Consider the following 113,586-nt stretch of genomic DNA (forward strand, 5'->3'; position numbering starts at 1 on the left):
TGCTCAATATAGCCACGTCGATCACTCCGTTCCCCCGCCCGTTGCCGAGCAGGTCAGTGTTCTACGTGGGTCAAGATTCGATGCAAATTACTGCCGAGGGTGGGTCAGGATTCCGTGCAAATCAACACACTTTTGCTAAAAACAAAATTTTTTCGTGCGTCAAGCCGCCGAAAACCACCAGCAAAAAAGACCACCGGCGCCACATGATTGTGTCGCGCACACTTGGAGCAATAGCTAGGATCCACAGTTCGAGAGGGTGTTGAAGGTCGCTAGCGCAAAGGGCATTTTCTTGAACTTGGTATCCATTGCTAAGTGGGCAGTTGATCGATTAGTTTGGTAGTCCTCCGCTCCTGTAATAATTTGTTGCAAAAAACTGCGGCGATAAGGCCGTTACCTCTCAGGTCGTACCCGTAAGACGGTAGGCACCGCTAATGCCTTATTTGGCGCGCCTCTCCCCGCTTTTTTCGATCCCAGCCGGGTTCAAAACCCCTCAAACAACCGATCAGAAAAAACCAACCCCGCATCCGCAGTCAGCGCCTCGAAGCACGTATCCTCGACAAACGGCAAGCCGGCCGAACGGCGCCCATTCACAAGAAGCCGGATCATGCTCGAAAACGCAATCATGTTCTCGGCGCTTTCGCGGCTTATCGGCTTCTCTCCCGGCGTAAACGACTGAAACACCTCGCCATTCGCTTTAAAGTAGATGGGGATACCCGGCAATTCCCCGGATATCAAAGAGGTTGCGTACCTTCGCCCGGAAAAATAAGCCTCGGGGTCGGCCAGAATCGAATGACAGAACGGAAGAAAACTATCCAATAGCTGTGTCTCCACAACGTTGAACAGGTGATCCGTAGCAACGGTAATATTGGTTAAGCTTCTCTCCAGTCGCTGACTCGCCCTCTGATGGAATCCGTCCAGCACGCTGTTGAGATCGTGGAAGCCCCACTCCGCCAAAAAAGACGCGGCATGTTGATGTGCCTCGGCGACGTCGATGGTCCCGCTTCCATTGCGCAAGACGTGTTCGATTAACGCAAAATACAATGCGCCCGCCGAAACTTCGACTTCCTTTCCCTCTACTGTTCTAGCGTTTCCCTGCAGCGCAACCCAAAGAAGATAGTTCATCACGGAGCCGGCTCCATGGCGGCCGGCGAATTTTCCCGTCAGCAGCAAATCCTCGGCGACACCATTGATCAGCCACGTGTAGGTTCTCGCGTTCGGGCCGCCATGTATCAGTTTCCAGAGAATTTCATATGCTTCGCCCCCAAACAGGTCGTACACGACTTCGAGCTGAACGAGGACGGCACTCGCCTCGAGCAAATGCTTCACGCCGACCCACGAATACACTCCGCTACCGACTACGCCGGCCTTATCCAGCAAAGAATCCAGTTCCGTATACTTCGACACGAATTCCAGCACGTCCTGATCTATTCCGTTCATGGACGGCGCATGCATGGACAAGGGCAGCGGAATAGGTTGCGATGCATTCCTGCTTTGCCAGTCTTTTAGCTTTCGTTGCAGTTTCGGCACATTCTTGTAATGCACGAAGTACTGCCGCAAGATGCGCTGGCCTACGATCGTCGACATCAGATCGTGCGAGTGTCTAGCCTCATGAAAAAAGCATGACAGATAAGCGAGAAAGATCCCCACCGTTCTGTCGCTGGGGTCGATCTTTTTGAAGTGCTCGAAATAGTCGCGAGCCGCTTCATTGAATCGGGATTCCGATCGCAGCGTCTCGTCTGGGCCGTGCAAACCCAACAGCCGCTGGACAGCTTGGGAAACGGCCGCCGGGGTTGACTCGAGTCCAAGTCGATCGAAGTCGATGTAGATGGCCAGGCTGTCGGTCAGAGCCTTGGCGAAGCCATCACTGCCATACAGGGCGTTCAACGATCGGCCTTTTCCGCGAGGATCTTGCGAAGCTGTTCGGTGGACTCGGGATCGTCCGTATTCAGCTCGAAAATCGTGCCGTCGGAAAATCGGATTGGAACGACCTTCGACTCCTTTGAGCGCCCCATATATCGCTTGCAAACAAGCTCGATGATCAATTTTGCGGCGATGCCTTGCGCGGCGGCACCCACCACCTTCAGGAGTATCCAGCCGATGGCCGCGCCCGATATCGGATCGAAGGAGAGTTCGTCTTTGGCGGACTCGCTGTCTGGCTCGGGCAGCCGGTAGCTTACCTGGCAGTTTTCGGAAAGCTCTCGTGCAACTTCGGCAACGTCCTGTCCCATGTCGACGGGAAGCTGTATGCCAAACTTCACGGTTTGCTGAGTCATGTTATGCGCTCCTGTTTCTTGATTTGAATTCGGACATGATGCGAAAAGCGGTTGAGCTGCTGCCCAGGCTATGCAGGCGCGCGACAGTCATCAGCACGGCGTCCAGCGGCTGAGCGGACAATTGCGACGCGGGCGGGAGTGGTTTGCCTAATCTCTCGCAGCAGAATAACAATCCCGGTACGTCCTGGACTTTTCCATAGATACGCGCGGCCTGGCCATACACGGTTTCGTGTTGCTGCTTTGGAACGATCTCGTCAATGTAGGGAAGATATCGGTCGACGTGAAACGCCGCGCCGACGTAGTCCTCGATCAGTCCGTAGTAGCTCGCCATACCCACGTGCGCGCCGAGCCGTTCCTTTCGTTGTTCATAAGCGGCGAGATTCAGAATGACCTCGAAAAAACCTCGCGCGGCATCGATGGCGGCATCGGTGGCTTCTGCGCCGAGTTTTAGCCACATGTTGCCGGCAGTGAGCAGATTGGCCAAATAGTATTTCGCGTCGTCTCGAACCCACTTTGCAGCAAGAACACCGAGCCACGCGACGCGTGCCGCAAGCATTGCCTGACCATTGACCTCCAGGTGCTCTGCATAGACGCCCAATTGCTGCGCGAGCCATGGCGTCGTCGCTTTTTCAAGCCACCTGAACTTCTTCTCGCTGATCGTCTCGGCAGACTCCGCGTACTGAATCAGCGATTGGAACCGCTCGATATCCTCAGACGTACGAGCGAGTTTCGCTGTCCCCGGTTCTTCAGGAACATAAAACTTCAGGAATGCCGGCGTCGGGGTCGTCTCGGTCACGGTGAACGTCCAGATAGGTACGGGTAAAACATAGCTGAGCGGAATGCGGCAGGCAAGCCGGATTCGACGTCTTCAGCATGGATGGTTGGCGGGCGCTCTATCAGCTCTGAGCGCAACCGCGTGTTATCGGACGATGCCGGGTGCGAGGGTTCGAGCGGAGCGTACGTGGTTCGCGTTTCAACAAGCTTGTTGAAAGCCGCCCGCCCCATTAGAATCCTTCGGTCACTGGGGAGTAGCCTTCCTTCATCCTTTGAAGGAGAGCGCGTCAACATACTTGGCCTGCGGGTCATGGCGCGTTCGACCGGGTCGGTTTGGCGAGACCATTGACGCACTGCCTCGTTCCGGTCGGACGGGCGGCGGTGCGTCATGGGTTCGTCATCTACGTCCGACCGCGGAGTTTGCCCTGTGAATCACCGTCGCCCATCGTCAGTCTCCCCGCGTGTTTTTGCCTTCGCTTATTGCCCGGTTGATCCGGTGAGCGGCCGCACTTTTCGCGCACAGCCGGGGAGCCACGCATGACCGGTCTGTTCCTCGAACTCGCCTGCATGCTGGTCGTCATTCTGGTGGCGGCCGAACTCTTCACCAATGCGCTGGAACATCTCGGCGAACGTCTGAAAATCTCCGAAGGCGTGACGGGTTCGCTATTCGCGGCGGTCGGCACCGCGTTGCCTGAAACGCTCGTGCCGCTGCTCGCGATTGCGGGAAGCCAGGCCGGCAGCTCGGTCAATCAGGAGATCGGCGTCGGCGCGATTCTCGGCGCACCGCTGATGCTCTCCACGCTGTCGACGTTTCTGATGACGCTCGCGATCCTGCGCATGCGCGGCGTCAAGGGCTGGATCACGCCCGAGCGCACCGGCTTCACGCGCGACCTCAACTATTTCCTCTGCGCGTTCCTGCTCGCGGCCGTGGCGATGTACGTGCCGCACGAGCAGATCATCGTGCGCGCGCTCTTCAGCGTCGCGCTGGTCGGCGTGTACGTCACCTATGTGGTGATGACGTTCCGCGCATCGGGCGGGCTCGTCGAGGCGGGACACGGCACCGAAGCGCCCGGCAGGATGATGCTCGCGCGCATCGGCGTGCCGACCAATCTCGCGACGATCGCGCTGCAACTCGCGCTCGCGGTCGCGTTGCTGGTGTGGGGCGCGGAGGGCTTCATCCACGGTGTGCGGGGCGTGTCGGCGGCGCTCGGCGTATCGCCGCTGCTGCTGTCGCTGCTGATCATTCCGATCGCCACCGAATTGCCCGAGAAGGTCAACAGCATCCTGTGGGTGCGGCGTGGCAAGGACACGCTCGCGTTCGGCAACATCACCGGGGCGATGGTGTTCCAGGGGACGCTGCTGCCCGCGATCGGCATTCTGCTGACGCCGTGGACGCCGCGTATCGAAGTGGTGACGGGCGTCGTGATTACGCTGGCCGCGGCCGCGTGGCTGCGTATCAACATACGCGAGCGGGGCTTGCGGGTGGGCGCGCTGCTCGTGTGCGGGGTGCTGTATGCCGTGTATCTGACGGTAACGTTGACGCGCTAGGCGCGGCAAAGCGGGCTTACCGCTGTGTTATCGGCAGGATTCCGACGGACTTGAGGCCTGTGCCGGCGAATCGCCTGCCGCCCCGGTTTACCGGCGCTTCAGCCGGGGCGGAGCGACGAATATGCGGGTTATTCCATAAAGTTTTTCCTGAGTGGGCCGATACCCCAAACAAGGCGGGCGGCAAACGAACAGCAGTTGCCTCGTTCGCTGATGCCTTGGTCTATACGGCATGTAACGGGCTGACGGCCCCAACAGGAGAATTTTCATGCTCGGAATTAACAGCAACATCAACTCGCTGGTCGCGCAGCAGAACCTGACCAACTCGGGTAGCGCACTCTCGCAAGCAATTACGCGTCTGTCGTCGGGCAAGCGCATCAACAGCGCAGCGGACGACGCAGCCGGCCTCGCCATCTCGAACATCATGCAGACCCAGATCAACGGTCTGACGCAAGGTGTGTCGAACTCGAACGACGGCGTTTCGATGGTGCAAACCGCATCGAGCGGCCTGTCGTCGCTGACGAGCAGCCTGCAGCGCATCCGCGACCTCGCAACGGAAGCCTCCAACGGCGGCATGACCGATACCGACCGCGCAGCGCTGCAACAGGAAGTCGCGCAGCAGATTCAGGAAGTGAACCGTATCGCTTCGCAAACGACGTACAACGGCATGAACGTGCTGAACGGTTCGCTCGGCAGCGTGTCGTTCCAGGTCGGCGCGAATGTCGGTCAGACGATCAGCCTGAACCTCTCGCAAAACGTGTCGGCGGCATCGCTCGGCGGTGGTGCGGTGCAGGCGGGCGATACGGTCGCGTCGCTGGCTGTTTCTCTCGACTCGAACGGTGGTGCCTGGGCGGCCGGCACGTCGACGGGCACGGAAATCACGCAGTTGAACGTGCTGTCGGACGGCAAGGGCGGCTTCACGTACACGGACCAGAACGGCAACGCGCTTTCGTTCGATCCGACCGCCGCAACCACCCAGGCTTTCACCGTCAGCGCCACCACCGGCGCGCTGTCGATCACTGCCGGCGGCTCGCTCGATGCGGCCACCCAGATGGTTGCAATCAATGGCGCCAACGCCAAGCCTCAGACCGCTGGCGCGACGCTCGGCACGATCACCGGTCTCGACATCAGCGCGACGACCGGCGCGGACGCGACGACCCCGTCGTCCACGGATATCACGTCGATCACGGTGAAGTCGGACGGTAACCAGGGTCTGACGTTCTGGGATCAGAACGGCAACCAGATCACGAGCGGCACCACGGCAGGCGCGGCGATTCTCGGTACCAACGGTCTCGGCTATACGGCCCCCACGGGCGGTGCAGCCGGAACTTTGGGCACGACGCTCGGCGCCAACGTCACGCAGACGGCGAACCCGTGGACGGCCAGCTCGACCGCCACGACGCAAACCGTCGACCAGATCGACGTCAGCACCGTCGCGGGCGCCAACAAGGCGATCGAATCGATCGACGACGCACTGAACACGGTCAACAACATGCAGGCTACGCTCGGCGCCGCGCAAAACCGCTTCACGGCAATCAGCACGACGCAGCAAGCCCAGTCGACCGATCTGTCGTCGGCCCAGTCGCAAATCCAGGACGCCGACTTCGCGCAGGAAACGGCTGCGCTGAGCAAGGCGCAAGTGCTGCAGCAAGCGGGCATCTCGGTGCTGGCGCAAGCGAACTCGCAGCCGCAGCAGATTCTGAAGCTCCTGCAGTAACACGCTTTACGCAGCATGCGTTCCGCGCCCCGCCGCCGTATCCGGTGCGCGGCACGCAAACCGGTCGGGAGGCTTGCCTCCCGATTGCCATTTCTCAGATCTGAATCGATTCACACGGCATCGCCGAAACACGGAGCCTGTCCATGTCCACCGTATCCTCGACCGCAAGTTCGATCTCCAGCACTGCCGCCGCCACCGCCGCCGCCACGACCGCGGCAGCCAATGCCGCGGTGCAGGAAGCTGCGCAGTCGGTTATCAGCGGCTCGACCGGCAATTCGTCGATGGACGTGAGCTCGCTCGTGACCGCGCTCGTCAACGCCAAGATCGCCGGCCAGGCCGCGACGCTGAGCGCGCAGACAACCCAGGACAACACGGAAATCTCCGCGTACGGCACGCTCTCCGCCGCGCTTTCCGCGCTGCAGGCCGGCCTCACCTCGCTCTCGAACGGCTCGACCGTCAACGACTTCACGGCAGCGGCCAGTGGCAACGGCATCACGGCCTCGGCGGGAGCCGGTGCGGTGGCCGGTTCGTATTCGCTCGACGTGGCTCAGGTGGCGACGGCGCAGGTGCTGACATCGACGGGCTATGACGGGACCAAGGCGCTCGCTTCGGGCCCGAGCACGATGACGCTGTCGGTCGGCGGCGCGAGCACGACGATCTCGCTCGACAGCACCAACAGCACGGTTTCCGGCATCGCCGCGGCCATCAACGGCGCGAGCAACAATCCCGGCGTCACGGCGACTGTCGTGAACGGCGCGGACGGCGCGCACCTCGTGCTGCACGCGGCATCCGCCGGCTCCGCGAATGCCATCAGCGTCCAGGTCACCGATTCGAATTCGAGCGATCCGCTGAACAATCTCGCCGTGTCGAGCAACAAGGGCACGTCGCTGGCCGGCAACGCGAGCGCGACCGGCGCGCAGCTCAAGGCCAATCAGTCGACCCTCAACGACGGTTCGTCGACCGGCGTCACCAGCACCGCTTCCTGGACCCAGACGACGGCCGCCCAGGACGCCTATTTCACGATCGACGGCACGGGCGTCACCAGTTCGACGAACAGCGTGACGTCCGCACTTTCAGGCATCACGCTGAACCTGTCGGCCGCTTCGGTCGATACGACCGGCTCTTCGCCGCAGACGGTGACAGTCGCCCAGGACACCACCTCGCAGGCCAATGCGATCAACCAGTTCGTCACGCTGTACAACACGCTCGTCACGACGATGGGCACGCTGACCTCGTACACCGCGGGTTCGACGTCGCAAGGCGTGCTGCTCGGCGACACGACGCTGAACATGGTGCAGAATCAGCTCGCCTCGATCGTCGCGACGGGCGTGAAAAGCAACGGCACGACGACGAACCTCGCTTCGATCGGCATTACGCTGGGCGCGGACGGCTCGCTCTCGGTCGACAGCACCAAGCTGAACAATGCGCTGCAGAGCAATCAGGCGACCGTGGCGACGCTGTTCAATTCCACCAACGGCGTCGCGCAACAGCTGAACACCAACATCACCGGCTATCTATCGACCACCGGGATCATCACGTCGCGCACCAACGCGCTCAATGCCGACCTGACGAGCCTCGGGACGCAACAGACGTCGCTGTCGACCTATCAGACGCAACTCACCAGTATGTACACCGCGCAGTTCACGGCGCTCAACTCGCTGTTGGCGACGACGAACAACAACTCGCAATATTTGACGCAGCTCTTCGGCGGCACGAACAGCGCCGGCGCGCTGGCCACCAACAAGAACTGAGCGGAACAGGGAGATACGACATGGAACTCGCGGCGCCGATCGATCGCATCTGGCAACTTACCAAGTCCATCGAGCAGGCGGTGGCCGTCGCCGAATGGGAGCGGGCGGCGCAGCTTGCGAGCGAGCGCTCGCCGCTTATCATGTCACTCTCCGCGCAGCAGGCGGGCGCCGCGCTCGATGTGCTCAAGGCGGTTCAGGCAATCGACGAGCGGATCGCCGCGGAGGCGCGCCTGGCGCAGAACGAGCTCAGTGCTGAATATCGGGCGGCGATGCAGGCGGCCGGTCATGCGGGGCAGTATCAGCGCGTCGCGCAATTCTGACGCCGGTCTGATGCCGGTGCGTCGCGCCGGGTTTTGAGCTGTCTGCGCTCGCCGCGTTCTCGCGGACGCGCGTATCGAGTGCCTTGAGCGACCGGCTTGTCCGCCGGTTTGGCGCCAGGCGCGTGACGTTCGATTCTCCGCGCGCTCGATCGCGTCGCCGAGCGGCATGGCAGCACGCCGGCCGCGATCGCACTTGTCTGGTCGATCGTCCGCCAGAGCGTTGCTGCCCCAATTGCGAGCGCGACCTCGGTCGAACAGCTAAAAAGTCTCGCAAATGCCGTCGAGCTCGCGCTGAGTGCCGGCGATATCCGCGAACTGGACGCGGCGAGCACCCGATGGGACGGGCAAAGCGGGCTGCGAGGCCGACGCGGAGCGGCGGTCGGGCTTGTTGCGCCAGCGCTAGGGAAAAGCCTGGCGCAATCGCTAAACCCCTGGTAGGATGGAGAGTTTCCTGATATGATCGGGAGTGAATTGAGATCTTTGCCTGTTTCGTCAGTGTTTTTTCAGTGATGAAAGGTTGGCGAAACGGCAACAGACGCGGCTTTTGCAATACGTCTGTCCGCGTTCCGCGGTGAACTCCCCACCTCTCTTTTCCGGCCTCCGTGGCCGCTTGCCTCTCGCTTCATTATTCGTGGTTTGGCCGGGGTTGTGTTTCTGCCTCGCGTTTGCCTGTTACTGGCCATGAATCGAAGCGACCGGAGGGCCGGCGCGTGAGTGGTTGCCTGAGGTAACCGCCATGCAATTAAACCCGTATCTAGTGATTGAGTTAGGAATTACATGACGACGATTCTTCTGAAGGAAAACGAGCCGTTCGAAGTGGCAATTCGCCGCTTTCGTCGCGCAATCGAAAAGAATGGCCTGATCGCTGAACTGCGTGAGCGCCAGGCATACGAAAAGCCGACCACGGCACGTAAGCGCAAGAAGGCTGCTGCGGTCAAGCGCCTGCACAAGCGTCTGCGCAGCCAGATGCTGCCGAAAAAGCTGCACTAAGCACGCTTTTCCACAGGCCGAACGGCGGTGTGAGCTTCGAAAGAAGCCACATCGCCGTTTTGCTTTTGGGGGCTTGTTTGCGAGAGCCGGGCATGGCCGGTTGCGGATTGGGATGACTGCCGGCGTTTATTGATGCCTGGATTTTGCGTCAGGAGCGCTTTTTTCAGCACGCAGGATCGATCAACGCTGTTTCAATCCGCCTTGCGCTTGCGCACCTTTTTGCCGAGCGCCGCGCATCGTGCGCGACACATACAGGTCGTCTCGTGGTCGTTCACCATGCCGACCGCCTGCATGAACGCATAGCAGATCGTCGAGCCGACGAACTTGCAGCCATAGCGTTTCAACGCCTTGCTCAATGCGTCCGACACGTCTGTCGACGCGGGCGCATGCTTGTACGACTCCCATTCGTTCTGGATCGGCGTGTCGTCGACGAAAGACCATACGAAGTTCGCGAGCGAGCCGTGCTCGGCCTGAATCTGCTGCACGGCGCGCGCGTTCTGAATGGCCGCCTCGATCTTGCCACGATGACGCACGATGCTTTCGTCGGCGACGAGTGTGTCGACGTGTTTCGGCGTGAAGCGCGCGACCTTATCGATGTCGAAGCCGGCGAAGGCGCGGCGATAACCAGCCCGCTTATTGAGTATTGTCGACCACGACAAACCGGCCTGCGCGCCTTCGAGCACGAGCATCTCGAACAGGTGCGGGTCGTCACGCGAGGGCACGCCCCATTCGGCATCGTGGTACTGTGCGAGCGCTTCGCTCGATACCCAGTTGCATCGCTGTGTCACTGTCGCGCTCCCGTGCGGTCATGTCGTTCGCCAGCATAGCCGAAGCGGGACACTCCGCAAGCTAGCCGTTCGGCCAATTGCGAGATTGGAGCCGACCTGCCACGCTACGCGTTATTCACCCACGATACTCATTCGATTCGATGAATCACGACTTCTTTCTGATTGGCGTCGACGGCGGCGGTACCGGCACGCGCGTCGTGCTCGGAGACGCGCAGGGCCGCGAACTGGCACAAGCAACAGGTGGTCCGTCGGGCCTCGGGCTCGGCATCGCGGGCGCGTGGCAGTCCATTCAGAGCGCTTGCGGCGAAGCGTTCGCACGTGCGGGCATGGCGTTGGACTGGTCGCGCTGTGTACTCGGTTGCGGCCTCGCGGGCGTCAACAATCGCGACTGGCTCGCCGAGTTCCATGCGCAGGCGCCGAAGCTCGCTGGCCTTGCCGTCGAGAGCGACGCCTATACGACCCTGCTCGGCGCGCACGACGGCGCGCCTGGCGTGATCGTGGCGCTCGGCACAGGCAGCGTTGCGGCATCGCTTGCGAGCGACGGCGAGTTTCGCATGGCGAGCGGCTATGGCTTCCCGTCGGGCGATGAGGCGAGCGGCGCGTGGCTCGGCGTGCGGCTCATCGTCCATGCGCAGCAGGCGCTCGACGGCCGCGTGCCGCTCGACGATCTTGCGCAGGCGCTGCTCGTTCACACAGGCGTGCGGGATCGCGACAGCCTCGTCGTGTGGCTCTGCGCGGCCAATCAGACGGCGTATGCGCGGCTCGCGCCCATCGCGATCGCCCATCGCACGCATCCGTTCGCGGCCCGGCTGCTCAACGAGGCCGGTGCCGAGGTGGGCAAGATGATTGCCGCGCTGGACGCTTCGGCGAGCCTGCCGGTCGCGCTGTGCGGTGGGCTCGGCGCGCCGCTGCGCGAATATGTGCCGCAAGCGTATCAGGCGCGTTTGCGGGAGCCGCTTGCCGATTCGGCGCACGGCGGGTTGCAACTGGCCCGGCGCGAAGCGGCGCGGCTCGTTGGCTGATTGGCTGATTGGCTGATGTTCGGCAACCGAAGGCTGAGGACGCTTGTAGCTTTGTGCTCGTCGTGGTGCTGTTACGCATGCCGCTTAAAGTGGGGCTGCCAATGCGATCAGTCTGGCCTATTCACCTGCGGCAGCCGCCACGCCCGCCAACGGTAAAATACGCACTTTGACGCTGCCCTGACGGCTCACAACCGCCGGTTCTCACCATGTACAAAGTCATCGCCACGGATCTCGACGGCACGCTGCTCAACGCCGATCATCAGGCGGACCCGTTCACGGTTGCCACGGTGCGCAAGCTCGAACGCGACGGACTGCAGTTCGTGATCGCCACGGGGCGGCATTATTGCGACGTCGCGGGAATTCGCGACCTGCTCGGCATCAACCCGTATCTGATCACGTCGAACGGCGCGCGCATTCACGCGCCGGACAACACAGTCATTCACGCCGACGACCTGCCGCCTGCCGTCGTCCAGCGGCTCGTGCAACCTGACATTGCCGGTGCGCATGGCCGCGCGATCGTCAATCTGTTTGCCGACGCGGCATGGCTCATCGATCGCGACGCGCCCGATCTGCTGAAGTTTCATCAGGACTCGGGCTTCACCTATGAAGTGACCGATCTGCCGAATCACGATGGCGCCGACATCGCGAAGGTGCTGTACATCGGCGATCCGGCCGATCTCGCGCAGATCGCCGCCAATCTCGAACGCGAATTCGGCGAGCGCCTGTACGTAACTTATTCGTTGCCGGATTGTCTGGAAGTGATGACGGCGAATGTGTCGAAGGGGCGCGCGTTGCAGATCGTGCTCGAGCGCCTTGGCATCGATGCCGCGCAATGCGTCGCGTTCGGCGACAACATGAACGACATCGATCTGCTCGAAACGGCCGGCCATCCGTTCATGATGAACAACGCCAATCCCGACCTCGTCACGCGTCTGCCGCATGTGCCGCGCATCGGCAACAACTTCGAGGCGGGCGTGGCGCACCATTTGCGCAAGCTCTTCTCGCTCGGCGACGAACTGGCTTCCTGAACCGGAATGAAACCGGCCCGCATTCGCTTTCGCGGAGGCGGGCCGGTGGTGGCGCGAACGCCCGATCGTGCGGGCTTCGATTGATCGCGAACTGCCGATTGATGCCAATGGCGAGCCAGCCGGGCTGGCGCAGCGTCATCCACGCCGATTCCCGATACAACCCAGCCGACGTTCAACCCGCCTCGGCTCGATTCTCAATCCCGCCAACCACGATGCCCGCCGCGATCGTCGCGGCCCCAGCGGCGGTCGTTGTGACCCCAGCCGCGGTCATAGCGGCGATAGTCGCGGTAGTAGCCATGATTCCAGCCGCCGTAGTACACCGGCTCCGGTGCCGCGTAGACGCGCGCGGGGGCGGCATAAACCGGAGCGCCGAGCGACAGGCCGATGTTCAGATCCGTATGCGCTTGCGCGACTCCGCATGCGCCCGCCGCGAGTCCGGCAGCAACCAGCAGGTGAGTGACGATGCGTTTCATGTTGTTCTCCTGTGAAGCGACGTAGGTTTGTCGCACAGGACCAATGTACGCACCGAGGGCGGTTCGGACTGCGACGAGATGTTACGGACTGCAAGCATCGTCGAGGCAATCGAAGGGCGCCGGAAATCTGATGCGTTCGCGGCGGTCATTCGCCGCGTCGCGCCGGATGCACCGCTATGTAAGGCTGTGCGGCTGACGGGCGCATCCGGCCGCGTCGCGTATCGCTCGTTGCATACGACCCACGTCGCAACGCGCGTAATAGCGGCTTACATTTGTATTACCCGATTAATCGGCCGCATTCGCTGAAGCGCCGCTTGCGGCCGCCGAAGCAGCCGGCAGTGCCGCGCAAGGGCAATCGGCCGCGCGTCCGTCCAGGCCTTCCCGATCGTGTTTGAAGCTCGCACGAGGCGTGCCGTTTTGCCAGTCGAGCCGAACGATATAGATGCTGTCGAAATCCGCGCTGCGCCACTTCGGGACGTCGGCCGCGTTGCCACCATATGCGCTCATCATTTGCCGCGACAGTTTTTCGATCAGCCGGTGTTCCCATGCGATGACGATCAGCTTGCCCTGGTTGGCCGGATCGGCGAGCGCATTGCCCAACTGGTCGATCTGCGCAAAACCGTACGGCGTTTGCACGGGCATCTGAAATTGAATGGCGGTCGGCTCGATCGTCGCGAGCGGACGGACGTAATAGTAGGGATGGCCGTTGTCGTCTTTCTGCTGACCGGGATCCGGCGCGTAGATCGCATCGGGTTTGCCGAATTTGGCGGCGATGACGGCCGGCAGGGCGAGAGCACGGTTGAGCCCCTGGCAGTCGAGCTGACCGTAGCCTTGAGCGGGTTTCTCGCCATGTCGAACGAAGACGAGCGTTTCGATATTGCCGTCTGCCTTCTCCGTGACCGCCGTTGCAGGCGTCGCCGCATGCGCCGCCTGCAGCGCGAGTACGCCGGCGCACAAGCTGCCGATCGAAAGTGCTGCGCCATGCAGCCATCCACGGAAACGATTCATCGGTCACCCCTGCGCAAAAGGCCGTGATGTCGTCCGATTCTAGCAGCGCGCTTCCTTAATACGCGGTGGCTGGCTTATGCCACACTCTCGTTCGATTGCATAAAAAACGGGCGCCGTAGCGCCCGCTTTTACTGATTGCGCCATTCACGCAATTTACACAATTACGCTTTGCACAAGCGCTTCGTCAATCGAGCGCCAGTTGTTGTGCATTGTCGCTGCGATTTTCGGCGAGGAGCGGATAAACGACGCCCGCGATTACCGCGCCGATAATCGGCGCAACCCAGAACAGCCACAGCTGATCGACCGCCGCGCCGCCGACGAACAGCGCCGGGCCGGTCGAGCGTGCCGGGTTGACCGACGTGTTGGTGACCGGAATCGAAATCAGGTGGATCAGCGTCAGGCACAGGCCGATCGCGATCGGTGCGAAGCCGGCCGGCGCGCGCCGGTCGGTTGCGCCGAGGATCACGAACAGGAAGAAGCCGGTCATCACGACTTCGCAGATGAACGCCGCGGCGAGCGAGTAATGGCCCGGCGAGTGCTCGCCGTAACCGTTCGTGGCAAAGCCGCTGGCGACGAGATCGAAGCCCGGCTTGCCCGACGCGATCAGCGACAGCACGAACGCACCGAGCACCGCGCCGATCACCTGCGCGACGATGTACGGCAGCAGGTCACGCACCGGAAAGCGGCCGGCGACGGTGAGGCCGACGCTCACGGCCGGATTCAGATGGCAGCCGGAAATATGGCCGATTGCAAACGCCATTGTCAGCACGGTCAGGCCGAATGCGAGCGACACGCCGACGAAGCCGATGCCCAGACCGTGAACCGGCCCGGCAAAATTCGCCGCGAGAACCGCGCTGCCGCAGCCTCCGAGTACGAGCCAGAAAGTGCCGAAAACTTCGGCGACAAGGCGCTTTGACAGCTGCATGATTGGTAATCCTAAAAAAGTGCTCAGGGAGCATGAATCGCTAACGACGAAAACATGCCTTGAGCGCGCAATTCTAGTCAGCAGAATCCAATTCGAGTGTCAAGAATTGTCAAGGCTGTGTCGCTTATGGGGATTATTATGGGATAAACCGAAGGTTTTACAATTCACCAGATTTTAATAATTATCAGAGGAAATCTTCATAAATGGGTATTATTGGCCATTGCGAATTTTTATAATTGCAGTTAGTCTGCGGTCGAATGAGTTCTAGAAAAGGGGAGAACCGAATGTCTCAATATGCAGACCTCAAGGCGCAGATCGCCAAATTGCAGGCACAGGCAGAAGAAGCACGCCGCACGGAGATCGACAATGTCATCGCTGACATCCGCCAGAAGATCGCCGAATACGGTCTGACCGCGCAGGATCTCGGCTTCGCGGTCGCCGCCAAGCGCGGCCGTCCGCCCAAGAAGACGCCGCTGCCGGCGAAATACCAGGACCCGAAATCGGGCAGTACGTGGAGCGGGCGCGGCAAGCCGCCCAAGTGGATCGTCGGCAAGAATCGCGAGCGCTTTCTGATCGGCTCGGTCTGAGTTCGCGGCCGTGGCTGTGAAAGCGGGCTGAAGGTTTTTCGGCCGCCGCTTTTATCGGCGATGGGGCGTGCGATATGAAAGCTCAGCCATGCCGGCATTAAAAAAAGCCGCCCACGTGGGCGGCTTTTTCTTGGCGATCACGAAGATTACCGTGATTTCCCCGCACGCAAACGATTTCCATGCCGGATTTGTCCGCTATGGGTTCGTTTGAAGCGAACGGCTCAGTCCGTTATTCAAAGCCCGCTGAAAGCAGCCGGAAGCAAAAGTTTCCAGCTGCCTTTCAAACGGGTTTAGCCGACCGCCACCTGGCGCAATACCGGGCGGCTCGCCGTTTCAATCAGTGCCGAATAGCCGTCGATATAGTTCTGCGCCATCGTTTTCGAGCTGAAACGGCGTTCGAATTGCGTGCGGATTTCGCTGCGCGACAGCTCGTCGAGACGCTGCAGCGCGGCCACCGCGCCCTGCACGTCCTCGACGATGTAGCCGGTCACGCCATGATCGATCACTTCCGGCACCGAGCCGCGGTTGAACGCGATCACCGGCGTGCCGCACGCCATCGACTCGATCATCACGAGGCCGAACGGCTCCGACCAGTCGATCGGGAACAGCAGCGCCTTCGCGCCCGACAGGAACTCGGGCTTCTGCGCCTCGTTGATCTCGCCGACGAACTCCACATGCGCCATCGACAGCAACGGCTCGATCTCGCGCTTGAAGTACTCCATGTCGACCTTGTCCACCTTGGCGGCGATCTTCAGCGGCAGACCGCTTTGCGCAGCGATCTTGATGGCTGTATCGACGCGTTTTTCGGGGCAGATGCGGCCGAGGAACGCCAGATACTCGGGCTTCCTGTGCGGCTGCGGTGTGAGCAGTTGCTCCGGCAGGCCGTGATAGATCGTGTTGAGCCAGTTGGCCTGCGGCAGCGGAATCCGCTGCGAATCCGAAATCGACACGACCGGCACATGCGAGAACGCGTCGAACACCGGCTGCAATTCCGGTAGATCGAGACGGCCGTGCAGCGTCGTCACGAACGGCGTGTCCATGGTCGTGAAAAGCGGAAACGGCATGTAGTCGAGGTGAAAGTGCAGCACGTCGAACTCGTGCGCGACCTTGCGCACTTTTTCCAGCATCAGCACGTGCGGCGCCAGCGCGTCGCGAATCGTCGGATCGAGGCGCAGCGCGCGCGGCCAGCATGCATCGAGATTCGCGGACGTGACCGAGTCGCCGCTCGCGAACAGCGTGACGTCGTGTCCGAGGTCGACCAGTGCCTCGGTCAGGTACGACACGACGCGTTCGGTGCCGCCGTAGAGTTTCGGCGGGACGGCTTCATACAGCGGCGCAATTTGTGCGATTCGCATGCGGTTTCTCCTGTGTCAATCGGAGTGGACGCTTTGAGGCGTGCTCCGATCCCTTGCGAAAAGGGGGGGTTACTAGGGGCTTCGCGCTGCGGCGCTCGAATAGCGCGAGGAGCGAATGCCACGGACGGCTGGGCGCGGTTTGCCCCCGCCCGAGGGGGCTCCGAATCGGCATCGGGTAATCCCTTAGCTTCATTATCGGGATGAACCGCGCTAATTCGAGTTATTTTTCAAACGCTTAATGTTGTTACAGCGCGAAACATGAGCCGCTACAGCTCAATCGACAGGCTGTCCCGATACTCGGGACGCGTGTTTGCGCATAGTAAACAAACACTCAAAAACGCGTACGCGAGCCGAGCAAGCCGCGCGCCCGGGCGATCGGACGGCAATCGGGAATCGTCTAATAGGGCTTTATTGCAGAGCGGTGAAAAGGTCTTATAATCATCGGCCACCGCCCCGCGGTGCGACGATAAGCCGCTGCAAACTCACCATTCGGCACATGGCATCGCCCCGGAAATTCCCAAAGTGCATAGCACGTCCCTGCCCGCGCGCCGCTTCATCCCATTTATTGCATCGGCTCAGCCTGGTATGTAGGAAAAATTCCTACATAAATGACGGATTAATCCGTCAAAAAGGCAGGGTGTCTCTCCGATTTTCGGCAGCGCCCCCTTTCGAGACAATGCTTGCAACACAGGAAACGAGCCGATTCGCACACTTCGGGTGAATGCGTTCGAGCAAACGTTTTCGCAAAATGGCCTGACCAGCCAGATAAACGTCCGGGGGGAAATCATGAGCACGAATAGCGATATGCTCAATGAGATCAGAGAAGTTAACCTGTCTTATCTCCTGCTCGCGCAGCGTCTGCTGCGCGAAGACAAGCCTATGGGCATGTTTCGCATGGGAATCTCGGATCAGCTCGCAGAGGTGATCGCCAATCTGTCGCTGGCGCAGACCGTCAAGCTGGCGGCGTCCAACCAGATGCTGTGCCGTTTCCGTTTCGACGACCACGCCGTGCTGTCCGCCCTCGCGGACAAGGACAAGGCGAGCGTCGTCGCGCAGGCGCACTCGGCAATCCTGATGGCGAGCCAGCCGGTCGAGCAACTCGGCTGATGGCCGGTAAAAGCGTCGTACTCGAAGTCAGGGAAATCACTCTCGCCATCGAGCTGATCGAACTCGGTGCGCGTCTGCAGTTGCTGGAAGCGGAAACCAGCCTGTCGCGCGACCGGCTCATCAGGCTGTACAAGGAACTGAAAGGGGTATCGCCGCCCAAGGGCATGCTGCCGTTTTCGACCGACTGGTTCATGACCTGGCAGCCGAACTTTCATTCGTCCCTGTTCTACAACACCTACCGCTTCATCACGGACCACGGCGGTTGCCGCGCGATCGAGTCGATCGTGAAGAGCTACCGGCTCTATCTGGAACACGTTCAGTTGCACGGCGACGAGCCGGTGCTGAGCCTCACGCGTGCATGGACGCTCGTGCGCTTCTTCGACTCCGGCATGCTGCAGATGAGCACCTGCTGCCGCTGCGGCGGACACTTCGTCGCCCACGCGCACGAACCGCGGCGCGGCTTCGTCTGCGGGCTGTGCCAGCCGCCCTCGCGCGCGGGCAAGACGAAGAAATCGGCTGAGCGTGCCGGCACGCCCGCGAGAACGGCAACCGTGGGGATGGCCGGCGCCAGGGCGCGCGGGGCAGGCAACGTCCGCGACGCCGTGGGCGCAACCGCCGCAGCTACGGCCACGGCCACTGCTGCCATGCGTGCCGTCAATGCAGTCAATGCCGCGCGCACTGCCATGACGCCCGAGCCCGTCGTCGTCGCCGCTGGACCCTGATCCTTCCCCTAACGCCCCTCAATACCTCGGGCGCACACCCGAGCGCAGCAGCGCTTTTCCCCGAAAGTTTTCCGCACGACTGCCGTAAACAAAACTAACGACGGCTCCCGTCGCTTTTTTGTGAGGGCTCGGCAGTGCTGATTTTCGTGGGAACACTCGTGACGCTATTGTCCGTTTTCGGCGGTTACGCGCTCGAAGGCGGCCATCTCGGCGCGCTGCTGCAACCCGTTGAAGTGCTGATGATCGCCGGCGCCGGATTCGGCGCGTTCATTCTCGGTAACGGGATGAAGACGATCAAGGCAACGCTGCGCGTCATCCCGACCCTGTTCAAGGGGGCCAAATACAACAAGGACGTCTATATGGAGCTGATGGCGCTCCTCTACGTCCTGCTCGCGAAGGCGCGCAAGGAAGGCACGCTGACGCTGGAGGCCGACATCGACGATCCGTCGAAGAGCCCGATTTTCACGCAGTACCCGAAGATTCTCGCCGACAAGCACATCATCGAATTCCTGACCGACTATCTGCGCCTGATGGTCGGCGGCAACATGAACGCGTTCGAGATCGAGAGCCTGATGGACGAGGAGATCGAGACGCACCACCAGGAAGGCGAAGCGCCCGCGCACGCGCTGACCAAGGTCGGCGACGCGATGCCGGCGTTCGGCATCGTCGCCGCGGTGATGGGCGTGGTCCACACGATGGCCTCGGCCGACAAGCCGCCCGCCGTGCTCGGCGAGATGATCGCCCAGGCGCTGGTCGGCACCTTCCTCGGCATTCTGCTTTCGTACGGGCTGATCGGGCCGCTCGCGAGCGTTGCCGAGCAGCGCGTGACCGAGTCGACCAAGATGTTCCAGTGCATCAAGGTGACGATCCTCGCGAGCCTGAACGGCTACGCGCCGGCCATTGCCGTCGAGTTCGGCCGCAAGGTGCTCTTCTCGACCGAGCGCCCGTCGTTCGCCGAGCTCGAAGAGCACGTGCGCCGCGTCAAGGCCAAATAACCAGGCGGCTAAACCGATGAGCAAGGACAAAGACCGCGCGATCGTCGTCAAGCGTTCCACGCCGAAGAAGGCCGGCCACCACGGCGGCGCGTGGAAGCTCGCGTACGCGGACTTCATGACCGCGATGATGGCGTTCTTCCTGCTGATGTGGCTGCTGAGTTCGGCGTCCACGGTGCAGTTGCGCGGCATCGCCGACTACTTCAACCAGCCGCTGAAGATCACGCTGTGGGGCGGCGATCGCAGCGCGGAGGATTCGAGCATCCTGAAGGGCGGCGGGCGCGACATCTCGACCGACGCGCAGGGCGTGACCCGCTCGACCGACGGCAGCAGCAGCCGCGCCGAGCGCAGCGCGTCGCACAACAACGAGGACTCGGTGAAGCAGTTGCAGGGCGAGCTCGAACGCCAGGAGCAGGTGCGTCTGCACGACCTGCAGGTCAAGCTGATGGCCGCGATCGAGGCGAACCCGGTGCTGCGCCAGTTCAAGCAGCAGATCCGCATCGACTCGACGCTGACGGGCCTGCGCATCGAGATCGTCGATTCGCAGAAGCGGCCGATGTTCGCGACCGCCAACGACGAAGTCGAGCCGTACATGCGCGACATCCTGCGCGAGATCGGCCACACGCTGAACGACGTGCCGAACCGCATCATCGTGCAGGGCCACACCGACGCCGTGCCGTACGCGGGCGGCGAGAAGGGCTACAGCAACTGGGAGCTGTCGGCCGATCGCGCGAATGCGTCGCGCCGCGAGCTGATCGCGGGCGGCATGGACGAAGCGAAGGTGATGCGCGTGCTCGGCCTCGCCTCGACGCAGAACCTGAACAAGGCGGACCCGCTCGATCCGGAGAACCGCCGCATCAGCATCATCGTGTTGAACAAAAAGTCGGAAGAGGCGCTCGATCACGACGACTCGACGACGACCACCTTGTCGGACGACGCAGCAGGCTCGAAGCCGTTGCTGCAAAAACTTGCGCAGCCGGCGACGGCTGCACCGAAGCCGACGGCGTCAACGCCGCCGGCCCAGTAACAGGAACAGGATTCGGCCGCCGGGCCGGAACGCGCCTCGCCGGCGCGCTCCGCCCGGGGCCGGGGTTTAAGCGCAGCGAGGTTTTCATGATCAGGCACATCCTGGCAATCGACGATTCGGCATCGATGCGGCAGATCCTTGCCGCGACGCTGACGAGCGCCGGCTATGAGGTCACGCTCGCGGCGGACGGCAACGAGGGGCTCGAAAACGCGCTCGCGACGTCGTTCGATCTCGTGCTGACCGACCAGCACATGCCGGGCCGGACCGGCCTCGATCTGATCGCCGCGCTGCGCGGCAATCCGGCGTACCAGGCGACGCCGATTCTCGTCCTCACGACGGAATCGGGCGAGTCGTTCAAGAGCGCGGCGCGCGAGGCGGGCGCGACCGGCTGGATCGAAAAGCCGCTCGACCCGGACCTGCTGACCGAACTGGTCGCGGCGCTGGCCGAGCCGGAAGCGACCTGACAGGCGGAACCGGTGCGGCAAGCGCCACCTTCGGACACAGTACATAGCTCTCGACGCGGCTGCACGGCAGCTCACGCTCAGACAGGAACTCTCGCGGTGACCCAGGCATGACACTCGACATCACACAGTTCTATCAGACCTTCTTCGACGAAGCGGACGAACTGCTCGCGCAGATGGAGCAACTGCTGCTCAATCTGGACGTGGCGCGCCCGGACCCCGAAGACCTCGCGGCGATTTTCCGCGCCGCGCATTCGATCAAGGGCGGCGCGGCGACCTTCGGCTTCACTGCGCTCACGGAGACGACGCACATTCTCGAGTCGCTACTCGATCGCGCGCGCAACAACGAACTCGTGCTGCGCAAGGACATGATCGACACGTTCCTCGAAACCAAGGACGTGCTGTCGGGCCAGCTCGCCGACTACCGCGCGAGCGCCGAGCCCGATGCGGCGGTGGCGCGCGCGATCTGCGCGAAGCTCGAACAGCTGCATGCGGAAAGCCGCATGGGCGGCGCGCCGGCAGAGGCGCCGGCGGCGGCCGCACCGGTCGCGCAAACGGCACAGGCAGTGGCACAAGCCGAGGCACCGGTCGCAGCCGCGCAGGTACAAGTGCAGGCACAGGCACGCGCAGCGGAACACGCAGCACCAGAACAAAACGGCACCCCGCCCGAGCACGTCGTCGAACAGGCGGTGCAAGCGGCGGCGGGCGAGCGGACCGGCGACGGCGAGGCAGAAGCCAAGGCCGACGGCGCCGGTCCTCATCTGAAAATTACGCTACGGGGCGTGGGAGAGAAAGACCAGGAACTGCTTGCCGAAGAGCTGGGCAACCTGGGCAATATCGTCGGGCAGGTCAAGAGCGGCAGCGATCTGATGCTGTGGCTTTCGACCGACGTACCTTCCGACGACATCATCGCCGTGTGCTGTTTCGTGATCGACGAAAGTCAGATCTCGATCGGCCGCGGCACCGCACCGGCGGATGAGGCGCAGCAAGGCGAACCTGGAACGCCCGATGCTGCCGCTCAGTCGCCGGCGCAAACCGTGTATGTCGCGAGCGCTGTTCCGGCGGCGCAGCCGGTCGGTTACGCGGAGCATGCGGCCGTGTCGGCCACTGCGGTCTCACTGGCTGCGCCCGCGGGCGCAGCCAGTGAGACCGGCGGCGCCGAGCCGGGGGCGTCGTCCGCCGTGTCGGTGCAAGCGGTTCAGGCGGTTCAGGAGGCTCAGGCAACAGCGGCGGCGAAGCCCGCTGCCGGCGCACCCGCCGACCCGGACCGCAAGGCGGGCCGGACGGCCGCGGCGGCGGCCAATGGCGAAGGCAGTTCGATTCGCGTCGGCGTCGAGAAGGTCGATCAGCTAATCAACCTGGTCGGCGAACTGGTGATTACGCAGGCGATGCTTGCGGAAACCACCAGCATGTTCGACCCGGCGCTGCACGACCGGCTCTTCAACGGCATGGCGCAACTCGAACGCAACGCGCGCGATCTGCAGGAAGCGGTGATGTCGATCCGCATGATGCCGATGGATTACGTGTTCAGCCGCTTCCCGCGTCTGGTGCGCGATCTCGCGGCGAAACTCGGCAAGGAGGTCGAACTCGTCACCTTCGGTCAGGCGACCGAGCTCGACAAGAGCCTCATCGAACGGATCATCGATCCGCTCACGCACCTCGTGCGCAACAGCCTCGACCACGGCATCGAAACCGTGGAAGCGCGGCGCGCGGCGGGCAAGGATTCGACGGGGCAACTGGTGCTGTCGGCGGCGCACCACGGCGGCAACATCGTGATCGAGGTCAGCGACGACGGCGCGGGCCTGCGGCGCGACAAGATTCTCGCGAAGGCGGCCAAGCAGGGCATGCAGGTCAGCGACACGATGAGCGACGAGGAAGTCTGGAACCTGATCTTCCTGCCGGGCTTCTCGACGGCGGAGCAGGTCACGGACGTGTCGGGCCGCGGCGTCGGCATGGACGTGGTGAAGCGCAACATCCAGTCGATGGGCGGTCACGTCGAAATTACGTCGCACGCGGGCAAGGGCAGCACCACGCGCATCGTCTTGCCGCTCACGCTCGCGATTCTCGACGGCATGTCGGTGAAGGTCGGCAACGAGATTTTCATCCTGCCGCTGAACTTCGTGATGGAGTCGCTGCAGCCGCTGGCCGAAGACATCTACACGGTCGCCAACGGCGAGCGCGTGGTGCGCGTGCGCGGCGAATATCTGCCGCTCGTCGCGTTGCACGAAGTGTTCAACGTCGCGGATGCGAAGCAGGACCCGACCCAGAGCATCGTCACGATCATGCAGACCGAGGGGCGCCGCTTCGCGATGCTGATCGACGAACTGGTCGGCCAGCAGCAGGTGGTCGTGAAGAATCTGGAAACGAACTACCGCAAGGTACACGGCATTTCCGCCGCGACCATTCTCGGCGACGGCAGTGTCGCGCTGATCGTGGACGTGGCGGCGCTCAATCGCGAATCGCGTCATGCGCATGGGCACGGCGCGATGAGTCTCGCGTGAGGCCGGGCATGAGCGGCGCAAGAGGCACAAGAGGTATGAGCGGCACGACCGCGCGGGCGGCATCCGCACCGGCAGTCTCCGCAACACACATTCAACCCATTTCATCCCAACCGTTTGGGGGCTAACGTGGCAGAAGTCCAATCCATCAATTCGAGCGCCGCGAGCGGAGCGAACGGTCGCCGCGACACGCAGCAGGCGGACGCCGGCGGTCAGGAATTCCTCGTCTTCACGCTCGGCGCCGAAGAGTACGGCATCGACATCCTGAAGGTGCAGGAAATCCGCGGCTACGACAACGTGACGCGCATCGCCAATGCGCCCGAGTTCATCAAGGGCGTCATCAACCTGCGCGGCATCATCGTGCCGATCGTCGACATGCGCATCAAGTTCCATCTGGGCCGCGTCGAGTACGACCATCAGACCGTCGTGATCATCCTGAACGTCGCGCATCGCGTGGTCGGCATGGTCGTCGACGGCGTCTCGGACGTGCTCACGCTCGCGGTCGACCAGATCATGCCGGCGCCCGAATTCGGCGCGACGCTGACGACCGAGTACCTGACGGGCCTCGGCACGGTCGACGGCCGCATGCTGATCCTGATGGACATCGAGAAGCTCATGACCAGCTCCGAGATGGCGCTGACCGAAACGCTCGGCGTCTGAGCGCCGCGTGAACGGCAGCAGCAAGGCAAACCGCAAGGAAAACATGGCAATGGGAGCGTCAAGATGCTGAGCAGGTGGTCGATCCGCACCTCGCTGACGATGGTGGGGATTTTTCTGGTTGCGCTGACCGTGGTGGCCGGCGCGCTCGGGCTGACGGCGCTCAAGCGCGCCAGCGCCTCGCTCGATCGCCTCGCGCGCGGCGAGTTCGTCGCGATGCACGCGCTCGACGACGCGTCGGCGTATCTGCTGCGCGCGCGCGTCGCGGTCGACCGCTTCAACACGATGACGGCGGCGGGCAATGCGGACGAAGCGAAGCAGACGCTCGGCCGGGCGCAGGAATTGCTCGATAAGGGCAATCAGAGTTGGCAGGTGTATCTCGACACGCCGAAGCACGGCGTCGATCAGGCTCTGCTCGACGACGTGGCCGCCAAACACACGACCGTGATGCACGACGGCGTGGACGCGGAATTCGCCGCATTGAACGCGAACAACCTCGACGCGTATCACGCGATCGCCGACATGAAGATCAGCCCGATGTTCATCGCCTACGACACGGCTTCGGCCGCGGTCATCAAGGCGTTGCAGCAGAGCGTGCTCGATCAGCAGGCGAGCGCGCAGTCCAATGCCTCGCTGATGATGACGCTGATCGGCGCCGTGACCGTGCTCGCGCTGCTGCTCGTGTTCGGCATCCGCTTCGCGCTGGGCCGGCTCATCGTGCAGCCTCTCGCGGACGCGACCGCCTGCTTCGAGCGCATTGCCGCGGGCGATCTGTCGGGCACCGTCGAGGTGTTCAGCCGCAATGAAATCGGCCGGCTGTTCGACGGCATCCGGCGCATGCAGGAAAGCCTCGCGACGATGGTGCGCGCGGTGCGTAGCAGCACCGAGTCGATCGATACCGGCGCGCGCGAAATCGCCATGGGCAACACCGATCTGTCTCAGCGCACCGAGCAGCAGGCCGCGTCGTTGCAGGAAACCGCGTCGAGCATGGATCAGCTGACCGGCACCGTGCGGCAGAACGCCGAGAACGCGCGCCAGGCGAGCCAGCTTGCCGTGAACGCATCCGACATCGCGACGCGCGGCGGCGACGTGGTGAGCCAGGTCGTCACGACGATGCAGGCGATCGCGAGCAGTTCGAACAAGGTCGTCGACATCATCGGCGTGATCGAGGGCATCGCGTTCCAGACCAACATCCTCGCGCTGAACGCGGCGGTCGAGGCCGCGCGCGCCGGTGAGCAGGGCCGCGGTTTCGCGGTCGTCGCGGGCGAAGTGCGCAGCCTCGCGCAGCGCAGCGCGAGCGCCGCGAAGGAGATCAAGGAGCTGATCGGCGATTCGGCCGACAAGGTACACAGCGGCTCGGAGCTAGTGGGCCGCGCGGGCACGACGATGGACGAGATCGTCCAGGCGGTGCGGCGCGTGACCGACATCATGGGCGAGATCAGCGCCGCCTCGGAAGAGCAGTCGGGCGGCATCGAGCAGGTCAATCGCGCGGTCGTGCAGATGGATTCGGTCACGCAGCAGAACGCCGCGCTGGTCGAGCAGGCAGCGGCCGCGGCGGCATCGCTCGAAGATCAGACGCGCCAGTTGCAGGCCGTGCTGAGCGGCTGGACAGTCGCCGGCGGTTCGGTGCGCGGCGGCACGGCGCCGGCGCGTCTCCCGACGGCGGCGCAGCCGAGCGGCGTGACTGGCAGGCCGCCCGCCAAAGCGATGACGCCGCAAGCGGCGAGCGCGAACCGTGCAACAGGCAACGCAACGGGCAAGGCGGGCAACGCCGCCGCGACGGCAAGCGCTGCCGTCGCCACCCACGAGGCCGGCGCCCGCGTCGAACCGGCGCTGAAGCCGAAGCCGGCCAGCGCCGCCGCGCGCCCGGCCACAGCGGCTCCCGCGCTTGCCGCGAGCACCGCGACGGCGGGCTCGGACGCCGACTGGGAAACGTTCTAGACCTCTCATGATGACGCGCGCACCGCAACGCCCCGCTCGGGCGGTCCCCGACCGGATCGAGCCGGCGAGACCCGCCGAAACGGGGCGTGACTTCGAATTCACGTCGGCCGACTTCGCCCGCATCCGCGATCTGATTCATCGCTCGGCGGGCATTTCGCTGTCGGATCACAAGCGCGACATGGCGTACAGCCGCCTTGCGCGCCGCTTGCGCGCGCGCGGCCTCGAGACGTTCCGGCAGTATCTCGATCTGCTCGAAGCGGAAAACGACCCGGCCGAGTGGGAAGCGTTCACCAACGCGCTGACCACCAACCTCACCGCGTTCTTTCGCGAAGCGCATCACTTTCCGATCCTCGCCGACTTCGTGCCGCGCCGCGCGCAGCCGGTTTCCGTGTGGTGCTCGGCCGCCTCGACGGGCGAAGAGCCGTACTCGATCGCGATGACGCTGATCGAAGCGCTCGGCGAGAGCGGCGCGCGGCAGGCGTCGGTGCTCGCGACCGACATCGACACCCAGGTGCTCGCGAAGGCCGAGGCCGGCGTCTATCCGTTCGACCAGGTCAAGAACCTCTCGCCCGAGCGGCTGAAGCGCTTCTTCCTGAAGGGCACGGGCACGCATGCGGGAATGGTCAAGGTGCGGCCCGAAGTGCGCGCGCTCGTGCGCTTCGAGCAGTTGAACCTGACCGATCGCGACTACCCGTTGCGCACGCAGTTCGACGCGATCTTCTGCCGCAACGTGATGATCTATTTCGACAAGCCGACGCAGGCCCAGGTGCTCACGCGCTTCGAGCCGCTGATGAAGCCGGGCGGCCTGCTGTTCGCCGGTCATTCGGAGAACTTCACGTACGTGACGCAGGCGTTCCGGCTGCGCGGACAGACCGTCTATGAACTGACGCGCGACGCAGGCGGCGAACGCCCGCCCGCGCGCACTGCGGTGCATCACACGACGAGCGGGGTGACAGCATGAGCAGCGCGTTGCCGATCGCATCCAATCTCTACTACGACAACCACTTCAAGCGCCCCGGCGTGAAGCTGTTGCCCAACGAGTTCTACACGACACACGAGGACATGGTGCTCGTGACCGTGCTCGGCTCGTGCGTCGCGGCCTGCATTCAGGACCGTACCGCCGGTATCGGCGGCATGAATCACTTCATGCTGCCCGACGACGGCGCCGACGTCGCGCAGGCCGCGTCGGACTCGATGCGCTACGGCGCTTACGCGATGGAAGTGCTGATCAACGAACTGATCAAGGCCGGCGGGCGGCGCGAGCGTTTCGAAGCGAAGGTGTTCGGCGGCGGCGCGGTGCTCGCCGGCATGACGACGATGAACATCGGCGATCGCAACTCCGAATTCGTGCGCCGCTATCTCGCTACCGAAAAAATCCGCATCGTCGCCGAGGACCTGCAGGGTTCGCATCCGCGCAAGGTCGCGTTCATGCCGCGCACGGGCCAGGTGATGGTGAAGAAACTGCGCGTGCAGCAGGAAGCGGGCGTGGCCGAGCGCGAACAGGCGCTCGTGCGGCAAAGCGCCGAAGCGCGCGCCGAGCGGCTTGCGGCGGCGCGCAGGCGGGTCGAGCTGTTCGCTTCGCCGGCCGCCGCGCGGCCGAGAATCGAACTGTTCGGCGCGAGCCCGCGCCCGACTTATTCCAACAACGCCAGAACCACAGAGGAGGCGTGAGCGCTGTGCAAAAGATCAAGGTACTGTGCGTCGACGATTCGGCGCTGATTCGCAGTCTGATGACCGAGATCATCAACGGCCAGCCGGACATGACGGTGGTGGCGACGGCGCCCGACCCGCTCGTCGCGCGCGAACTCATCAAGCAGCACAACCCCGACGTGTTGACGCTCGACGTCGAAATGCCGCGCATGGACGGCCTCGACTTCCTCGAAAAGCTGATGCGCCTGCGGCCGATGCCGGTCGTGATGGTGTCGTCGCTGACCGAGCGCGGCAACGAAATCACGCTGCGCGCGCTCGAACTGGGCGCGGTCGATTTCGTGACCAAGCCGAAGGTGGGCATTCGCGACGGCATGCTCGACTACGCGGAAAAGCTCGCCGACAAGGTGCGCGCGGCCGCCCGCGCGCGCGTGCGCCAGGCCGCGCCCGTGCAGCATGCGGCCGCGCACGCCGCGCATGCGCCGGCCGGCAACACGCCGCTCTTCAACAACCCGTTGCTGAGTACCGAGAAGCTCATCATCGTTGGCGCGTCGACGGGCGGCACCGAGGCGATCCGCGAAGTGCTCGTGCCGCTGCCGCCCGACGCGCCCGCGGTGCTGATCGCGCAGCATATGCCGCCGGGCTTCACGAAATCTTTCGCGCAACGCCTCAATGGTTTGTGCCGGATTACCGTTAAAGAAGCGGAGCACGGCGAGCGCGTGCTGCCGGGGCATGCGTATATCGCGCCCGGCCACGCGCATCTGCTGCTCGCGAGGAGCGGCGCGAACTATATCGCGCACCTGTCCGACGACCCGCCGGTGAACCGGCATCGTCCGTCGGTCGACGTGCTGTTCAGATCGGCCGCGCAGCATGCGGGCAAGAACGCGGTCGGCGTGATTCTGACCGGCATGGGGCGCGATGGCGCGGCCGGTCTGCTGGAGATGAAAAGGGCCGGTGCCTATACGCTGGCGCAGGACGAAGCGAGCTGCATCGTGTTCGGCATGCCGCGCGAGGCGATCGCGCTCGGCGCCGCCGACGAAATCGCCGCGCTGCCGGAAATGAGCCGGCGCGTGATGGCGCGTTTGTCGTCGATGGGCGAACGCGTTCAGCGGGTATGATGCGCCCGCGTAGATTGAGGCGGCCACTCGCCGCATCATGAATCAAGAAAGGGAATAGAAATGGATAAGGGAATGAAGATTCTGGTGGTTGACGATTTTCCGACGATGCGCCGGATCGTCCGCAATCTGCTCAAGGAGCTCGGCTACGCGAACGTCGACGAGGCGGAAGACGGCCAGGCCGGTCTCGCGCGTCTGCGCGGCGGCAGCTACGACTTCGTGATCTCCGACTGGAACATGCCGAACCTCGACGGTCTCGCGATGCTCAAGGAAATCCGCGTCGACGCCAATCTCTCGCATCTGCCGGTGCTGATGGTGACGGCCGAGTCGAAGAAGGAAAACATCATCGCCGCGGCCCAGGCCGGCGCGAGCGGTTACGTCGTCAAGCCGTTCACGGCCGCGACGCTCGACGAGAAGCTCAACAAGATTCTCGAGAAGATGGCGAAAGCCGGGAGCTGACGTGACTGCGCCGACCCAAACGCCTGGCGCCGACGCGGCCCAAGAGAGCGGCGACTTCGCATCGGACCGCATCCTCGCGCGCATCGGCCAGCTGACGCGCACGCTGCGCGATTCGATGCGCGAACTCGGGCTCGACAAGCACGTCGAGCGCGCGGCCGAAGCCGTGCCCGATGCGCGCGACCGCCTGAAGTACATCGCCAACATGACCGAGCAGGCCGCCGAGCGCGTGCTGTCGGCGATCGACATCGCGAAGCCGGTGCAGGAGCAATTGCGCGAGGACGCGGGCGAACTCGACGCGCGCTGGGAGCAGTGGTACGCGGCGCCGATCGAGCGCGAGGAAGTGCGCGCGCTCATGAACGACACGCGCACGTTCCTGCGCGGCGTGCCCGAGGCGACCAGCGCGACCAATGCGCAGTTGATGGAGATCATGCTCGCGCAGGACTTCCAGGACCTGACCGGCCAGGTGATCAAGAAGATCACCGAGGTCGTGTATCTGATCGAGCAGCAGCTGCTCGGCGTGCTCGTCGAGAACATCGCGCTCGAGCGGCGCGAGCAGTTCGCGGCGAACGCGGCGGCGCTCGCGGCCGAGGTGTCGCCGACCGGCAGCCCCGAGCATCTGCTGAACGGTCCGCAGATCAATCCGGAAAGCAAAACCGACGTGGTGCAGGATCAATCGCAGGTCGACGATCTGCTCGCAAGCCTCGGCTTCTGAGGCCGGCGCGCGCGTTGGCGAGCCCGCCCGTTGCAGACGGTTTCCTGTCTGTAATGGACGGTAAGGCCTACGCGCGTTCGCGCCCTCTGCAGGCCGGCATCAGGCGCAGGCATACTACGAGGTCGAAGCGCGGCACGGCGTTCCGGCAGCGTCGGGCGGTCACCCGATGAGGTAGACTCCCCAAGGTTGCGAGCGGGGCTGTGCCGTATCATCTGCCTACCTGCGGCCGGTTCGCGCGACGCGTGCGCCGCGCTCGCAGTCCAGGAGGAGCATCGTTATGCGCAGTCGTGTACGTCGCGCCGTGCAAGCCGTGGCGCTGGTTTTACCGTGTTCTCTCGCGGCCTTGATGGCCGCGCAGTCCGCTCATGCGGCACTCGGCGCCGCGCCGATGACGCCGCCCGCGGACGCTTCGGTTTCTTCCCGCGTGGTGCAGCCCGCCAGTAGCGCGGCGCAGAGCGTGATGCGCTCGGCATCGAGTGCGGCTTCCGCCGCGTCATCCACGGCGGCTTCCTATACGGTGCGCGAGACCACGTTCGGCAACGGCACCGTGGTCCGCGAATATCTTGCCGCCAACGGCTCCGTGTTCGGCATCGCGTGGCATGGTCCGCAAATGCCCGATCTCAATGATCTGCTCGGTAGTTATTTCCCGCAGTACGTGGCGGGCGTGAAGGCCGCGCGCGCGGCGCGCGGCAATGCGCGCGGTCCGGTCAGCGTCGAGCAGAGCGGACTCGTGGTGCAGTCGGCCGGCCACATGGGCGCGTTCAGCGGCGTCGCGTGGCTGCCGTCCGCGCTGCCCGCCGGTGTCAGCGGCTCCGATATCCAGTAATGAGGACGACGATGCGAACCATGCACACGATCGCCAAAGTCAAAGGCTGGAAGCAGGCCATGCTGGCCGTATTCGCTGTCGTGCTCGCGGCCACGCTCGCCGCATGCGGCGGCGGTGGCGGTGGCGGCGGCGACAACAACTCCAGTTCCAGCAACAACGGCTCGAGCACGCTGAACGGCGGCTCGCTGCCGGCCAGCCCGACCCAGCAGCCGATCGCCTCGAGCGCCGCGAACACGGTGCCGATCACGGTCGGCGCCGGGGTGAGCGGCGTGCCGAATATTCCGGCCGTCAGCGTGACGATCTGCGTGCCGGGCACGAGCAACTGCCAGACGATCAACAACATCCAGCTCGACACCGGCTCGTTCGGGCTGCGCGTGGTGAGCTCGGTGCTCAATCAGTCGCTGCTCGCCGCGTTGCCGACGAGCGCGTCGGCGAGCGATGGCGCGCCGCTCGCCGAATGCGCGACGTTCGCCGACGGCTACACGTGGGGCTCCGTGCGTACCGCGATCGTCAAGGTGGGCGGCGAGACGACGAGCGCGAGCGGCATCCCGCTGCAGATCATCGGCGACATGAACGCGAGCACGATACCCGCGCGCGGCTGCGGCAGCGGCCCGGCCGAGAACACGGCCAGCGAGCTCGGCGCGAACGGCATTCTCGGCGTGGGCACCGCGCCCATCGATTGCGGCGCCACCTGCGCGAATGCCGCCACCGCGGCGACCTACAGCAACTACTTCGCCTGCCCGAGCGGCGCGTCCTGCATACGCGCGGCGGTGCAGACCACGCAGCAGGTCGCCAATCCGGTGGCGAATTTCCTCGCCGACAACAACGGCGTGATCGTGCAGATGCCGCCGCTGCCCGACGCCGGCGCGCCATCGGCGAACGGTACGCTCGTGTTCGGCATCGGCACGCAGTCGAACAACGCGCTCGCCGCCGCGCAGACCTTCACGACCGACCCGTACGGCGACCTGAACAGCAGCGTGTACAACGGCACGACGGTGCAGGCGTTCCTCGATTCCGGCTCGAACGGCTACTTCTTCGCCGATAGTTCGCTCGCGCTGTGCGGCAGCAACTTCCCGGGCTTCTACTGCCCGTCGTCGGCGCAAACCCGCTCGGTCAAGCTGGTCGGCCTGAACAACGCCTCGACAACGGCCAGCATCGGCATCGTGAGCGCGGCGACGCTGTTCGGCAACGCCGCCAACTATGCGTTCAACGACCTCGCCGGCCAGATCGGCGGCAACAGCAGCTTCGACCTCGGTCTGCCGTTCTTCTATGGCCGCTACGTGTACTACGGCATCGACAAGACCGCGAACGGCGGGGCCGCGCCTTTCGTCGCCTTCTGAGCGTTTCGAGCGCCCAGCCGGACGTCGGGCCGGCTGAATCCCGGGCCGGGACACCCCGGCCCGAAGTCCGGCAGGCTGCGCGAGATCGCGTGGCCTGACGGGCCATCCGTCGAAATACCCCGGTTTCTCCGCCCTTATCCGCCGATCGGCGCTTGCGTCGAGCGGGAATAATCGCTCTCACTGGAAAGAGGCGCCGTGCCTCGGCCGACTGGAGAGCTTCGTGGCAGAGGATAGCGACCTCGAAAAAACCGAATCCGCCACTCCCCGGCGCCTGCAGAAGGCGCGCGAGGAAGGGCAGGTCGCGCGTTCGCGGGAGCTGTCGACGTTCGCCTTGCTGGCGGCGGGGTTCTACGGCGTGTGGGGTCTGTCCGGCCAGATCGGCGATCATCTCGAGGCGATGTTGCGCGCCTCGTTCGCGTTCAATCACGCGAGCACGTTCGACGCCAACCGCATGCTGAGCGGCGCCGGCTCGGCCGCGCGCGAAGGGCTCTATGCGTTGCTGCCGATTCTCGGCCTGACCGGCGCGGCCGCGCTGCTCGCGCCGATGGCGCTCGGCGGCTGGCAGCTTTCGGCGAAAGGGCTCGAACCGAAGTTCAGCCGGCTCAATCCGGTCGAGGGCCTGGGCCGCATCTTTTCGATCAACGGACCGATCCAGCTCGGCATGTCGATCGCGAAGACGCTCGTGGTCGGGCTGATCGGCGGCACGGCGATCTGGAACCGTCGCGAGGCATTCCTCGCGCTCGCGACGCAGCCGCTCCATCTCGCGCTCGCCAACTCCGTGCATCTGATCGCCGTGTGCTGCGGCATGACGGTGGCGGGCATGTTCGCGGTGGCCGCGCTCGACGTGCCGTACCAGCTCTGGCAGTTCCACAAGAAGCTGCGCATGACCAAGGAAGAGGTGAAGCGCGAGCATCGCGAGAGCGAAGGCGATCCGCACATCAAGGGCAAGATTCGCCAGCAGCAGCGCGCGATTGCGCGGCGCCGGATGATGGCGCAGGTGCCGAAGGCCGACGTCGTCGTGACGAACCCGACGCACTTCGCAGTCGCGCTGCAATACACCGACGGCGAGATGCGCGCGCCGAAGGTGGTCGCGAAGGGCGTGAACCTCGTGGCCGCGCGGATTCGCGAACTCGCCGCCGAACACAACGTGCCGCTGCTCGAAGCGCCGCCGCTCGCGCGGGCGCTCTATCACAACGTCGAGCTGAATCGCGAGATTCCGGGGCCGCTCTATGGCGCGGTCGCCGAGGTGCTCGCGTGGGTCTATCAGCTGCGGCGCTTCAGGACCGAAGGCGGCGCGGTGCCGGTCGCGCCGACCGAACTCGACGTGCCTGCCGAACTCGACAAGGGCGGCATATCGGACGACGACGCGGCCGAAGACGCAGACGACGCGGCCGCGGAAGCCGCCGACACGCTCGACCCCGCTAGCGACGACACGAACAACGCCAACAAGGGAGCCTCCGCATGAACGCTCGCGCCGGTTTCCTCGGCCGACGGCCGGATGCCTTGAGCAGCACCAATCTGCGCGCCCTCGCCGGGCCGGTGCTGATCTGCATGATCCTCGGCATGATGATTCTGCCGTTGCCGCCGTTCCTGCTGGACCTGCTGTTCACCTTCAACATCGCGCTCTCGGTGATGGTGCTGCTCGTCAGCATGTACACGATGAAGCCGCTCGACTTCGCCGCATTCCCGAGCGTGCTGCTGTTCTCGACGCTGCTGCGGCTCTCGCTGAACGTCGCCTCGACGCGGATCGTGCTGCTCGAAGGCCACACCGGCCCCGATGCGGCCGGCCAGGTGATCGAGTCGTTCGGCCACTTCCTCGTGGGCGGCAACTTCGCGGTCGGGATCGTCGTGTTCGTGATCCTGATGGTCATCAACTTCATGGTCATCACGAAGGGCGCGGGGCGGATCGCCGAAGTGTCCGCGCGCTTCACGCTCGACGCGATGCCGGGCAAGCAGATGGCGATCGACGCCGACCTGAACGCGGGGCTCATCAACGAGGAACAGGCGAGGAAGCGCCGCGCCGAAGTCGCCCAGGAAGCCGAGTTCTACGGCTCGATGGACGGCGCGAGCAAGTTCGTGCGCGGCGATGCGATCGCCGGCCTGCTCATCATGGTCATCAACATCATCGGCGGGCTGATCGTCGGGATGGTCCAGCACGACATGAGCTTTGCGGCGGCGGGCAAGAACTACACGCTGCTGACGATCGGCGACGGCCTCGTTGCGCAGATTCCGTCGCTCGTCATTTCGACGGCGGCCGGCGTGATCGTCTCGCGCGTCGCGACCAACGAGGACATCGGCACGCAGCTCACGGGGCAACTGTTCACGAATCCGCGCGTGCTGATGATTACGGGCTGCATTCTCGTGCTGATGGGCCTGATTCCGGGCATGCCGCACTTCGCGTTCCTGATTCTCGGCGGCGCGCTGATCCAGCTCGGCCGCACGATGAAAAAGCGCGCCGCGGAGCGCAAGAGCAGCACCGCGCTCGCCGAGGTCGCGCCGGCCGCGCTCGCGCCGGTCGAGAACACCGAGGCCAGCTGGGACGACGTGACGATGATCGACACGCTCGGCCTCGAAGTCGGCTACCGGCTGATTCCGCTCGTCGACAAGAATTCGGATGGCGAACTGCTCAAGCGCATCAAGAGCATCCGCAAGAAGTTCGCGCAGGAAATCGGCTTTTTGCCGCCCGTCATTCATATTCGCGACAACCTCGAATTGCGGCCGAACGGCTATCGCATTGCGCTGAAGGGCGTCGAGATCGGCGCGGGCGAAGCGTATCCGGGCCAGTGGCTCGCGATCAATCCGGGCCAGGTGTCGGCCGCGCTGCCCGGCACGCCGACCCAGGACCCGGCGTTCGGCCTGCCCGCGATCTGGATCGACACGAACCTGCGCGAACAGGCGCAGGTGTACGGCTACACGGTCGTCGATTCGAGCACGGTGGTGGCGACGCACCTCAATCACCTCGTCGTCACGCATGCGTCGGAACTGCTCGGCCGCCGCGAAGTGCAGGCGCTGATCGAGCGGATGCAGAAGGACACGCCCTCGCTCGTCGACGATCTCGTGCCGAAGGCGCTGCCGCTCAATACGCTGCAAAAGGTGCTGCAGAATCTGCTCGAAGAGGGCGTGCCGATTCGCGACATGCGCACGATTCTCGAAGCGCTCGCCGAGCACGCGGCGAAGATCACCGATGCACACGAACTGACCGCCGCGGTACGCCTCGCGCTGGGCCGCGCGATCACGCAGCAGTGGTTCCCCGGTACCGGCGACATGCAGGTGATGGGGCTCGACGCGAACCTCGAACGCGTGCTGTCGCAGGCGCTCTCGACCGGACCGAACCCGGGGCTCGAACCGGGCCTCGCGCATACGCTGCTCGCCGAGACGCAGAAGGCGATGACGCGTCAGCAGAATCTCGGTCTCGCGCCGGTGCTGCTCGTGCAGCACGCGTTGCGGCCGATGCTCGCGCGCTTCCTGCGCCGCAGCCTGCCGCAACTGAAGGTGCTGTCGTATGCGGAAGTGCCCGACACGAGGCACGTCAAGGTGGTGAATCTGATCGGCGCGCAGGGCTGAGCGGCTTGGCGTGCGTGCGGGCGTGTGCATTGACGGCGGAAACCGGCGCTTCGAGGCGCCGGTTTTTGTTTGGGGCCGTGGTTTTGCGGCCCGGCGCGCGGCTTCGCGGGTGTCGCCACCTCGGCCGCGACTTGCTCGCGCGACATGTCCGGCATGTGTCCATCGCACGAATAGCCCGCTTTTCACGGTCTTTATCCATCGATCGTCGCTCGACAGCTTTCGCAATAATTGATCTCAATGGGAAGGGTATATCGCCGGTCCGCTAGTCCGTTCACCTCATCGGGGGTCCAGCTTGAACATTCGTAAATTTGTCGGTGCTACCAGTCGCGATGCGCTGCGGCTCGTTCGCGAAGCACTTGGCCCCGACGCGGTCGTGCTGTCGAATCGCACGATGGACGACGGCAGCGTCGAAATCGTCGCGCTCGCCGATAGCGATCTCGCTGCGATCACACCGAAAGCGCGCGAAGGCGCGGCGACCGGGCTGGCTGTGCCGATGGGGGCGGGCATGGGCTCGCAAGTCGCACCGCGCGCGCTGCCGGCGGCACCGATGGCAGCGGCGAATCCGTACGCGAGCGGTATGCCCGACGTGTTTTCGTCGGTGTTCGGCGCGAGCCCGGAAGCGGGCGAGGGGACGATGCCGGTGAGCAGTGCGTTCGCGAATGACGCGCAGCATGGCGCGGCGATTGCCACTGTGCCGAAAGCCATGCCCGGTGCGAATCCGGCGCTTCATTCGACGGCGCTTTCCGCCGCTAACGCGATGCCCGCACCGGCCACTGCATTGCCGGGCAATACCGCGCCAAGCGCGGCCGGCAACGCGACCGACATCGCAACGGCCGGCGCCGCGCTCGCCGCGAGCCAGCCCGTGTCTATTGCAGCGGCAGCGCCCGCCATGCCGTCCGGTTCCAGTGCTCGCGCAGCCGCCACACGTCTGTCCGAAGACATTCGCGCGGATCTGCTCAAGGCCGCCGGCGTGCCGGTGCCACCCGTCGCGGCCGCTACCGAATCAATCGCGCCGCGCACGATGGCCGAATCGAATCCGTGGCTTATCGATCACGCACACCGCATCGCCGCCGAGCAGCAGCAACAGGGCGGCGAATACAGCGCGCGTCCCGCCGCGATGACACCCGCCGTCGCGACGTCCAAGGGGCTCGGCAGCACCGTCGAGGTGAACCGTGCCGCCGCACCATCGACTGGACCCGCGGCCAAACCGGCGGCTGCCGAGCCGTCTTTCATCGACAGGCCCGAGTGGGCTCGCGAAGCCGCGCAGGTCGCCGCGCGCCGCACCGCGCAGAGGCTCGCGCCTATGCCGCCCGCCGCCGACGAAACCCGCACGCCCGCCGCGGTCGCCGAAGCGATCAAGGCGCGTATGGAGCAGGTCGTCAAGGACACTGTCATGAACGAGCTGTCGTCGATGCGCGGCATGATGGAAGAGCACTTCGCGGGCCTCTTGTGGGGCGATCGCCAGCGCCGCAATCCGGCGCGCGCCGCGCTCACCAAGCATCTGTTCGCGGCGGGTTTTTCCGCGCAGCTCGTACAGATGATGGTCGACAACCTGCCCGACGACATCGAGACGATGGACGGTGGCATGGACTGGGTTCGCTCGGTGCTCGAATCGAATCTGCCCGTGATGGAAAACGAAGACGCGCTGATGGAGCGCGGCGGCGTGTTCGCACTGATGGGCCCGACCGGCGTCGGCAAGACGACGACCACGGCCAAGCTCGCCGCGCGCTGCGTGATGCGCTTCGGCGCGAGCAAGGTCGCGCTGCTCACGACCGACAGCTACCGGATCGGCGGTCACGAGCAGCTGCGCATCTTCGGCAAGATTCTTGGCGTCTCGGTGCATGCGGTGAAGGACAGCGCCGATCTGCAACTCGCGCTCTCCGAGCTGCGCAACAAGCACATCGTGCTGATCGACACGATCGGCATGAGCCAGCGCGACCGCCTCGTGTCGGACCAGATCGCGATGCTGTGCCGCGCCGGTCAGCCGGTGCAGCGCCTTCTGCTGCTCAACGCAACGAGCCACGGCGACACCCTGAACGAAGTCGTGCAGGCGTATCAGCGCGCGCCGGACCAGCAGCCGCTCGCCGGCTGCATTCTCACCAAGCTCGACGAAGCGACCAACCTCGGCGGCGTGCTCGATACGGTGATTCGCTACAAGCTGCCCGTGCATTACGTCTCGACCGGACAGAAAGTGCCGGAGAACCTGTACGTCGCGACGAAGAAATTCCTCATCAAGAGCACGTTCTGCATTCCGCGCGACAACTCGCCGTTCGTGCCGCAGGACGACGACATTCCCGCGTTGCTGTCTTCGCTGTCCGCGCGCTCGACGGCCGAGCTGCACGAGGTTCGCTTTGGATAAGCTCGTCTCGGATCAGGCGGAAGGCTTGCGGCGGCTGCTTGCGCGCGGCGGTGCGCGCGTGATTGCGGTGACGGGTGCGTCGGCCGGCGCGGGCAGCACCACGGTGGTCGTCAACCTCGCCGCCGCGCTCGCGCAGCAGGGCAAGGACGTGCTCGTGATCGACGAATGCGTCGGCGAGCAATCGGTGAGCGCGATGCTCGGCGGCTTGCGCGGCGCGGGCAATTTCGCGGCGGTGATGCGCGGCGAGATGGCGGTGGATTGCGCCGCCGCGCGCCATGCGCTCGGCTTTTCGGTGCTGGCCGCCTCGCGCAACAACCGCGAGGGGCACGCGGAGACCGACTTCAGCGTGTTGCTCGACGGTTCCGCCGACATCGTGCTGATCGACGCGCAACTCGACGACGCAGGGCATCTCTCGCCGTTCGCGAAGCAGGCGCACGACGTGATGATCGTCACGCGCGTGTCGGCCCAGGCGATCACCGACGCGTATGCGTGCATGAAGCGTCTGCACTACGCGCACGCGTTCGCACAGTTTCGCCTGCTGGCGAATCATGTGCAAAGCGCAAACGACGCGCATGCCACGTTCGCGAATTTTGCCGGCGTGGCCGGGCGCTATCTGACGGTGTCGCTCGAAGACGCCGGCTGCATTGCGGCCGACGCTCGCATGGCGCGGGCGCTGGAGTTGTCGCGCTGTGTCGTCGACGCGTTCCCGTCGGCGCCGGCCGCGCGCGACTTCCGCCAGCTCGCCGCCGAATTGCAGTACTGGCCGATGCGGCCAGCGATGTCGTCGCAAACGCCCCGGCGGGCGTCCGCGACAGTTACAGCGGCGCACCACGCCGACCAACCGTCCGCGCAGCACGCTTAAGCGGCGTGCACGAGGAGAAGGGGAGCACGATGTACAACGCTCAGGGAAAGATTTCCCAGGCCGAAGTTCTGACGAAGTACGCACCGCTGGTGCGTCGGCTCGGCTTGCAGCTTGTCGCGAAAATGCCGGCGAGCGTCGATCTCGACGACCTGATCCAGGCCGGCATGATCGGCTTGCTGGATGCCGCCGGGCGCTACAAGGAAGACCAGGGCGCGCAGTTCGAGACCTACGCCAGCCAGCGGATTCGCGGCGCGATGCTCGACGAGCTGCGCAGCAACGACTGGCTGCCGCGCAGCCTGCGGCGCACGTCGCGCGAAGTGGAAACGGCGGTGCACAAGGTGGAGCAGAACCTCGGCCGCTCGGCGAGCGAAACGGAGATTGCCGAGCACCTGCAGATGCCGCTCGACGAGTATCAGTCGATGCTGCAGGACCTGCACGGCAGCCAGCTCATCTACTACGAAGACTTCGACCGTTCCGCCGACGACGAGCCGTTTCTGGACCGCTACTGCGTCGATCATTCGGACCCGCTCTCGGCCTTGCTCGACGACAGCCTGCGCGCGGCGCTCGTCGAGGCGATCGACCGCTTGCCGGAGCGCGAGAAGCTGCTGATGTCGCTGTACTACGAGCGCGGCATGAACCTGCGCGAAATCGGCGCGGTGATGGAAGTCAGCGAATCGCGCGTGTGCCAACTGCATAGCCAGGCCGTGGCGCGCCTGCGCGCGCGGCTGCGCGAAATGGCCTGGGCGAACGCCGAGACGAACTGAAGCGCCGGTTTGAAGACCGGCTGGCGGCCCGCCAGCCCCTGTTCAACCGAGGCAGCGCCAACAGGCTCGCTGCACGACGTGCGCAGCTTGCCGCACAGTGTTTCTCACGCGCCGGCCATTTCATGTTCGGCGGCGAGCGCCAGAAATGCCGAGCGCGACATGCCGCGCGCCTGCGCATACGCGTCGATCTCCTGCACCAGGACCTCGGGCAGCGAGATGTTGATGCGCACCGCTTTTCTCAACGCCGGAATGTTGCGCGTTGTCACAAACCCCCACACAAAACCCGCGAACTCCGGATTGCGCCGATGCGCGCTGAGCGTGAGCGGCTCGGGCAGCGGCAACCCTTCGTCGAGCAGGGTTTCGAGGTGGGATTCGATCGCTTCCCTGGCATTCGCATAGGCTTCCTCGAGCGTATCGCCCGCGGAGTGGCAGCCCGGAATGTCGGGCACCACCACGCCGAACGCGTGCGTGCCGTCTCCGGGCTCGACTGCGATTGGAAAGATCAGATGCTTCATTTCAGCCCCGCCTGTTTCAGAATGCTGTTCAGTGTGCCGGGCGGAAGATCCTTTTTCGGATGCGGGACGGTCACGAGACCGGACTTTTCCGCGTGCCGAAAATGATGGTGGCTGCCCGTTATCCGGACGAGTTGCCAGCCATGGGCTTGGATCAATTTGACGACCTCGGCGCTCTTCATACTGCAGTCCTCTCATCATACACATCATTACACAACCTCGATAGTGGCAAAATCTCGCATGTGAGTGCGCCGTAACGGTGAGCCGGGCGACGCATACGAAAACGCGAGCGGGACTGCCATTTCAACGTGATGTGGCGCTGCGCGCCAGCTAGCCGAATGGCTAACGTTGTGAGAAAGAGGGAGATGTGGTGAGGGAAGGGCGGCGTTGCCGGATCGGCATCGCGAAGAACAGGCGCAAGCAGTACGCCCACCTGCCGAGGCGCGTTCCCGATCGTATCCAACAGGTCGTCCGCGAGGCTTTCAAGCGGGCCCGCACTGAGACCGACCGCGCGAAGCAGTCGCTGGATTTCGAGTCTTTGGCCGAAATGGCGCCAAAAACGAGCCGGGTTCGAGCCGGCCGAATCTATTTCGAGTCGGCAGGCTCGTTCTGACTATTTTTCGAGCTCACGCGTCAGGTTTTTCCTGGGAAGAAGTGTCGCGCGTGTACGAGCGGATCAAAGTCCCGAATAAGCCGGCACCCGCCCATCCGGGCCATACAGATTGACCTTGGGCGGCACGTTGACCTGTAGCGCCTTCAGCGCGCGCTGGTTGTAATCCATGCGCACGCGGATCAGCTCGCCGTTGTTGGTATTGACGCGCCGCGCTCGCTCGGCCGCTTTTTGCAGCAGCTTCCACTGCATCGCGAGCCGCGTGTCGGTGCTCGCCGCGAGTTCCATGCCGGACCAGCCGGCCGGCAAGCCGAGCTCGGCCAGTTGCGCGTCGCGCGCGGCTTCGAGCCGCGCGAGCACGCCAACCAATTCGGTTTTCTTCTCGACGATCGCGGGCAGTTGCTCGTCCAGCGGCGACACGGCGGTCAGCGCCTTCGTTTCGAGCGTGAGAATCGAGGCGAACGCCTCGACGGTCGAATGTTCTTCGATCAGGATGGCAACCAGGGCGTCTTTCATGTCAACGACTCGCTATGCGCGGCGGCGCGCGCGGGGTGCGCGAGCCGAGTTTGTCGAACGCCGCCCGGCATGTCGTCGCACTGCGAGGTGCCGATCAGTTGCCGGTCGACGAGGTTTTGTTCTGCAACAGGTCGCGCGCCGTCTGCAGCACGCCGTCGGCGATCTTGCCGGAGTCGATCTGCAGCGTGCCGTCCTTGATGGCCTGTTTGATCGACTCGACGTGCGCCATGTCGATGTCGGCCGAACCGCTCGCCGCGAGGCTGCGCAGATGCTGCGACAGGCCCGACAGGCTCACGTTCGCGTCGCCGGCGCCGCTGTTCGAACTCGGCGCGCCCGTGCTCGCGCCCTGCGTGGCGCCCGTTGCCGGCGCGGTGTCGCCCTGTTGCGAACGGGATACGGCGTCTTTCAACGTCGGCAGATTCGATGAGGTGGTGGAATCGACTTTCACGATAGGCTTCCTGAACGATTTGATTCTGATAACGGCAAGCGCCGCTCAAAACTTTAGCGCAATCGCTCCACGCCCGGCCCGGCTTTGCCTGGCCATCCGACCCTTTCCACATCGTTTCCACCCGCGCCGCGACACGCTCCCCGCGCACATGCGCCACTGTCGTTCCGGCCGCGAGCCCATTCGCGCGAGGCAGGGCAGCGAACCTGCTCACATCTGGATCTCGACCGTTCCGCCATCCTTGACGATGCCGGAGATGATCTGCCCGTTCGCGGTCTTGACCCGCACCTGCTGGCCCGGCGACGCGTTGCTCATCGCGCTGCCCTCGGCCGAAATCGAGAAGCCGTCGCCGGCGGCCACGACCCGCACGGTTTGGCCGATCGCCACCGCCGACGCGCTCTTCAGCATGTCGCGGCGCAATGGCATGCCGCTCGCGATCCGCACGAGCGAGACCGAGCCGACCGCCTGCGACGGATCGGTGACGATCGCCTGCGGCAGGCCGGTCAGATCGCCGTCGCGCGCGACGAGGTCGGCGGCCGTCAGCACTTCGCCCGGCGCCATCGCGCGCGAGGCGAGGTAGTAGGTCGCGTGCAGCGCGATGCGCGCCTGCAGGTAGAGGGTCCACGGCTTCTCGCCCGCGCAGCGCACGCCGACCGTCATGCGGCCCCACAGGCGCGCGCCGCTCGGCAGGAACGGTTCGAGCGAGGTGCAGGCGGCCAGCCCGCGCGGAAACGCGGGCGCGACCGTGATGTCGACCTTGCCGGGCAATCCCGCGGACTGCTGCTGCAGGAACGCGAGCGCGGCGGCGTGGATCGCTTCCGGGTCCTGCTGACCGGGCAGCGGTGCGGCTTGCGCAGGCGTTGCGATGGCCGCGGCGGCGGCCATCTGCTGGTTTCTCAGTGTCAGGGCCGTCACCGGCTGACGTGCCGCGGCCACCTGCGTTCGCGCGGGCGTTGCGGCAACTGCAACCGTAGCCACCGCGCCTGCCTGCGGTTGCACCGAGGCGATAGGCTTGCCGTTCGCGCCGAATTCGGGCGGTTCGCCGCGCGCCGCGAGACTATCGAAACCGCCTTGCGGCACATTGGCGGCGACGGGCCGCGCATTGGCAGCGCCGGCACCGTTCGGCGCGGGCGTCACCGTTACCGGGACAGCGGTGCGCGCGGCTGGCTCGATGTTCACGCGTGCCACGCCCGAGGCCCCCGCATTGGCCGGCGCGGGAATCGTCACGACGCCGTTGGCGTCCGGCCTGAAGCTCGTGCGGATCAGCGCCGGCGCGGTGGCGGGGGCTTCGCCCGCGCCCGGAATGACGATCGCGCCGCTCGCGCCCGCGGCGCGTGCGAACGCATCGTTATCGGCGGTTGGCCGCGAGGCCGGCGCCCGCCCGAGCGACTGCGCCGTGGCAGCCGCCAGCGACGCCGCCGAGGACGCACGCTGCGCGGGCGTCTGCATCTGCTGCACGAGATCGTTGAGCGCCGCCGGATTCTTTTCGCCGGGTCCCGGAATCACGATCGGCCCGCCGCCGTCGTGCTCTTGCGCCTGCGCCTGGGTCGTGGCCGGCAACAGCACGATGCCGCCCGCGACCCATAACGCGACCTGCACGACGAGCCGCGTGCAAAGACGCGCGAGCAGCCGCGAGCCGGCTCGCACCGCCACGCGCGGCACAACCCGCGGTGCGTGCATGGCGTGCCGCGAACCCTCTTCCGCGCCCGCAACCATACCCGCACTCGCGCCCGAATCTGCACGATCTGCCGCCGCGCAATACGCGCGCTGCGGCAAGGCGGAAGTGGGCTGGTCCATCGTGGGTCTCCATCGAATGCATCGGTACGCCTTGCATTCTAGTGAGCGCCTCTCTCGCGCAAACGTTGAATAGAAGCCCCCTTTCCCGGTTATTCGTCCGATTGCCGCTTGCGCCCGGCCCATAAGATGCACCTCATGCAAAAAGGTCTTGCCGGCCGCCGCGCCGCTCGCTTGCATGTTCAGCGCACGGCAAGACCTTGGGAACGTTCTCGGGAGATTTCCATGCTGGACAAACTCGATGCCGAATTCGCCTTCGGCCGGCAGGCGATGGATGTGCGCGCCTACCGGCAGGAACTGCTGTCGTCGAACATCGCCAATGCCGACACGCCCGGCTACAAGGCGCGCGACGTCGACTTCGCCTCGTCGCTTGCCGGTGCGCTGAAGAAGACGGGCGGCAGCAGCGCGGGCCAAGGCGCGTCGAACAGCTCGACGCTCGCGATGACGCAACCGGCCGGCGTGACGAGCGGCATGTCGATGTCGGCGACCGAACCCGGCCACATGAGCGGCAAGACGACGCTCACGGCGACGGGCGGCAGCCCCGACGACTACGGCAACCTGCAATACCGGATTCCGGTGCAGCCTTCGCTCGACGGCAACACGGTCGACATCGACACCGAGCGCGTGCAGTTCGCCGACAACACGCTGCATTTCGAATCGGGCATGACGGTGGTGTCGAACCAGGTGAAGACGATGCTCGCGGCGATCACGTCGGGCAGCTAACCGGGAGCACACGAATACACGATTCGCGCGTATGGCGGCAAAGCGGCAAAGCGCGCGGATCGCAGAGGCTGCCAGGCGCAGCAAAGTACGGCAAACGCAGCAAAGCGCACGCAACAGATAACAGATGCAACAGATGCGCGAAACACGCTCAAGACAGGCGCGCGATCCGCGCGAACGGGCGTGGCGGTACCGAACGAAACGCTACGGGACTTAACGTGAAGCCGGCCAGAACCGGCAGGAGAGGTCAGGAAACATGCCATCCCTGATGAATATTTTTGGTGTTGCAGGCTCCGCGATGTCGGCGCAGTCGCAGCGGCTCAACGTGACGGCGTCGAACCTCGCCAACGCGGACAGTACCACCGGCCCGGACGGCCAGCCGTACAAGGCCAAGCAGGTCGTGTTCGCGGTGAACCCGCTCGGTGGCGCGCGCTCGGGCTCCGGCCAGCAGGTCGGCGGCGTGCAGGTGACGGGCGTGATCGACGACCCTTCGCCGATGAAGACCGCCTACGAACCCGGCAATCCGGCCGCCGACGCCGACGGCTACGTGACCTTGCCGAACGTCGACCCGGTGCAGGAAATGGTCAACATGATCTCGGCTTCGCGTTCGTATCAGGCCAACGTCGAAACGCTGAACACCGCCAAAACCCTGATGCTGAAAACGCTCACGATCGGAACCTGAGGAGAGAGCCTTGACCACCAACACCACGATCGGCAGCAACGGCACGACCGTTTCGCAGACGCTGCTCGACACGATGAACGGCGCGAACGCGACCGGTTCGACGGGCAGCACGTCGGGCACCTCGGCCACCGATCTGCAGAACACGTTTCTGCAACTGCTCGTCGCGCAGCTGAAGAACCAGGACCCGACCAATCCGATGGACAGCTCGCAGATGACCTCGCAGCTCGCGCAGATCAGCACGGTGCAGGGCATCAGCCAGCTCAACACCTCGCTGTCCTCGCTGTCGACGCAGCTTTCGGCGGGCCAGCAATCGCAGTCCGCGCTGCTGATCGGCTCGACCGTGCTCGCGCCGGGCAATTCGATCTCGGTGTCGAGCGGCAAGGCCACGCCGTTCGGCGTCACGCTCGCCAACGACGTGAGCGACCTGCAGGTGGTCGTGAAGAACTCGGCCGGCACGATCGTCAACACGATCGATCTCGGCAAGCAGTCGGCCGGCACGGTGCCGGTCGGCTGGACGCCGACCGACGCGGCGGGCAATACGCTCGCCGACGGCACCTACACGATCACCGCGACCGGCTCGATCAACGGCCAGCAGGCCACGGCCACCACGCTGACCGGCGCGACCGTGGACGGCGTCGTGACGCAGAGCAGCGGTACGGCGGGCCTCGTGCTGTCGAATGGTTCGACGGTCGGGCTGACGGACATCGCCGCGATCCTCTGATTCAGATCAATTCAGTTACGACTTTCCAGATACGGAGCACGTCATGGGTTATCAACAAGGTTTGAGCGGGTTGTCCGCGTCGTCGAGCGATCTCGACGTGATCGGCAACAACATCGCCAACGCCAACACGGTCGGCTTCAAGAGCGGCACCGCCGAATTCGCCGACATGTACGCCAATTCGATCGCGACGGCCGTGAACCAGCAGGTCGGTATCGGCACGCAGCTTTCCGAAGTGCAGCAGCAGTTCTCGCAAGGCACGATCACCACGACCAACCAGGCGTTGAACGTGGCGATCAACGGCAACGGTTTCTTCCAGATGTCGAGCAACGGCACGCTGACCTATTCGCGCAACGGCGTGTTCCAGCTCGACAAGAACGGCTACATCACGAACGCGCAGGGGCTCCAGCTGATGGGCTACGGCGCCAACAGCTCGGGCATCATCAACACCGCGCAGACCGTGCCGCTGAAGGTGCCGACCGCGAACATCGCGCCGCAGGCGACCACCTCGATCACCGCGGGCCTGAACCTCAACGCGCAGGACGACCTGATGCTCGGCGCGCCGACCGTGACGGCCGGCGCGGGCAACACCGGCACGCTCAACACGACCGGCGCGACGATCACGAACGGCGCCGCGGGCACCAACACCGACAACTACACGATCAACTTCACGAGCCCGACGACCTACACGATCACGGACCACACGCTCGGCACGACCTCGGCTTCGCAGGACTTCACCGCCGGCACCGCGATCACGCTCGGCAACGGCGAGAGCATCACGTTCAGCGGCGCGCCGGAGAGCGGCGACAGCTACACCGTCGCGCCGAATCCGACCGCGTTCAACCAGAACAGCGCGTCGACCTACAACTACTCGACCAGCACGACCGCCTACGACACGCTCGGCGGCTCGCAGACGGTCAACATGTATTTCGCGAAGACGTCTGCCGGCACGTGGAACGTGTACGCGGGCACCTCGACCGGCGCGGCGACGCTCGTCGGCACGGCGAACTTCAACTCGTCGGGCACGCTCGTCAGCACGGCCAACCCCGACGGCACGCCGACCACGACGCTCGGCGCGTTCAACGTGTCGATCCCGACCTCGGACGGTTCGTCGACGCCGCAAAACATCACGCTGAACCTCGGCACGACCACGCAGTACGGCGGCAAGGACGGCGTGAACAGCCTCTCGACCGACGGCTACGCGGCAGGCCAGCTGACCAGCTTCACGGTCGGCACCGACGGCACGCTGACCGGCAACTACTCGAACGGACAGACCGCCGCGCTCGGCCAGATCGTGCTTGCGAACTTCTCGAACCAGAACGGCCTCGTCGATCTCGGCAACAACGAGTACGGACAGACCGCGGCTTCGGGCGTCGCGCAGATTTCCGCGCCGGGCTCGACCAATCACGGCGTGCTGCAAGGCGGCGCGGTCGAAAACTCGAACGTCGATCTGACGAGCGAGCTGGTGAACCTGATTACCGCGCAGCGCAACTATCAGGCGAACGCGCAGACGATCAAGACCCAGCAGACCGTCGACCAGACCCTGATCAACCTGTAAGCCAACGGGACCCCATCATGGATCGGCTGATCTACACCGCGATGTCGGGCAGCACGCAGGCGCTCGAACAGCAGGCGATCGTCGCGAACAACCTCGCGAACGCCTCGACCACGGGTTTTCGCGCGCAGCTCGAAACCTTCCGCGCCGTGCCGATGTCGTTCGGCGACGGCAGCTCGATCAACGACGACACGACCCGCACGTTCGTGCTGTCGTCGACGCCGGGCGCCGACTACACGCCGGGGCCGATCCAGCAGACCGGCAATCCGCTCGACGTGGCGATCCAGGGGCCGGGCTGGCTGTCGGTGCAAACCGCCGACGGCAACGAGGCCTACACGCGCGCGGGCAACCTGCACATCGACGAAAACGGCCAGCTCGTGAACGCGACCAATCAGGTCGTGCTCGGCAACGGCGGGCCGGTGTCGGTGCCGCCGGGCGCGGAGATCACGATCGGCAAGGACGGCACGGTGTCGGCGCTGACGCCCGGCGATCCGCCGACCGCGGTCGTGACCGTCGATCAGCTGAAGCTCGTGAACCCCGATCCGCAGACGCTCACGCGCGGCGACGACGGCCTCTTTCGCACCGCCGACGGCAATCCCGCCGACGCCGATCCGACCGTCACGCTCGCACCGGCCTCGCTCGAGGGCAGCAACGTGAATCCGGTCAGCGCGATGGTCTCGATGATCACCAACGCGCGCCAGTTCCAGATGCAGACGCAGCTGCTGGAAAACGCCGACAAGAACGATCAGTCCGCCAACCAGCTGCTCAGCTTCAGCTGACGGATTGCCATGGGGCGCGCGACGAGGCGCGCTCCAACATTGGAGAACCCTAAGTGAACCGCTCACTTTATATCGCCGCGACCGGCATGAATGCGCAACAGGCGCAGATGGACGTGATCTCGAACAACCTCGCGAACGTCAGCACCAACGGCTTCAAGGGCTCGCGCGCGGTCTTCGAGGATCTGCTGTACCAGACCATCCGCCAGCCCGGCGCCAACTCGACGCAGCAGACCGAACTGCCGTCCGGCATCCAGCTCGGCACCGGCGTGCAGCAGGTCGCGACCGAGCGCCTGTACACGCAGGGCAACCTGCAGCAGACCGGCAACTCGAAGGACATCGCCATCAACGGCGCGGGCTTCTTCCAGGTGCAGATGCCCGACGGCACGACCGCCTACACGCGCGACGGTTCGTTCCAGACCAACGCGCAGGGCCAGCTCGTCACGTCGAGCGGCTATCAGGTGATTCCGGCGATCACGATCCCGACCAACGCGACTTCGCTCACGATCGGCAGCGACGGCGTCGTGTCGATCACGGTGGCCGGTTCGAGCAACAGCCAGCAGCTCGGCTCGATGCAGATCGCGACCTTCATCAACCCGGCCGGCCTCGACGCGAAGGGCGAGAACCTGTTCGCGGAGACCGCCTCGTCGGGTGCGCCGAACGTCTCGCAGCCGGGCCTGAACGGCGCGGGCTCGCTCAACCAGGGCTACGTCGAAGCGTCGAACGTGAACGTCGTGCAGGAACTGGTCAACATGATCCAGACCCAGCGCGCGTACGAAATCAACAGCAAGGCCGTGACAACCTCCGACCAGATGCTGCAAACCCTCAGCCAGATGCAGGTTTGAGGGGCAGGGATTCAAGCAAGGTGATCACGATGTCGGATTTCACTCGCACCCCGGTGCATTCGCGCACGGCCCTGGCGCTCGTGCAGCTCACGCTGCTCGCGGCGCTGGGCGGCTGCGGGCTCGTGCCCAAGGAGCCGATCACACAGCAGCCGATGACCGCGATGCCGCCGGTTCCGCCGCAGGCGCAGGCGCCGGGCTCGATCTACAACCCGGGTTTCGCGGGCCGTCCGCTGTTCGAAGACCAGCGGCCGCGCAACGTGGGCGACATCATCACGATCGTGATCGCCGAAAACATCAACGCGACCAAGTCGTCGGGCGCGAACGCGAACCGCAACGGCAACACGAATTTCGCCGTGCCGACCGCAGGCTTTCTCGGCGGCCTCTTTGGCAAGACCAACCTGAGCGCGAACGGCGCGAACGTGTTCTCGGGCACCGGCGGCGCGAACGCGTCGAATACGTTCAACGGCACGATTACCGTCACCGTGACGGGCGTGCAGGCGAACGGCAACCTGATCGTGAGCGGCCAGAAGCAGATGCTCATCAACCAGGGCAACGAGTTCGTGCGCTTCTCCGGCGTCGTGAATCCGAACACGATTTCGAGCCTCAACGCGGTGTATTCGACCCAGGTCGCCGACGCGAAAATCGAGTACTCGGCGAAGGGCTATATCGACGAAGCGGAGAACATGGGCTGGCTGCAGCGCTTCTTCCTCAACGTGGCGCCGTGGTAATCATGCGTACCGTTCCGAACCTTCGCGCCTCGTTCTCCCTGCGCCGCTTCGTGCGTCTTTTCCTCGTGCGTCTTCCACACCTGCCGCGCCTCGTGAGCTCCACGCGCTACGGCCGCGCGCTCGCCGCGCTGGCGTCGTCGCTCGCGCTCGCCTGCGCGGTGCTGCCGCTCGCGACGCCCGCGCATGCCGAGCGTCTGAAAGACCTCGCGCAAATTCAGGGCGTGCGCGACAACCCGCTGATCGGCTACGGCCTCGTGGTCGGTCTCGACGGCACCGGCGACCAGACCACGCAGACGCCGTTCACGACGCAGACGCTCGCCAACATGCTGGCGAACCTCGGCATCTCGATCAACAACCAGGCGGCGGGCTCGACCAACTCGCAGTCGTCGCTGTCGAACATCCAGTTGAAGAACGTCGCTGCGGTGATGGTGACCGCGGTGCTGCCGCCGTTCGCGCGGCCCGGCGAGGCGATCGACGTGACGGTGTCTTCGCTCGGCAACGCGAAGAGCCTGCGCGGCGGCACGCTGCTGCTCACGCCGCTGAAGGGCGCCGACGGCCAGGTGTACGCGCTCGGCCAGGGCAACGTCGCGGTCGGCGGCGCGGGCGCGAGCGCGAACGGCAGCAAGGTGCAGGTCAACCAGCTCGCGGCGGGCCGCATCGCGGCCGGCGCGATCGTCGAGCGCGCGGTGCCGACCGCGGTGTCGCAGGCCGGCACGATGCAGCTCGATATGAACGACATGGACTACGACACGACGCAGCGCGTCGTCGCCGCGATCGACAACGCGTTCGGTAGCGGCACCGCGACCGCGCTCGACGGCCGCACGATCCAGTTGCGCGCGCCGGGCGATCCGCAACAGCAGGTCTCGTTCATGGCGCAGTTGCAGAACCTCGACGTGCACCCGGCCCAGGCGGCCGCGAAGGTGATCCTCAATGCGCGCACCGGCTCGATCGTGATGAACCAGATGGTCACGCTGCAGAGTTGCGCGGTCGCGCACGGCAATCTGTCGGTGGTCATCAACACGCAGCCGGTCGTGAGCCAGCCCGGCGCGTTCTCGAACGGCCGCACCGTGGTCGCGCAGCAGTCGCAGATCCAGATGAAGCAGGACAACGGCTCGCTGAAGCTCGTGAACGCCGGCGCGAACCTCGCCGAAGTCGTGAAGGCGCTCAACGCGCTCGGCGCGACGCCCGCGGATCTGATGTCGATCCTGCAGGCCATGAAGGCGGCGGGTGCGTTGCGCGCCGATCTGGAAATCATCTAGGGAAGACAGCAGATGAATTCGAATCCGACCAATAGCGTCAACTCCGCGAACGACCTCAGCAGCCGCTTCGCGCTCGACGTACAGGGCTTCGGCGCACTGAGCGCGCAGGCCAAGGCCTCGCCGCAAGCCGGCATGAAGATGGCCGCGCAGCAGTTCGACGCGGTCTTCACGCAGATGATGCTCAAAAGCATGCGCGATGCGACGCCGCAGGACGGCCCGTTCGATTCGCACGATTCGGCGACCTTCACGTCGATGATGGATCAGCAGTTGGCGCAGCAGTTGTCGAAGAAGGGCATCGGCGTCGCCGACGCGATGCTCAAGCAGTTGATGCGCAACCAGGGCATGCAGGTGGGCGGCTCGGGTGGCGTGGGCGGCGCCGGCGCCGCTAGCGGTCTCGCCGGCATGGCGAACGCGCTCGGCGGCGGCAGCGGCGGCGACGAAGGTCAAACCGCCGCGCTCAACGCGCTCGCGCGCGCCTACGGCAATGCGCAGGCGAACGGCCAGCTCGCGCTCGGCCACGGCTACTCGGGCAATAGTTCGTTGACGCCGCCGTTGCGCGGCGACGGCAGCTCGCCGAAAGTCGATGCGTTCGTCGACAAGCTCGCCGCGCCGGCGCAGGCCGCGAGCGCGGCGACCGGCATTCCGGCGCGCTTCATCGTCGGGCAGGCGGCGCTCGAAACGGGTTGGGGCAAGAGCGAGATCAGGAAAGCCGATGGCTCGACGAGCCACAACGTGTTCGGCATCAAGGCGACGCCGGACTGGACCGGCAAGACCGTCTCGACGGTGACGACAGAATACGTGAACGGCAAGCCGCAGCGCAGCGTCGAAAAATTCCGCGCGTACGACTCGTACGAGGAAGCGATGACCGACTACGCGAGCCTGCTGAAGAACAACCCGCGCTATGCGCAGGTGATCAATTCGTCGCATGACGTGAACGGTTTCGCGAACGGCATGCAGCGCGCCGGTTATGCAACCGACCCGCATTACGCGAAAAAGCTGTTGTCGATCATGCAGAAAATGGGCTGATTAAAGAATGCACGCGACGGGGCCAGGTGCATATAAGACGGAAGAAGGCCGGCTGCCGGAAGGCGGCTGGCCGATCCGCGAGAATAAGCTGTGAGGCGGTACGCGGTACATGAGCGTTGAAGCGGTTCAGGCAGTAGGCGGGCAAGGTGAAAGAGCATGCGTAACGCGCTCGCACGTAAAGGCATATGCATAAAGGCGCGGCAATCGAAGCGGCGCTAAACAGCCGGCGTGAAAAAGCATGGGGAAAGGGGCGGATCGAGTTTTAACGTTTGCGGCGAATTTGCAGCAAATTTTTAATAAAAGTGCCCTAAATTTTGGCTGGGTGCTGCCGCTAACGAGTTAGACCCGATACCGGAAAATCGCTGTCATTCCGGTCGAACGCGCGGGCCGCGGCGGCGCTAAAGACCTTCGGGTCGAAAGAACCGTTGGCGCGTGCCCGCCAGAACATGCATACCGGCAAGCTCATGGATATGAACCAGTCGAATAGCCAGATCGACACACACGGCCAGCCGCACGACCCGCAAGACGAAAGCGTTCCCGATTTCGGTCGCCGCAATCCGCTCGAGATCGGCGTGCAGTTGCGCAATCTCGTCAATCGCGGCGATTTCCTCACCGTCGAATACGCGGGCGGGCAGCTCGTCACTCGCCTGCTCGACGTCGACGTGCGCGAGCGCACCTTCACTTTCGATTGGGGCGCGCTCTCCGAACAGAACAAGGGGCTGCTCGCCGCGCCGCGCTGCAAGTTCCACGCCGCGCCGGACGGCGTGCGTGTCGAGTTCGTGACCGCGACGCCGCGCGAGACGCGCTTCGAGGGACTGCCCGCGTTCGAGGCCGATTTTCCCGAGGTGCTGTTCTACGTGCAGCGCCGCGAATACTTCCGCGTCAACGCGCCGATTCTCGACCCCTACGTGTGTAGCGGACGCTTTCCCGGCGGCGACACGTTCCGCTTCGAGGTGCACGACCTGTCGCTCGGCGGCCTCGGCATGCGCACGACCGACGAGCGCGTCGCCGAATTGCCGATGGGCACGCGCCTGATGGACTGCGAACTCGCGCTCGGCGCGCTCGGCCGTCTATCGCTCGATCTGCAGCTCGTGTCGCATCGCTCGATTGCGCTGCCGAACGGCACGCAGCGCTACCAGCTCGGCTTCCGTTTTCTGACGCTGCCCGGCAGCGCGGAAAACACGCTGCAGCGGCTTATCACGCAGCTCGAAATGAAGCGCCGCTCGCTGGTGCGCTAGCCCGGCACGACGTACCGGACGTACCGGACGAAACGCGCCAAACGAGACGCGCCAAACGAAGCGAGCGCAAACGACGCGAGCCGAACGCAACGCGCACCGTGCACACCGCACGGCGCGCGTTTCTCCGGCTCGGCGCGCAAACGTTGCAACGACGCGAAAGAAAGCGTCGTACGAAGCGGAACGGCCCTCAATTTTTCGCGCGACGGGCCGTTAAAGAGGATGTTCCAGCAACGTGGCGGCAGGTCTGCGGTGCCGCCCTTCAGGATGACGCATGTCCAGCAATCTCTTCAATATCGGCCTCAGCGGACTCAATGCCGCCCAGTGGGGTTTGACGACGACCGGCGAGAACATCAGCAACTCGTCGACGCCCGGCTACTCGCTCGAAACGCCGGTCTATTCGGAAGTCGGCGGCAGCTACACGGGCTCCGGCTATCTGCCGATGGGCGTCTCTACCGACACCGTGCAGCGCCAGTACAGCCAGTATCTGGCGACGGAGCTGAACAACGCGCAGTCGTCGAGTAGCGCGCTCAGCGCGTACAACACGATGATCTCGCAGCTGAACAACCTGGTCGGCAGCCCGACCGCAGGGATCGCGAGCGCCATCACCGGATATTTCACCGGCCTGCAGAACATTGCCAACGACGCGTCGAGCATTTCCACGCGGCAAACCGCGGTTAGCGACGCGCAGACGCTCGCGAACCAGATCAACGCGGCGGGCGCGCAATACGACCAGTTGCGCGCGAGCGTCAACACGCAACTGAGCAACGTCGTCACGCAGATCAACACCTACACCGCGCAGATCGCCGCGCTCAACACGCAGATCACCCAGGCGAGCAGCCAGGGCCAGCCGCCGAACCAGTTGCTCGATCAGCGCGACGAAGCGGTATCGAACCTGTCGCAACTGATCGGCGTGTCGGTCGTGCAGGACAGCAACGGCAGCTACAGCGTGTTGATGTCGAACGGTCAGCCACTCGTGTCGGCCGGCAACAGTTTCAACCTCGGCACGGCGACTTCGGCGAGCGACCCGAGCGAGCTGTCGGTCCAGTACCTCGGCCAGGCCGGCGCGAAACCGGTGCCGACGCCGCAGACGCTTCCCGACGCCAAGGTGTCGGGCGGCACGCTCGGCGGCCTGCTGCAATTCCGCTCCCAGACGCTCGATCCGGCCGAAGCGCAGCTCGGCGCGATCGCGACCAGTTTCGCCGCGCAGGTGAACGCGCAGAACGAACTCGGCATCACGCTGAACGGCACCGCGGGCGGCGCGCTGTTCACGGTCGGCGCGCCGACCGTCTACGCGAATGCGCAGAACACCGGCAATGCGACGCTCGGCGTGTCGTTCGCCGATGCGACCCAGCCGACCACGAGCGACTACACGCTCTCGTACGACGGCAGCACCTATACGCTGACCGACAACGAAACCGGCAGTATCGTCGGTTCGGCAGCGGACCTCACGAAGCCGATCGGCGGCCTGCAATTCTCGGCCACCGGCACGATGAAGGCCGGCGACTCGTTCTCGATCGAGCCGACGCGCGGCGCGCTCAATGGCTTCGCGCTCGCCACCACGTCGCCCCAGGCGATCGCGGCGGCGGCGCCGGTACTCGCCTCGGCCGCCTCGTCGAACACCGGCAGCGCGACGATCACGCAGGGCTCGGTGACGGCCGGCTACAGCGCGCCGATCAGCAAGACGACGCTTACGTATACCGCGGGCACGGGCCTCACCGGCTTCCCGCTGAACTCGACGGTGACGGTTGCCGGCCCGCCCTCGACGTCGTACGCGATCACCTCGGCGACGACCGCGGTGCCGTACTCGCCGGGCACGGGCGCGACGCTCACGATCACGAACCCGAGCAATTCGACCGCCGCGGGCAGCATGAACAACGTGACGGTGACGATCAGCGGCACGCCCTCGGACGGCGACTCGTTCACGATCGGGCCCAATACCGGCGCGAGCAACGACGGCCGCAACGCGCAACTGCTGTCGAACCTGACCACTGCGCAATCGCTCGCGGGCGGCACCTCGACGCTGACCGACGCGTACGCGAACTACGTCAACGGCATCGGCAACCAGGCTTCGCAGATCCAGACCTCGGCGACCGCGCAAAGCTCGCTCGTCACGCAGATCACGTCGGCGCAGCAGTCGGTATCGGGCGTCAACATCAATGAGGAAGCAGCGAACCTGCTTCAGTACCAGCAGCTCTATCAGGCCAACAGCAAGGTTATCCAGACCGCGCAGACGCTGTTCCAGACATTGCTTGGCATCTTCTCGTAAGGCGTCGAACCATGCGTATTTCCAGCGCGCAGTACTTCAGCATGAACGTGGAGACAATGAGCAACCAGCAGGCTCAGTTGTCGCAGATCTATCAGGAAATCTCGAGCGGTTCGAGCCTGACCTCGCCCGCCGACAATCCGCTCGGCGCGGCCCAGGCCGTGCAGCTCAGCTCGACGGCGACCGCGCTGTCGCAATACACGACGAACCAGAACGCGGCGCTTTCGTCGCTGCAGGCCGAGGACTCGACGCTCGGCGGCGTGCTCAGCACGCTGAACAGCATCAACACGCTCGGCATCAGGGCGAGCAACGGCTCGCTGAACGACGCCGACCGCACCGCCATCGCGACGCAACTGACGAGCCTGCGCAACCAGTTGCTGACCTACGCCAATGCGACCGACAGCTCGGGCAATTCGCTGTTCTCGGGGTTTCAGAGCGCCACCCAGGCGTTCACGACCGATGCGAGCGGCGCGGTCGTTTATGCGGGCGACGACGGCACGCGCACCATGCAGGTCACCGGCAACACCCAGGTGGCAACCGGCGACAACGGGATGGCCGTGTTCATGGGCGTCGGCTCGACCAATGCGGAGCCGATCGCGGCCGGCAATCCGGCCAACACCGGCACGGGCGTGGCCAGCGCGGTGACGGTGAACGATCCGACCAACGCGGGGAATGCGGACGCGTACCAGATTGCGTTCAGCGGCAGCGGCGCGACGCTGGCCTACACGATCACCGACACCACCACGGGTGCGGTCGGCACGCCGCAAACCTACACCGAGGGCGCCGACATCGCGATGGGCGGTCAGACGGTGGCGATCACGGGCACGCCGGCCGCCGGCGACAGCTTCACGGTCCAGCCGGCCAACCAGGCGGGCACCGACGTATTCGCCAACCTGAACGCGATGATCGCCGCGCTCCAGCAGCCGGTGACGGGCAGCACGGCGGCCACGGCGAATCTGCAGAATGCGCTGAACACGGGCCTGTCCCAGCTTGCCAACACGATCGGCAACGTGACGGCGGTGCAGGCGTCGGTCGGCGGCCGCGAGCAGGAAGTGCAGGCGCTGCAAGCGGTCACGCAGACCAACACGCTGCAGACGCAAAGCAGCCTGTCGGATCTGACCTCGACCGACATGGTCTCGACAATCAGCAAGTACACGCTGACGCAAGCCGCGTTGCAGGCATCGCAGCAGGCGTTCGTGCAGATCCAGAACATGTCGCTGTTCCAGTACATCAACAACTGATTCGCTACGCGATAGCGGGATGCGGCAGAGACAGGAAAACCGGCGCAAGCCGGTTTTTTTTATCCGGCGCGTCCTGCGCATCCATCACGTCCAGCGCGCTTGCGGCATCGAAGCCGCGTCTTTACTTCAGTCCCGCCGCGACCCGTCCCATTTCGTCGATGCCGCTGTCGAACAGCCGCACGAAGAACGGGATCATGTTCGGCAGCATCAACTGCACGAGCAGCAGGCCGACCAGCATCGTGAGCGGAAAGCCGATCTGGAACACGCCGATCTGCGGCGCCGCGCGATTGAGAATGCCGAGCGCGAGGTTGGCGATCAGCAGCGCGACGACGACCGGCAGCGCGAGCAGCAGCCCCGCCGAGAAGATCGAGCCGCCCCAGTTCGCGAGCGTCTGCCAGCCGTGCGGCGCGAGCAGGTTGGCCGACACCGGCACTGACTGGAACGTCGTCACGAGCGCGGCGATCACCTGCAGATGACCGTCGACGGCGAGAAACACGAGCGTGGCGATCGTCGTCATGTAGCGCGAGATCACGACGCCGGAGCCGGTCGCCTGCTGGTCGAAGAAGGTCGCGAAGCCGAGGCCCATGCCGAGGCCGATGAAGTAGCCGGTCGCGTCGATCGCCTGGAACACGATCTGCATCGTTACGCCGAGCGCGATGCCGATCAGGAACTGGTTGACGAGAATCCACACGCCGGCTGCGGAGAACACCGTGACCTGCGGCAGCGCGCCGACGGTCGGCGCGACGATGATCGTCGTGAACGCGGCGAGGCCGATCTTCACGCGCGTCGGCATGGATACGTTGCTGAAGACCGGCGCGGTCGCGACGAGCGCGGCGATGCGCGCGAACGGCCACAGGAACGCGGTCAACCAGACGTTCAGTTGGGCGTAGGTGACCGTGAACATGGCGGCACGCTCAGTTGACGAGCGTCGGAATGCTGCTGAGCGTGTGGCGCAGATAGTCGAGCATCGTCGTGAGCATCCACGGTCCGGCGATCACGAGCGTGACCACGATCGCGAGCAGCTTCGGAATGAACGACAGCGTGCTCTCGTTGATCTGCGTGGCCGCCTGGAACAGGCTCACGAGCAGGCCGACGACGAGCGCGACGAGCAACAGCGGCGCCGCGAGCACGAGGCCGACGTACATGGCCCCGTGGGCCAATGTCATGACTGCTTCGGGTGTCATCGTGAGTGCCTGGGGATCGGTGGAGCGAACGGGAAAGCGAACCAAACGGCGAACGGAAGCACGGCCGGCATCAGACGAAACTCTGTGCGAGCGAGCCGAGCAGCAGTTGCCAGCCGTCGACGAGCACGAACAGCATCAGCTTGAACGGCAGCGAGATCGTCGCGGGCGAGACCATCATCATGCCCATCGACATCAGCACGCTCGCCACCACCATGTCGATGATGAGGAACGGAATGAAGATCGTGAAGCCGATCGTGAAACCGGTCTTCAGCTCGCTCGTGACGAACGCGGGCACGAGCAGCGACAGCGGCACGTCTTCGGGGCCCTGCATCGGCGCCGCGTGCGAGATGCGCGCGAAGAGGGCGAGATCGCTCTCGCGGGTCTGCCGCAGCATGAAGGTCTTGAACGGCGCAACGCCGCGCGAGACTGCCTGATCCATCGTGATCGTGCCTTCGGAGAACGGCTTGTAGCCTTCGTTATAGGCCTTGTCGAGCACCGGCGACATCACGAACAGCGTCAGGAACAGCGCGAGCCCGACGAGCACCTGGTTCGGCGGCGTGGTCGTCGTGCCGAGCGCCTGGCGCAGCAGCGACAGCACGATCACGATGCGCGTGAAGCTCGTCATCATCAGCAGCATGGCGGGCAGGAACGACAGCATCGTGAGCAGCAGCATCGTCTGCACGCTCAGCGAGTAGGTCGTGCCGCCGTTCGGGCCGGGGCTCGTCGTGAAGGCCGGCAGGCCGGCGGTTTGCGCGAACGACAGCGTCGGCAGCGCGAATAGCAGCGCCGCGAGTGCGAGCGGCAGCAACGGCCACCACGACCTCATGCGGCGCGGCGACGCGGCACGCGATGCAGCGGCGGACGCGTCATGGCGCGTTGCGCGTGCTTCATGCGCCTTATGCGCGGCCTGCGCCTTATACGCCTCATGCGCTGGACGTGAAGCCTGAAAACCCGCTTGCCTGAAACTGACCTGCATTACCGATCCCCGCCGCCTTGCGCGTTGAAACGTTTGCCCACTTCGCCTTTCAGGGCGTCGCGAAAGCGTTGACCAAAGGTGCCGGGAAGATTGCCGGCATGCTGCGCGTGCGAGGCGGCCAGGGCATCGGCAACCGAACCGGCCGGCATCGTATGCAGCAGACGCACGTTGCCGGGCGCGGCGCCAAGCACGAGCCACGTATCGCCGATCTCGACGACCGCGACGCGCTCCTTGCCGCCGAGCGACGCACCGCCGACGGTTTTCACGAGCCCGCCGCGCTGGCCCGTTTGCAGGCCGAAGCGCCGCGCGAGCCACGCGCAGCCGAACACGAGCGCGATCACGACCGCGAGTCCGACGAAGGTTTGCAGCAGCGCACCGACGCCGAGCGCGGGCACCGCGCTGCCGGCGCCGACGCTGGAGGCGATCTTCGCGGCGTTGTTGACCGCGTTGAGGTCGGCGGCGCGCGCGAGCGTCGCGCCCGACGCGGCGGCCACCGCCAGCGCGGCTCGCGGCAGCAGGTCGCGCGACGCGGGGAGCATGCCGCGAACGGCGGCGCGTTTCATCGATTGAGCTTCCGGATGCGTTCGGACGGCGTGATGATGTCGGTCAGACGGATGCCGAACTTGTCGTTCACGACCACCACTTCGCCCTGCGCGATCAGGCAGCCGTTGACGAGCACGTCCATCGGCTCGCCGGCGAGGCCGTCGAGTTCCACGACCGAGCCCTGCGCGAGTTGCAGCAGATTGCGGATCGCGATCTTGGTGCGGCCGAGCTCGACCGTCATCTGGACCGGAATGTCCAGGATCATGTCGATGTCGTTGTGCGTCGAGGTGGGCTCGACCTTCGACAGCGGCTGGAACACGCCGGCCGCCGCCGGGTTCACTTCGGCGTTGCCGTTCTGCTCGGCGAGCGCGCTCGCCCAGTCGGCCATCGCGTCGTCGTCTTCGGCGCTCAGTTCGCCGGCGGCCACTTGCGGGGCGCTCGCGGCCAGTTCGGCCTCGGGTTTTGCGTTCAGGTCACTCATATCCACTTTCCTTCATCGTGTCGGCTGCGCTGATCATCTTCTGGACCCGCAACGCGTACTGACCATTGAAAATTCCGTAGCCGCATTCCATCACCGGCACGCCGTCGACTTTCGCCGTGATGTGCTCGGGGATGTTGATCGGCAGAACATCGCCCTTGCGCATGTTCAGGATCTGCTCGAACGTGACCGGCACCTGCGCGAGGTCGGCGGTCAGTTGCACTTCGGCCGCCTGCACCTGCTTCGACAGCACGCGCACCCAGCGGCGATCGACGTCCATCGCCTCGCCCTGGATCGGCGAGGAGAGGATGTCGCGGATCGGCTCGATCATCGAGTACGGCATGCAGATGTGCAGCGTGCCGCCCGTCGAGCCGAACTCGATCGAGAACTGCGTGACGATGACGATTTCGTTCGGCGTCGCGACGTTGGCGAACTGCGTGTGCATTTCCGAGCGCACGTATTCGAACTGCAGCGGGCGCACGCTTTTCCACGACGCCGTGTAATGCTCGAACGTCAGATTGAGCAGCTTCATGATGATGCGCTGCTCGGTCTGCGTGAAATCACGCCCTTCGACGCGCGTATGGAACCGGCCGTCGCCGCCGAACAGGTTGTCGACCACGAAGAACACGAGGTTCGGGTCGAACACGAACAGCGAGGTGCCGCGCAGCGGCTTCACGTGAACGAGGTTCAGGTTGGTCGGGATCGGCAGATTGCGCGTGAATTCGCTGTATTTCTGCACCTTCACGGGGCCGACGGAGATTTCCGCCGAGCGCCGCATGAAGTTGAAAATGCCGACGCGCAACAGACGCGCGAAACGGTCGTTGATGATTTCGAGGCCCGGCATGCGGCCACGGACGATCCGCTCCTGCGTCGCGATGTTGTACGGGCGTACGCCCGTGCGCTCGCTCTGCTCGGTTTCCGTGTCGACTTCGCCGGTGACGCCCTTCAGGAGAGCATCGACCTCTTCCTGGGACATGAACTCTTCGTGGCCCATTGCTTATTCCTCGTGCGTCCCTTGGCGGTTGATGATGGCAGCGCTAGACAACGTCACGGTACGTCACTGCACGACGAATTCGGTGAACAGCACGTCCTGCACGCGGACCGGCGCGGCGCCCTTGTCGGTCGGCTCGGTGATCAGCGTCTTGAGTTCCTCGGCGAGCGCGCGCTTGCCTTCGAGCGGCGCGAGGTCGTCGGGGTGCTTGTTGGACAGCGCGAGCAGGATGCGGCTGCGCACTTCGGGCATGTGCTCGGTGAGCGCCTGCTGGGTGGCGGCGTCGCCGAGCTTGAGCGTGAGGCCGATGCGCAGGAAATGCTGCTGGCCGTCGTCCGATTGCAGGTTGACGGTCATCGATTCGAGCGGAAAGAAGATCGGCACGGCGGGCGGCGCGGGCGCGGCTTCGGCCGATGCGGCGACGGGCGCGCGCTTTGCCATGAAGAACCACACGCCGGCGCCGGCAGCGCCCGCGGAGATGAGCGCAATGAGGACGATCAGGATGATGCGCTTCATGGGACCCGGCGAGACGGGCGCGGCTTGTTGCGGGGCGGTCGTGGTAGCCATGTGGTTTGCTTTGCTGCCTGGATGAAGGGTTAGGGTGATTGTTGTTGATTTGCCTGCGGGGTGATGGGTCGAAAAGAAGGGCTATTTGTGGTTATCTCAAGTATTTGGTGTTGCCCTGTGCAGGGCTGGGCTTTTTTGGCGTTGTTCTCTGCGGTGTTGGGCTTTCCTTGTTTTCTTGGTGGGCTATTGGTGTTGCCCCTCTGTGCGGGGTGGCGCTTCTTTGTCGTTGTTCTCTGCGGTGTTGGCCTTTCCTTGATTTCTTGGTGGTCTATTAGCGTTGCCCCTGTGCGGGGCGGCACCTACTTTCTTTGCGGCTGCAAAGAAAGTAGGCAAAGAAAGCAGCTTCACACCGCCAATTCTGAAGCGGGTCCCCTGGCCTGGAGGGGATCGTGGTGCATCTGGAATCCGTCTCCTCGCACACTCCGCGTCAGTGACAAGGCCGTCATTCTTCCGGCGGCGCTACGCGCGCCGAAGCCCGGCTCAAAAACCATCCGTCTTTTTCGGCGTGTCGCCGAGGCGCGGCCGATGGCTCCCACTACGCGAACGAAACCCACGGGTTCCCCTGGCAGACCCGTCCGCGACGCACGCAGTGCGGAGTGGGAGCGGATGACGGCTTTGTCACTTGCATTGAATGTGCGAGGGCACCGATTCCAGATGCACCACTACCCCCTCCAAGCCAGGGGACCCGCTTAAGAATTAGCGGTGTGAAGCTGCTTTCTTTGCCTACTTTCTTTGCAGCCGCAAAGAAAGTAGGTGCCGCCCCGCACAGGGGCAACACTAATAGACCGACAAGAAAACAAGGAAAGGCCAACACCAGAAGAACAAAGACAAAAAAGCCCAACCCTGCAAAGGGCCAAAACCACCACTATTAAGCGCCGCCAGGCAAATCAACCGCTACAACATCAACCACATCCTGCGCGCCAGCGCCCACCTCATGCGGCCTTTCATCTTCAGCCCCGCTCTCCAACCGATGCAACCACGCCAGCAATTCCGCGGTCGCCTGATAAAGCTGCGGCGGAATCCTCGCATCGAGATCCACCTGCATCAGCAATGAAATCATCTCCGGCGCTTCGTGAACATAAAGCCCCGCTTCCTTGGCCCGCTGCACGATCATCTCCGCGAGCAGCCCATACCCCTTCGCGACCACCCGCGGCGCAGCCTCGCCACTCTGAGCGTCGTAGACAAGCGCAGCCGCGCTGCGGCGATTGGTCCGGCTCATCAGATATCCCAGTCGAAGTCGTCGCGCGCCCCCGGCGTGCCGCGTGCAGCGGCCGAGCCATAGCCCGCAGGGTTAGCCGCGACACCACCCGGCGTCGCCGTGGCCGGCATCGTGGATGAAGCCGTTCCCGCTGTCGCCGAACGCGCATACGCCGAAGCCGCCGCCTGCGCGCCAGCAGTGCCCGTCGCGCTCGCCGCTCCAGGTGTTCCCGGTACACCGCCGCCGATCTCGCGAATCGTCAAACCCTGCAACTCGATGCCGGCCGCCGCGAGCCGCTCGCGAAAGCTCTCGCCCTGAATCGCGAGCCGCGCCGCGCCGTGCGGGCTCGCCTGCACGCGCGCGGTAAGCCGCATGCCGGTCAGCGTCAATTCGGCATCGACGGTGCCGAGCGTCGGCAGCGACAGCGTCAGACGCGTGCGCCACGGCTGGTCGTCCTCGCTCGCGAGGCCGCCGCCGCTGCGGTCCCATTCGTCGCCGTCCTGCTCGATGGTCCAGTCGAGCCGCGCGCCCGGCCATGCCTCGCCGGTCCAGCGGAATTGCCCGGTCGCGAGCAGGTCGAGCTGCTGCCGCACGAGCGGCTCCGTCGCCGGATGCACGGCCGCCGCCGTCGATTGCGCATTCTGCGACGCAGCCGCATCGCCGATTTGCGGCGCCGCGCTGTGCAGCCCCGCATGCGCAGGCTGGCCCGTCAGATCGGACAACGAACTCGCCAGCACCTCGCCCGCAGCGAAACGCGCGGCTTGCGCGGTCAGGATCGAGGGCATCGCGTGCGTGGGGGCGTCGGCAGAGGGATTGGGTGAGCCGGCCGGTGAGCCAGCTTGCGGGCCCGGTTGTGAGCCTTGTTGTGAGCCCGACTGCACACCGCTCGTTGCGGTGCCCGGCATGCCACGTTGCATGCCGCTCGCCATCGCCTCGGACGCGAAACCCGTCGCGCCCGCGTCGCCGTCCTCGTCGGCCCAGCCGGGCGGCAATTGCGCGGCCGCCACGAGCCGGTTCTGCGCTTCGTCGGCGAGGTTCTCCGGCGAGCGCTGGCCGACGAGCCATCCCGCGAGATGCGCTTCGTAGAACAGGCCGCTGTCGCTGACGGTGCGTTCGAGCGCGGCCGCAAGCGCCGCCACCGGCACCTGCGTCGCCGCGATGCTGGCGGTGGCCACGGTTCCGTTCGCACTGGCGGCAGCATTGGAGTTTGCCGTGGCGGCATCGGCAGAACCCGCGCTACTTGCCGCATCGGCACCCGGCAATCCTTCCACCGCGATATCGAGCGCCGGCGCGGCCGGCCAGATCGGCGCCTGGCCGAGCACGGCCGGCGTCGCCTCGCCGCCCGAATTCGCGATCGCATTGAGCGTCAGCGCGACCGCCGACAGCGCGGTTTGCGCGGACGGCTGCGGCGCGGGCGTCACGTTGGGCGTGGCGGCAATGGGCGCGCCGGCGACGCCTGCCGCGCCGGTCTGCGAGGTGGTCGCGGCGCCCGGCGCGATGTTGAGCAAACTGTCGATCCGGCTCGAAAGCACCGAAGCGACGGCCGTGTCGATTCCGTTCATGCCGGTTCCCTGGTCGCATGGGCGCGAGCGCGCTCCATGCTCTGATCGTTCAGTCGTACGCCGCGCGGCGCACCATGGCACGGGGGCAGGCGCGCATGCGGCGCATCGGCGCGCACGGCGTCCGCGAGGCCCGCCGCCCGCATGGGCTTGCCTTCAGCGCGCCCCGTACAGTTCCTTGAGCACGCGCGTCGGCCGGCCCGCGAACAGCGCCGACAGCGTCGCCATGCGCGGATTCGCGAGATCGCGGATCGCCGCGTCGTCGGCGAGAATCTGGCGGATCAGCATGTATTTGCGCTGACGCTCGGTCTCGTCGAGTTTCACGCCGTCGTCGGCTTCCTTCAGGGCTTCGACCAGATGCCGGTATTCCTCCTGCAGCTCGACCAGATCGCTCCACAGGGCGTGGCGAGCCGCCATCAGCATGCGGCAGGACAGCGCGGCGATAGCCTCGTATCGGGAAAAATATTCTGCGTTCGATGTCATCTCATGCTTTCCGCGGCGGGCTGCGTAGCCATGCGCGCAACCTCCGGGCCAATCCCGATCCATGCCTCTTCGAGCGTGGCGAGCAAACCGTCGATCTCCACCAGCATCGCCTCGCTCGAATGAATATTGGCTTCGAGCAGCCGGCGCGTCATATAGCTGTACAGCGCATTCAGCCGCCCCGCGATCTCGCCGCCCACATCGAGGTTCAGCGACTGCTGCAACCCGCTTTCGACGATCCGGATCGCCTTGCTGACCGCCATGCCGCGCTCGGCGACATTGCCCTGCTGCAGATGCATGCGGGCTTGCGCGATGGCCTGCCTTGCGCCCTGGTACAGCAACACGATGAGACGATGCGGACTGGCGCCCATCACGGCCGTCTCGACACCGACGCGTGCATACGCGCTGGCTCCAGCGTGTCCCGGGGAAAACATCGGCGCTCCTCCTCTGATACGGATACTGACTGCGATTGGGTCATGGCTCGGCCCTGCGGCGCGTTGTCGCGCCCGAACCGGCCTGTACCCTGGTTATCGGATACGCGGCGGCAAAGCTTTAGAGCAATGTAAGCAAGGGGGATCGAGGGGCGTCAAAGGAATCGGCCGGCTTGCGCGCCGGCCAGGCTGGCTTGCCGGTTTTCGTGCGGGGGGATGCAGAACCCAGGCGAAACCCAGGCGCAACTCGCACGAAACCCGCGCAAAACCGTTCAGATCGACATCTGCGCGATGTCGTTGTAGGCGGCCACGAGCTTGTTGCGCACCTGCAGGCCGAACTGGAAGCCGATGTTGGCCTTCTGCATGTCGACCATCACGTCGTTCAGCGAGACGTTCGGCGAGCCGAGCTCGAACGCCTGCGATTCGCCGATCGCGCTCTGCTGGTCGCTGCTGATCTTGTCGAGCGAGGCCTTCAGCGCGGAGGCGAAACTCGTGGGCGTCGCCGCGCCGGACTCGTTCGCCGCCGGGCTCGCGTCGCCGGCCGCCTGCGCCGCCATCGCCTGCATCTGTTGCAGCGCCGACGAAAGCGCGTTCACGGGCATGGTCATGTTTTCTCCGTTGGATGTGCGATCGGACTGCCGGAAGGTGTACCGATCTGGACGAAAGCATAGCAGCGCCCCCTTCGGGAAAGCCCCGAAACTAGGGGGGAAACCCGGCTCTATTCAAGCAATCGGGTTGAGCGTCGCCACGGATAATTTCAAGCGTGAAAGTCTCTGTCCGTTCCCTCGCCGAGCCCCGGCGCGATCAGGCGGCAGAACGCAAAGGCATCCCGGAGATACCCGACGCATGGATTCGTCAGCCAACTCGTTGATCAACCCCGACGCCCGCATGGGGCTCGCCGGCGCGCAGCCCGCGCCCGGCCAGCCCGCCAGCGGCCAGGCCGGCGGCGCCGACCTCGGCGGGCTCGGCGGCCTAAGTGGCATGGGCGGCAACTTCTCGCAGCGTCTGTCCGGTCTCGCGCAGATGCGCGGCAACCCGCGCGCGCCGCTCGTGTTCGCAGTCGCGCTGCTGGTGGCGGTCGTCGCGGGCCTGTTTCTGTGGTCGCGCGCGCCCGACTACAAGGTGCTCTACAGCAATCTGTCGGACCGCGACGGCGGCCAGATCATCGCCGCGCTGCAGCAGGCCAACATTCCGTACAAGCTCTCCGAGAGCGGCGGCGCGATCCTCGTGCCGGCCGAGCAGGTCCACGAGATGCGCCTGCGCCTCGCCTCGCAGGGGCTGCCGAAAAGCGGCTCGGTCGGCTTCGAGCTGATGGACAACCAGAAATTCGGCATCAGCCAGTTCGACGAGCAGATCAACTATCAGCGCGCACTCGAAGGCGAACTCGAACGCACGATCGAGTCGATCTCGACCGTGAAGTCGGCGCGCGTGCATCTGGCGATTCCGAAGCCGACCGTGTTCGTGCGCGACAAGGAACCGCCCTCGGCGTCGGTGCTCGTCAATCTCTATCCGGGCCGCGTGCTCGACGAAGGCCAGGTTGTCGCGATCACGCACATGGTGGCGTCGGCGGTACCGGAAATGCCGGTGAAAGGCGTGACGATCCTCGATCAGGACGGCAACCTGCTCACGCAACCGGCCACCGGCAGCGGGCTCGACGCGACGCAACTGAAGTATCGCCAGCAGATCGAGCGCAACACCCAGCAGCGCATCGACGCGATCCTCGCGCCGCTGTTCGGCGCGGGCAACGCGCACTCGCAGGTGAGCGCCGACATCGACTTCTCGCACAGCGAGCAGACTTCGGAGAACTACGGCCCGAACGGCAATCCGCAACAGGCGGCGGTGCGCAGCCAGCAAACGAGCAGTGCCACCGAAATGTCGCAGGGCGGCGCCTCGGGCGTGCCGGGCGCGCTGTCGAACCAGCCGCCGCAGCCGGCCTCCGCGCCGGTCGTCGCCGGCAACGGCGCGAGCGGCGTCGCCACGACGCCGGTCAGCGAGCACAAGGATTCGACCACCAACTACGAACTCGACAAGACCGTGCGCCACATCGACCAGCCGATGGGCGGCATCCGCCGGCTCTCGGTCGCGGTCGTCGTCAATTACCTGAAGGTGACCGACGCGAAGGGCCACGTGACGATGCAGCCGGTCCGCGCCGACAAGCTCGCGCAGATCACCCAGCTCGTGAAGGACGCGATGGGCTTCGACGCGCAGCGCGGCGACTCGGTCAACGTGGTCAACAGCGCGTTCACGACCGAACTCGACCCGAACGCCAACCTGCCGTGGTGGCGCACGCCGGACATGCTCGCGCTCTACAAGCAGATCGCGACCTACCTCGGCATCGGCGCGGTGGCTCTGTTCCTCTACTTCGTGATGGTGAAGCCGGCGCTGCGCCGCGCGTTCCCGCCTCCGCCCGAGCCGGTCGCGGCGCTCGCCTCGCCCGACGAGCCCTTGCTGCTCGACGGCATTCCGGCCGAGGAACGCGACGGCGCGGTCGTCGAGATCGAGGCCGACCCCGAGACGCTCGCGCTCGAAAACGCCAAGCACAAATATGAGCGGAACCTGGAGTTCGCGCGCAGCATCGCGCGCCAGGACCCGAAGATCGTTGCAACCGTCGTGAAAAATTGGGTGTCCGATGAGCGCTGAAGGCGTAGTGAAGAGCGCGCTGCTGCTGATGTCGATCGGCGAGGAAGAGGCCGCGCAGGTGTTCAAGTTCCTCGGCCCGCGCGAAGTCCAGAAGATCGGCGTCGCGATGGCCGCGCTGAAGAACGTGACGCGCGAGCAGGTCGACGAGGTGCTGCAGGAGTTCGTGCGCGAGGCCGAGCAGCACACCGGCATGTCGCTCGATTCGAACGAGTACATCCGCTCGGTGCTGACCAAGGCGCTCGGCGACGACAAGGCCGGCGTCATCATCGACCGGATTCTGCAGGGCAGTGACACGAGCGGCATCGAAGGGCTCAAGTGGATGGATTCGGCGGCCGTCGCCGAACTCATCAAGAACGAGCATCCGCAGATCATCGCGACGATCCTCGTGCACCTGGACCGCGATCAGGCATCCGAAATCTCCGCCTGCTTCACGGATCGCCTGCGCAACGACGTGCTGCTGCGCATCGCGACGCTCGACGGCATCCAGCCGGCCGCACTGCGCGAACTCGACGACGTGCTCACGGGCCTGCTCTCCGGCAGCGACAACCTCAAGCGCAGCCCGATGGGCGGCATCCGCACGGCGGCCGAAATCCTCAACTTCATGTCGAGCAATCACGAGGAAGGCGTGCTCGAAAACGTGCGCCAGTACGACGCCGAGCTGGCGCAGAAGATCGTCGATCAGATGTTCGTGTTCGAGAACCTGCTCGACCTCGAAGACCGCGCGATCCAGCTGCTACTGAAGGAAGTCGAGTCCGAGGCGCTGATCATTTCGCTGAAGGGCGCACCGCCCGCGCTGCGCCAGAAGTTCCTCTCGAACATGTCGCAGCGCGCGGCCGAACTGCTTGCCGAAGACCTCGACGCGCGCGGTCCGGTGCGCGTCTCCGAAGTCGAGACGCAGCAGCGCCGCATCCTGCAGATCGTGCGCAACCTGGCCGAGAGCGGCCAGATCGTTCTAGGCGGCAAGGCCGAAGATGCGTATGTCTGATCCGAACTCCACGGCGAAGGAAAGCCTCTCGGCCTACCAGCGCTGGGAGATGGCCTCGTTCGACCCGGTGCCGCCCGCGCCGCCGCCGGCCGAACCCGAATTCGACGAGCGCGCGTTCGAGGCCGAACTCGACCGCCTGCGCGAAGCCGCGCAGGCGCAGGGTGTCGCCTCGGGTCACGTGGCCGGTCAGGCGCTCGGCTATCAGGCCGGCTATGACCAGGGTCATGCGCAGGGTTTCGCGCAAGGCCAGAGCGAAGCGCGCGAGGAAGCAGCGCGCCTCGCCGCGCTCGCCGAAACCTTCAAGACCGCGCTCGGCGGCGCGCAGCACGCGATTTCCGAAACGCTCGTCGCGCTCGCACTCGATATCGCGCAGCAGGTCGTGCGCCAGCACGTGCAGCACGATCCGACCGCGCTGATCGCCGCCGCGCGCGAAGTGCTGGCGGCCGAACCGGCGCTGACCGGCGCGCCGTCGCTGATCGTGAGTCCCGCCGATCTGCCCGTCGTCGAGGCGTATCTGCTCGAAGAACTGCAAACGCGCGGCTGGACCGTGCGCACCGATGCGTCGGTCGAGCGCGGCGGCTGCCGCGCCCACGCCGGCAGCGGCGAAGTGGATGCCGGCATCGACACGCGCTGGCAGCGCGTCGCGGCCGCGCTCGGCAAGGTGAGCACATGGTGAAGCCGACACTCGATGAAATCCGCGCCAGCGATCTGACGCCGCTCGAACGCGAGCTTGCGCTTGCCTCCTTCGGCGCCGAGGCGCTCGCGGATGCCGAGTCCGTCGGCGCGGATCAGGCCGCGACGTCCACGCATCCGGCGGATGGCGCGGCGGAGCGCGCCGGGGCGGACGCTTATCCGCTGACAGGCACGCCAGGCGTGGCAGTGGGTACGGCGGTGAGCCGCGAGCCGGCCGCGAGCGAGTCCGCCGCGCGCACCGCTGGCGCCGCTCACGCGTCGCGCCACCCGGCCTACGATCCCGCGCTCGACGCCAATCCGCACATGCAGGCCTGGCGCGGCCAGCTCGACGCGCTGCGCGCGCGCAATGCGATCGCGCGGCCGCTGCGCGCGTGCGGACGGCTGACGCGCGCGGCCGGTCTCGTGCTCGAAGCCGTGGGCCTGCGCCTGTCGGTCGGCGCCGAGGTAATGATCGAACTGCCGCCCGGCAGTTCGCTGCCGATGGCCGAAGCCGAAGTGGTCGGCTTCTCCGGCGACAAGCTGTTTCTGATGCCGACCACCGAAGTGATCGGCCTGTTGCCCGGCGCGCGCGTCTTTCCGCTCGAAAGCGCGCCGATCGCCGATCCGATGGCGGGCGCCAAGCGTCTGCCGGTCGGCTGGGAACTGCTCGGCCGCGTGCTCGACGCGTCGGGCCGGCCGCTCGACGGGCTCGGCCCGCTCGGCACGCAAAGCGATGCGCCGCTGTCCGCGCCGGTCATCAACCCGCTCAATCGCGAGCCGATCCACCAGGTGCTCGACGTCGGCGTGCGCGCCATCAATGCGCTACTGACGGTTGGCCGCGGTCAGCGCATGGGGCTGTTCGCGGGTTCGGGTGTCGGTAAATCGGTGCTGCTCGGCACGATGGCGCGCTACACCAGCGCCGAGGTGATCGTGATCGGCCTGATCGGCGAACGCGGCCGCGAAGTGAAGGAATTCATCGAGCAGATTCTCGGCGAGGAAGGGTTGGCGCGCTCGGTCGTGATCGCCGCGCCCGCCGACGTGTCGCCGCTGTTGCGCATGCAGGCCGCTGCCTATTCGACCTCGCTCGCCGAATATTTCCGCGACCAGGGCAAGCACGTGCTGCTGCTGATGGACTCGCTGACCCGCTACGCGATGGCGCAGCGCGAGATCGCGCTGGCGGTCGGCGAGCCGCCCGCGACCAAGGGCTATCCGCCGTCGGTGTTCGCAAAGCTGCCTGCGCTCGTCGAGCGCACCGGCAACGGTCCGGCGGGCGGCGGCTCGATCACTGCGTTCTACACGGTGCTGACCGAAGGCGATGACCAGCAGGACCCGATTGCCGACTCGGCGCGCGCGATTCTCGACGGCCATATCGTGCTGTCGCGCACGCTCGCCGAGGCGGGCCACTATCCGGCCATCGATATCGAAGCGTCGATTAGCCGGGCAATGACCGCGCTGATCGACGAGAACCACCTGAATAAAACGCGTATGTTCAAGCAGATGCTGTCGCGCTATCAGCGCAACCGCGATCTCATCAATGTGGGCGCGTATTCGAGCGGACGCGATGCGGTGCTCGATCGCGCGATCGCGCTGTATCCGCGGATGGAACAGTTTCTGCAGCAAGGATTTCGCGAGTGTGCGAACTTCGCGCCGAGCATCGACATGCTGAACGCGCTGTTTGTGTAGGCACCGTTGCCGCCGGCAGCCAATGTGCCGGCGCGGGCCGCCGGAGCGGCCGGGCGCGAGGTGCGAGGTGCGAGGCTCATCGAGGTGCGTCGGGGTTCGAGGGCGCAGCGGATGGCTCGCGGTATCCGCGAGTGGCATGACGCGGGGATCGTCTTGCTGGCGGTCCGTCGCGCGACCGATTATTTTTAAGGGAACGTGCTTTTGCGCCGTCCTCGCACGACGCAAAAGCATGCTCGCAAGCCCGCCATGAGCGGGAAACAGGCCCGAGGAGGTTGACGATGGCGAAACATTTCCCGATCAAGACGCTGATCGGTCTCGCACAGGACGACGTGGACGCCGCCGCGCAACGCCTCGGCCGCGCGCAGCGCGAGCGCAACGACGTCGAGGCGCAGCTGAACGCGCTCGTGCAGTACCGCGACGAATACCACGCGCGCTTCACGGCGACGGCCCAGAGCGGCATGCCGGCCGGCAACATGCGCAACTTCCAGGCGTTCATCGACACGCTCGACGCCGCGATCGAACAGCAGCGCAATCTGCTCGGCGCGGCGAACGCGCGCGTCGAAGCGGCGAAGCCCGAATGGCAGCGCCAGAAGCAGCGGCTCGGCTCGTACGAAGTGCTGCAGGCGCGCGGAGAGGCCGCCGAAGCGAAGACCGCCGCGCGGCGCGATCAACGCGATTCCGACGAATATGCCGCGCGGATTCTGCGCATGCGCGCCGAGGGCGCGTGATGCATGTGGCGCCGAACGCTGCCGGGTTTCACGGCGTTCGCCTGACCGGACACCCCGCCCCCGTTTGACGGATTCACAGGATTTCCTATGTCGCTTCTTTCAGAGATCGGCTCGCAAGTCAGTTCGCTGCTCGGTGGCAATGGCTCGACCGGCGCGGCCGCGAGCGCCGCGGTCAACGTGATGCCGTTCGCGCAGACCTTGCAGCAGAGCATCGATCAGCAGAACAGCGCGGCTTCGCAGAGCGCGAGCCAGCAGCAGAGCAGTTCGCCGACGGCATCGCCGACCCAGACGTCGAGCGTGCATGACGCACCGCCGCCCGCGTCCACGCCGAAGAGCGCGAGCGGCAGCCAGAGCGGCACGGGCACGGCGTCCGCTGCGTCGGCGGGACATGCGCGCCAGGCGTCGAACGGCAACGCGGCGAGCACCCGGGCGAAGCAGCACGACACGAAGGCGCAGACCGACGCGGGCGCGGTCGCGGCGGCATCGGCTGCCGCCCAGGCTCAGGCGCAAGCCGCGGCCCAGGCCGCCGCGAACGACGCGACAGGCAACGCCGACAGTTCGACCGATACCACGACGTCCGCCGCCGACGTCGTCGGCACGCTGGCCGGTACGGCCGCGAACGCGCTCGCCGGCGATGCGGCGGGCAAGAAAGGCCTGGTCGATCCGAAATCGTTGCAGACAGCGTTCCAGAGCGCGCTAGCCGCGCTGACGAGCGGTCAGGGCGCGGTGCCCGCCCAGGCGATCGCGAGCGGTGCGGCCGCGAAAGCCGCGAGCGCGGCGGGCAGCCTCACGGGCGCGACGGCCGGCTCGAACGGCGCGTCATGGGGCAAGCCGCTCGCAAACGGCCTCTTCGGCGACGGCAAGGGCTTGGGCGCGAGCCATGCCGCATCGACGGGCGCCGCCGCGACCGCGCTGAGCGATCCGGCGACAGCGAAGTCGGCCGCCGATGCCTTGACCGCGGCTGCATCCAGCAGCGCGCAGGCTGACAATCTCGCGACGGCGCGCAACGAGGCCGATGCGTCGAGTGCCGCGCTTGCCGCGACGCAGGCGGCGGCCAATGCCGCGAGTACGACGGCCGCGGTGCAGAGCACGGGCAACGCGAGTGCTGCGGCTGCGGCTGCGAATGCGTTGGCGCCGCAGGTCGGCACGAGCGATTGGGAGGAGGCGCTGAGTCAGAAGGTGGTGTTCTTGTCGAATGCGCATTCGCAGAGTGCCGAACTGACGTTGAATCCGAAGGATCTCGGGCCGTTGCAGGTCGTATTGCAGGTGGCCGATAACCATGCGCATGCGCTTTTTGTTTCGCAGCACCAGTCGGTGCGGGAGGCGGTCGAGGCGGCTTTGCCGAAGCTGCGGGAGGCGATGGAGTCCAATGGCATCGGGCTCGGAAGCGCGAGTGTGAGTGATGGGTTTGCCCGGCAGGGCGGCGGACAGCAGAACGCGGGGTCGAGTGGGCGTTCGGGAGGGAAGTCTTCGGGTGGCAGTGGTGGTGGTGCCATTGCCGGGGGCGGGGCGTCTGATAGTGGTGAGGTTGTTGCCGTGCGGCAGGCTGTGGGGTTGGTGGATACGTTTGTGTAGGTTTTTTCGTTGTTCTGGTGGTGTTGCCCCTGTGTGGGGCTGGGCTTTTTTGTCGTTGTTCCTGGGTTTGTTGGCCTTTCCTTGTGTTCATGTCGGTCTATTGGCGTTGCCCCTGTGCGGGGCGGCACCTACTTTCTTTGCGGCTGCAAAGAAAGTAGGCAAAGAAAGCAGCTTCACACCGCCAATTCTTAAGTGGGTCCCTTGGCTTGGAGGGGGGCAGTGGTGCATCTGGAATCGGTGCCCTCGCACATTCCACCTTCGTGACAAAGCCGTCATCCGCTCCCACTTCGCACTACGTGCGTCGCGGACGGGTCTGCCAGGAGAACCAGCGGGTTCGTTCGCGCAGCGAGGGCCGTTGGCTGCGCCTCGGCGACACGCCGAAAAAGACGGATGGTTTTTGAGCCGGGCTTCGGCGCGTGTAGCGCCGCCGGAAGAATGACGGCCTTGTCACTGACGCGGAGTGTGCGAGGAAACGGATTCCAGATGCACCACGATCCCCTCCAGGCCAGGGGACCCGCTTAAGAGCTGGCGGTGTGAAGCTGCTTTCTTTGCCTACTTTCTTTGCAGCCGCAAAGAAAGTAGGTGCCGCCCCGCACAGGGGCAACGCCAATAGACCGACATGAACACAAGGAAAGGCCAACACCGCAGAGAACAAAGACAAAGAAGCCCCGCACAGGGCCAACACCAATACCCCGACAAGAAAACAAAGAAAGGCCAACAAAACCAGAACAACGACAAAAAAGCCCAGCCCTGCACAGGGCCCCTACCCCTTCATCATTAACTTCAACAAAACCTCCACCCGCCTCCCATAAGGCGGCGCAATCCACCCTCGCGCGTTGAACCGCGCCTGCGTCAACACCGGCTTCATCTTCGAGAAAGTCACAAACCCCTCATAACCGTGATACGCCCCCATGCCGCTCGCGCCCACCCCGCCGAACGGCAAACTCTCACACGCGAGATGCATCAGCGTTTCGTTCACCGCCATCCCGCCCGCGATCGTCTCATGCGTCACGCGCTCGATCGTGCCCGTATCGTCGGCATAGAGATAAAGCGCGAGCGGCCGCGGCCGCGCATTGATCCACGCGATCGCGTCGTCGAGCGTGTCGTATGGCACCAGCGGCAGCAGCGGCCCGAAAATCTCCTCCTGCATCAGCGCGCATTCGTCCGGCGCGCCCGTCACCGCGATCAACGGAAAACGCCGGCTCCCGGCATCGGGCACCGCGTCGGTCAGCGCATGCAGTTGCGCGCCGGCAGCCTGCGCTTCGTCGGCGAGACGTTCGAGCCGCTCGAAGTGACTCGCCGATATGATCGACGTGTAATCAGGATTCCGGATGAAGTCGGGGTACATCTTCGCCATGCGCACGCGCGCCCGCTCGATGAACGCCTGCTCCTTGCCGCGCGGCACCAGCACGTAGTCGGGCGCGATGCAGGTCTGCCCCGCGTTGAGCGTCTTGCCGGCGATGAGGTTGTCGACCGCGTTGTCGAAGCGCGCCTGCGCGCCGATGATCGCCGGCGACTTGCCGCCGAGTTCGAGCGTGACCGGCGTCAGATGCTCGGCCGCCGCGCGCATCACCTCGTGGCCGACCTTCGTCGAACCGGTGAAGAGCAGATGATCGAACGGCTGCGCGCTGAACGCGGCGGCAAGCGCCGCGTCGCCGTTGACGACCGCGACGTGATTGCGCGCGAAGGTCTGACCGATCAACTGCTCGAATAGCGCCGAGGTGCGCGGCGTGAGTTCGGACATCTTGATGATCGCGCGATTGCCGGCCGTCAGTGCGCTGATCAGCGGCCCGACCGCGAGCAGCACCGGATAATTCCACGGCACGATGATGCCCACCACGCCGAGCGGCTGCGGCACCACCTTCGCGCGCGCGGGCAGCAGCCACTTGTTGGTGCTGCGGCGCTGTGCTTTCATCCAGCGCTTGCCGTGGCGCAGCGCGGCATCGATCTCTTCCTTCACGAGCAGGAATTCGGCGAGCAGCACTTCCTGCTTTGAGCGATTGCCGAAGTCGGCATGCATCGCCTCGGCGAGCGCGTCGCGATGGTCGAGCATGAGCTTGCGCAGCGCACGCAGATGCGCCGCGCGCGCGTCCCACGACGGATACGGCTCGCGCAGATACGCGTGACGCTGATCGCGCAGCAGCGCTTCGAGCGCGGCGACCTCCGGCAGATCGTTTTTCATCCGAGTCCACTCCCTGATCGATGACGGTGCGCGTGGGCCGCGCTGATGAGTTTGCTGGTTCGCTGGCACTGGTCGGCCATGCATCTGTTTGATCGCTACGTGTGACGCCGCGTGCGAGGGGGATGGCGCGCACCGCGTCATGTTTGAATGCCTGGCGCGGCCGGCTTGTGACCGGTTGGCGGCCGCGTATGCATGCCGCGCGCGTCGTTCATCATAGGGGCGCGACGGTACCGGCGTTTAGAGGAATCGCTCTGTCCCGAAGCCGCCGCAGCCTCCGCAACGCTCCCTACAATGCGCAGAAAACACACGTAGACAACTGTGCACGAGACAGGGTCCGCGCGCCACGCGGTCCATCAGGAGGAGCGCATGCAATATGACTACATCATCGTCGGGGCGGGCTCGGGTGGTTGCTCGCTCGCGAGCCGGCTCGCGGATAGCTGCCCCGATGCGACCATCGCGCTGATCGAAGCCGGTCCGCACACCGGGCGCAATCTGCTCGTGAACATGCCTGTGGGCGTCGCGGCCGTGGTGCCGAACCGGCTCAAGACCAACTACGGCTATCTGACCACGCCGCAGCCGGGGCTCGCCGGGCGGCGCGGTTATCAGCCGCGCGGACGCGGCTTCGGCGGATCGAGTGCGATCAACGCGATGATCTACACGCGCGGCCATCCGCTCGATTACGACGAATGGGCGCAGCTCGGCTGCGCGGGCTGGTCATGGGCCGACGTGCTGCCGTATTTTCGCCGCGCCGAAGGCAACGAGCGCGGCGCCGATGCATGGCACGGCGACACGGGGCCGCTGAGCGTATCCGATCTGCGCTTCCAGAATCCGTTTTCGAAACGCTTCGTGCAGGCCGCGCTCGAAGCGGGCTACAAACCGAATCGCGATTTCAACGGCGCGGACCAGGAAGGTATCGGCTTCTATCAGGTGACGCAGCGCGACGGCCGTCGTTGCAGCGTGGCGCGTGCCTATATCTACGACCGGCCGCGCGCGAATCTGCACACGATCGCCGATGCGACCGTGCTGCGCGTCGTCTTCGACGGCAAGCGCGCGAGCGGCGTCGAAATCGTGCGCGGCGGCCACACCGAAACGCTCGAAGCGCGCGCCGAGGTCGTGCTTGCCGCGGGCGCGTTCAATTCGCCGCAACTGTTGATGTGCTCGGGCATCGGGCCGGCCGCGCAATTGCGCTCGCTCGGCATCGACGTATTGCACGATGCGCCGGACGTCGGCCGCAACCTCATCGATCATGTCGATTTCACGATCAACAAGCGCACGAAGTCGATCGAGCCAACCGGCTTCTCGGTGCGCGGCATCGCGCGGATGCTGCCGCAATTCGTCACGTTCATGCGGCATGGGCGCGGCATGCTGTCGAGCAATGTGGCCGAGGCCGGCGGCTTTCTGAAGAGCCGGCCGACGCTCGAACGGCCCGATCTGCAACTGCATTTCTGCGCCGCGCTCGTCGACGATCACAATCGCCACATGCATTGGGGCCACGGCTATTCGCTGCACGTGTGCGTGCTGCGTCCGCATAGCCGCGGCACGGTCACGCTCGCGAGCGCCGATGCGCGCGTCGCGCCGCTGATCGATCCGTGCTTCCTCGGCGATACGCGCGATCTCGATCTGCTCGTCGACGGCGTGAAGATGGCGCGGCGCATTCTCGATGCGCCATCGCTCGCGCTGTATGGCGGTCAGGAGCTGTACACGCGGCCGGGGCAATCGGATGCGGAGTTGCGTCAGACTATCGCGAGGCATGCCGACACGATCTATCACCCGGTCGCGACGTGCCGCATGGGCGGCGACGCGCGCTCGGTCGTCGATCCGCAATTGCGCGTGCGGGGCGTGAGCGGATTGCGGATCGTCGATGCATCGGTGATGCCGACGCTGATCGGCGGCAACACCAATGCGCCGACGGTGATGATCGGCGAGCGCGCGGCCGAGTTGATCGCGGCGAGCCGGCGGGAAGGGGAGGGCGCGCTGCGGGCCGTGAGCGGCGTGGGTAGCGTGAGTGGCGTGGCGGCGCGCGCGGCGTGAGGTGATGTGAGGTGATGTGAGGTGAGGTGAGGCTGACGAGGTGATGGCGAAAGGTTCGAGAGCACCACGGCAACCGATGCGCAGCGACGCAAACGCCTGGCCAAACTAAGGAGCTAACCAACTAACGCGCCACGCATCCAGGCCTTCCACCGCACGTCATTCGGCAGCAGACGTTGACGCGCCACCCGCCGTCGCAATTCCGTTCAAGCCAATCCCCGGCCCGAGCATGAAGTCATCGTTGACCTGTGCCGGCAGCGTTTCGCGCGCGAGGTCGAGCCACGCGCGCGCCGCATGCGACAGATAGCCGTTGCGGCGCCAGCCGATCGCCATTTCCCACGGAATCTCCGGCTCGACGACCGGCAGGCAGGTGAACTGCGCGGGATCGAGCCGCCGGCAATACGGCGCGGGCAGGAGCGCGATGCCGACCCCGGCGAGCACCAGCGCCGCCATGAAATCCCAGTGCCCGCTGCGCCCGACGATCGTCGGTGCGAAACCAGCCGCGCGGCACGCGTTGAGCACGACGTCGTTGAGCGCGAGGCTCTCGCCGTAGAACACGAATGGTTCGTTCGCGAGCTGCGCGAGCGGCACTGCGCGCAGTGCATCCCAACGCGAGCCGTTGCGCGCGACGAGCCAGAGCAACTGACGCGAGATCGGTAGCACGTCGATATGCTCGGGATCGACCGGTTGCAGCACACCGCCCAATTCGAGCTCGCCATCGATCAGCGCCGCTTCGATCGCGCGCGAACCCTGCTCGAACAGCTTTAGTTCGATCTTCGGATAGCGCTGGCGGAACGCGGCAATCGCCGGCGTGAACAGCGCACCGCCCATCGGCGGGATGCCGATCGTCAGTTCGCCGCGCCCGAGCGTGTCGAGATCGTTGAGTTCGGATTGCAACTGCGCATGCGCGGCCAGCACGTCCTGGCCGCGCTGATAGACGATCCGGCCAGCGTCGGTGAGCACCATCTGGCGGCCGTCGCGCAGCAGAAGCGGCGAGCCGATCTCGTCTTCCAGCGACTTGACCATTTTGCTGATGGTCGGCTGCGTGACGAACATCTGCTCGGCGGCCACGGTGAAGCTCTGCTGACGGACCACTTCGACGAAATAGCGCAGCGCACGCAGCTCCATGATCCTGTCTCCAGATTCCAGATCGGAATGATTCGGGCGATTGTAAGTCATGGCATTGATGGCGCGACGGCGTCTGTCATGCCAGATGCCATGCCGATTTGCTACAATCGCCGTTCGTCTTCGAGGAGCGTTGCGACGGGTACCGCGAATCCCTATTCGCCGGCCGCCCGCCAGGCTCGAAGGCTTCAATCGGAGGGCCGGATGCGCGTTGCGCCATCCCATCCCCCGCATCGAACCGCGCTCACGTCACATTTCTAGTCAATTTCTTAGAAAGGAGGGCGTGATGAACGCCGCAGTCATCGATTCCCAGAACCAGGATTACCTCGTTGCCGACATGTCGCTGGCCGACTGGGGCCGCAAGGAACTCACGATTGCCGAGACCGAAATGCCCGGCCTCATGCAAACGCGTGAAGAATACAAGGCGCAGCAGCCGCTGAAGGGCGCGCGCATCGCGGGTTCGCTGCACATGACGATCCAGACCGGCGTGCTGATCGAGACGCTGACCGCGCTCGGCGCCGACGTGCGCTGGGCCTCGTGCAACATCTTCTCGACCCAGGACCACGCCGCCGCCGCGATCGCCCAGGCCGGCACGCCGGTGTTCGCGTTCAAGGGCGAATCGCTCGACGAATACTGGGAGTTCTCGCACCGCATCTTCGAATGGCCGAACGGCGAGTTCGCCAACATGATCCTCGACGACGGCGGCGACGCCACGCTCCTGCTGATCCTCGGCTCGAAGGCCGAGAAAGACCGCTCGGTGATCGCGAAGCCGACCAACGAGGAAGAAGTCGCACTGTACAAGTCGATCGCGACGCACCTCGATGCCGATCCGGCGTGGTACTCGAAGCGCCTCGCGCACATCAAGGGCGTCACCGAGGAAACCACCACCGGCGTGCACCGTCTGTACCAGATGGAGAAGGAAGGCCGCCTGCCGTTCCCGGCGATCAACGTCAACGACTCGGTCACGAAGTCGAAGTTCGACAACCTGTACGGCTGCCGCGAGTCGCTCGTCGACGGCATCAAGCGCGCGACCGACGTGATGATCGCGGGCAAGATCGCGGTCGTGGCCGGTTACGGCGACGTGGGCAAGGGCTGCGCACAATCGCTGCGCGGTCTCGGCGCGACGGTGTGGGTGACCGAAATCGATCCGATCTGCGCATTGCAGGCGGCGATGGAAGGCTACCGCGTCGTGACGATGGAATACGCGGCCGACAAGGCCGACATCTTCGTGACGGCCACCGGCAACTACCACGTGCTGAACCACGATCACCTGAAGGCGATGCGCCATAACGCGATCGTCTGCAACATCGGCCACTTCGACTCGGAAATCGACGTTGCGTCGACTCGCCAGTACCAGTGGGAAAACATCAAGCCGCAAGTCGACCACATCATTTTCCCGGACGGCAAGCGCGTGATCCTGCTGGCCGAAGGCCGCCTCGTGAACCTCGGCTGCGCGACGGGCCACCCGTCGTTCGTGATGTCGAACTCGTTCACGAACCAGACGCTCGCGCAGATCGAACTGTTCACGCAGGGCGCGAAGTACGAGAACAAGGTGTACGTGCTGCCGAAGCATCTCGACGAGAAGGTCGCACGTCTGCACCTCGCGCGCATCGGCGCGAACCTGACCGTGCTGTCCGACGAGCAGGCCGGCTACATCGGCGTCGACAAGAACGGTCCGTTCAAGCCGAACCATTACCGCTATTGAGCACGCGCGCGCACTCCGGTGCGCGCTGGCTCATCGGCACGCGGGCGGCTACGCAGGCGCAACGTCGCCAGGGCGCAAGGGCATCACCGGAACGGGGCGACGCATCATGCGCCGCTTTGTTCACTCGCCCGGCTCGCCTCTAGCCGTCTTTTTTTCGTTCAACGGACATCCGGCCCACATCCGGCCCACAAGGAGTTCTCCATGACCGTGCTGCTCACCTGGCTCATCAACGCGCTCGCGCTGCTGATCATCACCTACCTCGTCCCGTCGATCCATATCCGCAGCTTCGGCACGGCGCTGATCGTCGCGGTCGTGCTCGGCCTCATCAACGCGGTCCTGCGGCCGGTGCTGATCCTGCTGACGCTGCCGGTCACGATTCTCACGCTCGGGCTCTTCATTCTGGTGGTCAACGCGCTGTGCTTCTGGCTGTGCGCGTCGCTGCTGAAGGGCTTCGAGGTGTCGGGCTTCTGGTCGGCGTTCTTCGGCTCGATCCTGTACAGCATCGTGTCGTGGCTGCTGTCCGCGCTTATCTTCGGCAACCGCAGTCTCGGTTGACCCACTGAATCATGAATCCGATCGAACTCTCATTCGAATTCTTTCCGCCGAAAACCCAGGACGGCCTCGACAAGCTGCGCGCGACGCGCGCGCAACTCGTGCCGTTCAAACCCAAGTTCGTGTCCGTGACGTTCGGCGCGGGCGGCTCGACGCAACAGGGCACGCTCGACACCGTCATCGAGATGGCGAAGGAAGGCCTCGAGGCCGCGCCGCATCTGTCGTGCGTCGGCTCGTCGAAGGACAACCTGCGCGCGATCCTCAACGAGTACCGCGCGCACGGCATCCGCCATATCGTCGCGCTGCGCGGCGACCTGCCCTCGGGCATGGGCTCGGTCGGCGAGCTGCGCTATGCGTCGGAACTCGTCAGCTTCATTCGCGCCGAGTTCGGCGACTGGTTCTGGATCGAGGTGGCCGGCTATCCGGAATACCATCCGCAGGCGCGCTCGCCGCGTCACGATCTCGAAAACTTCGCGCGCAAGGTGAAGGCCGGCGCGAACTCCGCGATCACGCAGTACTTCTTCAACGCGGACGCGTACTTCCGTTTCGTCGACGATGCGAGGAAGCTCGGCGTCGACGTGCCGATCGTGCCGGGCATCATGCCGATCACGAACTTCTCGCAGCTGATGCGCTTCTCCGAAATGTGCGGCGCCGAAGTGCCGCGCTGGGTTGCTCGCCGGCTCGAGAGTTTCGGCGACGATCGCGAGTCGATCCGCGCGTTCGGGCTCGACGTGGTGACGAACCTGTGCCAGCGCCTCGTCGATGCGAAGGTGCCGGGTCTGCACTTCTACACGCTGAACGCCGCCGCTGCCACCCGGGCGATCTGCGAGCGGCTCGGCGCCTGAGCGCGGGACTGGCGCCCGCGGGCCGTCCCCGCGGGCCGTCGTCCGCGAGCGTAACCGTCCCGAGCGCACGGCCAACCCATCAGCTTCCGCGCGGCCGCAATGGTCGCGCGGCTTCGCGCCGTCCTTTCCTCGTCGGCCTTGAAGGCGTCTCGCGCCAGCCGGCCAGCCGTCCGAACCGGCGGTCATGCCATCGCGCTTGCCCCAGGAAAAACCCTCGCGCGAGGTGCGATCGAGGCGGGAATTTGTCGCCAACAGCGTGGTAAGTACCTGTTGAAGCTCGATTTTGTGCTGTCTATGATCGAAAAACGCAGCCACCCAGGCTACTGCGGAGGACGATATGACAGTGACAAGAAAGACTGCGGCACAACGATGGTTGACGCTTCACGAGTTCTGCCTTCCCGCTCTCGCCGCATGCGCGCTCGCCACGGCCAGCCTCGCACCTGCCTCGACCGAGGCGGCCACGCTGCCCGACAAGACGCTCATCTTCTGCTCGGAAGGCAGTCCGGCCGGCTTCGACACCGCGCAATACACGACCAGCGTCGAATTTACCGCCGGCTCGTACACGGTCTATAACCGGCTCGTCGAATTCGCGCGCGGCAGCACCGACATCGAGCCGGGCCTCGCCGAAAAGTGGGACGTCTCGCCGGACAATCTCACCTACACGTTCCATCTGCGCCACGGCGTCAAATTCCAGACCACCTCGTTCTTCAAGCCGACCCGCGAATTCAACGCGGACGATGTCGTCTTCACCTACGAGCGCATGCTCGATCCCGATAATGCGTTCCACAAGGCGTATCCGGTCAACTTCCCGTATTTCAACGACCTCGGCCTCGCGAAGAACATCGCGAAGATCGAGAAGGTCGACCCGTACACGGTGCGCTTCACGCTGAAGGAAGTCGACGCGCCGTTCCTGCAGCAGATCGCGATGCCGTTCGCGTCGATCCTGTCGGCCGAATATGCCGACCAGCTGCTGAAGGCGGGCAAGGCGTCCGACATCAACCAGTACCCGGTCGGCACGGGGCCGTTCATCTTCCGCAGCTACACGAAGGACGACACGATCCGCTTCGACGGCAATCCCGACTACTGGAAGCCGGGCATCGTGAAGGTCGGCAAGCTGATCTTCTCGATCACGGTCGATCCGGCCGTGCGTCTGCAAAAACTCAAGCGCGGCGAATGCCAGGTGATGAGCTATCCGCGTCCGGCCGATATTGCCGCCGTGAAGGCGGACCCGTCGCTCGCGATGCCGAGCGAAGTCGGCTTCAACCTCGGCTATATCGCCTACAACACGACGAAGAAGCCGCTCGACAACGTGCTCGTGCGCCGCGCGCTCGACATGGCGATCAACAAGAAGGCGATCATCGAGTCGGTGTACCAGGGCGCGGGCCAGCTCGCGACCAATCCGATGCCGCCGACGCAATGGGGCTACGACAAGAATCTGAAGGACGCGCCCTACGACGTCGACAAGGCGAAGGCGCTGCTCAAGCAGGCCGGCTATCCCGATGGCTTCGAGCTGTCGCTATGGGCCATGCCGGTGCAGCGCCCGTATAACCCGAACGCGCGGCTGATGGCGGAAATGCTGCAGGCGGACTGGGCGAAGATCGGCGTCAAGGTGAATATCGGCACGTACGAGTGGGGCGAGTACATCCGCCGCGCGCATGCGGGCGAGCATCAGGCGATGCTGATCGGCTGGACCGGCGACTACGGCGACCCCGACAACTGGCTCGGCGTGTTGCTCGGCTGCGACGCGGTGAACGGCAGCAACTTCTCGAAGTGGTGCTACAAGCCCTATGACGATCTCATCAAGCAGGGCCGCAGCACGACCAACATGGCCGAGCGCACCAAGGCTTATACCGGGGCTCAGGAGATCTTCAAGGACCAGGTGCCGTTCACGCCGATTGCCCACTCCACGGTGTATCAGCCGATCAGCAAGAACGTGACGGGCTTTAAGATCGATCCGTTCGGGCCCACGCAATTCATGGGCGTGGGTTTGAAATAAGCACGGGCGGCGCGTTTTTTGCGCCGTTTTTTGCATCATTGGTTCTGCGAGCCGCGCGCGCCGGGCTGCTCACGCGCGCGGCAAAACGTTTGCCTGAACTGTTTCCTATCGTCAACAGAGGGAATTTCCTCTGCTTGGTGGCCGGCCCAAGCTCAAGTAATATCCCGCTACGCTGGCGCAAGCCGGCCACGATCCTGGAGGAAACATGAAGCAAAACAATCTGTTGCGCGTCGCGCGTAGGACAACGCTCGTCGCTGCCACAGCGGCATCTCTCATCGGCGCGACGTGCGCGCAGGCTGCGGGGATTCCGAACAAGACGCTCGTCTACTGCTCAGAAGGCAGTCCCGCGGGCTTCGATCCGGCGCAGTACACCACGGGCGTCGATTTCACGGCCAACACGTTCACCGTCTATAACCGCCTCGTCGAATTCGAGCGCGGCGGCACCAAGGTCGAGCCCGGCCTCGCCGAAAAATGGGACGTCTCGCCGGACGGCAAGACCTACACGTTCCATCTGCGCCACGGCGTGAAATTCCAGACCACCTCGTTCTTCAAGCCGACGCGCGACTTCAATGCCGACGACGTGATCTTCACGTTCGAGCGCATGCTCGATCCGAACCAGCCGTTTCGCAAGGCGTACCCGGTGCAGTTCCCGTACTTCACCGACATGGGCCTCGACAAGCTGATCACGAAGGTCGAGAAGGTCGACCCGTACACGGTCAAGTTCACGCTGAAGGAAGTCAACGCGCCGTTCATCCAGAACCTGGCGATGGAATATGCATCGATTCTCTCGGCCGAGTACACGGATCAGCTGCTGAAGGCCGGCAAGGCCGCCGACATCAACCAGTACCCGGTCGGCACGGGCCCGTTCATTTTCCGCAGCTACACGAAGGACGCGACGATCCGCTTCGACGGCAATCCCGAGTACTGGAAGCCGAACGCGGTGAAGATCTCGAAGCTGATCTTCTCGATCACGCCGGATGCCGGCGTGCGCGTGCAGAAGATCAAGCGCGACGAATGCCAGGTGATGAGCTATCCGCGTCCGGCCGACATCGCGCCGCTGAAGGCCGAGCCGAACCTCGACATGCCTTCGCAGCCGGGCTTCAACCTCGGCTACCTCGCGTTCAACGTGACGCACAAGCCGGTCGACAAGCTCGAAGTGCGTCAGGCGCTCGATATGGCGATCAACAAGAAGGCGATCATCGAGTCGGTGTATCAGGGCGCGGGCCAGCTCGCGACCAACCCGATGCCGCCGACGCAGTGGTCGTTCGTCAAGAACCTGCCGGCCGCCTCGTACGATCCGGCCAAGGCCAAGGATCTGCTCGCGAAGGCCGGCTACCCGAACGGCTTCGACATCACGCTGTGGGCGATGCCCGTGCAGCGCGCCTACAACCCGAACGCGCGCCTGATGGCGGAAATGATCCAGGCCGACTGGGCCAAGATCGGCGTGAAGGCGAAGATCGTCACGTATGAGTGGGGCGAGTACATCAAGCGCGCGCACGCGGGCGAGGACGACACGATGCTGATCGGCTGGACCGGCGACAACGGCGATCCGGACAACTGGCTCGGCACGCTGCTCGGCTGCGAGGCGATCAACGGCAACAACTTCTCGAAGTGGTGCTACAAGCCGTTCGACGATCTGATCCAGAAGGGCCGCACGACGTCGGACGTGGCGACGCGCACGAAGCTGTACGGCGACGCGCAGCACATCTTCGCGCAGCAATTGCCGTTCTCGCCGATCGCGCACTCGACCGTCTATCAGCCGGTCAGCAAGAAGGTGGTCGACATGCGCATCGAACCGCTCGGCTATGCGCGTTTCGACGGCGTGAGTGTCAAGTAATTCGTAACATTGACGCAGTACGCTTTTCGCACGGTTAGAAAACTGGTCGAAATGGTCCGGCGACCGGGGTCACGAGCCCTCGTCGCCGGTTGCGTTTTTTCATCACAAGACCAAAGGGACGAGCCATGTTCCGTTTCGTTTTGCGCCGTATTGGCATGGTGATACCGACGTTCATCGGTATCACGATCCTCGCGTTCGCGCTGATTCACCTGATTCCGGGCGATCCCATCGAAGTGATGATGGGCGAGCGCGGCGTCGATCCCGCGATGCACGCTGCCGCGATGCACCGCCTCGGGCTCGACGAACCCCTGCCGATGCAGTACGTCCACTACATCGGCCGTGCGCTGCACGGCGACCTCGGCACCTCGATCATCACCAACACGAGCGTGATGGGCGAATTCCTCGCGCGCTTTCCCGCCACCGTCGAACTGTCGATCTGCGCGATGCTGTTCGCGTTGATCGTCGGTCTGCCGGCGGGCGTGTTCGCGGCCTTGCGGCGCGGCACGGTGGTCGATCACGGCGTGATGGGCACCGCGCTGACCGGCTACTCGATGCCGATCTTCTGGTGGGGCTTGATCCTCATCATGGTGTTCTCGGTCAAGCTCGGCTGGACGCCGGTGTCGGGCCGCATCGCGGTCGAATACGACATTCCGCACGTGACCGGCTTCATGCTGATCGACGCGCTGATGTCGACCGACGAAGGCGCGTTCACCTCGGCCGTGAGCCACCTGATCCTGCCGGCGATCGTGCTCGGCACGATTCCGCTCGCGGTCGTTGCGCGCATGACGCGCTCGTCGATGCTCGAAGTGCTGCGCGAGGATTACATCCGCACCGCGCGCGCGAAGGGCTTGTCGCCGGCGCGGGTGATCGTCGTGCATGCGTTGCGCAACGCATTGATTCCGGTCGTGACCGTGATCGGCTTGCAGGTCGGCACGCTGCTTGCTGGCGCGGTGCTGACCGAAACGCTGTTTTCCTGGCCGGGCATCGGCAAATGGCTGATCGACGCGATCGGCCGGCGCGATTATCCGGTCGTGCAGGGCGGCATTCTGCTGATCGCCACGCTGGTGATCGTCGTGAACCTCGTCGTCGATCTGTTGTACGGCGTGTTGAACCCACGCATTCGCCATACGAGGTAAATCACTATGGCTGACATTCAAAACACCGTTCCCCAATCGGTCGCCCCGCCGAGCGGCCGTGCGCTCGCCGCCCGCGAATTCTGGGCCAACTTCTCGCGCAACCGCGGCGCGGTTGGTGCAGGCATCGTCGTGCTCGTGCTGATCTTCGTCGCGATCTTCGCACCGCTGATCGCGCCGCACAGCCCGATCGAGCAGTACCGCGACTCGGTGAAGATTCCGCCAGCGTGGCTCGACGGCGGCAACTGGAAGTTCATTCTCGGCACCGACGAAGCGGGCCGCGACATCCTCTCGCGTCTGATGTACGGCGCGCGACTGTCGTTCTGGATCGGCTTCGTGTCGGTCGTGCTCGCGCTGATTCCGGGCATCGTGCTCGGCCTTATCGCCGCGTTCTTCGAGAAGTGGGCCGACACGCCGATCATGCGCATCATGGACGTGCTGCTCGCGCTGCCGTCGCTGCTGCTCGCGGTCGCGGTGGTCGCGATCATCGGTCCCGGTCTCGTCAACACGATGCTCGCGATCGCGATCGTCGCGCTGCCGGGTTACGTGCGTCTCACGCGCGCATCGGCGCAGGGCGAGTTGCAGAAGGAATATGTGACCGCCTCGCGCGTGGCCGGTGCCGGCACCTTGCGGCTGATGTTCTCGCAGGTGCTGCCGAACTGCACGGCGCCTTTGATCGTGCAGGCGACGCTCGGCTTTTCCTCGGCGATTCTCGATGCCGCCGCGCTCGGCTTCCTCGGCCTCGGCGTGCAGCCGCCGTCGGCGGAGTGGGGCGCGATGCTCGCGTCGGCACGCGATTACATCGACAGCGCATGGTGGATCGTCACGATGCCGGGCCTCTCCATCCTGATCTCGGTGCTCGCGATCAACCTGCTCGGCGACGGGCTGCGCGACGCGCTCGACCCCAAACTGAAGCGGATGGCCTGAACATGAATAACCTGCTGACCATCCGCAATCTCGCGGTCAACTTCAGCGGCCTGCCCGCGGTCGACCGCATCAATCTCGACGTCGCGCCCGGCGAAGTGCTCGGCGTGGTCGGCGAATCGGGCTCGGGCAAGAGCGTGACGATGATGGCGCTGATGGGCCTGATCGACGCGCCCGGCAAGGTCACCGCCGACGAAGTCACGTTCGACGGCAAGAACCTGCTGAAGGCCTCGGCGAAGGAGCGCCGCAGGATCATCGGCAAGGACATCGCGATGGTGTTCCAGGACGCGCTGACGAGCCTGAACCCGAGCTACACGGTCGGCTATCAGATCAAGGAAGTGCTGAAGCTGCACGAGGGCCTGCGCGGCGGCGCGCTGGACAAGCGCGCGCTCGAACTGCTCGACCAGGTCGGCATTCCCGATGCGAAGAGCCGCATCGGCGCATTTCCGCATCAGATGTCGGGCGGCATGAACCAGCGCGTGATGATCGCGATGGCGATCGCCTGCAACCCGAAGCTGCTGATCGCCGACGAGCCGACCACCGCGCTCGACGTGACGATTCAGGCGCAGATCATGGAATTGCTGATGCGCCTGCAGAAGGAACGCGGCATGGCGCTCGTGCTGATTTCGCACGATCTGGCCGTGGTCTCCGAAGTCGCGCAGCGCGTCGCGGTCATGTACGCTGGCGAGGTGATCGAAACGAACCGGGTGCCCGATATTTTCGCGGCGCCTCATCATCCGTACACGGAAGCGCTGCTGGCCGCGATTCCCGAGCACAACGTGGGCGCGGTGCGGCTCGCGGCGTTGCCGGGCATGGTGCCGGGCCGCGACGACCGTCCGAAGGGGTGTCTGTTCGCGCCGCGCTGCAAATACGTGGCCGACGACTGCCTGAAGGCGCGGCCCGCGCTCACGCCGCTGCAAGGTCATGCGGACTTCACGCGCGTGCGTTGCGTCAAGCCGCTGAACCTCGACAAGGACGCCAACGTTCACACGCAAGGAGGCGCCCGATGAGCGCAGTACCCGAAACCGGCCGCGAGCCGGATCGTGCCGGCGACCACGTGCTCGTCGCCGATCGGCTCGCGCGCTACTACACGGTCAAGCGCAGCATGTTCGCGTCGGGCACGGTGAAGGCGCTGAACGGCGTCTCGTTCGCGCTCGAACGCGGCAAGACGCTCGCGGTGGTCGGCGAGTCCGGCTGCGGCAAGTCGACGCTCGCGCGCCAGCTGACGATGATCGAAACGCCGAGTGCGGGCCGTCTGCTGATCGACGGCGAGGACGTGGCCGGTGCGAATCACGAGAAGATCGCGGCGCTCAGGCGGCGCGTGCAGATGGTGTTCCAGAACCCGTTCGCCTCGCTCAATCCGCGCAAGACCGTCGAGCAGACGCTCGGCGAGCCGCTCGCGATCAACACGGCCTTGACGGCGACCGAGCGCGCCGAACGCATCGCGCAGATGATGCGCACGGTCGGCCTGCGGCCCGAGCATGCGAAGCGTTATCCGCATATGTTCTCGGGCGGTCAGCGTCAGCGTGTGGCGATTGCGCGCGCGATGATCCTCGATCCGCAGATCGTGGTCGCCGATGAACCGGTGTCCGCGCTCGACGTGTCGATCCAGGCGCAGATCCTGAACCTGTTCATGGACCTGCAGGATCAGTTCAAGACGAGTTATGTGTTCATCTCGCACAACCTCTCGGTGGTCGAGCATATCGCCGACGACGTGATGGTGATGTACTTCGGCGGCGTCGCCGAACTCGGCGACAAGCAGCGCATCTTCTCGAAGCCGCGCCATCCGTACACGCGCGCGTTGATGTCGGCGACGCCGTCGATCTTCGAAGCGGACCGCACGATCAAGATCAAGCTGCAGGGCGAAATGCCTTCGCCGCTCAATCCGCCGTCGGGCTGCACGTTCCATCAGCGCTGCCCGTACGTGATCGATCGTTGCCGCAGCGAGGAGCCCAAGCTGCGCGAGGTGGATGGCCGCCAGGTCTCGTGTCACCGCGCCGAGGAGGTGGGGGACGTGGATGCCTGATGTGGCGGCGGCGCGTCGTCTTGCGCGCCGCTTGCGTGGGGGCGGCCGCGCGGCTGCCTTCTCGCGGCGCTCAGGAGCGCGTGCGCCGGGTGGCGTCGCGCTCGTGGGCGCTTTTTTCTGCGCAGTTTTCTCTACGCTTTTCTCCGCATTTTTCTCGTCGGGGCTCGCGCTGTATCTCGGCGCGGCCGTCCCCCATCTCGCCCACGCGGCCGGCGCGGCGGTCAATGCACCCGGCCAGGCGGGCCGTCCGTCGATAGCGGTGCCGGCCTCGCCACCGCCGCCATCCGTTGCGCCGCCCGCGGCGCCCGGCACCACGGCGAGCGGGCCGGTGCGCGTGCAGCCCGCGCGCATGCCGTTCTATGTCGCGACGCGCGGCACCACCACGATCTACGTGCTCGGCACGCTGCACGTCGGCGATCCGGTCGACTATCCCGTGGGGCAGCCGTTCCGCGCGCCGATCCTTGCCGCGCTCGCCGCCTCGCCGACGCTCGCGCTCGAACTGTCGCCCGACGAACTGCTCGTCTCGCAGGACGACGTGTCGAAGTACGGCGTGTGCAAGCGCGACTGTCTGCCGGGCCTGTTGCCCGAGCCGCTGTGGCACAAGCTCGCGCTGCGCCTGCGCGGCAACCCGGCCGCGCTCGATGCGATCAAGAAGATGCGGCCGTGGCTCGCCTCGCTCGTGGTCGAAACCTATGACTCGCTCTCCGCGGGATTGCAGACCGAGTACGGCACCGAAGCGCAATTGCAGAACGTGTATCTGAAGACGCGCGGCAAGATCATCGGACTCGAAACGCTGCAGCAGCAGATGCGCGCGTTCACCGGTTTGTCGGCCGCGCAGCAGCGCGAAATGCTCGCGCAGGACCTCGTGCAGACGCCGGCTCAAAACGTCGCGGACGTGCGCGCGCTGCATCGGCTGTGGCAGGTCGGCGATGCCGATGCGATCGCCGCGTGGCAGGCCGCGAAATCGGAGAAACTCGCGCGCGACAAGCGCGTGTCCAACTCGATCGACAACCGGATCGTCTACGAGCGCAACCGCCGCTTCGTCACGCGGATGCTGCAAATCGCCGCGCCGAACAAGCCGCTGTTCGTCGCGATCGGCGCGCTGCATCTCGGCGGACCGAAAGGCGTGCTGCAACTGTTGCGGCAGCATGGGTTCGTGGTCGAGCCGGGTTGAGCGGCGAGCAACGCTTCTTCGGCGAGCTCCGGTGTGCGGCTGCGTGCATCGTGCATATCGCCAAACGCATCTTCAATGCTGAACACTTCCTACCTTGCTCATGCCCTTGAGCAAAAGCCGGAGTAAAGGCTCCTTCGGGTGCGATTGCAATGCTTCCATTACCCTTTGTAACGTTTTATCCGATTACTCAGGATAGCTAGCGGCCCTCGACGTAATTCTCAGAAAATTCCTATGTTTTTCGCGTCCTGATTTCGATACCTTCGCCAGGCAATATTTCTTAATCGATTAGCACGATTTGGCACGAAGGAGATTCACGGATGGCGCAGGACATTTTCATCAAGATCGACGGTATCGAAGGCGAATCGCAGGACGCGGCGCATCTCAATGAAATCGACGTAATCGGATGGCGCTGGCAGGTGACGCAGCAATCGGCAATGCACGCTGGTTCAGACGGCGGTGTTGCCAAAGCCACGGTTTCCGACCTCGAATTTACTCATCTGCTGGACCGGGCAAGTCCGAACTTGGCGAGCTACTGCTTTTCCGGCAAGCGTATTCGCGAAGCCAGGCTCACCGTGCGACGGGCCGGTGGCGCTCCTCACGAGTACGCAAGAATCACGATGTACGACGTGCTCGTTTCTCATGTCGAGCCCGTGGGTGGCGGTCACGGTTCTCACGAACAGGTGCATCTCTCGTTCGCAAAAATAAAGCATGAGTACATCTTGCAGAACGACCGGGGCGGCAGCGGCGGCACGGTCACCGCGCTGATCGACATCCGGGCGAACAGACAGGAACAGTGAAATGCCGGTGTCCTGTACTTTCACATTGAATCGACGCCCTATGTCGATGCTGGTTTGTCCGGGGTTTGGGCGTGTTGAGGCGTTTTCGGGGAAGGGGCGCTATATCGATGATCCGGAGTTTACGAACGCGCCTAAAGAGGGCGCTATTCCCAAAGGTACGTATTACATCATCGATCGGGAAAGCGGCGGGCATCTTGGCTGGCTTCTGGATGCAGTCAAGGATCTGTGGGTGGGCACGCGCCGCGAAGAATGGTTTGCTCTCCATTGCGATGACGGCGCCATCGATGACTGGACCTTCGTAGGCAGTGTCCGGCGTGGCAATTTTCGCTTACACCCGGTTGGACGAACTGGGGAGAGCGACGGTTGCATCACGCTTCCATCCCGAGAACAGTTCAACGCGCTTCGCTCATATCTGAAAGCACAGCCACCCGCCTTCGTGCCTGGAACGGTGACCCGATGCTACGGCATGGTCGAGGTGCAATGAAAAGGGCGCTGATTTCTGTCGCTCTCTCATTGATGATGACACTGCCCGTCGCCGCCGGGATTGCACGCTTACCGGGCGTGTATGAATGGTTGGACAGCGGCGCGGGCTATGACTTCTTTGAGCCAGTTTTCATCGCACTCGGTTCGAGCACCGGCGAATACGATACGGACGTCATTGTTGCAATGCTTCTTGTTGCCGGTTTTTTCCTGTCGCTGGCGCTGGTCATTGCGTGCTGGGCGATCGTCAGTCATTTACACCGTGCGTACCGCCGTTGAAGCGTTCACGCACGTCTAACCATGAGATTCAACAAAGCAATGAAAAAAACGCTTATTTGCATCGCGCTCGCACTGGTGATGACACTGCCTGTTATGGTCGGGCTTGCACATTTACCAGGTGTGTTCGAATGGATAGACAGCGGTATGGGCCATGACCTTTTTGAATATCTTTTCATAGCGCTGGACGCCCAAGGCTGCGAAGAAACCGCGGACGTCATCGCCGTAACGATGCTCATTGTCAGCTTCTTTCTGTCACTGGCATTAGTCGTTGCGACTTGGGCAATAGTTGGCCGTTGGCGTCGTATGCACCACCGTTGAAGCGCTCACGAACGTATAACAAGGAGATTCAAGTAGGTAATGAAGAAGACGCTTATTTGCATCACACTCGCGCTGGTGATGACACTGCCCGTTGCAATCGGGATCATACGCATCCCGGCAATGGATGAATGGTTTTCGAGTGGTGCTGACTACGACTTCTTTGAACCACTTTTCAAAGCACTAGGTTCGGATGGCAACGAAAGCAACTCGGATATCGTTTTCGCAACGATGCTCATTACCAGTTTCTTCCTGTCGCTGGCGCTAATCATTGCGTGCTGGGCGATTGTCAGCCATTTACACCGTGCGTACCGCCGTTGAAGCGTTCACGCACGTCTAACCATGAGATTCAACAAAACAATGAAAAAGACGCTTATCTGCTTCGTGCTCGCACCGGTGATGACACTACCCGTCACGGCCGGGCTTGCGCGCTTCCCGGGTATTGATGAATGGATAAGCAACGGTACGGGCCATGAACTTTTTGAACATCTTTTCATCGCGCTGGATGCCCGCGGCTGGGAAGAAACCGAGGACGTTATCGTTGTCACGATGCTCATTGTCAGCTTCTTTCTGTCACTGGCATTAGTCGTTGCAACTTGGGCGATAGTTGGCCGTTGGCGTCGTATGCACCGCCGTTGAAGCGCTCACGAACGTATAACAAGGAGATTCAAGAAGATAATGAAGAAGACGCTTATTTGCATCACGTTCGCACTGGTGATGACATTACCAGTCGGAGCCGGGATTCTGTGCATCCCCGCTGTTAATGAATGGCTGGACACCGGCTCAGGCTACGAGTTCTTCACCCCGCTTTTCAAAGCACTGGACTCTCACGGCAGCGAAACCAATTCCGACATCATCTTTGGCACGTTGTACACCGTCAGTTTTATTCTCTCGCTGATGCTAGCCGCTGCCCTTCTGACGATCATCAGCCACTGGCGCCGCACACACCGCCACTAGACCTCGGGCTCACCGCACGCACCGCAACGGCCACCATCACATCGCACCACACGATCCAGCGCCTCGCCTCAAAACGGATCGCCGGATCCATCACACACGTTCGATAGCCAGCCGCAGCCCGCTTCACCAAATACACCAAACCCGCCAGCCGCGCGACTCAAACGCGCGCAGCACCCGCAGCATGAACCTCGATACCCGCGGCAGCGAGCGCATCGCGAATGCGCCGCGCAAAAGCCAGCGCGTGCGGGCCGTCGCCGTGCAGGCAGATGGTCTGCGCGTTGAGCGGCACCCAGCGGCCATCGACAGCCTTCACGCGTTGCTCGCGGATCATCGTGAGCGTGCGCGCGAGCACTTCGTTTTCATCGTCGAGCAGCGCGCCCGGCTCCTTGCGCGGCACGAGCGAACCATCGGCGCGATAGCCGCGATCGGCGAACACTTCCTCGATCGCGATGAGGCCCACGTCGCGCGCGGCGTTCACGAGCCTGCTGTTGGCAAGCGCGAACACCGCGACCGACGGATCGAAGTCGTGCACCGCCGAGACGATCGCGTCGGCGATCCCGGCATCGCGCGCAGCCTGGTTGTACAGCGCGCCGTGCGGCTTCACGTGCGCGATACGGCCGCCCTCGGCCTGCGCGATCGCGGACAGCGCGCCGAGCTGATACAGCACGCCCGCGTAGATGTCGTTGGCCGGCAAATCCATTTCCTTGCGGCCGAAATTCTCGGGATCGTTGAAGCTCGGATGCGCACCGATCGACACGCCTTTGCGCACGGCCCAGCGCACGCAGTCGCGCATGGCGTTGGGGCCGCCGGCGTGCCAGCCGCATGCGATGTTGGCGGAGCTGACGAGATCGAGCAACGCCTCGTCGGTTCCGCAGCCCTCGCCGAGGTCGGCATTCAGATCGATTTCCATGGGGTTCCTCTCTCTCTCTTTAGTGTTATAGCGTTGCGGTCGCCTACTGGCGCGCGCAACGTTCTTCATGCATCGCGATCGCGGCGTCGATCTGCCGCAGATACGCGCGTTCTTCCTGCAAAGCCTGGCGCGCCTCGTGGGGCGTCGTCGGGATGAAACGGATCGCCGCGTTCAGGCGCACCTGCGCGAGCTTCCACAGATCGGCCTGGATCACCGCGCCGATCTTCGGATAGCCGCCGGTGGTTTGCGCGTCGCTCATCAGCACGATCGGCTGACCGTTCGGCGGCACCTGGACCGTGCCCGGCAGCACCGCGTGCGACAGCAGATCGGTCTTGTGCGTGCGTTCGAGCTGAGTGCCGGCGAGCCGGTAGCCCATGCGGTTGCTGTTCGGCGTGACGAGCCACTCGTCGGACCAGAACGACTGCTGCGCGGCGTCGGTGAAGCTGTCGTATTCGGGGCCGCGCAGCACGCGGATCGGCACGGCCCACGGCACGCCCGACGGATGCCGGCCGCGCCGCAACGGCTCGTGGACCAGCACGAACTTGCACCATGCGGGCGCCTTGACGCCGAACTCGGGCGCCTCGGGCGAGAAGCTCGCGCGAGCGCGTGGCGGCGTCGCGCCGACCGGCAGACGGTCGCCGTCGACGAGCGCCCGCCCGCCGAGTCCGCCGAAATGGCCAGCGAGATCGGTGCTGCGCGAGCCGAGCATCGGCAGCACGTCGATGCCGCCCGCGATGCACACGTAGCCGCGCATGCCGCGCTTCGCCGCGTTCAGCACGAGTTCCTGGCCGGCCTGCACGGGCAGGCTCCACCAGGAGTAGACCGGCTTGCCGTCGAGCGTTGCACCGAATTCGGTGCCGGTGATCGCGACGCGCGTCGCGCGCAGAAAGCGCAGCACGGTCGGGCCGAAGGTGATTTCGAGGCCGGCCGCGTCGGGCCGGTTGCCGACCAGCCGGTTGCCGACTTCGAGCGCGAGCCGGTCGAGCGCCCCGCCCATCGCGACGCCGAGATGGCGGTGGCCGTGGCGGCCGAGGTCCTGAATCGTGGTCAGAAGACCCGCGCGGATCACGTCGATCATGCGTGCATCCCCGCGATCGTGAAGCGCACCCGGTCGCCCGGTTGCAGCAGCGTGGGCGGACGGCGCGCCGGGTCGAACAGCGGCACCTCGGTGCGGCCGATCAGTTGCCAGCCGCCCGGCGACACGGCCGGATAAATGCCGGTCTGCTCGCCGCCGATGCCGACCGAGCCGACCGGCACCTCGAACCGCGGCGACGCGCGGCGCGGCGTGTGCAGCGCGGCGTCGAGCCCGCCCATATACGCGAAGCCCGGCTGGAAGCCGATGAAGAAGACCACATAACAGCCGCCCGCATGACGCTCGACGACCTCGCGCGCGGTCAGCCCCGTGTGTTCGGCGACCGCTTGCAGGTCGGGGCCGAACTTGCCGCCGTACTGCACCGGAATCTCGACGTCGCGGCCGGGCGCGTCGGTTGCGCTCGCCGCGCTCCAGGCCGTGAGCAGTTGTTCGGCGAGCGCGCCGGCATCGGCTTCGAGCGGGTCGAACACGAGCGTCAGATTGTTCATGCCGGGCACGACTTCGAGCACGTGGGCCCAGTCGCGCGCGGCAATCGCCGTGGCCCACACGCGCTGCTGGCATTCCAGCGTGGCGGGCGGCGGCGCTTCGCAGACGAGCGCGGCATCGCCGAGAGGAAAAATTCGTGGTTGGCTCATGGCTTGACGGTCTGGGTCGAGTCGAAAGAGGCGGCGGACAGCGCGGCGGCAGTCGCGACGATTCCCGCGATTACCGTAATTATTGCGACGAAGCGTGAGGCATACATTAGCGGCAATGCGTGAGACATATATTATCAATAAATTATCAACGTTTTACTAATAACAATTTTCTCCAGGCTCGCTGGAAACGTCCGCTCGTCGTACACTTTCGACACTTTCCACCCCATTTCCGAGAGCCTCGCATGGCGCGTCATCCCACCAAGATCGTTTCGTCGGAGCATCTCGTCTCCGAGACCAGCGCGGAACTGTCCGAGCTCGAATACGCGCTGATCATGGCGGGCAACGCGTTCAACCGCTGGATGGTGCGTTGCATGTCGGCGGCCGGCGACAAGGACATGACCGCGATCGAGGTATCGCTGCTGCATCATGTAAGCCATCGCGAACGCCGCAAGAAACTGGCGGACATCTGCTTCGTGCTGAACATCGAGGACACGCACGTCGCCACTTACGCGCTCAAGAAGCTCGTAGCTAGAGGGTATGTAAAAAGCGAAAAGACCGGCAAGGAAGTGTTCTTCTCGGCGACCGAGGCGGGACGTGAACTGTGTCTGAAGTATCGCGAGGTGCGCGAGAACTGCCTGATTTCGACGCTCAAGGAAAGCGGCCTGACCAACCAGCAGATCGGCGAGGCCGCGCACCTGATGCGCAATGCGTCGGGGTTGTACGACACGGCGGCGCGCGCGGCGGCTTCGCTATAAGAACCGAATCAACGAAGGATAACGGCGGCATACCGCGCGAGCGTGCGCGCTTGCGCTTTACCTTCTCAAACCGGCAAGCCCGGATGAAACCCCGCCTCGGTCACGATCAGATCGAGCGGAATATCGTGGGCTTCGCGCTCCAGTGCCTGCGTGCGGCACGCTTCATAGGCGATACCCACGGTGATCGGCTTCTGCGCCGCCGGCCAGCCGGCCAGCGTGCGGTCGTAATAGCCGCCGCCATAGCCGAGCCGGAAGCCGTCGTCGTCGAAACCGACGCATGGCACGAACAGCAGCTCGGGCAATACGATGCGCTCCGAGGTGGGCTCCGTGATCCGGTGATGGCCGATTCGCATCGGCATGTCGGGCGTCCATGCGTGAAATTCGAGCGGCGCGCCACGTTCTGTAACGATCGGCAAACTGGCCTCATGCCGCGCGCTGGCCGCGAGCCAGATCGCGATTGCGCCGCGCGCGTCGAACTCGCCCGCGAGCGGCCAGTAGAACCCCACGCCATGCACCGCGAAGTGCTTCAGCGCGTCGAGCACGCAGCGCCCGAGCGCGGCATTGTTGGCCGGCTCGGAAGCCGCTTGCAGACGGGCTTCCAGTAGCATCCGGCGCAGCGCCTTTTTCGCTGACGGGACAGGGTTGCATGCTATGCTTGGGTCCAATTTGCGCTCCAGAAACAACGATGTCAAAAAGCCTCTTTCGAGTATATCGCGCGGTTGGCATGGCGCTCGCCGCGGCGGCGCTCGTCGCGTGCAGCACGGCTTCCGCCGTCAGACCGATTCCGATCACCCAGCTCACGAACGACGACCAGATCTTCGTGCAGCTTCGTGAAGCCGCCCGCACCAACGATGCCGGACGCGCGGCCCAGCTCGCGAGCATGATCCCGAATTACCCGGCGCCGTCGTATGTGGAGTACTTCCAGATCAAGCCGCAGCTGTTCGACTCGAGCGGCCATGCGCGCGTCGATGCGCCCGACGCGCCGGTGCTCGCGTTCCTGCAGAAGTACGACGGCCAGGCAATTGCCGACCGTCTGCGCAACGACTACCTGAACGTGCTCGGCACACGCCACGACTGGCGCAACTTCGACCAGCAGTACGCGAAGTTCGTGCTCGACGACGACACCCAGGTGAAGTGCTACGCGCTCGAATCGCGCGCCTCGCGCGGCGAAAACGTCGCCGATGCGGCGCGCGCGCTGCTCGTCGATCCGAAATGGTACGGCGACGGCTGCGTCGATCTCATCACGGTGCTCGGCGCGAACCGCCAGTTCAGCAGCAACGACGTCTGGCAGCAGATTCGCCTTGCGTACGAGCAGAACTACACGAGCACCGGCAGCAAGCTCGTCGACGCGCTCGCCGACCAGGCGCCCGATCCGGTGCAGTTCAGCCAGGCGGTCAATACGCCGCCGCTGTTGCTTGCGCGCGGCGTCGGCGCCGATCCGCAGGCGCATCAGCTGGCGCTGCTCGCGATCACGCGCATGGCGCGCAACGATCCGGCGATGGCGGCGGCCACGTTCGCGTCGGTCGCGCCGTCGCTGAATTCGCCCGAGCGCGCGATCGGCTGGGGCACGATCGGCTATCAGGGCGCGCTCAAGCAGATGCCCGGCGCGGTCGACTGGTTCCGGCTCTCGGCCAACGCGCCGCTGTCGAATCCCGCGTATGAATGGCGCACGCGCAGCGCGCTGCTCGCCGGCGACTGGAACATGGTGCGCTGGTCGATCGAGCAGATGCCCGAGTCGCTGCGCAAGCAGCCGTCGTGGGTGTACTGGCATGCGCGCGCGCTGAAGCAGGCCGGCGACACGGCCACGGCCAGCCAGGAATTCCAGTCGATCTCGTCGAACTTCAACTTCTACGGCCAGCTCGCGCTCGAAGAACTCGGCCAGAAGATCACCGTGCCGCCGAAGACCACGGTCACCGACGCCGAAGTGCAGCAGGCCGGCAACACGCCGGGCTTCGACCTCGCGCAGCGCTTCTATGCGCTGAATCTGCGGCTCGAAGGCAATCGCGAATGGAACTGGCCGCTGCGCAACATGACCGACCGGCAACTGCTCGCCGCCGCCGAGTACGCGCGCCGCATCCAGCTGTACGACCGCACCGTCAACACCGCGGACCGCACGAAGAGCGAGCACGATTTCTCGCTGCGCTATCTGTCGCCGTTCCGCGATATCGTCGAACAGGACGCGCAGTCGAGCGGGCTCGACATCGAATGGGCGTACGGGCTGATCCGCCAGGAGTCGCGCTTCATCATCAATGCGCGTTCGGAAGTCGGCGCGGGCGGTCTGATGCAGTTGATGCCGGCCACCGCGCAACTGGTCGCGAAGAAGATCGGTCTCGGCCCGGTGTCGCGCGAGCAGATGAACGACATCAACACCAACATCCTGCTCGGCACGAACTACCTGGCGATGATCTACAATCAATTCGACGGGTCCGCCGTGCTGGCTACCGCCGGCTACAACGCAGGTCCGGGCCGTCCGCGCAACTGGCGGCAGTCGCTGCAGCGCCCGGTCGAAGGTGCGATCTTCGCCGAGGCGATTCCGTTCCAGGAAACCCGCGACTACGTCAAGAATGTGCTGTCCAACACGGTCTACTACGCGGCATTGTTCGAAGGCCGTCCGCAATCGCTGAAGGCGCGCCTGGGTTACATCGCACCGTAAGCGCCATGCCGCCGCGACCTCGCTCCGGGGTTGCGGCGCGCCTCGCCAGCCGTTGCCGCGGCTTCCAGCTGGGAGTCGAAAATGCGACATCAAGCCATTGCGATCATCGGCGGCTCCGGGTTTATCGGCAGCCAGCTCGTCAACGCGCTCGTCGAGATGGGCAAGGACGTGCGCATCGCCACACGGCGGCGCTACAACGCGCGCCATCTCACCATGCTGCCGATCGACGTGATCGAAACCGACGTGTTCGATCCGGTCCAGCTTGCGCGTTTCGTCGAGGGCGCCGACTGCGCGATCAACCTCATCGGCGTGCTGCACGGCAAACGCGGCAAACCCTATGGTGCCGAGTTCGCGCACGCGCATGTCGATCTGCCGACGCGCATCGTCGCCGCCTGCGAAGGCAAGGGCGTGCATCGGCTGATTCATCTGAGCGCGCTCGGCGCCAATCCGAACGGCCCGAGCATGTACTCGCGCTCGAAGGGCGACGGCGAGAAGGCCGTGCATGCGGCGAACGTCGCGTGGACGATTTTTCGGCCATCGGTCGTGTTCGGTCCCGGCGACCAGTTCCTCAACAAGTTCGCGTTCCTGCAACGCGTGTTCCCGGTGATTCCGCTCGCGATGCCCGATGCGCAATTCCAGCCGGTCTATGTCGGCGACGTGGCGAAGGCGATCGTCAACGTGCTCGATCTCGACGCCGCCAGCGGCCGCACCTACGAACTCGGCGGCCCGACCGTCTATACGCTCGAAGACCTCGTCGCGTATTGCGGCGACGTGATCGGCAAGCATGCGCGCATCATCCGGCTGCCCGAAACGCTTGCGCGTTTGCAGGCGCTGAGCTTCGAAATGGCACCCGGCGAACCGGCGATTTCGCGCGACAATCTCGATTCGATGAAGGTCGACAACGTGCTGAGCGGACCGCTCGCGCCCGAACTCGGGCTCGAACCGACCAGCATCGAGGCGATCGTGCCGACGTATCTGAGCGGCTCGGCCACGCGTTCGCGTCTCGATGACTTCCGCGCGAACGCCGGACGCTGAAGCCTTGCCCATTTCCTTTCTCACTCTTCTTTCCTGCCAGGCATGAAACTTCTCATTGGCGACAAAAACTACTCGTCATGGTCCATGCGTCCATGGCTGCTGCTCAAGCATTTCGGCATTCCGTTCGATGAGGCGTTGATCCTGCTGAACGAGCCGGACACGAACGCGAAGGTGCTCGCTCAGGCGCCGCGCGGACCCGGCAAGGTGCCCTGCCTGATCGACGACGCGGGGCAGGCCGTGTGGGATTCGCTCGCGATCGCCGAAACGCTCGCCGAGCGTTTCCCGCAGCATGCGCTGTGGCCGCGCGACGCGGCGGCGCGCGCACACGCGCGCAGCGTCAGCGCCGAGATGCATTCGGGCTTCGGCGAACTGCGCTCGAACATGTGGATGAACATTCGCGCGTCGTTCCCGGGCAAGAACGCGAAGCCCGGCGTGCTCGCCGATATCGCGCGCATCGAGGCGCTCTGGGGCGATTGCCTGCAACGCTATGGCGGCCCGTTCCTGTTCGGCGAGTTCGGCATTGCCGATGCGATGTACGCGCCGGTCGCGATGCGCTTCAACACATGGCAGCCGGCGTTGTCGGCTGCGGCCGCGGCCTATGTCGAGCGAGTCACCGCGCTGCCCGCGGTCGCTGCGTGGATCGAGGCCGCGCACGGCGAAACGCACGCGATTCCCTATCAAGACGAATGCCCATGAATATCTATGCAGTAGGCGGTGCGATCCGCGACGAACTGCTCGGCGTGCCGGTGCAGGATCGCGATTACGTGGTGGTGGGCGCGACGCCCGAGCAGATGGTGGCGCAGGGTTATCGTCCGGTCGGCAAGGACTTCCCGGTATTCCTGCATCCGCAGACGCACGAGGAGTACGCGCTCGCGCGCACCGAGCGCAAGACGGCGGCCGGCTATCACGGCTTCCAGTTTTTCTACGCACCCGACGTCACGCTCGAAGAGGACCTCGCGCGGCGCGATCTGACGATCAACGCGATGGCGCGCGAGGTGCGTCCGGACGGCGAGCTGAGCGGGCCGGTCGTCGATCCGTTCAATGGCCAGGCCGATCTTCAGGCGCGGCTTTTTCGCCACGTCAGCGCCGCGTTCCTCGAAGACCCGGTGCGGATTCTGCGCATCGCGCGGTTCGCGGCGCGTTTCGTCGATTTCACCGTCGCGCCCGAAACGAGGGCGCTGATGCGCGCGATGGTCGCGGAAGGCGAGGCCGACGCGCTGGTGGCCGAGCGTGTGTGGCAGGAGGTGTCGCGCGGGCTGATGGAGAAGAAGCCGTCGCGGATGTTTGCGGTGCTGCGCGAGTGCGGCGCGCTCGCGCGGATTTTGCCCGAGATCGACGCGCTGTTCGGCGTGCCGCAACGCGCCGACTATCACCCCGAGGTCGATACGGGCGTCCACGTGATGATGGTGCTCGACCATGCCGCACAGCAGGGCTATGCGCTGCCGGTGCGCTTTGCGGCGCTCACGCACGATCTCGGCAAGGCGACCACGCCCGAGGACGTGCTGCCGCGCCACATCGGCCATGAGGGCCGCAGCGTCGATCTGCTCAAGCCGCTGTGCGAGCGGCTGCGCGTGCCGAACGAGTGCCGCGACCTCGCGCTGCTGGTGGCGCGCGAGCACGGCAATATTCATCGCGTGATGGAAATGGGCGCGGCCGCGCTCGTGCGGCTTTTCGAGCGCAGCGACGCGATCCGAAAGCCGGCGCGCTTCGCCGAGGCGTTGCAGGCGTGCGAGTCCGACGCGCGCGGGCGGCTTGGCTTCGAGACGCGCGATTATCCGCAGGCGGAGCGGCTCAGGGTGGCGTTGGTCGCCGCGCGCGGCGTCGATGCGGGAGCGGTCGCGAAGCGTTTCGCCGATGCGCCGGCCGGCATCAAGGACGCCGTGCATCAGGAGCGCATTCGGGCGGTGGAAACGGCGATTGCTTAGGGGGTGTTGGCGGGCCGTAGCGGTGCGGGTGGATTGGCCGCCGTCGCTGAGGTGAGTGCCCGCTGTCAAATCCGCAGGCTGTGCGGCTTGTGCGCCGCCGTGCAATGGATGCGGCGATCGGCTACAGGCTCTCGTGGGCGACGCGGCTGTACAGGCGGTTTGGGCCGCTGTCGCCGCCGTCAGTCCCGGTCATCGCCATCAGGGCGGTGGCGAGCGCCGCGAAACCGCCAACGCCTACAACGCCCGCGCCAGCAGCGACAACAGCATCGACAGTACCAGCGTCGACATGAACGGAAACGGATACTCCCGGCCGAACAGCCGCAAGGTCACGTCGCCGGGCATCCGGCCGATGCCGAGCTTCCTGAGCCACGGCCAGCAGGACGACAGCACTGCGACGGCAATGAAGGTGGTTAGAAGCCAGCGGATCATCGCGAGTCCTCGAGCTTGGGCCGGGCGGAAATCACAGCGTATGCGAGCGATCGCCGCTCGAAAATGCGCGCAGCGTATCATCGAGTCCGCGCGAAAAGGCGATCACCTTGAACAGCTCGCCCATCTCCGCCTCGGACAATAGCTTCTGTACCGCATTCGCGGCAGGCAGAAAGCGCGCGGTATCGGCAGGGTCGATTTCGCCGAGCGCCTCGGTGATACCCGCGTTCATCAGGAAGCGCGCCTGCGATGTGAAGCCGAGCAGGTCCGCGCCGGTCTCGACGCCCGCCTCGGCGATGCCCGTGAATTCGACGTGCGCGGTGATGTCCTGCAAGCCCGGGTACAGGAACGGATCGCCGTGCGCGCGGTGCCGGTAGTGGCACATCAGCGTGCCCTGCGCGCGCTGGCCATGGTAGTACTCGTGACGCGGAAAGCCGTAGTCGATCAGCAGGATCGCGCCGCGCGCGAGCATCGCGCAGATCGTGCGCGTGAATGCGCTGGCGGCTTCATGCGTTTCGGTCAGATAGTCTTCGCCGAGGGTGTCGCGGGTGGCATCGATTTCCGCCAGCCGCGCAAGGTCCTCGGCGGCCGCGACCGGCCGGTCGTCGAACGCGAACGCGCCGTCGCGCCACGCCACGCCGCGCTCGTGCCATACGCCGCCGCGATGCGCGAAGAGCCGCACCGGCATTGCGTCGAGCACCTCGTTGCCGATCACGACGCCCTCGAAGCGCTCGGGCAGCGCATCGAGCCAGCGCACTTTCGCGAGCAGCGCGGGCGCGGCCGCCGCGATCGTTTCGCGCTGACGCTCGCGCAACTCGCCCGACAGATCGACGATCGAGTAGCGGTCGAATTCGGCACCCGCCGCACCCAGCGCGTCGAGCGCATTGAGCAATCCGGCCGCGAGCTTGCCGGTGCCGGCGCCGAACTCCATTACCTCGCGCGTGCCGCTCGCCCGCAACGCCTCGGCTACCGGACGCGCGAGCGTCGCGGCGAACAGCGGCGAGAGTTCCGGCGCGGTCACGAAGTCGCTGCCGTCGTCGCCGCGCAGCCCGAATTTGCGCGCGCCACCGCTGTAATAGCCGAGCCCCGGCGCGTACAGCGCGCGCTCCATATAGCGGTCGAACGGCAGCCAGCCGCCGGCCGCGTCGAGCTCCGCGCGAATCTGCGCGATGAGCGCTTCGGACTGCGCGAGCGCGCTCGGGCCGGGAGCAGGTAAACTATCGGGTTGGTGAGCTTTCGGATTCATCCCCGCATTGTAAATGACCGTCTCTTCGCACACCGCTGCCCGCGCGGCCGAAGCGCCGCCGGACGGGCCGCCCGCCCGGCGGCCTGACGCGTCCCGAGTCGTGCTGATTACGGGCGCGGCGCGCCGTATTGGGCGCGCGCTCGCGCTCGGCTTTGCCGCGCGCGGCTGGGACGTCGCCGTTCACTACGGCGCGTCGCGCGAGGAAGCCGACGAAGTGGTCGCGCGGATCGCCGCAATGGGCCGCCGCGCGGTCGCGCTGCATGCCGAACTCGGCGACGAGGCGCAGGTCGAGCGGCTTTTGCCGGGCTGTACCGCGGCGCTCGGGCGGCCCACGTGCATCGTCAACAACGCGTCGCGTTTCGAGGAAGACACGGCGCGCGACGTCGGCTACGAGCTGCTGCTCAAGCTGACCGCGATGAACCTCGGCGCGCCGCTCGTGCTCGCGCGCATGCTGTTCGAGGCGACACCCGAGGCCGCCTTGCGCGACGAAAGCCAGCGCGCGGTGGTCATCAACGTGCTGGACCAGAAGCTGTACAACATGAATCCGGATTACCTGTCGTACACGCTGTCGAAGGCGGCCTTGCAGACCGCGACGGTCGCGCTGGCCCAGGCGCTCGCGCCGAAGGTCCGCGTGGTCGGGCTCGCGCCCGGCCTCACGCTGCAATCGGCCGATCAGACGCCGGACGGCTTCGAAGCCGCTCACCGAACGACGCCTCTGGGCCGTGCGTCGCGGCCCGAGGATATCGTCGCCGCCGCGCTGTATCTCGCGGATGCAGCCGGCGTCACCGGAACGACGCTGGTGGTCGACGGCGGGCAGCATCTCGTGCCGCTGCCGCGCGACGTGATGTTTTTGACGGGCGCCTGACATGCGCGCGGCCTGCCTTGCCGAGGCGGCCGGTGCGCGTGGTGATGCGCCCCTTTGCGTGCCACGCACGCTTTTTTGACTGGAACGAACATGTTTGACGCTCTTTCGCATCCCCGGCTTGCCGATTGCCGCCGGCTCTTTCTGCGCAATTACGAGGTGCACATCAATATCGGCGTGCACGACTTCGAAAAGCGCGGCGAGCAGCGCGTCGTCATCAACGTCGAACTGTTCGTGCCGCTGTCGCTGTCCACACCGGTGCACGACAAGCTCAACGAAGTCGTCGACTACGACTTCATGCGCTCGACCATCGCGCAGCGCGTCGCGCAAGGCCATATCCATCTGCAGGAAACGCTGTGCGACGACGTCGTAACGACGATGCTCGAACATCCGCACGTGCGCGCCGCGCGCGTGTCGACCGAGAAGCCGGACGTCTATCCGGACTGCGATGCGGTCGGCGTCGAAGTCTTTCGCATCAAGGAGATTTGAGCGATGAACGCTCCGCAAACGCTCAACGAAGGCCGGCACGACGCTCACGCCGAAGCCGTGGCACAGGCGGCGGCGCAAAGCGCGGTCGACGCCACCGAAACCGCTACGGCCACGAAAACCGCCCGCGCCCCGAAGTCGCCGCTCACGCGCCGCGAGCAGAAAGAGGCGTACGAGAACAACAAGCTGTTCAAGCGCCTCGCGCGCCAGGTCGGCCAGGCGATTGGTGACTACAACATGATCGAGGACGGCGACAAGGTGATGGTCTGCCTGTCGGGCGGCAAGGACAGCTACGCGATGCTCGACATCCTGATGCGGTTGCGCGAGCGCGCGCCGATCAATTTCGACATCGTCGCGGTGAATCTCGACCAGAAGCAGCCGGGCTTCCCCGAGCACGTGCTGCCCGAATACCTGACGCAGCTCGACATCCCGTTTCATATCGAGAACCAGGACACCTACAGCATCGTCAAGCGGCTCGTGCCCGAAGGCAAGACCACCTGCTCGCTGTGCTCGCGACTGCGGCGCGGCATCCTGTACCGCGTCGCGGGCGAACTCGGCGCGACCAAGATCGCGCTCGGCCACCATCGCGACGACATCCTGCAGACGCTGCTCCTGAACCTGTTCTACGGCGGCAAGCTGAAGGGCATGCCGCCGAAGCTGCAATCGGACGACGGCAGGAACATCGTGATCCGGCCGCTCGCCTACGTGAAGGAAACCGATCTGGAAAAATACGCGGAGCTGCGCGAATTTCCGATCATTCCGTGCAATCTGTGCGGCAGCCAGCCGAACCTGAAGCGCGCCGAAATGAAGGCGCTGGTCCGCGACTGGGAGAAGCGCTTCCCGGGCCGTATCGAGAACATGTTCAACGCGCTCTCGAATGTGGTGCCGTCGCATCTGATGGACCATCAGCTGTTCCCGTTCGCGGGGCTGCGCGCAAGCGGCGAAGCCGATCCGAACGGCGACATCGCCTTCGACGAAGAGCCGTGCTCGACCGGCAGCGACGAGGGCGCACCGCTCACCGGCGCGAAGACCATCTCGCTGGTCCAGTTCGACGACCTCTGAGAGCCGCCCGCGAAAAGCGCCCGATTTTGCGGATATGCCGGCGCTTTTCCGCTGGCCTTCTGTTCCCGCCAAGGCCGCACCCGCGGCCTTTTTTGCGGGTGCAGCATGCTAGAATCGTCGGCTCCAAACTCGTCTGATTGCCGACGCCATGAACATCGTGATTTTGGCGGCGGGTACCGGCAAGCGCATGCGTTCCGCGCTTCCCAAGGTGCTCCATCCCCTGGCTGGCCAGCCGCTCCTCGCTCATGTCATCGACACCGCTCGCGCGCTGAAGCCCGCGCGTCTGATCGTCGTGATCGGCCACGGCGCCGAGGCCGTGCGTGAAGCGGTCGCGGCGCCCGACATTCAATTCGCGGTGCAGGAGCAGCAGCTCGGCACCGGCCACGCGGTGCAGCAGGCGTTGCCGCTGCTCGATCCCTCGCTACCCACCCTCGTGCTGTACGGCGACGTGCCGCTCACGCGCGCGCAAACGCTGCAGGCGCTGACCGAACGCGCGGGCCGCGACGGCTACGGCGTGCTCACCGTCACGCTCGACGACCCGAGCGGCTACGGCCGCATCGTGCGCGACCCGAGCGGCAAGGTGCAGCGCATCGTCGAGCAGAAGGACGCGAGCCCCGAGCAGTTGAAGATCGCCGAGATCAACACCGGCATCATCGTCGCGCCGACCGCGCGGCTCGCCGGCTGGCTCGCGGCGCTGAAAAACGACAACGCGCAAGGCGAGTTCTATCTGACCGACGCGGTCGAAATGGCGATCGAAGCCGGCCTCGAAGTCGTCACCACGCAGCCCGACGACGAGTGGGAAACGCTCGGCGTGAACAGCAAGCAGCAGCTCGCCGAACTCGAACGGATTCATCAGCGCAACGTGGCCGACGCGCTGCTCGTCGCGGGCGTGACGCTCGCCGACCCGGCGCGCCTCGACGTGCGCGGCACGCTCGAATGCGGCCGCGACGTGTCGATCGACGTGAACTGCGTATTCGAAGGCCGCGTGACGCTGGCCGACAACGTGACGATCGGCCCGAACTGCGTGATTCGCAACGCGAACATCGGCGCGGGCACGCGCGTCGACGCGTTCACGCATATCGAAGGCGCAGAAGTCGGCGCGAAGGCCGTGCTCGGCCCGTACGCGCGCTTGCGTCCCGGCGCGGCGCTGCAAGACGAGTCTCACGTGGGGAACTTCGTCGAGATCAAGAACGCGGTGCTCGGCCATGGCTCGAAAGCGAACCATCTCACCTATATCGGCGACGCGGATATCGGCGCGCGCGTGAACATCGGCGCGGGCACGATTACCTGCAACTACGACGGCGCGAACAAATTCCGCACCGTGATCGAAGACGACGTGTTCGTCGGCTCGGACACGCAACTGGTTGCGCCGGTGCGCGTGCGGCGTGGCGCGACGATCGCGGCGGGCACGACGGTCTGGAAAGACGTCGAGCCCGATGCGCTGGTGCTGAATGACAAGACTCAAACGAGCAAAACGGGCTACGTGCGCCCGGTCAAGAAGAAAAACTGACGGAGACGGCGCGCGAGGCGCGCTTCCCGAATCCGGCTCTGAAAAGGAATAAACCATGTGCGGCATTGTCGGCGCGGTTGCGCAACGTAATATCGTTCCCGTCCTGATCGAAGGACTCCGGCGCCTCGAATATCGCGGCTACGATTCGTGCGGCGTCGCCGTGCTCGGCGCGAACGGACCGAGCCGCGCGCGCAGCGTCGCGCGCGTCGCCGACCTCGACGACCAGGTGCGCGACGGGCAGCTCGAAGGCGTGACGGGCATCGCGCATACGCGCTGGGCCACGCACGGCGCGCCGGTTACCGACAACGCGCACCCGATCTTCTCGCGCGACGCGCTCGCGTTGGTACACAACGGCATCATCGAGAATTACGAAACACTGCGCGAGATGCTACGTGGCAAGGGTTACACGTTCGTTTCGCAGACCGACACCGAGATTATCGCGCACCTGATCCACAGCCTGTATCGCGGCGATCTGTTCGCGGCGGTGCGCGAAGCGATCGCGCAACTGCACGGCGCGTATGCGATCGCGGTGCTGCACAAGGACCAGCCGCACACGGTGGTCGGCGCGCGCCAGGGCTCGCCGCTCGTGGTCGGGCTCGGCGACGGCGAGAACTTCCTCGCCTCGGACGCGCTCGCGCTCGCGGGCAGCACCGAACGCTTCATCTTCCTTGAGGAAGGCGACGTGTGCGAACTGTCGCTCGACGGCGTGCGTATCGCCGATCGCAACGGCGAGCGCGCGCAGCGCGAAGTGCGCCAGGTCGCGGCCTATGGCGGCGCGGTCGAACTCGGCCCGTATCGCCACTTCATGCAGAAGGAAATTTTCGAGCAACCGCGCGCGATCACCGACACGATTCCGCAGACCGATGCGTTCGATCCGTGGATCTTCGGCGACAGCGCGAGCAAGGTGTTCGGCGAGATCGACAGCCTGCTGATTCTCGCGTGCGGCACGAGCTACTACTCGGGGCTTACCGCGAAGTACTGGCTCGAATCGATTGCGAAGATTCCGACCCAGGTCGAGATCGCGAGCGAGTATCGCTATCGCGAGTCGGTGCCGAATCCGAAGTCGCTCGTGGTCGTGATCTCGCAGTCGGGCGAAACAGCCGATACGCTCGCGGCGCTCAAGCACGCACAGGCGCTCGGCCACGCGCACACGCTCGCGATCTGCAACGTCGGCACGAGCGCGATGGTGCGGCAGACGGAGTTGTCGTTCCTCACGCATGCGGGCCGCGAGATCGGCGTTGCATCGACGAAGGCGTTCACGACGCAACTGGTCGCGCTGTTCGTGCTCGCGGCCACGCTCGCGAAGCTGCGCGGTCACCTGAGCGACACGCAGGAAGCGGACTACCTGAAGCAGTTGCGCCATCTGCCCGCCGCGCTGAACAGCGTGCTGGCGCTCGAGCCGCAGATCATCGCGTGGTCGGAAGAGTTTTCGCGCAAGGAGCATGCGCTGTTTCTCGGCCGCGGCCTGCACTATCCGATCGCGCTCGAAGGCGCGCTGAAGCTCAAGGAAATTTCGTATATCCATGCCGAGGCGTATCCGGCCGGCGAGCTCAAGCATGGGCCGCTCGCGCTCGTGACCGAAGCGATGCCGGTGGTCACGGTCGCGCCGAACGATGCGCTGCTCGAAAAGCTGAAGTCGAATATTCAGGAAGTGCGCGCGCGTGGCGGCGAGCTTTACGTGTTCGCCGATTCGGATACGAAGATCGTCAACGACGAGGGGCTGCATGTGATCCGGATGCCGGAGCACTACGGGCTGCTGTCGCCGATCCTGCACGTCGTGCCGTTGCAGTTGCTCGCGTATCACACGGCATGTGCGCGGGGGACGGATGTGGATAAGCCGCGGAATCTGGCGAAGTCGGTGACTGTCGAGTGAGCTTTGGGCGGGATGCGATGGCATCCCGCCTCTCGCTTCTCTCCGGCACACAGCTACAACTCGAATTTATTGCTACGATCCCGCCGCGCATTCCCTTCCTGAAGCAGTTTCATTTGCTCGTCAAAGCGCTGCCGGGACATATTGAGTTCGTGCGCGTACTTCATTTCCATCAATCGCACTCTGAATTCGAGAAGATTCTTTTTGTGCGATTTTTCGTCGAGCAGTTTCTTTGCCAGTGCGCAACATAGAAGCGCAACGGAAAGGATCAGTGTGTACGCGCAAATGAATATCAACAGCGAAACGAGCAACTCGTAACCGAGATAGACGATACCGACGAGTCCGCAGCACACGATAAGCAACTGAAGCACGCGGGCAATATTCGATTGCTCGCGGGTTCTGTTGCGTCGGGCCCGGTATAGGGCCCGACGCCGGTTGAAGTCCTGCCTCGTGAGCGCGGCAATGAGCTTCTCACGGTCGAATTCGGAGAGATCAGGCGAGTGAGATATCTTGCTTTCCGCGTATTCTCTCGATTCCCGCAGAGTCGGTGGGCGACCCGCGGAGAGGTTGCGTTTCCATATCTCGAGCAAAGCGAGAACGATCGGCGTCAATGCCGTGACGAGTTTTGCGAGAGAGGTCAGGAGGTTCTCTGGGGGCGAGCCGGAACCTCCATCCGGTTTGGGATTGTTGTTGCCATCCGCCGACTTTCCTTGCGGGTAGAGCAAACTGACCAGCGAAACGCCGGCAGGGCCTTGCAGACCATCACGGCCGGGAGGCCCGGGTTCGCCGCGGTCGCCTGTTTCGCCCCGGTCACCCTTTTCACCGCGATCGCCTCTCTCGCCCTTGCTGCCCGAGTCGCCGCGATCGCCTTTCTCTCCGCGTTCGCCACGCTCGCCTTTCGCACCGGTGTCGCCTTTTGCCCCCTGTTCGCCGGGCTTGCCGGCCGCACCTTGAGGGCCCACGGACCCGGCAACGCTGTTGACCCCGTTGACCCCAGTATTCTCCCTCGCACTCCGGCTGCCTCGGCCAGTATCCCCATTCGCGGTTTGCCCGCCTGGAAGCAGCACGTTCGTGACGTACCCGGTGCCTATGGGCGTGTTATCGGGGGCCGTAGCCGCGTGACCGGACTGATCGCGACTCGCGCACGCCGAAAGAGTCATGCAGAATCCTATCGCCGCAACACTCAATAACCGCTTCATCGGATTATCTCGATTGTTTTATTTCGTCGTCGTGGTCAAGCAAATAGCCTTTGCCCGATGAGGTGACGCTGCCGGATTCAACGACTGTCGCGTCTTCAGCATAGCGGAATTCTGAAAGCGAAACCGCGGCATGATTCGCCAAAAGAAAGTGCAATGACCCAGCGTGGCGAAGCGCCCATGCCGTGTCGGCTTAATCCGTTTTTTCCACGACGGCTCGACGCGGCGGCACCCTATCGACTACGCTCGGCCGATACCACGCAGGGCATCATCGACACATGAAGACCTCGGCTTCCGACCCAATGCGAACCGCGACGTTCACCGCCCAACTCAAAACTCGAGCCGTACTGCTCGCGCTCTTCGTCGGCTCGATGTGGGCGGTGTTCTTTCTGTCGGCCGCGTTGCCGTTCCTCCATCTGAACGAGCACGGTGTCGTGCCGCGCACGTTCGGCGGCCTGCAAGGCATCCTGTTTGCGCCGTGGCTGCATGCGAACCTCGCGCACATCGCCGCCAACACGAGCGGGCTGCTCGTTCTCGGCTGGTTGTGCACGTGGCCGGACATCGCCGGCTTCTGGCGCGCGACCCTCGGCGCGATGCTGGGCGCGGGTCTCTGCGCGTGGTTATTGGGCGCGCCTTATTCGGTGCATATCGGCGCGAGCGGCCTGGTGTTTGGCTATGCGGGCTATCTGGTTGCGCGCGGTTACTACACGCGCAATCTCGTCTCGATCGTCGTGGCGCTGGTCGTCGTGAGCAGCTACGGTCTGAGCATGCTGTTCGGCGTGCTGCCGGTCTATCCCGGTGTGTCGTGGCAGAGCCATATCGGCGGCGCGCTCGGTGGCGTGCTTGCGGCGCGCGCGGCGGCCGGGGCGGCTAGAAGCGTGCGCATGCGCTGATTGATGCGCATGCATCGCCGCCTCGGTATGTCGTCGTGGTATGGCCGACGGAATCGAGGCGGGCTGCGTATATCCAACCGCGCGGCGCTTGGCTTCGGAAGCGCGCGCGTTTATCGGCAAGCGTATTCCCGTTTCCTCAAATCGGGTTCGGCGCAGGTGGCAAACAATCCGCCCATTCCCGGACACGGATACGCCGGCGCGAGCTTGCCCTACAACGCGGCGCTCACTCTCTCACCAACGACACCGCCGCCGCCGACACGAACTCGGCGCGCACGCTCTCGCCAACGTGGAGTTCGTCGAGCGGAATATCGCGCGCGACTTGCAGCAGTTGCCGATGTTTCGGTCCACGCAGCGTCACCGTGCAGTTCTTGCCATCGATCCTGACGACAGTCGCGACGATCCGCACCCGATGCGCGGACGACACCACGCCCGCCGATGCCGGCAGTGCGAGCGTCGTTTCGGTGCGCTCGCGCACATCTTGGGTTGCGAGCTTCTCGACGCGAATCAGCATCGCCTGCTGATACGCGACGTTGAGGCGATCGCCGACACGCAACCGGCTCACGTCCGCGATGCCCCGGTTGACCTCGACGTCGGCGAGTTGGCCGCGCGGACCCCGCAGCAGCACACGATTGCTGGCGGCATCGACGGCGGCGACGTGCACGCGCATATGAACGACGTCCGCTTCACGCAGCGCCGCTTGCACGGTATCCGCGGGGACGGTGGTGTCCTGCGCGAAGCCGGGTTGAGCCAACGCGCTCGCGAACAGAGCCGCGCCACAGAGCGCCGCAACCGGTAGCCTCGCCGTGCGCCGACGGCTCCTGTCATGCTTCCCGTCGTGGCTCATCGCGCTTTCCATGTCGGTCTTCTTGTTCATTTTTCATTGCGCCTGTTCGCTGTTGCGGCCTTGTTTGCCATATGCGGGCAACCTGCTGTCACTGCCGCCGTCGTCGCATGCACAGGCGCAACGCCTCGCGGCTAAAGCTCCGGTCGGGCCAGATCGCTCGTGACGATATGCTCTCCGTACACCTGCGCGGCGGCAATCGCTTCGAGCCGCGTCGCATGCGGACCGAGCTCCGGTGCGCCGTCGAACGGAAACAGCACGCGGCCGTCGGTGTTGCGCACGACCTTCAGCACGCCGTAGAAGCGCCGATAGCCGGCCATCTTCGCGGTCGCCGAAATGTCGAAATCGTCCTCCGACGTGCCGGGGACGCTGGGAATGAATGCGGTTTTGCTCATGGTTGAAAACATCGGTTATTCGCCGAACCGGCACGCCAGCAAGAGAACGCTGTGCAGCCAGAGTTCGCGCTGACGGGCGTGCGGACCGCACCCATTGTCTCAAATCTCCGCTTGCAACCGCTGTCGATCCATAAATGCAACTAACAGAATAAATTTTGGAGATAAACAGCGGGTGACCACGTCGCCTTCGTTACTCGCACCGCTACCTGGT

General features: G+C 64.9%; 110 protein-coding genes, 2 pseudogenes and 2 riboswitches. Of the genes and pseudogenes, 76 read left to right on the forward strand and 36 right to left on the reverse strand.

The genetic code is table 11. The features are described from left to right. Positions 1 to 480: 480 nt before the first annotated feature. Genes F3J19_RS24275 through F3J19_RS24285 form a run of 3 tightly spaced genes read right to left on the reverse strand, consistent with a single transcriptional unit; the run spans position 481 to position 3,069 of the window. Positions 481 to 1,884: a hypothetical protein gene (locus F3J19_RS24275; RefSeq protein ID WP_167047228.1), complete on the reverse strand. Its 1,404-nt coding sequence runs from the start codon at positions 1,882 to 1,884 to the stop codon at positions 481 to 483. After that, a complete protein-coding gene (locus F3J19_RS24280; RefSeq protein ID WP_167047231.1) occupies positions 1,881 to 2,273 on the reverse strand; it encodes a hypothetical protein in 393 nt (130 codons plus the stop codon). The genes F3J19_RS24275 and F3J19_RS24280 overlap by 4 nt, the downstream gene beginning before the upstream one ends. 1 nt (position 2,274) lies before the next feature. After that, positions 2,275 to 3,069 (reverse strand): hypothetical protein, encoded by a 795-nt coding sequence (locus F3J19_RS24285; RefSeq protein ID WP_167047234.1) that lies wholly within the window; start codon positions 3,067 to 3,069, stop codon positions 2,275 to 2,277. 215 nt (positions 3,070 to 3,284) lie between these two features. Further along, positions 3,285 to 3,460: riboswitch (yybP-ykoY riboswitch) on the forward strand. Between the two features lie 124 nt (positions 3,461 to 3,584). On the opposite strand from F3J19_RS24285, the gene F3J19_RS24290 reads away from it, so the two are divergent. From F3J19_RS24290 to rpsU, 6 genes and pseudogenes are all read left to right on the forward strand, one after another. After that, positions 3,585 to 4,595, forward strand: coding sequence for a sodium:calcium antiporter (locus F3J19_RS24290; protein ID WP_167047237.1), 1,011 nt, complete (start codon positions 3,585 to 3,587; stop codon positions 4,593 to 4,595). 265 nt (positions 4,596 to 4,860) lie between these two features. Further along, the gene (locus F3J19_RS24295) at positions 4,861 to 6,309 is read left to right on the forward strand and encodes a flagellin (RefSeq protein ID WP_167047240.1); all 1,449 of its coding nucleotides are present in this window, start codon (positions 4,861 to 4,863) and stop codon (positions 6,307 to 6,309) included. A gap of 143 nt (positions 6,310 to 6,452) precedes the next feature. Beyond that, complete coding sequence (gene fliD / locus F3J19_RS24300; RefSeq protein ID WP_167047243.1) at positions 6,453 to 8,060, forward strand: flagellar filament capping protein FliD; 1,608 nt, start codon at positions 6,453 to 6,455, stop codon at positions 8,058 to 8,060. Positions 8,061 to 8,080: 20 nt separating this feature from the next. Further along, complete coding sequence (fliT, locus tag F3J19_RS24305) at positions 8,081 to 8,380, forward strand: flagellar protein FliT (RefSeq protein ID WP_167047246.1); 300 nt, start codon at positions 8,081 to 8,083, stop codon at positions 8,378 to 8,380. Positions 8,381 to 8,512: 132 nt separating this feature from the next. Next, positions 8,513 to 8,710 (forward strand): annotated as a pseudogene (locus F3J19_RS32775) (aldo/keto reductase); the annotation flags it as partial. A 447-nt stretch (positions 8,711 to 9,157) separates the two neighbouring features. After that, on the forward strand, positions 9,158 to 9,370 hold the full coding sequence (gene rpsU / locus F3J19_RS24315; protein ID WP_007581560.1) for a 30S ribosomal protein S21: 213 nt from the start codon (positions 9,158 to 9,160) through the stop codon (positions 9,368 to 9,370). Between the two features lie 191 nt (positions 9,371 to 9,561). On the opposite strand, the gene F3J19_RS24320 is transcribed toward rpsU, so the two are convergent. Continuing rightward, complete coding sequence (locus F3J19_RS24320; RefSeq protein ID WP_167047249.1) at positions 9,562 to 10,158, reverse strand: DNA-3-methyladenine glycosylase I; 597 nt, start codon at positions 10,156 to 10,158, stop codon at positions 9,562 to 9,564. Positions 10,159 to 10,298: 140 nt separating this feature from the next. Here F3J19_RS24320 and F3J19_RS24325 point away from each other — a divergent pair, with 140 nt between their 5' ends. Continuing rightward, positions 10,299 to 11,180 carry a BadF/BadG/BcrA/BcrD ATPase family protein gene (locus F3J19_RS24325; RefSeq protein WP_167047252.1) on the forward strand — a complete coding sequence of 294 codons (882 nt, stop codon included), beginning with the start codon at positions 10,299 to 10,301 and terminating at the stop codon, positions 11,178 to 11,180. 206 nt (positions 11,181 to 11,386) lie between these two features. Then, on the forward strand, positions 11,387 to 12,208 hold the full coding sequence (locus F3J19_RS24330; protein WP_167047255.1) for a Cof-type HAD-IIB family hydrolase: 822 nt from the start codon (positions 11,387 to 11,389) through the stop codon (positions 12,206 to 12,208). A 194-nt stretch (positions 12,209 to 12,402) separates the two neighbouring features. Here the strand turns inward: F3J19_RS24330 and F3J19_RS24335 are convergent, their stop codons facing one another. From F3J19_RS24335 to aqpZ, 3 genes are all read right to left on the reverse strand, one after another. Continuing rightward, positions 12,403 to 12,681, reverse strand: coding sequence for a PXPV repeat protein (locus F3J19_RS24335; protein ID WP_167047258.1), 279 nt, complete (start codon positions 12,679 to 12,681; stop codon positions 12,403 to 12,405). A 285-nt stretch (positions 12,682 to 12,966) separates the two neighbouring features. Further along, positions 12,967 to 13,689, reverse strand: a complete 723-nt coding sequence (locus F3J19_RS24340; protein WP_167047261.1) for a histidine phosphatase family protein — start codon at positions 13,687 to 13,689, stop codon at positions 12,967 to 12,969. Between the two features lie 184 nt (positions 13,690 to 13,873). Continuing rightward, the gene (aqpZ, locus tag F3J19_RS24345) at positions 13,874 to 14,614 is read right to left on the reverse strand and encodes an aquaporin Z (RefSeq protein ID WP_167047264.1); all 741 of its coding nucleotides are present in this window, start codon (positions 14,612 to 14,614) and stop codon (positions 13,874 to 13,876) included. A gap of 284 nt (positions 14,615 to 14,898) precedes the next feature. Between aqpZ and F3J19_RS24350 the strand changes: the two genes are divergently transcribed. Further along, positions 14,899 to 15,201, forward strand: coding sequence for an H-NS histone family protein (locus tag F3J19_RS24350; RefSeq protein WP_167047267.1), 303 nt, complete (start codon positions 14,899 to 14,901; stop codon positions 15,199 to 15,201). 290 nt (positions 15,202 to 15,491) lie between these two features. Here F3J19_RS24350 and F3J19_RS24355 read toward each other — a convergent pair whose 3' ends face one another. Next, on the reverse strand, positions 15,492 to 16,556 hold the full coding sequence (locus tag F3J19_RS24355; protein WP_167047270.1) for a glycosyltransferase family 4 protein: 1,065 nt from the start codon (positions 16,554 to 16,556) through the stop codon (positions 15,492 to 15,494). Positions 16,557 to 17,342: 786 nt separating this feature from the next. Here F3J19_RS24355 and flhD point away from each other — a divergent pair. The 20 genes from flhD to F3J19_RS24455 all read left to right on the forward strand — a co-directional run bounded on the left by flhD (position 17,343) and on the right by F3J19_RS24455 (position 39,609). Continuing rightward, positions 17,343 to 17,663, forward strand: coding sequence for a flagellar transcriptional regulator FlhD (gene flhD, locus F3J19_RS24360; RefSeq protein WP_167285293.1), 321 nt, complete (start codon positions 17,343 to 17,345; stop codon positions 17,661 to 17,663). Further along, a complete protein-coding gene (gene flhC / locus F3J19_RS24365; RefSeq protein WP_240159207.1) occupies positions 17,663 to 18,385 on the forward strand; it encodes a flagellar transcriptional regulator FlhC in 723 nt (240 codons plus the stop codon). The genes flhD and flhC overlap by 1 nt, the downstream gene beginning before the upstream one ends. Positions 18,386 to 18,519: 134 nt before the next feature. Further along, positions 18,520 to 19,380, forward strand: coding sequence for a flagellar motor stator protein MotA (motA, locus tag F3J19_RS24370; RefSeq protein ID WP_167047273.1), 861 nt, complete (start codon positions 18,520 to 18,522; stop codon positions 19,378 to 19,380). A 16-nt stretch (positions 19,381 to 19,396) separates the two neighbouring features. After that, positions 19,397 to 20,404 (forward strand): flagellar motor protein MotB, encoded by a 1,008-nt coding sequence (motB, locus tag F3J19_RS24375; protein WP_167047276.1) that lies wholly within the window; start codon positions 19,397 to 19,399, stop codon positions 20,402 to 20,404. A gap of 86 nt (positions 20,405 to 20,490) precedes the next feature. Beyond that, entirely contained in the window at positions 20,491 to 20,868 is a 378-nt protein-coding gene (locus F3J19_RS24380) for a response regulator (RefSeq protein WP_167047279.1), read from the forward strand. A gap of 107 nt (positions 20,869 to 20,975) precedes the next feature. Beyond that, a complete protein-coding gene (gene cheA / locus F3J19_RS24385) occupies positions 20,976 to 23,366 on the forward strand; it encodes a chemotaxis protein CheA (protein WP_167047282.1) in 2,391 nt (796 codons plus the stop codon). A gap of 126 nt (positions 23,367 to 23,492) precedes the next feature. Beyond that, entirely contained in the window at positions 23,493 to 24,023 is a 531-nt protein-coding gene (locus F3J19_RS24390; RefSeq protein WP_167047285.1) for a chemotaxis protein CheW, read from the forward strand. Between the two features lie 63 nt (positions 24,024 to 24,086). Further along, on the forward strand, positions 24,087 to 25,961 hold the full coding sequence (locus F3J19_RS24395) for a methyl-accepting chemotaxis protein (protein ID WP_167047288.1): 1,875 nt from the start codon (positions 24,087 to 24,089) through the stop codon (positions 25,959 to 25,961). A gap of 7 nt (positions 25,962 to 25,968) precedes the next feature. Continuing rightward, positions 25,969 to 26,922 (forward strand): CheR family methyltransferase, encoded by a 954-nt coding sequence (locus tag F3J19_RS24400; RefSeq protein ID WP_167047291.1) that lies wholly within the window; start codon positions 25,969 to 25,971, stop codon positions 26,920 to 26,922. After that, the gene (gene cheD, locus F3J19_RS24405) at positions 26,919 to 27,632 is read left to right on the forward strand and encodes a chemoreceptor glutamine deamidase CheD (protein WP_167047294.1); all 714 of its coding nucleotides are present in this window, start codon (positions 26,919 to 26,921) and stop codon (positions 27,630 to 27,632) included. Before F3J19_RS24400 ends, cheD begins: the two co-directional genes overlap by 4 nt. 5 nt (positions 27,633 to 27,637) lie before the next feature. After that, positions 27,638 to 28,726: a chemotaxis response regulator protein-glutamate methylesterase gene (locus tag F3J19_RS24410; RefSeq protein ID WP_167047622.1), complete on the forward strand. Its 1,089-nt coding sequence runs from the start codon at positions 27,638 to 27,640 to the stop codon at positions 28,724 to 28,726. Between the two features lie 60 nt (positions 28,727 to 28,786). Then, positions 28,787 to 29,182 (forward strand): chemotaxis response regulator CheY, encoded by a 396-nt coding sequence (gene cheY / locus F3J19_RS24415; protein WP_167047297.1) that lies wholly within the window; start codon positions 28,787 to 28,789, stop codon positions 29,180 to 29,182. A gap of 1 nt (position 29,183) precedes the next feature. Beyond that, positions 29,184 to 29,894, forward strand: a complete 711-nt coding sequence (gene cheZ, locus F3J19_RS24420) for a protein phosphatase CheZ (protein WP_167047300.1) — start codon at positions 29,184 to 29,186, stop codon at positions 29,892 to 29,894. Between the two features lie 277 nt (positions 29,895 to 30,171). Further along, positions 30,172 to 30,720 (forward strand): DUF2844 domain-containing protein, encoded by a 549-nt coding sequence (locus F3J19_RS24425; RefSeq protein WP_167047303.1) that lies wholly within the window; start codon positions 30,172 to 30,174, stop codon positions 30,718 to 30,720. An 11-nt stretch (positions 30,721 to 30,731) separates the two neighbouring features. Next, entirely contained in the window at positions 30,732 to 32,060 is a 1,329-nt protein-coding gene (locus tag F3J19_RS24430; RefSeq protein ID WP_167047305.1) for a DUF3443 domain-containing protein, read from the forward strand. 220 nt (positions 32,061 to 32,280) lie between these two features. Beyond that, positions 32,281 to 33,525, forward strand: coding sequence for a flagellar biosynthesis protein FlhB (gene flhB, locus F3J19_RS24435; RefSeq protein ID WP_167047308.1), 1,245 nt, complete (start codon positions 32,281 to 32,283; stop codon positions 33,523 to 33,525). Next, complete coding sequence (gene flhA, locus F3J19_RS24440; RefSeq protein ID WP_167047311.1) at positions 33,522 to 35,624, forward strand: flagellar biosynthesis protein FlhA; 2,103 nt, start codon at positions 33,522 to 33,524, stop codon at positions 35,622 to 35,624. Before flhB ends, flhA begins: the two co-directional genes overlap by 4 nt. 292 nt (positions 35,625 to 35,916) lie before the next feature. Continuing rightward, positions 35,917 to 37,983, forward strand: coding sequence for a flagellar biosynthesis protein FlhF (gene flhF / locus F3J19_RS24445; RefSeq protein WP_167047314.1), 2,067 nt, complete (start codon positions 35,917 to 35,919; stop codon positions 37,981 to 37,983). Then, positions 37,976 to 38,845 carry an AAA family ATPase gene (locus F3J19_RS24450; protein WP_167047317.1) on the forward strand — a complete coding sequence of 290 codons (870 nt, stop codon included), beginning with the start codon at positions 37,976 to 37,978 and terminating at the stop codon, positions 38,843 to 38,845. Before flhF ends, F3J19_RS24450 begins: the two co-directional genes overlap by 8 nt. A 29-nt stretch (positions 38,846 to 38,874) precedes the next feature. Then, complete coding sequence (locus tag F3J19_RS24455; protein WP_167047319.1) at positions 38,875 to 39,609, forward strand: RNA polymerase sigma factor FliA; 735 nt, start codon at positions 38,875 to 38,877, stop codon at positions 39,607 to 39,609. A gap of 104 nt (positions 39,610 to 39,713) precedes the next feature. Here F3J19_RS24455 and F3J19_RS24460 read toward each other — a convergent pair whose 3' ends face one another. From F3J19_RS24460 to flgA, 5 genes are all read right to left on the reverse strand, one after another. Then, entirely contained in the window at positions 39,714 to 40,124 is a 411-nt protein-coding gene (locus F3J19_RS24460; RefSeq protein ID WP_167047322.1) for a type II toxin-antitoxin system HicB family antitoxin, read from the reverse strand. Beyond that, entirely contained in the window at positions 40,121 to 40,303 is a 183-nt protein-coding gene (locus F3J19_RS24465; protein WP_167047325.1) for a type II toxin-antitoxin system HicA family toxin, read from the reverse strand. The genes F3J19_RS24460 and F3J19_RS24465 overlap by 4 nt, the downstream gene beginning before the upstream one ends. A gap of 494 nt (positions 40,304 to 40,797) precedes the next feature. Further along, positions 40,798 to 41,247, reverse strand: coding sequence for a flagellar protein FlgN (locus F3J19_RS24470; RefSeq protein ID WP_167047328.1), 450 nt, complete (start codon positions 41,245 to 41,247; stop codon positions 40,798 to 40,800). Between the two features lie 94 nt (positions 41,248 to 41,341). After that, complete coding sequence (flgM, locus tag F3J19_RS24475) at positions 41,342 to 41,695, reverse strand: flagellar biosynthesis anti-sigma factor FlgM (RefSeq protein ID WP_167047331.1); 354 nt, start codon at positions 41,693 to 41,695, stop codon at positions 41,342 to 41,344. 207 nt (positions 41,696 to 41,902) lie between these two features. Next, the gene (gene flgA, locus F3J19_RS24480; RefSeq protein WP_167047333.1) at positions 41,903 to 43,489 is read right to left on the reverse strand and encodes a flagellar basal body P-ring formation chaperone FlgA; all 1,587 of its coding nucleotides are present in this window, start codon (positions 43,487 to 43,489) and stop codon (positions 41,903 to 41,905) included. 222 nt (positions 43,490 to 43,711) lie between these two features. Between flgA and flgB the strand changes: the two genes are divergently transcribed. The 12 genes from flgB (at position 43,712) to flgL (ending at position 56,537) form a co-directional block, all read left to right on the forward strand. Next, positions 43,712 to 44,209: a flagellar basal body rod protein FlgB gene (gene flgB / locus F3J19_RS24485; RefSeq protein ID WP_167047336.1), complete on the forward strand. Its 498-nt coding sequence runs from the start codon at positions 43,712 to 43,714 to the stop codon at positions 44,207 to 44,209. Between the two features lie 253 nt (positions 44,210 to 44,462). Further along, on the forward strand, positions 44,463 to 44,888 hold the full coding sequence (gene flgC / locus F3J19_RS24490) for a flagellar basal body rod protein FlgC (protein WP_085483139.1): 426 nt from the start codon (positions 44,463 to 44,465) through the stop codon (positions 44,886 to 44,888). Between the two features lie 10 nt (positions 44,889 to 44,898). Beyond that, positions 44,899 to 45,609: a flagellar hook assembly protein FlgD gene (locus F3J19_RS24495; protein WP_167047339.1), complete on the forward strand. Its 711-nt coding sequence runs from the start codon at positions 44,899 to 44,901 to the stop codon at positions 45,607 to 45,609. A gap of 43 nt (positions 45,610 to 45,652) precedes the next feature. Then, positions 45,653 to 47,164: a flagellar hook protein FlgE gene (locus tag F3J19_RS24500; protein ID WP_167047342.1), complete on the forward strand. Its 1,512-nt coding sequence runs from the start codon at positions 45,653 to 45,655 to the stop codon at positions 47,162 to 47,164. Between the two features lie 17 nt (positions 47,165 to 47,181). Further along, complete coding sequence (gene flgF, locus F3J19_RS24505) at positions 47,182 to 47,940, forward strand: flagellar basal-body rod protein FlgF (protein WP_167047345.1); 759 nt, start codon at positions 47,182 to 47,184, stop codon at positions 47,938 to 47,940. 53 nt (positions 47,941 to 47,993) lie between these two features. Continuing rightward, positions 47,994 to 48,782 carry a flagellar basal-body rod protein FlgG gene (flgG, locus tag F3J19_RS24510; RefSeq protein ID WP_167047348.1) on the forward strand — a complete coding sequence of 263 codons (789 nt, stop codon included), beginning with the start codon at positions 47,994 to 47,996 and terminating at the stop codon, positions 48,780 to 48,782. Positions 48,783 to 48,811: 29 nt separating this feature from the next. After that, positions 48,812 to 49,510 (forward strand): flagellar basal body L-ring protein FlgH, encoded by a 699-nt coding sequence (gene flgH / locus F3J19_RS24515; protein WP_167047351.1) that lies wholly within the window; start codon positions 48,812 to 48,814, stop codon positions 49,508 to 49,510. Positions 49,511 to 49,590: 80 nt separating this feature from the next. Beyond that, positions 49,591 to 50,769 carry a flagellar basal body P-ring protein FlgI gene (locus F3J19_RS24520; protein ID WP_167047625.1) on the forward strand — a complete coding sequence of 393 codons (1,179 nt, stop codon included), beginning with the start codon at positions 49,591 to 49,593 and terminating at the stop codon, positions 50,767 to 50,769. A gap of 12 nt (positions 50,770 to 50,781) precedes the next feature. Next, positions 50,782 to 51,795 (forward strand): flagellar assembly peptidoglycan hydrolase FlgJ, encoded by a 1,014-nt coding sequence (gene flgJ, locus F3J19_RS24525; RefSeq protein WP_167047354.1) that lies wholly within the window; start codon positions 50,782 to 50,784, stop codon positions 51,793 to 51,795. A gap of 464 nt (positions 51,796 to 52,259) precedes the next feature. Next, entirely contained in the window at positions 52,260 to 53,033 is a 774-nt protein-coding gene (locus tag F3J19_RS24530; RefSeq protein ID WP_205193236.1) for a flagellar brake protein, read from the forward strand. A 271-nt stretch (positions 53,034 to 53,304) separates the two neighbouring features. After that, complete coding sequence (flgK, locus tag F3J19_RS24535) at positions 53,305 to 55,299, forward strand: flagellar hook-associated protein FlgK (protein WP_167047357.1); 1,995 nt, start codon at positions 53,305 to 53,307, stop codon at positions 55,297 to 55,299. A gap of 11 nt (positions 55,300 to 55,310) precedes the next feature. Then, entirely contained in the window at positions 55,311 to 56,537 is a 1,227-nt protein-coding gene (flgL, locus tag F3J19_RS24540; RefSeq protein WP_167047360.1) for a flagellar hook-associated protein FlgL, read from the forward strand. A 121-nt stretch (positions 56,538 to 56,658) separates the two neighbouring features. On the opposite strand, the gene fliR is transcribed toward flgL, so the two are convergent. From fliR to fliE, 12 genes are all read right to left on the reverse strand, one after another. After that, the gene (gene fliR / locus F3J19_RS24545; RefSeq protein WP_167047363.1) at positions 56,659 to 57,441 is read right to left on the reverse strand and encodes a flagellar biosynthetic protein FliR; all 783 of its coding nucleotides are present in this window, start codon (positions 57,439 to 57,441) and stop codon (positions 56,659 to 56,661) included. 10 nt (positions 57,442 to 57,451) lie between these two features. Next, complete coding sequence (fliQ, locus tag F3J19_RS24550; protein ID WP_167047366.1) at positions 57,452 to 57,721, reverse strand: flagellar biosynthesis protein FliQ; 270 nt, start codon at positions 57,719 to 57,721, stop codon at positions 57,452 to 57,454. A 70-nt stretch (positions 57,722 to 57,791) separates the two neighbouring features. After that, the gene (gene fliP / locus F3J19_RS24555; RefSeq protein WP_167047369.1) at positions 57,792 to 58,547 is read right to left on the reverse strand and encodes a flagellar type III secretion system pore protein FliP; all 756 of its coding nucleotides are present in this window, start codon (positions 58,545 to 58,547) and stop codon (positions 57,792 to 57,794) included. Between the two features lie 149 nt (positions 58,548 to 58,696). Beyond that, the gene (fliO, locus tag F3J19_RS24560) at positions 58,697 to 59,260 is read right to left on the reverse strand and encodes a flagellar biosynthetic protein FliO (protein WP_167047372.1); all 564 of its coding nucleotides are present in this window, start codon (positions 59,258 to 59,260) and stop codon (positions 58,697 to 58,699) included. Further along, the gene (gene fliN / locus F3J19_RS24565; RefSeq protein WP_167047374.1) at positions 59,257 to 59,721 is read right to left on the reverse strand and encodes a flagellar motor switch protein FliN; all 465 of its coding nucleotides are present in this window, start codon (positions 59,719 to 59,721) and stop codon (positions 59,257 to 59,259) included. The genes fliO and fliN overlap by 4 nt, the downstream gene beginning before the upstream one ends. After that, on the reverse strand, positions 59,714 to 60,712 hold the full coding sequence (gene fliM, locus F3J19_RS24570; protein WP_167047377.1) for a flagellar motor switch protein FliM: 999 nt from the start codon (positions 60,710 to 60,712) through the stop codon (positions 59,714 to 59,716). The genes fliN and fliM overlap by 8 nt, the downstream gene beginning before the upstream one ends. A 63-nt stretch (positions 60,713 to 60,775) precedes the next feature. Continuing rightward, positions 60,776 to 61,276, reverse strand: a complete 501-nt coding sequence (gene fliL, locus F3J19_RS24575) for a flagellar basal body-associated protein FliL (protein ID WP_167047380.1) — start codon at positions 61,274 to 61,276, stop codon at positions 60,776 to 60,778. A gap of 868 nt (positions 61,277 to 62,144) precedes the next feature. Then, on the reverse strand, positions 62,145 to 62,495 hold the full coding sequence (locus F3J19_RS24580) for an EscU/YscU/HrcU family type III secretion system export apparatus switch protein (RefSeq protein WP_167047382.1): 351 nt from the start codon (positions 62,493 to 62,495) through the stop codon (positions 62,145 to 62,147). Continuing rightward, a complete protein-coding gene (locus F3J19_RS24585) occupies positions 62,495 to 64,036 on the reverse strand; it encodes a flagellar hook-length control protein FliK (protein WP_167047385.1) in 1,542 nt (513 codons plus the stop codon). Before F3J19_RS24585 ends, F3J19_RS24580 begins: the two co-directional genes overlap by 1 nt. A gap of 153 nt (positions 64,037 to 64,189) precedes the next feature. Continuing rightward, entirely contained in the window at positions 64,190 to 64,516 is a 327-nt protein-coding gene (locus tag F3J19_RS24590) for a flagellar protein FliT (RefSeq protein WP_167047388.1), read from the reverse strand. Next, positions 64,513 to 64,947 (reverse strand): flagellar export chaperone FliS, encoded by a 435-nt coding sequence (gene fliS / locus F3J19_RS24595; protein ID WP_167047391.1) that lies wholly within the window; start codon positions 64,945 to 64,947, stop codon positions 64,513 to 64,515. Before fliS ends, F3J19_RS24590 begins: the two co-directional genes overlap by 4 nt. A gap of 269 nt (positions 64,948 to 65,216) precedes the next feature. After that, positions 65,217 to 65,552, reverse strand: coding sequence for a flagellar hook-basal body complex protein FliE (gene fliE, locus F3J19_RS24600; RefSeq protein ID WP_167047394.1), 336 nt, complete (start codon positions 65,550 to 65,552; stop codon positions 65,217 to 65,219). 238 nt (positions 65,553 to 65,790) lie between these two features. On the opposite strand from fliE, the gene fliF reads away from it, so the two are divergent. The 6 genes from fliF to F3J19_RS24630 all read left to right on the forward strand — a co-directional run bounded on the left by fliF (position 65,791) and on the right by F3J19_RS24630 (position 73,227). Further along, positions 65,791 to 67,584 (forward strand): flagellar basal-body MS-ring/collar protein FliF, encoded by a 1,794-nt coding sequence (gene fliF, locus F3J19_RS24605; protein ID WP_167047397.1) that lies wholly within the window; start codon positions 65,791 to 65,793, stop codon positions 67,582 to 67,584. Then, positions 67,574 to 68,569: a flagellar motor switch protein FliG gene (gene fliG / locus F3J19_RS24610; protein ID WP_167047400.1), complete on the forward strand. Its 996-nt coding sequence runs from the start codon at positions 67,574 to 67,576 to the stop codon at positions 68,567 to 68,569. The genes fliF and fliG overlap by 11 nt, the downstream gene beginning before the upstream one ends. Beyond that, positions 68,556 to 69,245 carry a flagellar assembly protein FliH gene (gene fliH, locus F3J19_RS24615; RefSeq protein ID WP_205193213.1) on the forward strand — a complete coding sequence of 230 codons (690 nt, stop codon included), beginning with the start codon at positions 68,556 to 68,558 and terminating at the stop codon, positions 69,243 to 69,245. Before fliG ends, fliH begins: the two co-directional genes overlap by 14 nt. Further along, positions 69,239 to 70,924 carry a flagellar protein export ATPase FliI gene (gene fliI / locus F3J19_RS24620; protein WP_167047406.1) on the forward strand — a complete coding sequence of 562 codons (1,686 nt, stop codon included), beginning with the start codon at positions 69,239 to 69,241 and terminating at the stop codon, positions 70,922 to 70,924. Before fliH ends, fliI begins: the two co-directional genes overlap by 7 nt. Positions 70,925 to 71,202: 278 nt before the next feature. Further along, entirely contained in the window at positions 71,203 to 71,652 is a 450-nt protein-coding gene (fliJ, locus tag F3J19_RS24625; RefSeq protein WP_167047409.1) for a flagellar export protein FliJ, read from the forward strand. Positions 71,653 to 71,739: 87 nt separating this feature from the next. After that, a complete protein-coding gene (locus tag F3J19_RS24630) occupies positions 71,740 to 73,227 on the forward strand; it encodes a flagellar hook-length control protein FliK (protein ID WP_167047412.1) in 1,488 nt (495 codons plus the stop codon). Positions 73,228 to 73,990: 763 nt separating this feature from the next. On the opposite strand, the gene F3J19_RS24635 is transcribed toward F3J19_RS24630, so the two are convergent. Continuing rightward, entirely contained in the window at positions 73,991 to 75,409 is a 1,419-nt protein-coding gene (locus F3J19_RS24635) for a coniferyl aldehyde dehydrogenase (RefSeq protein ID WP_167047414.1), read from the reverse strand. Between the two features lie 366 nt (positions 75,410 to 75,775). On the opposite strand from F3J19_RS24635, the gene F3J19_RS24640 reads away from it, so the two are divergent. Next, positions 75,776 to 77,440 (forward strand): GMC family oxidoreductase N-terminal domain-containing protein, encoded by a 1,665-nt coding sequence (locus tag F3J19_RS24640; RefSeq protein WP_167047417.1) that lies wholly within the window; start codon positions 75,776 to 75,778, stop codon positions 77,438 to 77,440. Between the two features lie 156 nt (positions 77,441 to 77,596). Here F3J19_RS24640 and F3J19_RS24645 read toward each other — a convergent pair whose 3' ends face one another. Further along, on the reverse strand, positions 77,597 to 78,565 hold the full coding sequence (locus F3J19_RS24645) for a LysR family transcriptional regulator (RefSeq protein ID WP_167047420.1): 969 nt from the start codon (positions 78,563 to 78,565) through the stop codon (positions 77,597 to 77,599). 116 nt (positions 78,566 to 78,681) lie between these two features. Further along, positions 78,682 to 78,815: riboswitch (S-adenosyl-L-homocysteine riboswitch) on the forward strand. A gap of 33 nt (positions 78,816 to 78,848) precedes the next feature. On the opposite strand from F3J19_RS24645, the gene ahcY reads away from it, so the two are divergent. From ahcY to F3J19_RS24730, 17 genes are all read left to right on the forward strand, one after another. After that, a complete protein-coding gene (gene ahcY / locus F3J19_RS24650) occupies positions 78,849 to 80,267 on the forward strand; it encodes an adenosylhomocysteinase (RefSeq protein ID WP_167047423.1) in 1,419 nt (472 codons plus the stop codon). 201 nt (positions 80,268 to 80,468) lie between these two features. Further along, positions 80,469 to 80,822: a phage holin family protein gene (locus F3J19_RS24655; RefSeq protein WP_167047426.1), complete on the forward strand. Its 354-nt coding sequence runs from the start codon at positions 80,469 to 80,471 to the stop codon at positions 80,820 to 80,822. An 11-nt stretch (positions 80,823 to 80,833) separates the two neighbouring features. Continuing rightward, positions 80,834 to 81,664: a methylenetetrahydrofolate reductase [NAD(P)H] gene (metF, locus tag F3J19_RS24660; RefSeq protein WP_167047429.1), complete on the forward strand. Its 831-nt coding sequence runs from the start codon at positions 80,834 to 80,836 to the stop codon at positions 81,662 to 81,664. A 337-nt stretch (positions 81,665 to 82,001) separates the two neighbouring features. Next, positions 82,002 to 83,660, forward strand: coding sequence for an ABC transporter substrate-binding protein (locus F3J19_RS24665; protein WP_167047432.1), 1,659 nt, complete (start codon positions 82,002 to 82,004; stop codon positions 83,658 to 83,660). 205 nt (positions 83,661 to 83,865) lie between these two features. After that, positions 83,866 to 85,497: an ABC transporter substrate-binding protein gene (locus F3J19_RS24670; RefSeq protein WP_167047435.1), complete on the forward strand. Its 1,632-nt coding sequence runs from the start codon at positions 83,866 to 83,868 to the stop codon at positions 85,495 to 85,497. 125 nt (positions 85,498 to 85,622) lie between these two features. Then, positions 85,623 to 86,633 (forward strand): ABC transporter permease subunit, encoded by a 1,011-nt coding sequence (locus F3J19_RS24675; protein ID WP_167047438.1) that lies wholly within the window; start codon positions 85,623 to 85,625, stop codon positions 86,631 to 86,633. A gap of 6 nt (positions 86,634 to 86,639) precedes the next feature. Further along, positions 86,640 to 87,557: an ABC transporter permease subunit gene (locus F3J19_RS24680; RefSeq protein ID WP_167047441.1), complete on the forward strand. Its 918-nt coding sequence runs from the start codon at positions 86,640 to 86,642 to the stop codon at positions 87,555 to 87,557. 2 nt (positions 87,558 to 87,559) lie between these two features. Further along, entirely contained in the window at positions 87,560 to 88,564 is a 1,005-nt protein-coding gene (locus F3J19_RS24685) for an ABC transporter ATP-binding protein (protein ID WP_167047444.1), read from the forward strand. Next, positions 88,561 to 89,580, forward strand: coding sequence for a peptide ABC transporter ATP-binding protein (locus F3J19_RS24690; RefSeq protein WP_167047447.1), 1,020 nt, complete (start codon positions 88,561 to 88,563; stop codon positions 89,578 to 89,580). The genes F3J19_RS24685 and F3J19_RS24690 overlap by 4 nt, the downstream gene beginning before the upstream one ends. Then, positions 89,573 to 90,754: a TraB/GumN family protein gene (locus tag F3J19_RS24695; RefSeq protein WP_167047450.1), complete on the forward strand. Its 1,182-nt coding sequence runs from the start codon at positions 89,573 to 89,575 to the stop codon at positions 90,752 to 90,754. Before F3J19_RS24690 ends, F3J19_RS24695 begins: the two co-directional genes overlap by 8 nt. A 317-nt stretch (positions 90,755 to 91,071) precedes the next feature. Beyond that, positions 91,072 to 91,551, forward strand: coding sequence for a type VI secretion system tube protein Hcp (locus tag F3J19_RS24700; RefSeq protein WP_167047453.1), 480 nt, complete (start codon positions 91,072 to 91,074; stop codon positions 91,549 to 91,551). A 1-nt stretch (position 91,552) separates the two neighbouring features. Further along, positions 91,553 to 92,035: a DUF2778 domain-containing protein gene (locus F3J19_RS24705; protein ID WP_167047456.1), complete on the forward strand. Its 483-nt coding sequence runs from the start codon at positions 91,553 to 91,555 to the stop codon at positions 92,033 to 92,035. Further along, positions 92,032 to 92,310 (forward strand): hypothetical protein, encoded by a 279-nt coding sequence (locus F3J19_RS24710; RefSeq protein ID WP_167047459.1) that lies wholly within the window; start codon positions 92,032 to 92,034, stop codon positions 92,308 to 92,310. The genes F3J19_RS24705 and F3J19_RS24710 overlap by 4 nt, the downstream gene beginning before the upstream one ends. A gap of 21 nt (positions 92,311 to 92,331) precedes the next feature. Beyond that, the gene (locus F3J19_RS24715) at positions 92,332 to 92,628 is read left to right on the forward strand and encodes a hypothetical protein (protein ID WP_167047461.1); all 297 of its coding nucleotides are present in this window, start codon (positions 92,332 to 92,334) and stop codon (positions 92,626 to 92,628) included. Between the two features lie 39 nt (positions 92,629 to 92,667). Continuing rightward, entirely contained in the window at positions 92,668 to 92,946 is a 279-nt protein-coding gene (locus tag F3J19_RS24720) for a hypothetical protein (RefSeq protein ID WP_167047463.1), read from the forward strand. Positions 92,947 to 92,967: 21 nt separating this feature from the next. Beyond that, positions 92,968 to 93,264 (forward strand): hypothetical protein, encoded by a 297-nt coding sequence (locus F3J19_RS24725; RefSeq protein WP_167047466.1) that lies wholly within the window; start codon positions 92,968 to 92,970, stop codon positions 93,262 to 93,264. Between the two features lie 39 nt (positions 93,265 to 93,303). After that, on the forward strand, positions 93,304 to 93,582 hold the full coding sequence (locus F3J19_RS24730; protein ID WP_167047469.1) for a hypothetical protein: 279 nt from the start codon (positions 93,304 to 93,306) through the stop codon (positions 93,580 to 93,582). 157 nt (positions 93,583 to 93,739) lie between these two features. Here the strand turns inward: F3J19_RS24730 and pxpA are convergent, their stop codons facing one another. The 3 genes from pxpA to pxpB are packed head-to-tail and all read right to left on the reverse strand — an operon-like array spanning position 93,740 to position 96,220. Beyond that, a complete protein-coding gene (gene pxpA, locus F3J19_RS24735; RefSeq protein ID WP_167047472.1) occupies positions 93,740 to 94,492 on the reverse strand; it encodes a 5-oxoprolinase subunit PxpA in 753 nt (250 codons plus the stop codon). A gap of 43 nt (positions 94,493 to 94,535) precedes the next feature. Beyond that, positions 94,536 to 95,570 (reverse strand): biotin-dependent carboxyltransferase family protein, encoded by a 1,035-nt coding sequence (locus tag F3J19_RS24740; RefSeq protein WP_167047475.1) that lies wholly within the window; start codon positions 95,568 to 95,570, stop codon positions 94,536 to 94,538. Continuing rightward, a complete protein-coding gene (gene pxpB / locus F3J19_RS24745; protein ID WP_167047478.1) occupies positions 95,567 to 96,220 on the reverse strand; it encodes a 5-oxoprolinase subunit PxpB in 654 nt (217 codons plus the stop codon). The genes F3J19_RS24740 and pxpB overlap by 4 nt, the downstream gene beginning before the upstream one ends. A gap of 242 nt (positions 96,221 to 96,462) precedes the next feature. Here pxpB and F3J19_RS24750 point away from each other — a divergent pair, with 242 nt between their 5' ends. Beyond that, entirely contained in the window at positions 96,463 to 96,975 is a 513-nt protein-coding gene (locus F3J19_RS24750) for a winged helix DNA-binding protein (RefSeq protein ID WP_167047481.1), read from the forward strand. 65 nt (positions 96,976 to 97,040) lie between these two features. On the opposite strand, the gene F3J19_RS24755 is transcribed toward F3J19_RS24750, so the two are convergent. Next, complete coding sequence (locus F3J19_RS24755) at positions 97,041 to 97,583, reverse strand: 5-formyltetrahydrofolate cyclo-ligase (protein ID WP_240159209.1); 543 nt, start codon at positions 97,581 to 97,583, stop codon at positions 97,041 to 97,043. A gap of 77 nt (positions 97,584 to 97,660) precedes the next feature. On the opposite strand from F3J19_RS24755, the gene F3J19_RS24760 reads away from it, so the two are divergent. The 4 genes from F3J19_RS24760 (at position 97,661) to F3J19_RS24775 (ending at position 102,588) form a co-directional block, all read left to right on the forward strand. Next, a complete protein-coding gene (locus tag F3J19_RS24760; protein WP_167047484.1) occupies positions 97,661 to 99,628 on the forward strand; it encodes a lytic transglycosylase domain-containing protein in 1,968 nt (655 codons plus the stop codon). Between the two features lie 81 nt (positions 99,629 to 99,709). After that, positions 99,710 to 100,663 (forward strand): complex I NDUFA9 subunit family protein, encoded by a 954-nt coding sequence (locus tag F3J19_RS24765; RefSeq protein WP_167047487.1) that lies wholly within the window; start codon positions 99,710 to 99,712, stop codon positions 100,661 to 100,663. Between the two features lie 42 nt (positions 100,664 to 100,705). Beyond that, positions 100,706 to 101,359, forward strand: coding sequence for a glutathione S-transferase family protein (locus F3J19_RS24770; protein WP_167047490.1), 654 nt, complete (start codon positions 100,706 to 100,708; stop codon positions 101,357 to 101,359). Continuing rightward, positions 101,356 to 102,588 (forward strand): multifunctional CCA addition/repair protein, encoded by a 1,233-nt coding sequence (locus tag F3J19_RS24775; RefSeq protein WP_167047494.1) that lies wholly within the window; start codon positions 101,356 to 101,358, stop codon positions 102,586 to 102,588. Before F3J19_RS24770 ends, F3J19_RS24775 begins: the two co-directional genes overlap by 4 nt. A 234-nt stretch (positions 102,589 to 102,822) precedes the next feature. Here the strand turns inward: F3J19_RS24775 and F3J19_RS24780 are convergent, their stop codons facing one another. Further along, a complete protein-coding gene (locus F3J19_RS24780) occupies positions 102,823 to 103,017 on the reverse strand; it encodes a DUF2905 domain-containing protein (RefSeq protein WP_167047497.1) in 195 nt (64 codons plus the stop codon). Positions 103,018 to 103,048: 31 nt separating this feature from the next. Continuing rightward, positions 103,049 to 104,260, reverse strand: coding sequence for an SAM-dependent methyltransferase (locus F3J19_RS24785; protein ID WP_167047501.1), 1,212 nt, complete (start codon positions 104,258 to 104,260; stop codon positions 103,049 to 103,051). Positions 104,261 to 104,273: 13 nt separating this feature from the next. Between F3J19_RS24785 and F3J19_RS24790 the strand changes: the two genes are divergently transcribed. The 5 genes and pseudogenes from F3J19_RS24790 (at position 104,274) to glmS (ending at position 110,053) form a co-directional block, all read left to right on the forward strand. Further along, positions 104,274 to 105,125 carry an SDR family oxidoreductase gene (locus F3J19_RS24790; protein WP_167047504.1) on the forward strand — a complete coding sequence of 284 codons (852 nt, stop codon included), beginning with the start codon at positions 104,274 to 104,276 and terminating at the stop codon, positions 105,123 to 105,125. A gap of 90 nt (positions 105,126 to 105,215) precedes the next feature. Beyond that, a complete protein-coding gene (locus tag F3J19_RS24795; RefSeq protein WP_167047507.1) occupies positions 105,216 to 105,611 on the forward strand; it encodes a dihydroneopterin aldolase in 396 nt (131 codons plus the stop codon). Positions 105,612 to 105,752: 141 nt separating this feature from the next. After that, positions 105,753 to 106,670 (forward strand): annotated as a pseudogene (ttcA, locus tag F3J19_RS24800) (tRNA 2-thiocytidine(32) synthetase TtcA); the annotation flags it as partial. Between the two features lie 148 nt (positions 106,671 to 106,818). Next, positions 106,819 to 108,180 (forward strand): bifunctional UDP-N-acetylglucosamine diphosphorylase/glucosamine-1-phosphate N-acetyltransferase GlmU, encoded by a 1,362-nt coding sequence (gene glmU / locus F3J19_RS24805; RefSeq protein WP_167047510.1) that lies wholly within the window; start codon positions 106,819 to 106,821, stop codon positions 108,178 to 108,180. Between the two features lie 55 nt (positions 108,181 to 108,235). Continuing rightward, entirely contained in the window at positions 108,236 to 110,053 is a 1,818-nt protein-coding gene (glmS, locus tag F3J19_RS24810) for a glutamine--fructose-6-phosphate transaminase (isomerizing) (RefSeq protein ID WP_167047513.1), read from the forward strand. A gap of 53 nt (positions 110,054 to 110,106) precedes the next feature. Here glmS and F3J19_RS24815 read toward each other — a convergent pair whose 3' ends face one another. Next, the gene (locus F3J19_RS24815) at positions 110,107 to 111,012 is read right to left on the reverse strand and encodes a collagen-like protein (protein WP_240159210.1); all 906 of its coding nucleotides are present in this window, start codon (positions 111,010 to 111,012) and stop codon (positions 110,107 to 110,109) included. A 536-nt stretch (positions 111,013 to 111,548) separates the two neighbouring features. Here F3J19_RS24815 and F3J19_RS24820 point away from each other — a divergent pair. After that, complete coding sequence (locus F3J19_RS24820) at positions 111,549 to 112,139, forward strand: rhomboid family intramembrane serine protease (protein WP_240159212.1); 591 nt, start codon at positions 111,549 to 111,551, stop codon at positions 112,137 to 112,139. Between the two features lie 223 nt (positions 112,140 to 112,362). Here F3J19_RS24820 and F3J19_RS24825 read toward each other — a convergent pair whose 3' ends face one another. Both F3J19_RS24825 and F3J19_RS24830 read right to left on the reverse strand, forming a co-directional pair. After that, the gene (locus F3J19_RS24825; protein WP_167047521.1) at positions 112,363 to 113,013 is read right to left on the reverse strand and encodes a hypothetical protein; all 651 of its coding nucleotides are present in this window, start codon (positions 113,011 to 113,013) and stop codon (positions 112,363 to 112,365) included. A 101-nt stretch (positions 113,014 to 113,114) separates the two neighbouring features. After that, positions 113,115 to 113,375 carry a DUF6723 family protein gene (locus tag F3J19_RS24830; RefSeq protein ID WP_167047524.1) on the reverse strand — a complete coding sequence of 87 codons (261 nt, stop codon included), beginning with the start codon at positions 113,373 to 113,375 and terminating at the stop codon, positions 113,115 to 113,117. Between the last annotated feature and the right edge of the window lie 211 nt (positions 113,376 to 113,586).

It is taken from the genome of Burkholderia sp. Ax-1724, from assembly GCF_011752995.1.
Classification (GTDB): Bacteria; Pseudomonadota; Gammaproteobacteria; order Burkholderiales; family Burkholderiaceae; genus Paraburkholderia.

Bases quoted from the DNA above. Each gene is read 5' to 3' on its own strand.
- F3J19_RS24630 (WP_167047412.1), top strand. From the start codon at position 71,740: ATGTCGCTTCTTTCAGAGATCGGCTCGCAAGTCAGTTCGCTGCTCGGT.
- F3J19_RS24655 (WP_167047426.1), top strand. From the start codon at position 80,469: ATGACCGTGCTGCTCACCTGGCTCATCAACGCGCTCGCGCTGCTGATC.
- F3J19_RS24530 (WP_205193236.1), top strand. From the start codon at position 52,260: ATGGATATGAACCAGTCGAATAGCCAGATCGACACACACGGCCAGCCG.
- F3J19_RS24715 (WP_167047461.1), top strand. From the start codon at position 92,332: ATGAGATTCAACAAAGCAATGAAAAAAACGCTTATTTGCATCGCGCTC.
- F3J19_RS24740 (WP_167047475.1), bottom strand. From the start codon at position 95,570: ATGATCGACGTGATCCGCGCGGGTCTTCTGACCACGATTCAGGACCTC.
- fliS (WP_167047391.1), bottom strand. From the start codon at position 64,947: ATGTTTTCCCCGGGACACGCTGGAGCCAGCGCGTATGCACGCGTCGGT.
- fliG (WP_167047400.1), top strand. From the start codon at position 67,574: ATGAGCGCTGAAGGCGTAGTGAAGAGCGCGCTGCTGCTGATGTCGATC.
- F3J19_RS24830 (WP_167047524.1), bottom strand. From the start codon at position 113,375: ATGAGCAAAACCGCATTCATTCCCAGCGTCCCCGGCACGTCGGAGGAC.
- F3J19_RS24785 (WP_167047501.1), bottom strand. From the start codon at position 104,260: ATGAATCCGAAAGCTCACCAACCCGATAGTTTACCTGCTCCCGGCCCG.
- fliT (WP_167047246.1), top strand. From the start codon at position 8,081: ATGGAACTCGCGGCGCCGATCGATCGCATCTGGCAACTTACCAAGTCC.
- F3J19_RS24690 (WP_167047447.1), top strand. From the start codon at position 88,561: ATGAGCGCAGTACCCGAAACCGGCCGCGAGCCGGATCGTGCCGGCGAC.
- F3J19_RS24340 (WP_167047261.1), bottom strand. From the start codon at position 13,689: ATGAATCGTTTCCGTGGATGGCTGCATGGCGCAGCACTTTCGATCGGC.
- F3J19_RS24470 (WP_167047328.1), bottom strand. From the start codon at position 41,247: ATGAAAGACGCCCTGGTTGCCATCCTGATCGAAGAACATTCGACCGTC.
- F3J19_RS24280 (WP_167047231.1), bottom strand. From the start codon at position 2,273: ATGACTCAGCAAACCGTGAAGTTTGGCATACAGCTTCCCGTCGACATG.
- fliQ (WP_167047366.1), bottom strand. From the start codon at position 57,721: ATGACACCCGAAGCAGTCATGACATTGGCCCACGGGGCCATGTACGTC.
- F3J19_RS24380 (WP_167047279.1), top strand. From the start codon at position 20,491: ATGATCAGGCACATCCTGGCAATCGACGATTCGGCATCGATGCGGCAG.
- fliM (WP_167047377.1), bottom strand. From the start codon at position 60,712: ATGGGCCACGAAGAGTTCATGTCCCAGGAAGAGGTCGATGCTCTCCTG.
- F3J19_RS24780 (WP_167047497.1), bottom strand. From the start codon at position 103,017: ATGATCCGCTGGCTTCTAACCACCTTCATTGCCGTCGCAGTGCTGTCG.
- glmS (WP_167047513.1), top strand. From the start codon at position 108,236: ATGTGCGGCATTGTCGGCGCGGTTGCGCAACGTAATATCGTTCCCGTC.
- cheD (WP_167047294.1), top strand. From the start codon at position 26,919: ATGAGCAGCGCGTTGCCGATCGCATCCAATCTCTACTACGACAACCAC.
- F3J19_RS24705 (WP_167047456.1), top strand. From the start codon at position 91,553: ATGCCGGTGTCCTGTACTTTCACATTGAATCGACGCCCTATGTCGATG.
- F3J19_RS24720 (WP_167047463.1), top strand. From the start codon at position 92,668: ATGAAGAAGACGCTTATTTGCATCACACTCGCGCTGGTGATGACACTG.
- flgJ (WP_167047354.1), top strand. From the start codon at position 50,782: ATGAATTCGAATCCGACCAATAGCGTCAACTCCGCGAACGACCTCAGC.
- pxpB (WP_167047478.1), bottom strand. From the start codon at position 96,220: ATGAGCCAACCACGAATTTTTCCTCTCGGCGATGCCGCGCTCGTCTGC.
- F3J19_RS24325 (WP_167047252.1), top strand. From the start codon at position 10,299: ATGAATCACGACTTCTTTCTGATTGGCGTCGACGGCGGCGGTACCGGC.
- F3J19_RS24430 (WP_167047305.1), top strand. From the start codon at position 30,732: ATGCGAACCATGCACACGATCGCCAAAGTCAAAGGCTGGAAGCAGGCC.
- F3J19_RS24640 (WP_167047417.1), top strand. From the start codon at position 75,776: ATGCAATATGACTACATCATCGTCGGGGCGGGCTCGGGTGGTTGCTCG.
- F3J19_RS24820 (WP_240159212.1), top strand. From the start codon at position 111,549: ATGCGAACCGCGACGTTCACCGCCCAACTCAAAACTCGAGCCGTACTG.
- F3J19_RS24330 (WP_167047255.1), top strand. From the start codon at position 11,387: ATGTACAAAGTCATCGCCACGGATCTCGACGGCACGCTGCTCAACGCC.
- F3J19_RS24395 (WP_167047288.1), top strand. From the start codon at position 24,087: ATGCTGAGCAGGTGGTCGATCCGCACCTCGCTGACGATGGTGGGGATT.
- F3J19_RS24580 (WP_167047382.1), bottom strand. From the start codon at position 62,495: ATGAGCCGGACCAATCGCCGCAGCGCGGCTGCGCTTGTCTACGACGCT.
- F3J19_RS24680 (WP_167047441.1), top strand. From the start codon at position 86,640: ATGGCTGACATTCAAAACACCGTTCCCCAATCGGTCGCCCCGCCGAGC.
- metF (WP_167047429.1), top strand. From the start codon at position 80,834: ATGAATCCGATCGAACTCTCATTCGAATTCTTTCCGCCGAAAACCCAG.
- fliE (WP_167047394.1), bottom strand. From the start codon at position 65,552: ATGACCATGCCCGTGAACGCGCTTTCGTCGGCGCTGCAACAGATGCAG.
- F3J19_RS24635 (WP_167047414.1), bottom strand. From the start codon at position 75,409: ATGAAAAACGATCTGCCGGAGGTCGCCGCGCTCGAAGCGCTGCTGCGC.
- F3J19_RS24455 (WP_167047319.1), top strand. From the start codon at position 38,875: ATGTACAACGCTCAGGGAAAGATTTCCCAGGCCGAAGTTCTGACGAAG.
- flhD (WP_167285293.1), top strand. From the start codon at position 17,343: ATGAGCACGAATAGCGATATGCTCAATGAGATCAGAGAAGTTAACCTG.
- fliP (WP_167047369.1), bottom strand. From the start codon at position 58,547: ATGAGGTCGTGGTGGCCGTTGCTGCCGCTCGCACTCGCGGCGCTGCTA.
- flgA (WP_167047333.1), bottom strand. From the start codon at position 43,489: ATGGACCAGCCCACTTCCGCCTTGCCGCAGCGCGCGTATTGCGCGGCG.
- F3J19_RS24770 (WP_167047490.1), top strand. From the start codon at position 100,706: ATGAAACTTCTCATTGGCGACAAAAACTACTCGTCATGGTCCATGCGT.
- pxpA (WP_167047472.1), bottom strand. From the start codon at position 94,492: ATGGAAATCGATCTGAATGCCGACCTCGGCGAGGGCTGCGGAACCGAC.
- F3J19_RS24295 (WP_167047240.1), top strand. From the start codon at position 4,861: ATGCTCGGAATTAACAGCAACATCAACTCGCTGGTCGCGCAGCAGAAC.
- F3J19_RS24790 (WP_167047504.1), top strand. From the start codon at position 104,274: ATGACCGTCTCTTCGCACACCGCTGCCCGCGCGGCCGAAGCGCCGCCG.
- flgC (WP_085483139.1), top strand. From the start codon at position 44,463: ATGCCATCCCTGATGAATATTTTTGGTGTTGCAGGCTCCGCGATGTCG.
- F3J19_RS24465 (WP_167047325.1), bottom strand. From the start codon at position 40,303: ATGAAGAGCGCCGAGGTCGTCAAATTGATCCAAGCCCATGGCTGGCAA.
- F3J19_RS24755 (WP_240159209.1), bottom strand. From the start codon at position 97,583: ATGCTACTGGAAGCCCGTCTGCAAGCGGCTTCCGAGCCGGCCAACAAT.
- F3J19_RS24670 (WP_167047435.1), top strand. From the start codon at position 83,866: ATGAAGCAAAACAATCTGTTGCGCGTCGCGCGTAGGACAACGCTCGTC.
- fliO (WP_167047372.1), bottom strand. From the start codon at position 59,260: ATGAAACGCGCCGCCGTTCGCGGCATGCTCCCCGCGTCGCGCGACCTG.
- F3J19_RS24685 (WP_167047444.1), top strand. From the start codon at position 87,560: ATGAATAACCTGCTGACCATCCGCAATCTCGCGGTCAACTTCAGCGGC.
- F3J19_RS24750 (WP_167047481.1), top strand. From the start codon at position 96,463: ATGGCGCGTCATCCCACCAAGATCGTTTCGTCGGAGCATCTCGTCTCC.
- fliH (WP_205193213.1), top strand. From the start codon at position 68,556: ATGCGTATGTCTGATCCGAACTCCACGGCGAAGGAAAGCCTCTCGGCC.
- F3J19_RS24765 (WP_167047487.1), top strand. From the start codon at position 99,710: ATGCGACATCAAGCCATTGCGATCATCGGCGGCTCCGGGTTTATCGGC.
- F3J19_RS24760 (WP_167047484.1), top strand. From the start codon at position 97,661: ATGTCAAAAAGCCTCTTTCGAGTATATCGCGCGGTTGGCATGGCGCTC.
- fliL (WP_167047380.1), bottom strand. From the start codon at position 61,276: ATGGCTACCACGACCGCCCCGCAACAAGCCGCGCCCGTCTCGCCGGGT.
- F3J19_RS24695 (WP_167047450.1), top strand. From the start codon at position 89,573: ATGCCTGATGTGGCGGCGGCGCGTCGTCTTGCGCGCCGCTTGCGTGGG.
- glmU (WP_167047510.1), top strand. From the start codon at position 106,819: ATGAACATCGTGATTTTGGCGGCGGGTACCGGCAAGCGCATGCGTTCC.
- F3J19_RS24675 (WP_167047438.1), top strand. From the start codon at position 85,623: ATGTTCCGTTTCGTTTTGCGCCGTATTGGCATGGTGATACCGACGTTC.
- F3J19_RS24290 (WP_167047237.1), top strand. From the start codon at position 3,585: ATGACCGGTCTGTTCCTCGAACTCGCCTGCATGCTGGTCGTCATTCTG.
- F3J19_RS24355 (WP_167047270.1), bottom strand. From the start codon at position 16,556: ATGCGAATCGCACAAATTGCGCCGCTGTATGAAGCCGTCCCGCCGAAA.
- F3J19_RS24665 (WP_167047432.1), top strand. From the start codon at position 82,002: ATGACAGTGACAAGAAAGACTGCGGCACAACGATGGTTGACGCTTCAC.
- flgL (WP_167047360.1), top strand. From the start codon at position 55,311: ATGCGTATTTCCAGCGCGCAGTACTTCAGCATGAACGTGGAGACAATG.
- F3J19_RS24585 (WP_167047385.1), bottom strand. From the start codon at position 64,036: ATGAACGGAATCGACACGGCCGTCGCTTCGGTGCTTTCGAGCCGGATC.
- flhC (WP_240159207.1), top strand. From the start codon at position 17,663: ATGGCCGGTAAAAGCGTCGTACTCGAAGTCAGGGAAATCACTCTCGCC.
- F3J19_RS24730 (WP_167047469.1), top strand. From the start codon at position 93,304: ATGAAGAAGACGCTTATTTGCATCACGTTCGCACTGGTGATGACATTA.
- F3J19_RS24335 (WP_167047258.1), bottom strand. From the start codon at position 12,681: ATGAAACGCATCGTCACTCACCTGCTGGTTGCTGCCGGACTCGCGGCG.
- F3J19_RS24350 (WP_167047267.1), top strand. From the start codon at position 14,899: ATGTCTCAATATGCAGACCTCAAGGCGCAGATCGCCAAATTGCAGGCA.
- motB (WP_167047276.1), top strand. From the start codon at position 19,397: ATGAGCAAGGACAAAGACCGCGCGATCGTCGTCAAGCGTTCCACGCCG.
- flhA (WP_167047311.1), top strand. From the start codon at position 33,522: ATGAACGCTCGCGCCGGTTTCCTCGGCCGACGGCCGGATGCCTTGAGC.
- rpsU (WP_007581560.1), top strand. From the start codon at position 9,158: ATGACGACGATTCTTCTGAAGGAAAACGAGCCGTTCGAAGTGGCAATT.
- flgB (WP_167047336.1), top strand. From the start codon at position 43,712: ATGCTGGACAAACTCGATGCCGAATTCGCCTTCGGCCGGCAGGCGATG.
- flgK (WP_167047357.1), top strand. From the start codon at position 53,305: ATGTCCAGCAATCTCTTCAATATCGGCCTCAGCGGACTCAATGCCGCC.
- flgH (WP_167047351.1), top strand. From the start codon at position 48,812: ATGTCGGATTTCACTCGCACCCCGGTGCATTCGCGCACGGCCCTGGCG.
- F3J19_RS24645 (WP_167047420.1), bottom strand. From the start codon at position 78,565: ATGGAGCTGCGTGCGCTGCGCTATTTCGTCGAAGTGGTCCGTCAGCAG.
- F3J19_RS24460 (WP_167047322.1), bottom strand. From the start codon at position 40,124: ATGAAGCATCTGATCTTTCCAATCGCAGTCGAGCCCGGAGACGGCACG.
- aqpZ (WP_167047264.1), bottom strand. From the start codon at position 14,614: ATGCAGCTGTCAAAGCGCCTTGTCGCCGAAGTTTTCGGCACTTTCTGG.
- F3J19_RS24700 (WP_167047453.1), top strand. From the start codon at position 91,072: ATGGCGCAGGACATTTTCATCAAGATCGACGGTATCGAAGGCGAATCG.
- fliN (WP_167047374.1), bottom strand. From the start codon at position 59,721: ATGAGTGACCTGAACGCAAAACCCGAGGCCGAACTGGCCGCGAGCGCC.
- fliD (WP_167047243.1), top strand. From the start codon at position 6,453: ATGTCCACCGTATCCTCGACCGCAAGTTCGATCTCCAGCACTGCCGCC.
- F3J19_RS24590 (WP_167047388.1), bottom strand. From the start codon at position 64,516: ATGACATCGAACGCAGAATATTTTTCCCGATACGAGGCTATCGCCGCG.
- F3J19_RS24500 (WP_167047342.1), top strand. From the start codon at position 45,653: ATGGGTTATCAACAAGGTTTGAGCGGGTTGTCCGCGTCGTCGAGCGAT.
- flgF (WP_167047345.1), top strand. From the start codon at position 47,182: ATGGATCGGCTGATCTACACCGCGATGTCGGGCAGCACGCAGGCGCTC.
- fliJ (WP_167047409.1), top strand. From the start codon at position 71,203: ATGGCGAAACATTTCCCGATCAAGACGCTGATCGGTCTCGCACAGGAC.
- cheA (WP_167047282.1), top strand. From the start codon at position 20,976: ATGACACTCGACATCACACAGTTCTATCAGACCTTCTTCGACGAAGCG.
- cheY (WP_167047297.1), top strand. From the start codon at position 28,787: ATGGATAAGGGAATGAAGATTCTGGTGGTTGACGATTTTCCGACGATG.
- fliI (WP_167047406.1), top strand. From the start codon at position 69,239: ATGGTGAAGCCGACACTCGATGAAATCCGCGCCAGCGATCTGACGCCG.
- fliF (WP_167047397.1), top strand. From the start codon at position 65,791: ATGGATTCGTCAGCCAACTCGTTGATCAACCCCGACGCCCGCATGGGG.
- F3J19_RS24795 (WP_167047507.1), top strand. From the start codon at position 105,216: ATGTTTGACGCTCTTTCGCATCCCCGGCTTGCCGATTGCCGCCGGCTC.
- F3J19_RS24425 (WP_167047303.1), top strand. From the start codon at position 30,172: ATGCGCAGTCGTGTACGTCGCGCCGTGCAAGCCGTGGCGCTGGTTTTA.
- F3J19_RS24825 (WP_167047521.1), bottom strand. From the start codon at position 113,013: ATGAACAAGAAGACCGACATGGAAAGCGCGATGAGCCACGACGGGAAG.
- F3J19_RS24775 (WP_167047494.1), top strand. From the start codon at position 101,356: ATGAATATCTATGCAGTAGGCGGTGCGATCCGCGACGAACTGCTCGGC.
- ahcY (WP_167047423.1), top strand. From the start codon at position 78,849: ATGAACGCCGCAGTCATCGATTCCCAGAACCAGGATTACCTCGTTGCC.
- F3J19_RS24400 (WP_167047291.1), top strand. From the start codon at position 25,969: ATGATGACGCGCGCACCGCAACGCCCCGCTCGGGCGGTCCCCGACCGG.
- F3J19_RS24725 (WP_167047466.1), top strand. From the start codon at position 92,968: ATGAGATTCAACAAAACAATGAAAAAGACGCTTATCTGCTTCGTGCTC.
- F3J19_RS24710 (WP_167047459.1), top strand. From the start codon at position 92,032: ATGAAAAGGGCGCTGATTTCTGTCGCTCTCTCATTGATGATGACACTG.
- fliR (WP_167047363.1), bottom strand. From the start codon at position 57,441: ATGTTCACGGTCACCTACGCCCAACTGAACGTCTGGTTGACCGCGTTC.